Genomic DNA, 115,343 nt, shown 5'->3' on the forward strand with positions numbered 1-115,343 from the left:
GCAGCGTTGTCACCAGATTCGATGGCGTCATCATTAATGCTTGCCAGGAGCTTCGTCAACAAGTCGCTGAGTTGGGCTTGTTCTTCTGGAGTCAGTGCTGCAAACATCGTGTCAGATAATTCATTGCGAACGTCCTTAGCCTCGGTGATAAGCTTGCGACCATCATCAGTTAATGAAATAACAGAAGCGCGCTTGTCTTCGGCAGAGTCTTCGCGAGTGATTAATTTAGCATCTTCGAGTTTTTTAACGAGCATTGAGACAGAACTTGGACGAATGTCAAGGGCTTCAGCGATATCGGCGTTGGTCACGCCATCGTTGTCAGCAAGGAACCGCAGTAAGCGGATAGGTCCGCGACCGTGGCGGCCATTGCCGTTATGCCCACTCCGTAAGGCTGCATTCATGAAGTATTCTTGTTGGAACAATTGACCAAAGGTGTTGAGTAAAGCTTGGGTATCATTTGTCATGCAAATGCCTCCGAATATAGTTAGTTTAGTTAGGTTCTACCTAACGAAAATAAGTATACTTCGTTAGTTAGTTTTTGTCAACACTAACTAACTAATAAAAACAGCGAATTTGATTTTCTCTAGAAACGCGACTAGACTGGTATTAGTGACAATTAAAAGGAGGACCTTATATGGCAGTTATCGTTAATGTTGGCGATTCAGTGACCGTTAAGAAGGGTACAGATGTGCCATTGAGTTTTAAAGGCACGATTGAGAAGCTCTATGTTAATTCTGCATTACTGACGATTGATGACTTTGATCAAGCCGACGCCACATTGGTCGACGATCTTAAGAACAAGACAGTTGTGAACTATAAAAGCATGAAAAAAGGCGGCAAGGCCGTTGAACCACCAGCAATTGAAGACCCAAAGCGGTAATCTTTGCTTACAATCCTCCACCTTGTCCATTCTGACGCGGTGGAGGATTTTTTTGTGAGCGTTAAACGTGCAATTGAACCGGTCAACCTCGTATGCTTAGGTTAGTAACAAATACAAACCTATAGGAGGATTCGCTCATGGCAGATTTTGACGCAATGAAGGACAAAGTAGTTGGCAAGGTGAAGGAAACGACTGGTAAGATTACCAACAACGAGGAACTCGAAGCCAAAGGTAAAGCCGAACAGCTGAAGGGTGAAGCCAAAGAGAAGGTCGATCAAGCCAAGAAAAACGTTGAAAAAAGCGGCGAGAATGTCAAAGAAAAAGCCGCTGAAACCTTTAATAATACCGTCGACGACTTAAAGAAATAACCATGAGCTAGCCGCCAAATGCGGCTAGCTTTTTTATTTGCAAGAAATTGGCCAAAAATAGTTTACTTACTTTTTATAAGTGATATACTCGATTCATAGATGTTTAAGGAGGCACTACTCATGACAGTTGTAAATGGATATGAACAAAGCGATAACGAAAAGAAATTAGACATTCTCAATCTTCCTGCATTGGAAGATGAAGCTAAGAAGATCATCCCAACCGGTGGTTACGGCTACATTTTTGGTGGTTCAGAAGATGATTGGACGTTAAAGCAGAACACTTTGGCTTTTGAACACGCCCAAATCGTGCCCAAGGCACTTTCTGATATCGAAAAGCCAGATTTGTCAACGAATGTCTTCGGCATCGATTTGAAGACACCTGTCATGATGGCCCCAACTGCTGCCCAAGGATTGGCTCACGCCCAAGGTGAAGATGATACCGCTCGTGGTGTGGCTGCCGTTGGTGGGTTAATGGCCCAAAGTACTTACAGTTCGACTTCCATTGCTGATACGGCTGCGGCTGGTAACGGCGCACCTCAATTCTTCCAACTTTATATGAGTAAGGATTGGAGCTTCAATGAATCATTGTTAGACGAAGCCAAGAAGGCTGGCGTTAAGGCAATCATTTTGACTGTTGATGCGACTGTCGACGGCTATCGTGAACAAGATATTATTAACAACTTCCAATTCCCAATTCCTATGGCCAACTTGACCAAGTTCTCCGAAGGCGACGGGAAGGGCAAAGGGATTGCTGACATTTACGCTTCCGCTGCCCAAAAGATTGGCCCTGATGACGTTCGCCGGATTGCAGAATATACTGATTTACCAGTCATCGTTAAGGGTGTTCAATCTCCTGAAGATGCCATGCGTGCCATTGGTGCTGGTGCGGCCGGGATTTATGTGTCTAACCACGGTGGCCGGCAATTAAACGGTGGTCCAGCATCATTTGATGTTTTGGAAAGCATCGCTAAGGCGGTCAACCATCAAGTACCAATCATCTTTGACTCAGGCGTTCGCCGTGGGAGCCACGTCTTCAAGGCTTTGGCTGCTGGTGCTGACTTAGTTGCCTTTGGTCGGCCAGTGATTTATGGCTTGGCATTAGGTGGGGCTCAAGGTGTCCAAAGTGTCTTTGAACACATCGATCACGAGCTCGAAATTATTATGCAATTGGCCGGCACAAAGACGATTGAAGACGTTAAGCACGCGCCATTGCTTCACATCCACTACAATGACTAATTAAACGATGAACAATTAATTGTTTTCAAGGTCGGCGCGACGCTATCTTGTCGTGTCGGCCTTTTTTTGTGCTTACAGGCGAAAATATCGGTCCGAAGTCCTGATATTGTGAATATTGTCATTAATATGATTCTGACCTACAATAGAACTTATTCGGAATTTTTGATAACGGAGGTTATGCATGTGGGAAGCTTAGTGTTGAGCTGGTGGGCGGCGTTAATTGGCCTGGCAGTCGCAATTGTGTTGATTTTGAGAAAGCTCAATCCGGTTTATTCCTTGTTACTGGGCGCTGTCATTGGTTGCTTGGTTGGGGGCGCCAACGTGGTCCAGACCATCAACGTGTTGATTACGGGTTCGCAAAGTGTCATGGGGACAGTGTTGCGGGTTCTGGCTGCAGGGATGCTGGCTGGGGTGATGATGGAGTCAGGGTCAGCAGATACGCTGGCTCGGGCCATCGTGTCGCGGCTCGGTGACCGGTTTGCATTGTTCGCGCTAGCGTTGGCGACGATGATTATTACGGCTGTTGGGGTCTTCATTCCGGTTGCGGTCCTGATTGTCGCGCCCATCGCGCTTGAGGTCGGCAAACGGATGAACTTCTCCAAACTCTCGTTGTTAGTGGCATTGTCAGGTGGTGGTAAAGCAGGAAATATTATTTCACCTAACCCCAACACCATTGCCGCGGCGAAGGGATTCAATGTGCAATTGAGCCAAGTGATGATTGCCGATTTCATTCCGGCCCTCGTCGCACTGGCCATGACAGTTCTGCTGGCAACGTTAATTCGCCATCGGGGCTCTGCTGTCATTGACGCTGACTTGGTCAATCTTACTCGGGCAGCTAATACAGATGCACAACAATTGCCAAGTTTAGGGACGTCCCTAGTGACACCGGTGTTAGCCATTATTTTATTATTATTGAATCCTATTGGGTCGATTTTTCATATTACCGCTTTGACACAAATTAATTTGGATGCCATGTATGTTTTGCCAATTGCTGCGATTGTTGGGGCACTGGCAATGGGCCAAGGTGGTAAGCTACGCGAATTTGCCCAGTCTGGGATTTCGCGGATGACTGATGTCGTCTTGATTTTGATTGGGGCGGGTGCGATTGGGGCCACGATTACCTCATCTGACTTACCCAACCAGATCATTAATCTCATCAAAGCTTCCGGCATGTCCGGCACGTTGTTGGCACCAATTTCTGGGATTCTAATGGCGGCGGCTACCGCGTCAACCTCTACAGGGGTTATTTTGGCGACTGGCTCGTTCTCAAAAGCCATTCTTGGCTTCGGGGTGAATCCCATTGCGGCGGCGGCCATGGTCCATACCGGCGGGATTGTGATTGATCATTTACCTCATGGGAATTACTTCCATGTGACGGCCAACGCGATGCACATGGATATTTCTGAACGCGCACATGCTATTGGCTATGAATCATTAGTCGGCTTGAGTGCGACTGTGACCGCCACTGTTCTGTATGGTTTCTTGCACATCTTTTTCTAGTCCACAAGGAGGATTCTGATGAAATTTGTAATTGCGCCTGATTCTTTTAAGGGCAGCTTGACGGCAAAAGAAGCCGCCGAAAACATTCGTGCTGGCTTGGCTCGGGTCTATCCGGACGCCGACTATGAATTAGTCCCAATGGCTGATGGTGGGGAAGGAACAGTCCAATCCTTGGTTGACGCAACAAGTGGTGAGCTTATCACAGAGACTGTGACCGGACCCTTAGGCCAATCGGTGCAAGCCGCCTATGGCATGCTGGGCGATGGCAAAACCGCGGCGATTGAAATGTCAGCGGCAAGCGGCATTGGCTTTGTGACCAAGAAAACGCGTAATCCACTGGTGACAACCACGTATGGAACGGGCGAGTTAATGATTAAAGCTTTGGACCATGGCGCTAAGAAAATTATTCTTGGCATTGGTGGCTCAGCGACTAACGATGGGGGCGCCGGAATGGCCCAAGCGATTGGCGTCTCACTCAAAGATGCTACTGGGCACGAACTTGGTTATGGCGGGGGTGCCTTAGGTGACTTAGCCACGATCGATATTTCCGGGCTGGATCCGCGATTGAACACCACTGAAATCTTGATTGCGTCAGACGTGACGAACCCACTGGTTGGTGATACTGGGGCCTCTGCGGTTTTTGGCCCGCAAAAAGGGGCCACGAGGGCAATGGTTAAACAACTAGATCAGAATTTGACCCACTATGCGGCTGTCATTAAGGCCACGTTGGGCAAAGATTTGGCGAATTTTCCAGGTGCCGGCGCTGCTGGTGGCTTGGGGGCTGGATTATTGGCCTTTACCCAAGCGAAGATGGAGCGCGGCATCGAGATCGTGATTGCCTATACGAATCTGCAAGAACGGGCGCTGAATGCAGACTATGTATTCACAGGTGAGGGTGGCATTGATTATCAAACCCAATATGGCAAGACCCCATTTGGCGTGGCTAAGGCCACCAAGCAAGTTGCACCCAAGGCCCCAGTGATTGTCGTCGCCGGTAATATTGGTAAAGGCGTCGATAGTTTGTATCAAGAAGATGCCATTGATGCAATTTTCGCCACCCCTGATGGCGCCAAAACCCTGGACCGCGCGATTGCTGATTCGAATCACGACATTAGTGAATTAGCCGAAAACATTGCACGATTGATTAAAGCGAGCCATTAAGCAAAAAGAAAGCTGTGACAAAAGCCGCTTTGAGAATGAGGCTTAACAAGGATTGATGATAAAGCCCGAACTTAGGCTTTTGAATCAATCCCATCACGTGTTAATCGGAATTCTCAGTCTTTTGGAACGCGATTAGTCTAGTTTGTTCAGAAATTCAAAAAGGGGTTGTGACAAAACTTAGTTTTGTCACAACCCCTTTATTCGGTTTAGAGGCCGATTTGGCCCATGGTGTAGATAGCATCGCGGAATTCATCGCGCCGATTTTGCTTTTTGACTTCCTCACTTGGTAGTTCAGTCATGTCAATTCGCACGACCGCGCTGCGGACAATGCTGACCAAGGTGGCATCGTTCATTCGAATAAACAAGTGGTCAGCGTCAAATTTCTCAACGGCGTCTTCCCACACCCGTTCGTTGTTGTGTTCACTCTGAACGTTGCGCTTCACCAAGGACTTGCCGTCGACTGTATGGAAGGTTACATCATAAGTATTCATCATCATTCTCCTTTTGTTATTAGTATACGCCTAGCGGTTCGGATGCAAAACGAATTGCCACAGATACAAATTATTAGCGACCAGGTAGGCGATTAGGCCCAGCAAGAATAGCAGAGGCATCGTGACAGTCGTTAACCCGTAGACAATAAAGAGGCCGTATGAGAAGAGCAGATAGAACAGCCGCTTATGACCGACGTCGATACCAGGCTTGCGATAGGTCGCCAGATAGGCAGAAAGACTAATCACGTACAAGAAGAAGCTGATACCAAAGGCTGGTAGGAACCAAAAGGCATTAAGTTCGCCCTCGAGCCAGAGGCGAATGAAAGTGAAACTGAGTAGATTACCCACTAACATTGGGTAATGCAATTGGATCGCAGCCATCCCGGACGTGCGGCGGTGCCGATCGATGCCACTTTCATAGACTTGAATATAACTGATGAACATTAAGACGATGACGACAAAATAGCCCACGTAATTGACAGTCAGCCCGTGGTGCAGCACATCGGCCACCGCAATCACAGCCTCACCGAAGATTAATAAGGTGAAAAGTGAATAGCGCTCCGTTAAATGGTCAAAATGCGTTGGCACTTGGCGCTGCAATGGGATTAAGAAGATGGGACCAAACGAAGCCGCCAAGGTGGCCACCAGAAAAATGCCAAAGGAGATACGATAATCATCAGGAATGATTGATAGTGCTGAGACAATCCCAGTAGCGAACAAGACAAGCATAAATGGCTTGTTCATTGGCGTGGGATGAGTCCGGTTTGCAATCAGATATTGTAGGCCCACGCTAATCAGTAGAATGCCAGTACTCAGTTGAAAGGCAACTTTGGTGGCGGCAAAATCAATATTGAGGGCTGTCGACAGATAGATGACCAGGAACATATCAATAAATAGAAAGAGGTTATCAACCAGTTTGCCGGTATAGAAGCGATTGGCAAAAACGGTTTGGTAGCTCCAGAGGTTCCAGAAGACCAGGAACATCATTAAGAATTCGAGAAGGTTGAGCCAAGGAATTTGGCCATAGGTTGGCGTCGCGACTGCTTGGGTCATGCGCCCAATGGCATAGGCATAAATTAAATCATAGAAGAGCTCAGGCATGCTGACTGCTTTTTCGGCTTGTTCGGGCATTGACTCAGATCCTTTCGACGTAATTGCTCTAACCATTTTACGGTCAGATTCTTGAAAATGTAAAGCGGTGAGCATGTGGGATTTCAGAAAGTGATATACTTGTTTGTAACTTACAAAGATTGGGATGGAATGTTTTGAAAAGAACGATTGGCTATATCGCCATATCAACCTTTTTATTTAGTTCGATGGAAATTGCTTTGAAGATTGCGGGACCGGTCTTCTCGGCGTTACAAATGAATTTCTTGCGGTTTCTGATTGGGGGCATCGTGCTGCTGCCTATGGCGCTGAAGTTCTTGCGGACCAACAAATTGACAGCTCGGGCTCACTGGTCGCTATTTGCTTTAACCGGCTTCATCTGTGTGGTGGTCAGTATGACGTTCTACCAGATAGCTGTCGAGAACGCCCCCGCAGCCCCCGTTGCGGTGCTGTTCTCCTGTAATCCAGTCTTTGCCTTAATTTTCTCTTACATAATTTTGCACGAATCATTAAGCCGCAGCAGTATCATTTCAGTGGTGGTTTCAGTGATTGGCTTACTCGTCATCGTGAACCCGGCGCACCTGTCTAATCCCTTTGGGTTGATGATGGCGCTGATGTCAGCTGTGCTCTTCGGTCTGTATAGTATTGTGTCTCGGTATGGCTCACAGAAATACGGTTATAACGGGATCACCATGACTACATTTACTTTCTTCGCGGGCGCGATTGAATTGCTGGCCGTGATTGGCCTCAGTCATCTGCCGCTGATTGAGAACTGGTTGGGCAAGGGCGTCTTCGTCGATATCCCAGTTTTCCAAGGGATTAGCTGGAGTACATTACCACTGCTATTGTTCATTGGGATTGGGATTACCGGTGGTGGTTTTGCCTTGTACTTCATGGCGATGGAACGTTCAGATGTTTCAACTGCTTCTCTGGTCTTCTTCATCAAGCCGGGTTTGGCGCCGATTTTAGCTGCGATTATCCTCGGTGAAAATATCCCAGTGACAACAATTATCGGGATTGTCATCATTCTGATTGGCTCCGTGATTACCTTCATGGGTGAGAACTTCATGGAACGAGTCGATGCCATGAATCCTTGGCATCACGAACAATAAAAAAATAGGGTTGAGACAAAACGGCGGTTTTGTCCCAACCCTATTTCTATGTTCAAACGCGTGATCATCGCTGGACGCACCACTTGCTCGGGTGACGGGGATGTCTGTTGAATTGCAACTAACGGTTACAGCGCAGTTTGCCCTGCAGCAGTTAATTGCAATCGTGGGTGGGTCCTTGAGGTCAATCAGCGTTTAGTCAGCTTTATATGTTGTGACTTCTTGATAACTGCTTTGTTGGTTGCCAAGTTGTAAGTAGTGGGTGACTAAGAGATAACTCATGCCAATAATCCCAACCAGTCCAGCAAGGATTGCGCCGGCAACTCGTTTTGTTGATAATCCCATCAGTATCGCCTCTTTCTCTAAGCCAATTTGATTTGATGACCTAAGTTTATGTCAGGCGATCGCCAGCAGCCATAGAACTATCGAACAAAAAAGCGGCCTATGTGACACTTTTGTAAGTTTCAGGCATGGTATACTAAAGACTGATAAGGGAGGACGATTCTTGTGGTACAACTAGTGTTAATTCGACATGGCGAAAGTGAAGCCAACTTTGCCAATACGTATACGGGCTGGTCCGATGTGCCATTGACGGCCAAGGGAGAGCAGCAAGCGCAAGCAGCAGGCGAAGCTGTGGCACAAGCTGGCATTCGTTTCAATCATGTGCACACGTCCGTCCTCAAACGGGCAATCAAAACTGCCTACATCGTGCAGTCAGCTATCGGGCAAGATGATGTGGCGATTACCAAAAGTTGGCGGTTGAATGAACGTCACTATGGGGCCTTGCGCGGGTTGAACAAGGATTTGACCCGTGAGGCTTTTGGAAAGGAACAAGTGGCGCAATGGCGGCGGAGTTTTACCCAAACGCCACCACTACTGCAACGGCCATCCCGTTCAAGACGTTATCACCGTTTCCCAGCCAGCATTATTCCTCGTGGCGAGAGCTTGGCCACAGCGACCAATCGTTTGTTGCCATATTGGACCGATCAGATTGCGCCGGGACTTTTGGCGGGCGAGAATCAGCTGGTTGTGGCCCACGGTTCGACCTTACGAGCCATGGTTAAATTCCTTGAGGCCATCCCAGATACTGAAATTGATCGTGTGGAAATTGGCAACGCGCAACCTTTGTGTTATACCTTGGATATGCAGTTAAATGTTCAAAACAAAGCTTGGTTAACAAAAGAATAAAAACACCACTCTTAGCCGTGACTTCTTGAAGAAGCACGGCATTTTTAGAAGGGTGCGAATGACTAATCGGATAGGTGAGGGTAAGACATGGGAAATCAGACAATCACAACCGACAGTGCCGCTTCGATGACATTAGCCGATTTGGATCAGCAGTTAGACACAAGTGCACAAGGGTTAAGCGCGACAACCGCGTCCACGCGGCTGGAAACAGTCGGTCCAAACACCATTCAGCATGGCCAGAAACAATCGCAATTGTTGAAGTTTTTGAAGAATTTCACTTCATTGATGGCGTTGCTATTATGGGTGAGCGGGTTTGTGGCCCTTTTTGCCGGCATGCCAGAATTAGGCATTGCCATTTGGGCCGTGAATATTATCAACGGGTGTTTCTCATTTTGGCAGGAACATGCCGCGCAAAAGGCGACTGATTCACTCCGCAAAATGTTACCAACTTACGTGAACGTTGTGCGTGACGGCAAGGTAACCCAGATTGATGCCGAAGACTTAGTGCCAGGGGACGTGTTCCAACTGCAAGCTGGTAATGCAATCCCGGCTGATGCCCGGCTGACGGAAGTTTCTTCGTTGCAGGTGGACGAATCGGCACTGACCGGTGAATCGTTGCCAGTGTTTAAACAGGCCACGTATGCCAAAGGTGACGGTAAATTCGCGCTGCAAAACGTTGTCTTTGCCGGGACTATTGTGACTAGCGGGACCGCGACGGCGACGGCAATTGCCACAGGGATGAACACGGAGTTTGGGAAAATTGCTCAACTCACTCAAAACCAGAAGCAGACCACGTCACCATTACAACGGGAACTGAATCGTCTGACTCAACAATTATCGTTAATCGCGATTGGTATTGGGATTGCGTTCTTCGTCTTGGCCATCTTCTTCGTTCATTACCCCGTGGCTAAGTCATTCATTTTTGCGCTCGGGATGATTGTCGCTTTTATTCCAGAAGGTTTGCTGCCAACAGTCACCTTGTCATTAGCACAAGGAACGACTCGCATGGCCAAAAAGCACGCGTTACTCAAGGATTTGAATAGTGTTGAAACCCTTGGTGAAACCACCGTGATTTGTTCTGATAAGACCGGGACCCTGACGCAAAATCAGATGACTGTGAACCATATTTGGTTGCCAAGTCAGGAATATACCGTGACCGGCACGGGGTACGTGAACAATGGCCATATTCAATTACATAATCAGGATTTTCCTGCTACTCAGGATCCTGACCTGGCGCGGTTGTTGGACATCGCGCTACTGAATAACGATACGCAAGTTGTGCCAGCCAGCGATTCGCAATCCACCATTAAAATTCTCGGAACTCCAACCGAAGCCGGCTTGGTCATTGTGACTGATAAGGCCGGGTTGAATAAAACTGATCAGTTGAAAGCCACACCGCGGTTGGCAGAGCTGCCCTTTGATTCTGACCGTAAGCGGATGACTACCGTACAACAAGCCGTTGACGATAGTCGCGTGCTGTACACCAAAGGCGCGCTGGATGGCGTGATTCAAATCTGTGACCAAATTCTGGATGGTGGGCAAGTGCGGCCAATCACCGATGCCGACCGCACGGCGATTGACAGTGCCAACAAGAAGTACGCTGCTGAAGGCTTACGCTCGTTGGCGTTTGCTTACCGGACCGAGGCTAAGACGGTGACTCCTGATCCAGCGGCTTACACCATCGCTAACGCCGAGCAACACATGACGTTCGTCGGGCTGGCAGCAATGTCTGACCCACCACGGCCAGAAATCTATGACGCGGTTAAGCAATGCCACCGTGCCAACATCCGCATTATCATGGTCACTGGCGATAGTGCTTTAACCGCCAAGAGTATTGCCGTCAAGATTGGCCTGACCTCGGATCAAGCCCAAGTCATCACTGGTGATCAACTCGACAAAATGAGTGACGAAGAGCTTCAACAAGCTGTTAAAGGCGAAGTTATTTTTGCTCGGGTCGCACCTGAACATAAATTCCGGATCGTGACCATGTGTCAGAAAAATGGTGAAGTTGTGGCTTCCACTGGTGATGGGGTGAATGATGCCCCAGCATTGAAGAAGGCCGACATCGGGATTGCCATGGGTGTAACCGGGACGGACGTCGCCAAGGATGCTGCCGATATGATTTTGACTGATGATAACTTTGCGTCAATTGTGGCCGCGATTGAAGAAGGCCGCACCGTGTACAGCAACATTCAAAAGTTCCTGCTTTATATTTTGAATTCAAACGTGCCCGAAGCCATTCCTTCCGTGTTGTTCCTGCTGACACGGGGCTTAGTGCCATTGCCACTAACCGTCATGCAGATTCTGACTGTGGACTTGGGGACTGACATGTTGCCAGCGCTTGGCCTAGGCGCTGAAAAGAGCGAACCCGGGATTATGGATCAACCACCACGCCCGCGCAAAGCACATTTGCTGAATCGCTCCATTATCTGGAAGGCTTTTGGCTTGTATGGTCTAGGTGCGTCCGTGATTTCGTCACTGGCATATTTCTTCGTGAATAGTACCTATGGCTGGCCTAGCATTGCGCTGGCCGCCAGTGGTCCCGTTTACCGTGAGGCCACAACTATGACCTTAGCCGCGATTGTCTTCTGTCAGATTGCAGCGGCCATTAATTGTCGGACCCAAGTCTCTTCGGTCTTTAAAATTGGCATCTTTAGCAATCACCACATCATTTTTGGGATTGTCTTTGAAGTGTTCTTGCTGGCTTGCTTAATGTATGTGCCGTTCTTACAAGGGCTTTTCAACACCGCGCCACTGGGCGGCGTTGAATGGTTGATTCTCATCTGCATTCCAATTCCATTGATTTTATTGGAAGAGGGCCGGAAGTATCTTGTGCGCCGGTTCATGCATAAGCCACAAGCAACAATGGCATAAAAAAATAGACTGTGACCGCCCAGCTGGGTTTGATCACAGTCTATTTTTGATTGCTATTAGATCGAATGATTTAAGCTAACGCGCCCATTGGATCCCAAGGGGCTAAGACAGTTGGCTTGTCATATTCGTCAGTAATGACATTTTGGAGTTCAAGTGGCAGATACTTCTTGCTGATGACAACTTGATAAACGAATTCATCGAACCAAGCATCGCTGGCAACAAAGTAACCCTTGTTCCCAACCTTGTCACCCCAAGAATTTTCCACCTTCCACTTGGTTGGTTTGCCATCAACGATATCGACACCAGTCAAGACCATGGCGTGCGTCATAAGGCTTTCGCCGTAATCCAAGCGTTGAGCCTTGGTCATGTGTAGGTCAGTGGAGAAGAGGCTGTCCTTATCGTAGATTTGAGTATCCAAAATCCCAATTTGACGGTCGGAACTTTGACCAACATCACTACCAAACCAAACGGATTCGCCAGCTTCAAGTTGTTTGATGGCTAATTGCTTGAAGGTATCAATGTCCAAGTTCAAGTGCCGGACTTCACGGCCACCAACAACATTCCCTAACATTTCAACAGTGTACAAGTGGTTGTATGGCTTGTCATCGGTTGGGGAGTTGATGATACTTTGATAATCTTTTAAGTTCCAGCCAACGTACTTGTTGAAGAAGGTCTTTGGGGTTAAGTCGCGATCGATGTGATAGACCTTGTCATCATCACGGTATTCCCAGTCAAATCTGGTTGGAGGGGTTCCTAAGGTATAAGCCAAAATCCGGTAGACTTCGGATAACATCTTGGACTTAGCCGTTTGGACATCATCGCTGCTAGCGCCACCATTGACGAGGTCACGCAAGGTGACAGCGTCTTTGCGGAGCTTCAAGTTCAGGACACTGTTTAACTCAGAACTCTTGCTGGAGTTGTAAGTTTCAGGCATCACAGACTTAGGGACAATCCCATATTTATCAATGATGGCTGTCAACATGTCCCATTGACCACCATCTTGTTGAGGCGTTGCGACCAAAAAGGCCACCTTGCGGCTGTCCAGAGATTCGCCGGCAGTCGCAATGATATTTTCATAGAAGTAGTTAGACTTTTCGAATTTGTCCCAGAAGTTGGTGTAGTTTTGGGATAGTTCGAAATCTTTAATCTTAAATTGGGCTTGAATGCCATGCCGCATGGTGTTCAGAGCGGCAAACATCCAGCAACGGCCAGATTGTTTCTGGTTGGCCACGTCGCCCGTATCTAATTCAATTGAGAAAGTCGGGGTCATGTTGACCTTACTGTCGGTGTTTTCGCTGCTAGCCAAGACACCGTTGTTCATGACTGCCTTTTGAATCACGCTGCTGGCAGGGGTCGCTGACAAGTCGCCGGCGTATTGTTTGATTTGATCTGTGGAAATTTCGCCACTCATATAAACACTCCCTAATATTAAGAATTGATGATAAAACATTGAACAAGAAATATGGTACCATACTTTTAAGGCTTTTAAAACAATGGTTTTTGCCACGTCAATACCGGAGTGCTAAATGGCGGTTCGTTAAAATTTTGATGAAAGCATTGGTTACTAGCCTTGGGAGACAAAAAGTTAGAGGGCGCTTGGGATTTTCTGTGAGATAAAAGCCGTTAAGGATACCGGTTTGCAGGAATCCGTTTTCAGTTTGGTGAGATCGGCAAAGAATCCGATGAGGATGGGCGCTAGAATTTCTCAAGTGCGTGAGCAAAGTGTAGAATAAAAGGTATTGAGGAACAAGGAGGGCTACGAATGCTAAAAGGTTTTGTTTTTGATCTCGATGGTGTGATTACCGATACCGCACAATATCACTATGAAGCTTGGAAACGTGTTGCGGAAGAGGAAACAGGAATTGTGATTGATGAATCTGTTAATGAGCAGTTAAAAGGGCTCTCCCGGATGGACTCATTGAATACGATTTTAAAATTTGGTCATAAAGAAGAGGCTTACACTGATACTGAAAAAGCGGTGATGGCCTCAGAAAAAAATGACTACTACTTAAAACTGATTCAAAATATGACCCCTGCTGATATCTTGCCTGGGATGAAAGAATTCCTAGAAGCAGTCAAAGCGGCCGGTTATCAGACCGCGATTGCTTCCGCGTCTAAGAATGCGCCAGCAATTATTGAACGCTTAGGATTAATTCGAGATTTTGACGGAATCGTGGATCCAACATTATTGCGGCATGGCAAGCCCGATCCCGAAATTTTTGAACGGGCGGCTGCCTTGATTAATCTTGATAATAGTGAAGTGGTGGGGATGGAAGATGCCGCTGCCGGAATTGCTGGCATTAATGCCGCCGGGCAATTCTCAGTTGGGATTGGTGATCCTCGGATTCTTGAGGACGCGGATTTGATTTTCCGGTCAACGAATGAGGTTGACCTCGGTGCGATTGAAGCGGTGTTCAACACGAAGGATAACTAAAAAAACTCCGTGCGGCTTAGCCGGCGGAGTTTTTTGCGGAATCTATTGTAGGGTTAGGCCCGTTTTGCCTCAAGCACTTTCACGCCCTCTTGAGTGCCAACAACGACTGTGTTAACAATGTCCAAGAACAGGCCGTGTTCGAGCAGACCAACTTGACTGATGAGCCAGTTGGCTAGTAAGTGCGGATGATCAATCTTGCCGACGTGTAGATCAATGACGTAATTGTCAGAGTGAGTCTTAACGCGATCGCCGTTGTCGTCGAGGCGGAATACTGGCTTTAGGCCTTCATTGTTAAGCCGGTCGAATACTTTTGTACTCCCGTAAGGAATAACTTCGAGGGGTAGAGGGAATTGACCGAGGGTATCAACCATTTTGGACTCATCAACAATCCAAATGTTTTTGGTTGAACTGGTGGCCACAATCTTCTCAAACGCATGGGCTGCGCCGCCGCCTTTGATACCTTGGAAGTTCTTATCCACTTCGTCGGCGCCATCAATGGTCAAGTCGACGTGAGGCACTTCATCAATGCCTTTCATCGGAATACCTAAAGCCTTGGCTTGTTTGCCGGTTCGCTTGCTGGTGGCGACGCCAGTGATGTGTAACCCTTCAGCTTGCACCCGTTTTGCGATAGCTTCAACTAAGTAGGTTACCGTTGAACCAGTTCCTAAACCAACAATCATGCCATCTTCAACAAAATCGGCAGCTCTGACTGCCGCGATCCGTTTGAGCTCATTTTGATCCATCGTCACGCATCCTTTTCTGATAATAAATTCATTATAACGAATTGCTGGCTCGAAAACCGAATTATGGCGAAACTTTTAATCTCAGACTTGATGTTTTCAGAAAATTATTCAGCTGCACCGCGCCGCCAAATATCGCCATACTCGGGCTTCGTTTCGAATTCGTGGACGGCAAAGGTGCACAATGGTTGGATTGTTTTGCCTTCCGTCCGAGCCAAATCAACCACACTTTTGACTAGTTGACTTGCAATCCCTTGGCCCCGAAGACTTGGGTCAACAAAAGTGTGGTCAATCGCATAGGCCGTGTTGTTGGCAATTGACTGGTAAGTCACCTCAGCCAGGAGTTGGCCGTTGGCATCCAACTTGAAGAACCGGCCTGATTCGTGTTCAAAATCCATGGAAACGCCTCCTTTTGGCTAAGCGTAACAATTTATAAAGCCGATTTCAAGATGGGGGTAGACGATAGCGACTGGGCAGTGTGCATGGTATGATTAAGACTAGATAACCCGAGGAGGATATTATGGCAACGCGCGGATTTGAAATTGTTTCAACCTATGCAGATCAAGACTTACACCTTCCAGTGCGCCAAACAAAACAGGCAGCTGGGTACGATTTTTTTGCTCGGGAGGATTTTGTCCTCCGCAGTATTTGGCGCTATGACTTTATTCGGTTGTTTCGCTTGATTCGCAATGAGCATCCACTAACTGATCAAGATTTTAAGCGAGCGAGCAAGATTCTCAAGCCGCTGTTAGTTCCAACGGGGATTAAGGCCTATATGCAACCTGATGAAGTCTTAATTCTTGCGAATCGCTCGAGCAATCCGCTTAAACGTGGGCTTATCCTGCCCAATGGTGTCGGTGTGATTGATGCCGATTACTATAATAATTCAGATAACGAAGGCGAAATTTTCTTTCAACTGGTCAACTATGGACCAAAAGACGTCATCATCAAGAAAGGTGATCGTATCGGCCAAGGCATCTTCATGCCATTCCTTAAAGCCGATAATGATCAACCCGTTGATCAAGTGCGCCAAAGCGGTTTCGGTTCGACCGGCCATTAATAGTTAAGGAGAACCAATGGCAAAAAATAAAACACGATATATCTGCCAAGAATGCGGCTATGTTTCAGCGAGCTATCTTGGCCGGTGTCCAAATTGTGGGGCATGGAATTCATTTATTGAAGAGACCACAACCCCAACGCAGGCGGCAGCTCAGCCACGGGTCACCACCACAGGGAGTAAGATTCAACCACAGAAGTTAACCGATGTGACCATCGAAAAAGAAAATCGTATCAAAACTCAGTTGGGTGAACTCAACCGTGTGCTTGGTGGTGGGGTGGTCCCAGGCTCTTTGATTCTAATCGGTGGCGATCCTGGGATTGGGAAGTCGACCTTGCTATTGCAAGTGTCTGGGCAACTGGCCCAGACAGGCGGCAAGGTGCTCTATGTGTCTGGTGAAGAAAGTGCCAGCCAAATCAAAATGCGGGCTGGTCGATTAACAGTGGCGGATTCAGGGATGTATCTGTATCCCGAAACTGACATGCCAAGTATTCAGGCCGCCATTGATGACCTACAACCTGATTATGTGGTCATTGATTCCGTTCAGACGATGAACGTGCCAGATATGAATTCGGCAGTGGGGTCAGTTTCACAGATTCGCGAGGTCACGGCCGAATTGATGCGGATTGCCAAAGCTAACCAAATTACAATCTTCATTGTGGGGCATGTGACTAAAGACGGAAGCATTGCCGGACCTAAGACCCTGGAACACATGGTTGACACTGTCTTATACTTTGAAGGTGACATGCACCACACTTACCGGATTCTGCGGTCCGTAAAGAATCGTTTTGGGTCGACGAATGAAATTGGCATTTTCGAAATGCACCAGAATGGGTTAGAAGAAGTCGCCAATCCATCAGAAATTTTCCTGGAAGAACGATTGGCCGGGGCCACTGGGTCCGCGGTGGTGGTTTCGATGGAAGGGACGCGTCCAATCTTAGTCGAGATTCAAGCACTAATTTCGCCAACGATGTATGGGAACGCCAAACGTACCAGCAGTGGTTTGGATCACAATCGTGTCAGCTTAATCATGGCTGTCCTCGAGAAACGGGCCAACTTAATGTTGCAGAACCAAGATGCCTATCTCAAGGCCACAGGCGGGGTCAAACTTGACGAGCCCGCCATCGACTTAGCCATGGCGGTTGCGATTGCTTCTTCCTATCGGGACCAAGAGATTCTGCCAACGGATGCGTTTGTCGGTGAAATTGGGCTGACTGGTGAAGTTCGCCGGGTCAATCGGATTGAAGATCGGATCAAAGAAGCAGCTAAATTAGGGTTTAAGCGTATCTTTGTCCCCAAGAATAATCTCAATGGCTTCAATCCGCCAGATAAAATCGAAGTGATTGGCGTCACCAGCGTTGGCGAAGCGCTACACAAGGTGTTTAACTAAAAGTGAAGGAGGGATTCGATGAATAAACGAATTGTCGTACTAATTTTCGGGTTATTGGGAATTGGGGTCGGCTTAGCAGTATTGCCCGGGTTATGGACCGTCATTGGGCAAATGCCACTATGGTTGACACATCCAGTGACCAACGCACTAATTGGCGCAGTCGTATTCGGACTGATTGGCGAAATGTTATCAGGCTGGATTCTGCGTCAAATGAAGCGAGCGGAAGCATTTTTGAGTTCACAGTCACCAAGTTACTTGCTGTTTGGGAGCCTTTCAACAATCGTCGGCCTCGTGCTGGCTGCTATTATTTCACTGCCATTATACAATCTCCCATGGGCAGGTCTTAACTTGGTGTTACCGATTATCTTGATGGTGATTTTGGGCTATCTAGGTTTTCGGGTGGGCACAACGCGACGTGAAGAATGGCGGAAATTGATTTCGCGTAACAAGCGAACGCCAGATGAGAACGCCGATCAAGTGCTTGAACGTAAAGCGGATGATAACTTCCGGAAATACAAAATTCTTGATACTAGTGTCATCATTGATGGCCGCATCCAGGCCATTGCTAAGACCGGTTTTATTGAAGGGACCTTGATGGTGCCAACGTTTGTGCTTCACGAGTTACAGTTAATCTCTGACTCTGCGGATTCACTCAAGCGTGGTCGTGGTCGACGCGGGTTGGATATCCTCAATGCCATGCAAGAAGATCCAGAAATCAATATCGAAATGTATGACGGCGACTTTGAGGATATGACGGAAGTTGATAGCAAGCTTATTAAGCTGGCTAAATTGCTTGATGGGATTGTGGTGACCAACGATTACAACTTGAACAAAGTCAGTCAGTTCCAGAATGTTCCTGTGTTTAACATCAACGCTTTAGCCAATGCGCTGAAGCCAGAAGTGATTCCAGGTGAAAGTATGAAGGTCACAGTCATTAAGTCTGGGACCGAACGGCAACAAGGTGTGGCGTACTTGGATGATGGTACCATGATTGTCGTTGAAGATGGCCAGTATTACATGAACCAACCGCTGGAGGTCATTGTGACCAGCGCACTGCAAACAGCGGCCGGCCGCATGATTTTTGCTAAGCCTGCCCATCAAGAAAAGAAACTAAAAGACAAGTAGCAATTTTGGCTAACCGTTACAGCGGTTGGCTTTTTTATTGGGATAATGCGGACTTACATTTCACAAGTGAATATTCAAGGTGTAGAATGTAAGCGTAAGCAACAGAACAGGATCAGGAAACGAGGGGAAATTATATGACTAATGTCTTAATTTTAGGTGCTCACGGAAAGATTGCTCAACTGGCGACAGCACAGTTACTCCAAGACACCGACGCCCATTTGAATTTGTTTCTGCGGGATGCTTCTCGACTCAGTATGACTGATGCTAATCGTGAGCAAGTGACTGATGGTGATGCAGCGAGTCAGGCTGATTTGGAGAAAGCCATGCAAGGACAAGACGTCGTGTATGCTAATCTCGGCGGTGGTAACATTAAAGCCCAGGCTCAGGCGGTTGTCGCCGCAATGGATGTTGTGGGCGTCAAGCGGTTGATTTGGATTTCAACTTTAGGCATCTATGATGAAGTACCTGGTGCTTTTGGCCGTTGGAATCATGAACAACTCGATCCTTCTCATTACATTGAGACCTATCGGGCCGCTGCTGATGTTATTGAAGCTTCTGATTTGGACTACACTATTATTCGGCCGGCATGGTTGTCGAATAAATCCTTGGTCAGTTATGAGTTAACGCAAAAGGGTGAAGCATTTAAGGGGACGGAAGTATCCCGGGCCAGCATTGCTGATTTCGTGGTCAAGCTCATCCAGAACCCAAGTGAACACATCCATGAATCGCTCGGCGTCAATCAACCGAATACTGATGGCGATAAGCCTTCATTCTATTAAGCATCAATCCTCGCAAAAGCGGGGATTTTTTTGATGACGTTGCTGTCGGTCGCGTGTACACTCTGGGCAAAAGGAGTGTGAGAATGATGTTAAAAAGTCGAGGTGCTCAGGCAATGGCCATCGGCGTCACTGCAGGGATTACGGCGGTCGTGTTAAACCATACGTCTTTGTCCGTTTGGTGGCAGGCGGCGATTATGGCCATCGTCGTGGGACTGGTGGTTTCAGCCGCCCAGTGGCTTGGCCGCCGATAATTTAGGCGGCGAAGCAATGAAAGTGAATTGAGCACTGTCAGGTTAAGCCAGGTATGGTACACTAACAATGCATTGTTATCTAAAAATGGAGGCGTAATGACTTGGCAGATCGACCAATTCGGGTGCGCTATGCACCAAGTCCAACCGGGCATTTACACATTGGGAATGCGCGGACGGCATTATTTAACTATCTGTTTGCACGGCACAACAACGGCACAATGGTATTACGGATTGAAGATACCGATACCAAACGTAACATTCAAGATGGCGAAAAGAGCCAGATTGATAACTTACACTGGTTAGGAATTGACTGGGATGAAGGCCCTGATAAACCTGGCGACTTTGGCCCATATCGTCAATCTGAACGGAAAGACATCTATATGCCTTTGATTCAACAATTAATTGATGAAGGCAAAGCATATGAATCTTACAAGACCGAAGCCGAACTCGAAGCCGATCGCGAAGCGCAACAAGCGCGGGGCGAAATGCCACATTATGAATATGAATATGAAGGCATGTCCGATGCTGAAAAAGCGGCCGCTATTGAAGCAGCCAAGGCAAAGGGATTAACCCCTGTGATTCGTTTCCACGTCCCAACGGATAAGACCTATGAATGGGACGACATTGTTAAGGGCGAAATCAGTATCGAAGCCAATACTTTAGGTGGCGACTTTGTCATCTTGAAGCGCGATGGCATGCCAACGTATAACTTTGCTGTTGTGGTTGATGATCACATGATGCAAATTAGTCACGTTTTGCGTGGGGATGACCATATTGCCAACACACCTAAGCAATTGGCAATTTATGATGCCTTTGGCTGGGAAGCGCCAACTTTTGGCCACATGACACTGATTATCAATGGTGAAACCGGCAAGAAGTTATCCAAGCGTGACGAATCAGTGCTCCAATTCATCGAACAATATCGTGAATTAGGGTACTTACCAGAAGCAATGTTCAACTTCATCACGTTGTTGGGCTGGTCACCTGTTGGTGAAAGTGAAATCTTCTCGAAAAAGGACTTCATTCAACAATTTGATCCGAAACGGTTGAGCAAGAGCCCAGCGCGTTTTGATAACAAGAAGTTGGAATGGGTTAACAACCAATACGTGAAAAAAGCTGATCCTAATGAATTGATGAGTCTGTCGTTGAACAACTTGATTGAAGACGGCATGTTGCCAGCGGACCCTGATGCCAAAACGGTTGAATGGGCGCGGCAATTAATCAGTTTGTATACAGATCACATGAGTTACACCGCTCAAATTACCAAATTAGCTGATATCTTCTTTGTTGAACCTGGTGATTTAACCGATGATGAAATGAAAGAATTAGCTGATGAAACTGCTCCTGCTGTCTTGGCTGCTTTTGAAGCTAAGATTAAGGCGCTGGACACATTCACAGCTTATTCAATCAATCAAATCATCAACGAAGTTAAGGTTGAAACGGGCGCTAAGGGCCGTAAGTTGTACATGCCAATTCGGATTGCGGCAACGCGCCAAATGCATGGGCCACAACTGGCTGAAACTATCGAATTGATGGGTCGCCAAAAGACGCTCGACAACATTAACTTTGTGGCAAGCAAATTAAAGTAAGCCATCGTGAAACGCTCAGCATCTGCGGATGTTGGGCGCTTTTTGGATGCAGCGCTGCGGAGGCTGATTTTCTGCGCCATCATCTCAATGATTTGTCGAAATCTTACTCGTACTCGATTGTTAAACGGGATTGTTCACGCTCTGTACTTTATATCTTCTTCAAACTCGGGTAAGATTACGCTAAAGGACATTAACGAAGGGATAGAAGTTCTATGCTGCAAATTTACAACACATTGACCCGGCAAAAAGAACCATTCAAGCCAATTGTACCTGGCGAGATTCATATGTATGTCTGTGGCCCGACGGTGTATAACTATATTCACATTGGGAACGCGCGTAGTGCCATTGCGTTTGACACTATTCGCCGGTATTTCGAATACCGCGGCTATAAGGTGAACTACGTCTCCAATTTTACTGATGTTGATGACAAGATTATCAAAGCAGCCCATGAGAGCAATGAGACACCAAGTGAATTATCGCAGCGGTTTATTGACGCCTTTATGGAAGATACAAAGGCGGTCGGGATTGAGCCAGGCACGACAAATCCCCGCGCTAGTCAGATGATTCCGGAGATTGTCGATTTCATTCAAGACCTGATTGATAAGGGTTATGCTTATGAATCGGATGGTGACGTTTATTATCGGGCTCGCAAGTTTGCCAAATATGGCGAATTATCCCATCAGAATATTGACGAACTTGAACAAGGCGCCAGTCAACACGTCAGCGATGAAGAAACCGATCGTAAGGAAGATCCGATTGACTTTGCGCTATGGAAGGCGGCTAAGCCCGGAGAAGTGTCCTGGGACACGCCTTGGGGGGCTGGCCGGCCTGGCTGGCACATTGAGTGCTCAGTGATGAGTACGACGCTCCTAGGCAACACCATCGACATTCATGGCGGTGGCCAAGATCTAGAATTTCCGCATCACGAGAATGAAATTGCGCAATCGGAAGCCAAAACCGGCCAAACTTTTGCCAATTATTGGATGCACAACGGGTTTGTGACCATTGGTGATGATGATCAGAAAATGAGTAAGTCACTCGGCAACTTTATTACCGTGCATGACATCATTAAGACGGTTGATCCAATGGTCCTACGTTTCTTCATGGCCTCTACGCAATATCGGCGGCCAATTCGCTATTCTGAAGCAAATCTGCAGGATGCGGAGAACAATTTGAATCGGTTGAAGATTGCACAAACTAATCTCCAGTATCGCCAAGCCAACGCTGCAGATGGCGCTGATGAAGATGTGCAAGATCAGTTAACGGCTCTGCAAGAGCGGTTCATTGCCGAGATGGACGACGACATTAACGTCCAAAATGGCCTGACGGTCGTTTACGACCTCGCTAAGTTAATGAATGAGTATGCTAATCGTGATGTGGTCTATGCGGTCACGATTACCGATCTATTGGATACCTTTAATGCCTGGCTGCAGATTTTTGGCGTGACTTTCCAGAAACCGCAACTGCTTGACCAAGATGTTGAAGATTTGATTCACCAACGGGATTTAGCCCGTGAAAACAAAGATTTTGCTCGCAGTGATGCCATCCGTGATGAACTGGCGGAACAAGGCATTCTACTCGAAGATACTCCCCAAGGAACGAGGTGGCGTCGCGCTTGACACCCAAACAATTAAACGGCATTACATTAGCTTATATGGGGGATGCAGTCTATGAAGTCTACATTCGCCAGCACTTATTAGAACGCGGCCTGGTTCGGCCCAATCAATTGCAAAAAGCTGCCACAGCTTTTGTTTCAGCCAAGGCCCAAGCTGCCTTGATTGAAGCGATGCTTGCCGCGAATTTACTGACTGAAGAAGAACAAGATATTTATACGCGTGGCCGTAATGCTAAGAGTTACACCCATGCTAAAAATACTAGCGTGGTCACATACCGGATTTCAACCGGGTTTGAAGCGTTGTTCGGCTACTTACATCTGAGCGGGGCCACAGAACGCGTGGCTGAATTAGCGCATTGGTGTATTGATTATGTAGAGAAAGGGGGGACCGGTCATGGTCAAAGCCAACCAAAATCGGCGCCAGCCAAGTAATAACCGTTCCAAGCCTAAATTTGATCGGCGCAATGCTAAACCGCGTGACATTCAGCCTCAAGTTCCTGTTGAGACCGGAGATGAAGCGGAACAAAGTGAATTCGTGTTTGGACGCCATGCTGTGGCTGAGACCTTGAAGACTGGCAGTGTCCAAACCATTAACAAACTGTTTGTTCAGGCCGATCTATCCAGTGACGCGGTCCACCAAATCGTGCAACAGGCGCAACAAAAGAAAATTGTGGTGAGTCAAGTTCCTAAGTCTAAGTTGGACTTACTCAGCGATGGTGGCAATCACCAAGGTGTCATGGTGACGATTGCACCATACGCCTACGCCTCAATTGATGATTTATTCGCGGTTGCGGCCGAAAAGGATGAAGCCCCGTTTTTCTTGATTCTGGACAATCTTGAAGACCCGCATAACTTAGGGTCAATCATGCGCACGGCTGATGCTGTTGGTGTTCACGGGATTATTATCCCTAAACATCGAGCAGTTGGCCTTACCAGCACTGTGGCTAAGACCAGTACTGGGGCGATTGAACATGTCAAAGTGGCTCGGGTCACGAACCTGGCTCAGACTATCAACATCTTGAAAGAACGCGGCATGTGGATTTTTGGCACAGCCATGGACGGTCAAGATTTCCGTCAATGGGATGCCAGTGGCGCGACTGCCTTGGTGATTGGTAACGAAGGCAAGGGGATTTCGCCCGGTGTGGCCAAGTTGATGGATGCAACCCTTACCATTCCAATGGTTGGTCATGTTCAAAGTCTGAACGCCAGTGTTGCTGCTGGTGTCTTGATGTATCAAGCCTTCTCGAGTCGGCAGGTGTCATCATGAAGAACCAGATTATGATTGTCGATGGCTATAATGTCATCGGGAATTGGCCAGAGCTCGCTAAACTGAAGGCTGAGGATCACTTTGATGCCGCCCGGGATCGACTTCTAGATGTGTTGGCCGAGTATCGCAGTTACGAAGATCGACAAATTATTGTGGTCTTCGATGCGATGTATGTACCGGGGATTGGTAAGAATTATTCCAAATGGGATTTAACTGTTGTCTTTACCAAAGAAGATGAAACGGCTGATAGTTACATTGAAAAATTGGCCCAGCAACTCAATACCCATTTAAATCAGCTGACTGTGGTCACAAGTGACCAGGCTGAACAGTGGACAGTCTTTTCGCGGGGAGCCTTGCGGATTTCGTCACGGGAATTTCTCACCGAAGTTTTGCGAGCAAGACGCGAATTTGAAGATGCCACCCAAACCTTTGCCCAAGCATTGACGCGCCGTAATGTGCCGTGGGATGCCAGTCAATTGCTCATGCTTGAGAAGATGCGACGGACCCTAGAGCATCGGCCCAAGGTTGATCGTTAGTCTCAGCCGTTGCGGCTTGGAATGCTTGAGAGTGACGCTTTTAACACAAAATATTTCGTAAGCCATTGGCGTTGGAATTATCACTTCCAAGCTGATGGCTTTTTTGTGTCGTATCGCGGCTCGATACATTAGTACAGGCGTTCGCTAGTTAAATCGTTGGCTGACTTTTACACTGAGCTCATTCCTATCGCTTTGCCAGGAGGAAGAAATGGAACAATTGCTGCATGATTTAATCCGCCAGGCCGCGAATGATTCAACCGCTTTTGACAACCTCTTCACCAAGTATCTACCTCTCGTTCGGACCGTCATCCGGACCTATCATCTGCGTGAATTTGACCGGGATGATTGGTTGCAAGAATCCAGAATTGCCATGCTCAAGGCTGCCCAGCATTTCGATGGCAGCAGCGGCTCGCAATTTGGCGCCTATTATCGGATGGTACTGCTCTCACACATTCGTTCATTATTACGCCGCCACTACGCGCAAAAGCGAGCAGCCGATGCTCAGAGCTTCCTGATTGAGCAAATCGCCCTCGAACGTCTTTTGCCCGGTGGTCGGCTTGATGTGGCCGAAGAACAATTCTTAATGCGCGTGGAATTGCCCCAGTTCTACCAGCAATTATCGACGATTGAGCAAACCATTTTGTTGCGGTTGATGCAAGAATCGAGTGGGACTTTCACGGCCAAAGAACAACGCCTGATTCGCCAAATTCGCCAAAAGCTGATTCGCTTCACTTCGCAGTGAGTCGGAGGGCTATGCTATACTAGGTCGGAAATGAGGTGGGCGCTATGCGGTATCGCCAATTTAAAGCACCATTGGCAAGTCTCTTGGCTGTAGCCGGATTTGGTGCACTGGGTGGCAGTCTCCGTTATGCCATTGGCTTATTGATTAACGGGCCTGCAGCCACTTTGGTTGTGAACTTGGTCGGCAGCTTTTGCTTGGCTTTAATCACTTATTGGCTGGGGCCAATGAGTGATCTGCCCGATTGGGCAATCACCGGCTTAGGTACCGGATTGATTGGGGCTTTCACGACTTTTTCGACGTTTAGCTTGGATAGTCTTCACTTACTTACACGGTCCATGTGGTTGGGTTTGGCTTATATGATGGTCAGTTTGGCTGGTGGGTTCTTGTTGGCTGGATTAGGGTATTTGACAGCTCAACATATGAAAGGCGGCCATCATTATGATTGAATTTGGAATGGTCGCTGGCGGGGCAGCAGTTGGGGCTGTGGCCCGGTATGTACTGACGCAAGTGGGACGAATGTATCAGAACCGATTGCCTTGGGCGACCTTTGGCATTAATATTAGTGGCTCGTTTGTGATTGGCTTGCTAGCTGGTCTACAGTTGCCCCAGTTATTGGGGCTGCTGCTAATGACAGGCTTTTGTGGTGGCTATACCACCTTCTCAACTTACAATACTGAATTAGTCATTTTGCTACGTGATCGTCAGATCGTGGCGGCTTTGACGTATTTCTTTGGCAGTGTGGTCAGTGGACTGATTGCAGTCAGCCTGGGCTTATGTTTGGGAAATTACCTGTAAGCGTGTACACTAGAATTATTCAATGAGGGAGGTTCATTAATATGCAATATGAATTACAGGGCAGCAGTACATTTCCGATTGCGGTTTTGAAACTTGGGACCAGCCAACAAGTCCAAATCGAATCTGGCGCGATGATTTATCACAACGGTAATATCAAATTGGAAGGCAAGATGAATAGCAATGGCAAAGGCGGCCTTGGCGGGTTAATGAGCGCGATTGGCCGTAGTGTTACTTCTGGCGAGTCATTCTTCATCACGACAGCCTCTGGGACCGCTGATGATGGTGAGCTGGCCATTGCCCCCGGCAATCCTGGTCGCATTGAGGAATTAACCATTGATGCAGATCATCAGTGGCGTTTAAATACTGGTGCGTTTCTCGCCGCTGACAGCACGGCTAGTTACAACATGATCCGGCAAAAAACTAGCGGCGCCCTGTTTGGTGGTACCGGCGGATTCTTCATTATGGAGAGCCAGGGCACTGGCACAATGTTAGTCAGTGCTTTTGGGGATTTGATCCCGCTTGACTTAGATGGCAGTCATGATTTCGTCATTGATAATAATCATGTCGTTGCTTGGAGTTCAGCACTTGATTATGACATCGAACCTGCAAGTGGCATGCTGGGCTTTACGACCGGCGAAGGCTTGGTCACCCGTTTTCACGGCGTTGGTCGGGTGTATATCCAGACTCGAAATATCGAAGCCTTGGCTAACATGGTTAAGCCATTCATGCCAACAAGTAATAACTAATCCTCTCGATTGCAAAAAAACAGAGCGGTCATGTTCCTTCCTACGGGGAGGGTCATGGTCGCTCTGTTTTTACATTGTGCGTTGTAATAACTGTTTGGTTAATTGAATCAGTGTCGCGCGCGCTGGCTTATCAGGTAGCTTTTGCAGAGCCTTCAAGGCTTTGTCTGTGTAGGCCTGTGCCAAGTCATGAGCACGCGCCACACCATTGACTGCCGACACGCGGGCCACAACAGTCGCTACGTCCTCATCAGTCATAGCGGTTTGTTTGCCTAAGAGTGACTTGATAGCGGGGTCTGCATGCATGGCCAGAATCAACGGGGCTGAATAAACGCCTTGTTTCATGTCTTCATGCACCGGCTTGCCAAAATCAGCTTCTGAACTCGTATAGTCCAGAATGTCATCCATCAATTGAAAGGCAATACCGATGTTTAAGCCAATGTCTTCAGCCTTTTTCGCAAAAAACGTACTGGCGTTACTTTCATACGCGCCGATGAAACAACTGAGGGCAAACAACTGCCCAGTTTTCCCTGAGACTTGATGCAAATATTGATCCATGGTCATGTCCAAATCATAACGGCGGGCCATTTGAGCGAGTTCGCCGTTCAAAATACGTTCCATGCTCTGCCCATCTTGTTGGACGCTGCGCAAAGAACTGGCGTAATTGGACAATAACTTAAAGCAAACGACAAACAAGTAATCACCAGCATACACTGCTGTGGCCCGATCAAATTCGGCTTGGATCGATGGTAGCCCGCGTCTGACGGGGGAGTCATCGATAATGTCGTCATGGATGAGTGTAGCGGTATGTAAGGTTTCGACCGCGGCGGCTAGAGCAATCATTTTCTGGCGATCAGTCTCTTGAAATTCTGAGAACAGCAGGCAGTACGCCGGTCGCAGTAGTTTGCCGCCAGCATTAATCATTTTAATGATGGCGTTTTTGACGGGAACGTTGTCAGTCTGAATGGTGGACTCAATCAGTGACAACGTGGCTTCTAGTTCATTTTGGATGTCTGGATAAGTCCGCCACATGGGGTGAATTGCCATAGTGACCTCCTTTGTGTTTATCGGCGTAGCGCAACCGGCTGAGGGTATCAACGTGTTCAAAAAGAAAGTTTGCTGCTATCCCAACGGCAATCCCTGACAGAATACCCATGAAGGCCAAGACGGGGAGATACAACATCACCGTCCAACTCTGGGCAATCAAGCTGGCCACAATTAATTGGCCTACATTATGGAGAATCCCACCAGCAGCGGAAATACCAATCATGCTGACACGTTTTTCGCCAAGTTGCATGATGAGGAGCATCCCCAACCAACTGAGGCTCGCGCCGGCTGAGCTGTACAGAAAAGTGGAAAGCGTCCCACCCAATAAAGTGGTAATCAGTAAACGTAAAACCATCAGAAAGAAACTGTCAGAAACAGACATCGTAAACAAGGAGACAATGGTGATGAGATTAGCCAGGCCGAGTTTGGCACCAGGCGCGAAAGCAAACGGGAACGGGATCATCCGTTCCAACAGACCAATAATGACACCTTGAGCGCAAAGCAGCGCAATATAAATATATTGGCGAGTCCGACTTTGTTGGGCGTTCATTCTGTCACTAGCCCCCCATCATCTGGTTTGTTGGTTGAAGATTTAATTTCAACCAAAAGTTTATGCGGCAGGCAAACAATTGTTTCGCCAGCCTTACTAATCTGACCGCGCCGAACACAGACTTGGTCAGGACAGTTGGCTTCAGAGATTGCAATTTTGTTATCCGTGACTTCAATCACATTCCAGTCGTCACCATCGTTATAGCGATAGGTAGTTTTACCTTCGTGATTGGTGAGCTGGACCTTGTAGACTTGCTTACCATCATGGGTGACGTATGCGGTCAGAATGTTTTGTGGTTGGACGTTTTGCTGGTGCTCATGGTAGGCGAAAATCCCATAGGGAATAAAGGCGCCAATCAGCAATAGGCCCACGATAATCCAGTCAAACGGCCGAATCATTTTTAAATAGCGTTTAAATTCTGAATTTTTCAAAGGTATCGACTCCTGTGACCTAAAAAGAGTTCTGGAGCAATTCTCCAGAACTCCATTGCGACAATGAGTCTATTTTACCACATCGCTACCGTACAGCGACTTCGGTGTGCCATAGCGCCACTTGCCGAAAGTCTTTTGCAGATAAGGGACAACCCACTTATCTAACCCAAAGGCGCGGCCAGAACCGTTCATGCAGGCAATTGCCATTGGAATCATCCAAATGTTAACCCAGTAGAACATCCCAGACAGGCAGAACGTTGCAATCAGCGCAACAGTTGCGGCAGAGGATAACCAAGTGAACAAACCAGCGATGAGGGCGAGACCAACGAGAATTTCGATAATGGTCATCGTCTTTTGCATGAATAAAGCAACATCTTGGTTAGGAATCAAAGTCTTGGTAATGTCGTACATCCATTTTGGCATCTGTGAGAAGACTGGCATCGGATCGTTCCCGTATTCATACGACAGGGAGAAGACAGCCTTGGTGGCAGTCTTCGTGGCTTCAGCACCACTGGCTGCGGTTGTGGCATCGGCCCCAGCAGCACTGGCACCACTAGTGGCAGCCGTTTGTAACCAAGCAAATGGTAAGCGTAATTTGTCGGTGAACCAAGAGCCGGAGCCTTGAATCTTTCCCCAACAATCAACGAGCCACATGGCCCCTAAGAAAAGCCGGGCAGGGATGGTCCACAGTACGTTCCCTTGCCGAGAAATATGACCGCGCATCAAGTTGCGATCGTTCTTGGTCCGGAAGAATTCATGCATGAAGTATTGGAATAGGTAGTAACCAGAATAAATCTGACAGAAGTAGAGCATGTTGACTAAGTGCTTCATCAACATTGCAAAGAATCCAGATAGATGCATCCAGCCCATCAGATTGGCAACACCATAGCGCGAGCCTAAGCTGACCATGAAGCCAGAATAGTTTGGCTTGAATTCAACAGATGGCTTGTTTTCAATCTTGGCTTCAATATTGGACAGGGCTGCTTGGGCTGTCGCTTCAGCACCTTGAACAATTTGTGGTTGGCCTTTACCGGTACCGTCTTCATCAACTAAGGAAACATCCCCAACAACGTAAATGTCAGGATCGTCTTGCGATTCCATTTGCTTGTTGACCAGAATCCGGCCGGCCCGTCCTTGCTGGAGACCAAACTGGGCAGCTTGATCAGTTGCTTTAACCCCAGCAGTCCAAATCAAGGTGGCCGTTGGGAAGGTGGAACCGTCCTTTAAGTCGACATAAGTGTCATGAACGCCGACAACGCCGGTACTCTTCATGATGTTGATGCCGCGCTTTTGCATGTAGCGTTCGGCTTTGTCGGCATCTTTACGATCAAGCATGTTCATGATGGTTGGTGCCATTTCAATCAGATTAAAGGTGATTTCTTCAGGATCAATCTTATTTTCCTTGGCTAATTCATCACGCCAATCACGCAATTCCCCGATGGTTTCAGTCCCGGTAAAGCCAGAACCAACTACAGCAATGGATAAGAGCGCTTTGCGTAATTCAGGATCATGTTCAGTCGCCCCGCGGCGAATGACGTCTTTGACGTGTTCCTTCAAACGGATGGCACTTTCCCAGTTGCCCAAGGTGAATCCGTGTTCCTTAACACCAGGGGTGCCAAAGTCGTTGGGTTCAGAACCAATCCCCAGCATGACATAATCATAAGGATAAGACCCATGAGCGGTGACAACCTGTTTGTTGACCCGATCAATTGTGGTGACTGTATCCGTGACTAATTTCACGTTCTTCCGCCGGCCGAAAAGTCGTTGGAGGTCATATTGAATGGCATCTTCTTCAACTCGGTTAGCTGCAATTTCGTGCAGTTCGGTCAAATATGTAAAGTATGAGTGCCGATCAATTAAAGTGATTTGCACATCAGCATTTCGTTTGAAATGCTTGGCTAAGCGCTTCGTGGCGTAGACACCGGCAAAGCCAGCACCGACGACAACGATGTTTTTTGTTGCCATGAATAACACTCCTTATTATGAAAAAGTCAAAATAAATGCATGATATTTCCTACCTGATTATACGCTGAAGAAAACGGTTTTGTCCATCTTTTCACGAATTCGGTTGAAGGTGCGTAAAATCACACAATTCAGTGATATAAGGCGTGTATTCGGTTTCTCAAAATGAGAAAGTGTTAACAAACTGTGAATAAATTGTTGATTTTTGCACATGGCTTCGTTAAACTCTAATTGTGTGAAAGATGACACAAACACCAAATTTTATATAACAAAGGGGTTTTTCTGATGAAGCTCAGCAAAACAATTACTAGTATTTCATTGATCGCAATGTCAGCACTTGTATTAGCGGCTTGCGGTAACAGTTCAAGCAGCAGTGATTCAAGCAGCAGCAAGACAACCAGTTCCAAGGTTGAAAAGTCTTCTTCTAGCAAGGCAGCTGAAAGCTCACAAAAGCAAGTTGCTGGTGGCGCATTGAAAGATGGTACATACAAGCTTGAGGAATTAGACTACTCCCACGATTACCGTGTTCAAATGTCAATGACCGTCAAAGACGGCAAGATTAGCGACACGACTTACGACTATGTCAATAAAGATGGCAAGAGCAAGACTAAGGATGCCAGCTATGAAAAGACGATGAAGGCAAAGTCTGGCGTTGGCCCAGCTGAATACATTCCTAAGTTGAATGATTCATTCAAGAAGAATGGTACGAACGTCAACAGCATTGATGTTGTGACTGGTGCAACCGAATCATCTCAGACATTCAAAAACTATGCCCAACAATTAGTCCAAGCTGCTCAAGCTGGCAACACTAAGACAATTGAAATTCACAACACCGATAAGATGAAAGATGGCACTTATACCTTAGATGAAAAGAATGCTTCTCACGGTTATAAGGTGCAATTCTCAATCACTGTCAAAGACGGCAAGATTACTAAGTCAAACTATGACTATGTCGATAAAGACGGCAAACTGAAGTCTAATGACGCCGCTTATGAAAAGGCAATGAAGGCCAAGAATGGCATTGGCCCTAAGGAATATATCGCTGATTTGAATAAAGAATTAGTGAAGGGTCAACAACCAAACGTTGCTGCCGTTTCAGGTGCAACCGAAAGCTCAAGTAGCTTTGCCCTCTACGCTGCACAATTAATTAATGCAGCCCAAGCTGGCAATACCGCTAAAATTGAAGTTGACAACATCGTTTACGGTGAATAGTCACCCGCAGTGATGTCAATCTTGATTTAATCCACTGATCCCCGACATCCATCTGGATGAGCGGGGATTTTCTTTGGATAGCGTCAGCCGCGTGTCGAAAAATTTGCTATATTTAAGCTATTAAGACATTAGGAGATAAGATAAATGAAGAAAGTCTTCAAAACTTTATTGTTGCTGGTTGCTGCTGTTCTACTCTTAGTGGGCTGTAAACAGCAAGCAACCCCCAAGCCGGCCACGTTACTGGATCAACCTTATTCGAATACAGAATACCTGATGGGTACAGTGGTCACAATTCGGGTCTACGACAAAGGCAAAGAGTCAGCCTTGGATGATGCTTTTAAACGCATCAGTCAACTGGCCGATGAAATCACGGTCAACGAGAAGGGCTCTGAAATTGATGCAGTCAATGCCCAAGCCGGCGTGAAACCGGTGAAGGTGACACCAAGTATCTACAAGCTGATTGAATATGCCAAATATTTCAGTGATAACTCAGATGGCGCCTTTGATTTAGCCATTGGACCAATTACCAGCCTCTGGCACATTGGGTTCCCTGACGCACGCAAACCTAGTCAATCAGAAATTGATGCACGCCTGCCGCTCGTGAATTACAAGAATGTAGAATTAAATCAGGCTGACCAAACCGTTTACTTGAAACAAAAAGGGATGCAACTTGATTTAGGCGGGATTGCCAAGGGCTTCATTACAGACGAAGTCGTGAAGGTGCTCAAGAAGGATCAGGTTAGCACAGCCATTATCGATTTAGGTGGTAATCTCTATGTCTTGGGGCACAGTCCAAAGCATACGAATGCCAATTGGACCGTGGGCATTCAAGATCCCAAAGAATCTCGCGGTGTCGCGCTGGGAACGGTGCCAGCTGCCAATAAAACCATTGTGACGTCTGGAATTTATGAACGATACTTGAAAGTCGGTAATAAGACTTACATGCATTTAATGAATCCTAAGACCGGTTACCCATTTGATAATAATCTGATGGGCGTGTCCATTATCACGGATAAGTCGGTGGATGGGGATGCGTTGTCAACGGCGACCTTTGATAAGGGCTTGAAAGATGGGCTTGCCTACATTGAAAAACGGCCTCATACGGAAGCCATTTTCATTACGAAGGACTATAAGGTATACACTACCAGCGGATTAAAAGACACGTTTAAGTTGGTTAAGGGGACTAAGTACAAACTCGCAACACTGCAATAGACAGGAGGTAAGTATGGGGGTCAAGGTCTTTCTTGAGGTCGTTGAAGCACGAACTAAACTGGCCAGTATTTTGCCATTTGTGGTGGGGACACTCTTTGCGGCTGTTTATTTTGGCCAGGTTAATTGGGTGAACACTGGGATATTCTTTATCGCGATGCTGTTTTTTGACATGGCAACGACGGCTTTGAACAATTTGATGGATTTTCAAAAGGCTAAAGATAACGCTTATCGGCACACCACGAATATTATTGGCCGAGCGCAAGTGAGCCCGGCTTTGGTTGCAATTATGGTTGTCACCATGGTTGCTATCGCCACGGTGTTAGGACTGGTGTTAGTTTGGCGCACAAATTGGCTGTTACTCCTTATTGGGATGGTCTGCTTCGCCATTGGGATCTTCTATACTTTTGGCCCTTTACCGCTATCACGCTTGCCCCTGGGAGAAGTGCTCTCTGGTGGGGTGATGGGCTTGGGAATTCCTTTTATTGCCGTTTATATCAACGTGCCCGAGAATACGCTGTTGGCGTTGCAATTGGCATGGCCGCAATTCGGGCTAACGGGCAATTTCGTCGCCTTGATTGCACTGGGGTTGACTTGTATCCCAGCGATGGCCACTATCGCTAATGTGATGCTGGCCAACAATATTTCGGATTGTGACGAAGATCTTCGGAATCATCGGACTACTTTACCGATGTATCTGGGCAAAAAATACAGCCTTTGGTTGTATATTGGCCTGGCTTATGTTGGCTACATCGGCATTTTGGCGGCAGTCATTATGCAACTTTTACCTTGGCCGGCGCTGCTGATTGTTGTCAGCTTACCGTGGGTTATGGCCAACACGCGCCGCTTTGCTGCCAAGCAGGTGAAACATGAAACCTTTGGCACAAGCGTCGCCAATCTTGTCTTGGAAAATGGCAGCTTAATTCTCGGGCTGTTGCTCGCGTGGGGGGTGAAGGGATGACCGCGACCTATAAACCATTGACCTGGCCGTTGTTCCTAGAGCTGATTCGGCTTCCCGCCAAAACGGCCAGCCTCTTGCCATTTCTGTTTGGGGTTGCTTATGCGCAATATGCTTTTGGTCAGATTGACTGGATTAATACCGGCCTGTATTTCGTGGGCCAGATGAGCATTGCCCTGTTTGTGACTGGCTTTAACAATGTCCAAGATTTCTATAAAGCCAAGGATGAACACTACCGACAGACGCAAAACATCATCGGTCGTGAGCAGCTTTCGCCTCGGCGGACGCTCGCACTGATGGGGGGATTCCTGACCTTGGCCTGTGTGATGGGGCTCATCTTGGTTTTTCGGACAAATTTGAGTTTGCTCTTTATTGGTGGCGCAGCCATCTTCGTCGCCATCTTCTATACAGCCGGCCCAGTACCCTTATCTCGGATGCCGCTGGGCGAAATCCTAGCCGGACTGTGCGAGGGGTTTGGGACAATATTCATCGCCGTGTTTGTGAACATTGTCCCGCAACCAATTGATTTGGTGCTCCAAGGCCAACAATTCGCTTTGACCGGTAATTTAGCTGTGATTTTGGAATTATTCTTTGTGGCTTTGCCGATTGTGATTTTGGATGGAACGGTAATGTTTGCCGACAACATTTGTGATCTTGATCAAGATGTCATCAATCAGCGGTTCACGCTCCCGTATTACCTGGGCAAGCCCTTAGCGTTGAAACTGTATCCTTGGTCAGCAATTGCAGCCTTTGCTTGTATTGCCTTGGCAATTGTTTTTGGTTTTGAACCTTGGCTGATGCTGGTGGTTTTTGCGTTGGTCCCGTTTGTTCGACGCAACGTCAAAATTTTTCTGGCAAAGCAGAGCAAAGCCGAAACCTTTGGGACAGCCATCGCTAATTTACTCAGTGTGGCAGCTGTTCAAGTCGTCGTTTTGACCATCAGCGGCTTGTGGCAATAGTTGCAGTTTGTCAGGTTATCTGGTAAATTAGCAGATAACTGGAGGATTGACATGTCCGTAAAAAAAGTGGCTTTAGCCTGTTCTGTCTGTGGGCAACGGAATTACTTTATTCCTGAGAACCCTCGTCGGACGGAACGTTTAACCTTAAATAAGTTCTGTAAGTATTGCGGTAAGGTGACTGAACACCGCGAAACGAAGTAATCGTCGGAGGATTTGCACATGAAGTTCATCAAAAGTGTTTTTGCTGAAATGAAATTAGTGACCTGGCCTACTGCTAAAGAAGCCCGGCGCGATACATTCACCGTCATCATGACGTCCATCCTATTTGCGGTTTACTTTGCCGTTGTCGATTGGGCACTCTTGCTGATTCTGAACAAATTTATCTTCTAGATTTTCATAGAAGGCAAGCGGCGCTGGCAACCATCTGTTGTCAGCGCCGCTTTTTATGGTATACTGGTGTTAGCGAAAACCGCGCAGAGACTGCCGGTTTTTTTATTTTGACTAAAATTTAAGGAGATTAATCATGGTTGAATCATCTGAAAAGCAATGGTATGTCTTACATACCTACTCTGGTTACGAAAATAAGGTCCGGACCAACTTGGAATCTCGGGCGAACTCAATGGGCATGGACGATTTCATTTTCCGTGTTGTTGTTCCTGAAGAAGAAGAACATGAAATCAAAAACGGTAAGGACAAAGTTGAAACCAAGAAGACTTTCCCTGGTTATGTGCTCGTTGAAATGGTGATGACCGATGAATCATGGTTCGTGGTTCGGAATACACCTGGCGTAACTGGTTTCGTTGGTTCCCATGGTGCCGGCAGTAAGCCAGCCCCATTGTTGCCTGAAGAAGCTGCTAGCATCTTGCGTGATTTAGGGATGAGCAAGCGCCATACGAATATCGAATTTGAAATCGGCGAAACTGTTACGATTGTTGATGGCCCATTTGCTGGCATGTCCGGTCAAATTACAGCTGACGACAAAGATAAGATGAAACTCAAGGTCAACATCATGATGTTTGACCGGGAGACTTCTGCTGAACTCGACTACGATCAAGTCGATAAAATCTAATTATGTTCTGGTGGTTGAGCTGCCTCATTGTCCTTGGCCTGCTGGGGCTTTTATGGGATTTTAAGCTGATTGCCAAACCGCAAATGACAGTGTCGACTAAAGCCTCTGTGCTGGTGCCGACGCTTTTTATTCCTGGCTATTATGGGAATCGGTATTCGTTTGGGCATATGTTGTGGCGCATGCATAAGCGTGGCCAATTGGATAAGCAGGTTGTGGCCATCGTCAAACGCGATGGGCATGTGAAGCTATTGGGACAATTGCAACCACAAACAAGGGCGGCCGTTCAGGTGTTATATCAACGCAAAAGCAGTCGCCCCAACCTGCAGCAATCAGGACTTGAAGCGGTAATCACTGCCTTGCAGCAACAGGCCGATTTTGATCAGGTTAACTTGGTGGCCCACTCGATGGGTGGGGTCACGGCTGTCTTATATATGCTGAGTCAGCCTCGCGTGCCTGTTGGCAAAATGGTAACAATTGCGGCGCCATTGAACGACTTGGAGGTTGCCGAGAACGGACCCATTAGCAATTGGCGAATCACTGCCCACGGGCCTGAACATATCGAACCCATTTTTGCTCAGTTCCAAGCGACCATCCAGAACTTGCCACCTGAACTGCGGTGGTTAAATATTGCCGGTGACATTCTCATTGGCGGGCGCAATGATGGGGTTGTTTCTGTTAATAGTAGTTTTGCGATCCGGTTTTTGGTTAAAGGTAAAATCGATCGTTATATTGAAGTCATCATCCGTGGTCCCCGAGCGACGCATAGCTTATTACATGAGAACCCGCTTGTGGACCGCGATATCAGCCAGTTTCTCTGGCCTCGGAGGTAATGAGATGAAAGTTTATCTTGCTGGCCCATTCTTCAGTCAAGTCCAACTTGATTTGTTAGCTCAGGTGCATCAAGCCTTACAGCAAAATGCCACGATTGAGCGGATTTTCTCACCTAAAGACGAAACCAATCAAGCCGGGCTCGTCGAGAATAGTCCTGAGTGGCAGACATTAGTTTTTAAAGAAGATATTGGCTTTATTGATCAAGCAGACGTTGTGGTGGCCATTCTTGATTACGATCACAGCCAAACCGATCCTGGTACCGCCATGGAAATCGGCTATGCGTTTGGCAAACAGATGCCGGTCGTTGCAGTAGCAGTCAATGGCCCTCAGATTAACCTGATGTTGGCTGGTGCCACTAAGTTTTTTACCACCACTGTCAACGATCTGGCAAAGCTTGATTTTAATGCGATTCCTGACCAACCGTATGTGGGGGACGTCTTCTAAGTCGCGCTTGTTTCTAGTAAGGTTTCATGATAATCTATACAAGTATGTTTGGACATACACGTGGGAGGTCAAAATAACGCTGGCCATCTTAACCACATCACGGACTTAAGGAGGTTATGTCTCGTGGCTAAAAAAGTAGCAAATATCGTTAAACTCCAAATCCCTGCAGGGAAAGCAACTCCAGCACCACCAGTTGGTCCTGCATTAGGGCAAGCCGGGATTAACATCATGGGCTTCACAAAGGATTTCAATGCGCGTACCGCTGATCAAGCTGGTATGATCATTCCTGTTGTGATTACCGTGTATGAAGATCGTTCATTCGACTTCATCACCAAGACTCCTCCGGCTGCTATCTTGCTTAAGAAAGCCGCTGGTGTAGAATCTGGTTCAGGTGAACCTAATACCAAGAAGGTTGCTACGGTAACCAAGGATCAAGTTCGCCAAATCGCCGAAACAAAGATGCAAGACCTAAACGCAGCAGACGTTGAAGCTGCTATGCGCATGGTTGAAGGGACAGCTCGTTCAATGGGCTTCGTCGTCGAAGGCTAAAACAGCATCCGGATTATCAGTGAAAGCTGAATGAATCAAGTGGAAGGGACAAACCCGTTGACCACATTTGCAAGGAGGAAAACCCAGAATGGCAAAAAAAGGTAAGAAGTATATTGAAGCCGCAAAGCAAGTCGATGCTGACAAGCTTTACGCCCCAGAAGAAGCAGTTGCATTAGTTAAGTCAATTAACTTTGCAAAGTTCGATGCAACCGTTGAAGTTGCTTATCGTTTAGCTTTGGATCCTAAGAAGGCTGACCAACAAATTCGTGGTGCCGTTGTTTTACCAAACGGTACAGGTAAGACCGCTCGTGTGATTGTTTTCGCACAAGGCGATCAAGCTAAGCAAGCTGAAGAAGCTGGCGCAGATGTTGTTGGTGCTGAAGACTTAGTTCAACGGATCCAAGACGGTTGGATGGACTTTGATGTTGCGGTTGCAACACCACCTATGATGGCCCAAGTTGGTCGTTTAGGTCGGGTCCTTGGTCCTAAGGGCTTGATGCCAAACCCTAAGACCGGTACCGTAACCATGGACGTTGCTAAGGCCGTTAACGACATCAAGGCAGGTCAAGTGGCCTACCGTGTTGACAAGGCTGGTATCGTGCATGCACCTATCGGTAAGGTATCATTTGATACTGACAAGTTACTCGAAAACTTCAAGACAATGCAAGACACAATGGTTAAAGCAAAGCCTGCTTCAGCTAAGGGTCAATACATCAAGAGTTTGACAGTAACTTCAACCTTTGGCCCTGGTGTCAAGGTTGACGCTGCTTCATTCTAAATCGATTACGATTCAAAAAGCCCATCTCGTAATGAGATGGGCTTTTTTGTGTGCTTTAGTCGAAAAGGTAACTCAACATGACTTGGTCAACTGCGCGATTATGGCTATGCAGCAAACTATGTTGCGCATGTGGTCCGCTGACTAATTGTGTTTGATAGTGGGTTGGACTGTGCCGTAATACATAGCCCAGTGCCAAAGCAGAATTGGTGGTTACCACTGTATCAGAGCTTGAGCCATCGGCCACATCACCGTAAACGTTCAGAACGCGACTGGCTTTGAAACGGTGAGCGTGACTTAGCAGCCACTGATACTCCGGCCGGATAAGTGATGGCTTGCCATTGGCATCAAGCGTGGTTTCGTGGACGGCATCGTTCCAATGCAAGATGCCATTATATGGACCGGCGATGGCAAGGATCTTATTGATTTGGATGGGCTGGGTCAGCATAGCCGCGCCAATGACAGCATAGGCGCCCATGGAGTGACCGACAGCATTTATTTGGCTGTAGCCATAAGTTTGATAGAGTTTGCGATAGATGTTGCGCAGCCAGATGGTGTCTTGACGTTCGCCAGCATGATTATTCTCAAAAATCACCTGAATCATGGCTGGCAGATCACTTGTGGTTTCGTCGCTGAGCACAATGCCGCCGTTAGGTCTGACGGTGACTGTGAGCGTTTTTGTTGCGCGGCCGGCTTCAGTTGCTGTGCGTATTAAATCGGCCATTGAAGTCGCGTTACCATGAAGCCCATGGACAAAAATAGTTGGCGGTGTCCGTGAAGCGTGAAGATTTTGGGAAGCCGGAATGCCACAAAGCAATCCGATAAAGACAACGATGGCCAGCCATTGCCAATGCTTAACTATCATACGTCAGCCTCAATAGTTGGCGGCGACTCAGTGTGACTAGCCCGACTAATAAGAGTGGGACTAGAATCCCAGCGCTGACCCAAATAACAAGATTTTCTGGCATGAAATTATCCAAGGTATAGCCGACCGCCTTATGTAAATACATGATTGGGAGACTATGTTGTCCAAGCTTTGCAAGCCAGTAGGCAAACGTCGTGCCCTCTAAACCGTGGGATAGACTGAGTATGCCCACGACAATCATTGGCGGAATCATCAAACTTAAAAGGGGATGTGTGACGTGGTGGGATTTCATGAAGAGATAAAAATTCAAATCGGTCACTTGCTGCATCACAATCATGAATCCTAAAACGGCAAAGGTCAGTCCAATGATGACGGGGGAATTAAGCCAGTATTTTTGGAGTCGGTAAATGCACCAGCCGATGAACATGTATGGTGCAGCTAACAAGACTAAATCTAAGTTGCCTGGGATGGATTGACCCAGCACGGCTTCGGCGTTGGTGTAATGGGTGCCGATCCAAAAGCTCGTCAACATCAGACTCGCTTGGCCAAGTAGGGGTAGATAAGCACGCGCTAAACTGAAGATGAACAGACTGGCTAGATAAACGGTGGTGAACCAAAAGACAGAGAGATATCCGTTCAATAATGTCCCACCATACAGTAAGCGTAAGAAATAGGTCAGGGTAAACTGAATGTCGTGTTGCTCAACAACAAAGCTAATCAGAATTAATAAGGTGCCGAACCCAAAATATTGTTTCAGTAAGGGCAGCGCCTTTTTCCGCCAAAATTCTGGCAGTTCGTCCAAATAAAGGGGTTTGACAAAGAAGCCACCAATCATGAAAAACAGTGGCATCGTCCACCAGTAAAGACTCTCGTATAAGGTTGTGCCTTTGGGTGCAAAGTGGCCAATGACCACCGCTATGATTCCAAAGGCCTTGGCAATATCTATCCATTGAATTCGTCGCACGGTTCAGGCCTCCTTTGTGATGCTTTTAGTTTAATTGAGGAATATCAACTTTTTATGAAGATTTTCAGCAAAAATCACAAATATCCGGATTGGAATTGCCATTAGTGTCGCTGAACGATGCAATCAGTGTCAATAAAAAAAGCCTTGCTCCTAACGGAGACAAGGCTTGAAACGATGGTGATTAGCGAAGCGAGCGCCGGTAACCCGCGGCCCGTGCCGCCGCTTCAGAACTGAAGCGTACTAAGTGGTCGTTGCGAATCTGATAGTTCTTTTGTGTTGGTAAGTGGTAGATCTTGGTTTGGCTGTCTCCAAGAATTGAGCTGGACCCGGCAGTGTTGGTCACGCCATATTGGTTTTGATTGTTTGAAGGCGTACTTGGCTTAGCAGCGGGCTTGCCGGTGTATGTGCCATCGACCCACTGATTTGTCCCGACCTTATACCAGGTTTTGCCAGCAGCTTGGCTGACCGCAAAATACTTCCAAGAAGTGCCATGCTTCAGTGTCCGAGTGGGTTTGACAAAGTTGCCATTCGGGCTTGTCCGCAAAGCGACGCCATAGCCTGGAACATAATTGATGGTGATGACCCCAGTTTTAGCGGTCTCGGCCGGTTGACTGGTTAAAGCTGTAGTCAGATATTTGCCATCAGCCCACTGATTCGTCCCCAGTTGATACCACGTTTGGCCATTGACCTGTTTGACGTCAGAATAGCGCCACTTGGAACCATCCAACAACTTCTGCGTGTAAGCAGCGTGACCAGATTCTGGTGAATTCCACAACGCGATCCCGTACCCAGGGACATACTTCACTTGGACAACGCCGCTGGCGGCGCTAACGGTTGTTTGATGTTGCGCAGTGCCGAGAAACAACCCAAATCCAAGGCCAACGGCAAGCAATGTGTGACGCACTAATCCATTGATTTTCATTTTAACTCCTCCTTTTGCATTGATTCTATCATAGGGAATGAAATTGTCGAGTTGAAAAATAGTTTGACGCGCCTGCATGCAAATGGTATTCTAACTCTTGTGTTAATTCACTCTGCCTAAGACTCAGGTGGCGCAAGCCTTAATATCCTGCCGAGGTGGTATCAGAACGTGTAGATACCTCCCTGTCTGGTAGACGGGAGTTTTTTTATGCAAAAAACTTCAACCAATTTACAGGAGGTGAAACAAATGAGTGAAACAATTATTGCAGAAAAGGCTAAGATCGTGTCAGAAGTTTCTGACCGTTTCAAGGCTGCTGCTAGTGTTGTTGTTGTTAACTACCGTGGTTTAACTGTTGCCGAAGTGACTGACTTACGTAAGGAACTTCGCGATAACGGTGTAAAGATGGAAGTTATCAAGAATACCTACTTACGTCGTGCCGCTGACGCAAATGGTTACGAAGCTTTGGATGAAGTATTCACCGGCCCTACCGCCGTTGCTTTCTCTGACGAAGATGTCGTAGCACCTGCTCGGATCATGGCTAAGTACGCTAAGCAATTCGACGCTCTTGAAATCAAGGGTGGTATTATCGAAGGCGAAGTTGCAAGTCTTGACCAAATCAACGCTTTGGCTACATTGCCAGATCGCGATGGTTTACTTTCAATGCTGCTCTCTGTCCTTCAAGCTCCTGTTCGCAATGTCGCATACGCTGTCAAAGCTGTTGCCGACAGCAAGGACGAAGAACCAGCCGCATAATCTATTACTACCCACTTAAAAATATTGGAGGAAACAAACATGGCATTAGATACAAATGCAATCGTTGAACAACTCAAAGATGCTTCAATCCTTGAATTGAACGACTTAGTTAAGGCTATCGAAGAAGAATTTGGTGTATCCGCAGCAGCTCCTGTTGCTGCAGCTGCAGGTGCTGGCGAAGCCGGTGCTGCTGCTAAGGATTCATTTGACGTTGAATTGAGCGAAGTAGGCCAAGAAAAGGTTAAGGTTATCAAGGCTGTTCGTGAAATCACCGGCTTAGGCTTAAAGGATGCTAAGGGTCTTGTTGATGGCGCTCCTTCTGTTGTTAAGGAAGGCGCTACTGAAGACGAAGCTAACAAGATCAAGGAAGACCTTGAAGCAGTTGGCGCAACAGTTACTCTTAAGTAATTTCAGCTCTAATCAAAAACGACAATCACTGCCATCCGGCGGCGATTGTCGTTTTTTAGTACTGACGGAAACAAGTTGGCTTTACTCGATATTTAAGCCTTGAAATGCAGCAATAATTTTGTCCGCATAATTATAAATATCAATCGTGTGAGTGAAATCAAGAACTTCTTTATCGGCATTGTTGAGTTGAATCCAATTTTTGGCTCTGCTGAAATAGACCCGGACGACCCACCGGCGAATGTTGTCGTCAATGAGTACGTTAAAATATGATTTATTGTCGCGATAGAAGACCCTGGATTCATCAATGAGATCTTTCAGGACTAATTTGACCACTGTATAAGCCTCAATCTCTGCCGGGGTGGTGATAATCGCTGTTTGCGCTTCGTTGCCAGGATCCTCTTCATTGGTGGATTCGGGCACCGACGATGTAGTCACCGACGTATTTAGGGCGGAACTTAATTTGTCGCTGACTTGTTCTTGAATAACCTGCAGAAAACCATTTTTGATGATGGGAGTAAATAGTTCGATATTTGATTGTGTTGCCCGTTGGTTAAAGACAGTTTGCAGGACGAACCGAACGAAACCTTCATCAACATTCTGCATTTCTTGATTGAGATAGTCTTTGAATTGGTTGGTGAATTTTAATTGAGACGCTGAGGAAGAAATGCTTTCCTCATCAAAATTATCTTTAGCGAACCGAAATAACTCGGTGATTTGGCTATCGCGAATTGCATTCAACCGAATCGTCAGAAATGGCTCTGCATCCATTTTGTTTTGATTGTCCAAGTCAGTGTAAAAACGGTATTCATTACCATTGGTGAGGATGCCAAACTTTGCATCTGTCGTGCCGAAATAGCGAAATAGTTGAGAATCGTGATTATTTAGATCCTCATTAATTGCTTTTGTTTCAACTAAAAGTTGAAGTTTCCCACTGATGACGATTGCGTAATCGACGCGCTCACCTTTTTTGATGCCCATATCTGCGGTATATTCGGGAATGAATTCTAGCGGATTGAATATATCGTATCCAAGCGCTTGAAAAAATGGCATGATTAGCGAGTTCTTTGTGGCTTCTTCTGTTTTCAAACTATCGCGGAGTGTTTCCACGCGTTTAGACAGTGACCTAATCTTTTGAGTGAAATCATCCTTTTCCATAACTCGACCTCCAAAGTAAGCAACCGCTTACATTAATAGCTTGATTATAGTTCAAAAAAAGCTATAAGTATACGCGCCAGGATTCTATGCTTTTACTGGAGCTAACACTTTTGTCACCCGCCGCAAAATGCCTGCGTTTTGGTGCTGAACCCGATATAATAGACAAGAACGGAGGATTTCTCATGAAACTATGGCAACGTCTAACCAATTTTATTAAACAACATTTGACTGTCTTGAAAATACTCTTTGTCTTGTCAGTGCTCATCTTTGTCATCATCGAAGTGGGGCGTATCACGAAAGACCTGAACGGAGAGGCTGTCAAAGCTAGTTTGGCCTCACAAAGCCCGCTGGCTTTATTGGCGTTGACAGGGCTAGGACTCCTGGCAGTCACACCGATGCTCAATTATGATTTCGTGATCACGGAATTATTGCCCGGGAAATATAAGAAGGGCTACGTGGTGAAATCAGGTTGGATTGTCAATACCTTCACCAACATCGCCGGTTTTGGTGGCTTTCTCGGTGCCAGTTTGCGCGCAAACTTCTATCACAAAGAGGCCTCGCAGAAACAAATTCTGTTGGCCATTTCCAAAATTGCTTTGTTCTTATTGGCAGGGCTGTCATTGTGGTCATTGATCGCTTTGATTTTGATGTATGGCTTTGGACTTGGCTTGGCTTATAGTCAGTATTGGTTCTGGCTGGTTGGTGGTGCAGCCTATTTCCCATTGCTCATGATTATCAGTCATATTCGCGATACCGAGTTTTTCTCAGACATGCCGTTAACCCGTGAGATTCGCCTGACAGTTGGCTCGTTCTTTGAATGGGGCTTTGCTGGTTTGTTCTTCCTGGTTATCGGGGCATTCCTGGGTGTTCACGAGAATCTATTGAACTTGTTGCCTGCCTTCATGGTAGCTAATGTGCTTGGGGTCATTTCAATGGTGCCCGGTGGTTTGGGCTCATTCGATGTCTTTATGATTTTGGCTTTAGGACAAGTTGGGATTAATAGTAACTTGGCCGTGGTCTGGTTACTTTTCTACCGCCTGTTTTATTACATCATTCCTTTCTTGATTGGGGCGGTGCTCTTCGCGCAAGACGCCGGCAAACGAGTCAACGATTTCTTGGAAGGCTTACCGTTACAAATGATTCGCCGGGTGGCTCACGCCTTTCTGGTGGTTTTCTTGTACTTCTCAGGGATCATGATGCTCTTGCGAGGGATTGCGCCAGATCTGGCCTTCCGCAATGAGGTATATGTGCGGCTGTATCCGTACACCTTCTTCTTCCTCGATCGGGTGACGAATATTCTGTTGGCCTTCTTAATTCTCGGCTTTGGGCGGGGAATTGCCAACAAGGTCAAACGCGCATACTGGCCGACTGTCATTCTAATGGTGATTGCCATTGTGGCCTCCATTCGTGAAGACAGTAGTGTACGCTTTATTATCTTCTTGGGGATCGTCGTCATCGCCACAGTCTTAACACGCAAGGAGCTCACCCGTACTCAGATGAGTTTTGCTTGGGGCGGCCGAATCGTCGATTGGGTGATTTTCGGACTAACCTTCTTGTTTTACGCGATTTCAGGATTTTATAACGCTCCGGCCATTCATCATCGGCGAGTTCCGGAAGTGTTTCTTTTCCCATCAGAGCGCATTTGGTTGACCACTTTAGTCGCGGTGCTTGTGGCAGCTGCCACGCTGTATCTTATTTATTGGTATCTCGGGTTACCAGGACGCAACTTGAATGATGGATTCGATGCCAAACGGATCCGAGCAGTAATCGATGAATTCGGCGGGAATGAGGTCAGCCATTTAGCCTTCACGCGCGATAAGCAAATTCATTATTACCAGGTAGACGACCACGATCAGGTCTTCTTCTTGTATCGTCGCAAGAGTGACAAGATCATTATTATGGGTGAGCCAGTCGGCAATCCTGAACAGATTGAACCGGCCATAGTGGACTTCATGCAATTGGCTGATGAGCAAGACATGAAGTTAGTCTTCTATGAAATTTCTGAGCAATTAACTATGACGCTCCATGAGTATGGGTTCGATTTCTTGAAATTTGGTGAAGAAGGGCATGTTGGCCTCGCCGACTTTACCTTAGCCGGCACCAAGCGCAAAGGCGAACGGGCGTTGATTCATAAGTTTGAGCGCGAGGGATATACGTTCGAATGGTTGCAGCCCCCCTTTGACGATGACCTGTTAAGTGAGTTGAAAGCTGTGTCTGATTCCTGGCTCAAAGGTCGGCCTGAAAAAGGGTTTAGTCTCGGATTCTTCGATGACTTCTATTTGCAGCAAGCTCCGATTGCCGTAATTCGCGATAGTTCGCAGAAGATTGTTGCTTTTGCCAACGATATGCCTACTGGAGATCAAACAATTACCAGTATCGACTTAATGCGCTCGAGTGCTGATGCGCCTTCTGGTATTATGGATGAAGTGTTTGTGAACTTGTTCTTACAGTCGCAAGCCGAGAACTACCAATACTTCAATATGGGCATGGCACCTTTAGCAAATGTGGGGACTTCAAATTATGCCTTCGCTGAAGAACGCTTATTCCACCTGATTTATGAATATGGCTATCGTTTCTATGGATTCCAGGGATTGCGGTCATACAAGAATAAGTATGTCACGCGTTGGGTTCCTAAATATGTGGCTTACCGCAAGCGCAGTTCCTTGCTCTTCACAATGATTCAAATCTTGCTGGTGGTAAACCAAAAGGTCGATGCTAAACCTATGGGCTTCTGGCAGAAACGATTAGCGCGCTGGAGTATTGGTGGCTTCAATTTATTCGAAGACAAGGAGTAAACAGCATGCAACACTACTATACAAATGATCCAGATTTAGCTCACGATGAATCACAATTTGATTTTGATCTCGCTGGTCGCACGCTGCATTTTACGACGGATAACGGCGTTTTCTCTAAACGAACCATCGATTATGGGAGTCGCGTCCTGATTGATGCTGTGATTGGCGAAAGTCTGCCAGCCGGTAATATTCTGGATGTTGGGACTGGGTACGGCCCCATTGGCTTGGCTTTGGCAAGTCATTATCCCGATCGCACCGTGGTAATGAGTGATGTCAATGAACGGGCCCTGGCCCTGGCTAAGCGGAATGCGGAGGCTAATCAGATTTCTAACGTTGAGATTCTCGAATCAGCGGCCTACGAGGCCATCACGGGCCAATATGGCGTTGTGGTGACCAATCCGCCAATCCGTGCCGGGAAGGATGTTGTGTCTGCCATTATTGCCGGGGCAGCGGATTTCTTGACTCCTGGTGGGCAGCTATACGTCGTGATTCAAAAGAAACAGGGCGCACCTTCAGCGCTTAAATTAATGCAAGCAACTTATGCCGATGCTGAAATTTTGAAGAAGGATCGCGGTTACTATATTTTGAAGGCTGAACAAGCCCAATAAGCAACAAGCCCTCCCGACAAGTGTTTGTCAGGAGGGCTTGTTTAGTTGGCAACTAACAAATAGCACAAGACAAGGTCATCCATATTTTTAAGGGCGAAGCCAGTTTGCTCTTGGAATTTATCAAGTCGATATTGGAGTGTATTGCGGTGGAGATACAGCGCTTTAGCAGCAGACGAGATATTGCCTTGATGGTGATAGAGCGCGCCAATCACTGGTACCATATCAGGATAGTCATGCTGAATCTGCGTTTGGAGGCTGCTGAGGATTGGACTCTGTTCGCGCTTGGGGGTAGTGTAGTACCGCAGTGCGGTTTGGGGCAAATTGGTGACTGTTTGGCTGGTGCTGGTCGCCAGCGCCAGCTCTTCTTGAAAGATTGCCGGCAGCGCTTGGTTGACAGGCCAGAAACTGCCGACAAAAAGATGAGTCTCAGTTTCAAAATCAGTATCCAAGGTGCTGACCACGCCGTCGAAGTCTGTCATTGATAATGAGGCAGCGGTTTTAGGCTCGATGACAACCCCTTGTTGCTTATTGAGGAAAAAGCCGGTTTCTACCTGGGGCAACAGGCTAATGAGGGCTTCAAGCCAAGCGTGGCGGTTGCCTTGCGCCTGAGAGAAGTCCACAGCAAAAATCAGCAGGCGAACGCTGCCGTCAACTGCCGGCTGCTGCCCACCTTCAGCGAGAAACTGTGCCCAGGGATCATGTTGGCGCGTCTGCAGTGGTGCGAGCAAGGCTTGCTCACGCGCAGTGAGATCGGCAGCTGGGAGCGCCACGAGTTGATGATCAATCGTGAGCACCAAGCTGTCTGGTGGAAATGGCTGTTCAAGTATCACATGAGGAAATAATTGTTTAAAGTTTGTTAAGTCCAAGGCCAATCCTCCTTGCAATCAATCGTGTTTATTGTAACATGAATGCGAAAGGCGGTGGCCCACGTGGCATTATCTGACACAGACATAGCATTTTACATGCGCCTGGCCCTAGATGAGGCTCGCGATGCCATGGCAATTGGCGAAGTGCCAATTGGCGCGGTGATTGTCAAAGACGGCCAAGTAGTCGGTCGCGGGCACAACCTGCGCGAACACAGTCAAAATAGTTTGCTCCATGCCGAAGTGCTGGCGATTGAAGAAGCCTGTGCGACGCTTGGCTCGTGGCGATTGGAAGATGCGGATCTCTTTGTTACGCTTGAGCCATGTCCAATGTGTGCAGGCGCAATGATTAATAGTCGCCTTCGGACTTGTTATTATGGTGCGCCAGACCCAAAGGCTGGTGTCGCAGGGAGCTTAGGAAACTTGCTGACTGACACTCGGTTTAACCACCAAGTGGATGTGGTCGCGGGCGTCAGCGAAGCCGAATCAGCAGCCTTATTGCAAAGTTTCTTCAAGGCTATTCGGGCTCGGCGAAAGGCAAACAAAAAACGCAAACAGGCCTAGGCAAATGAATCAAAAAAAGGTATACTATGAATTGCCGAAAGGCCTTGAGGCAATGGCGGCTTTCTGAATCGTGTCAGGTCTGGAAGGAAGCAGCACTAAGGTTGGTTCTCCATGTGCCTTAAGTTTTATAGCTAATTAACGGGTCACCTCATTGAGGTGGCTTTTTTCTTGCCGCAATCGCCCTCGAATTTCAGCAGAACTATGATAAACTTATTTTATTGAAGAAAGGATGCTGACAGTGAGCTATCAAGCGTTATATCGGGTTTGGCGACCACAAACTTTTGCCGATGTGATTGGTCAAACCGCGATTACTCAAACATTAAAAAATGCGCTCATCACCGGTCAAACTAGTCACGCTTATCTGTTTACAGGCCCGCGTGGCACAGGGAAGACCAGTGTCGCCAAGATTCTCGCTAAGGCTTTAAACTGTGAGCATCTTGTCGACGGTGAACCTGATAATACCTGTGAAATTTGCCAAGCGATCAACAATGGCAGCTTAACTGACGTCATTGAAATTGATGCGGCTTCAAATAATGGGGTCGACGAAATTCGGGATATCCGCGATAAGGCTAAATATGCCCCAACGGTGGCGCGTGTCAAAGTTTACATCATTGATGAAGTGCATATGTTATCCACGGGAGCGTTTAACGCCTTACTCAAGACATTAGAAGAACCACCAGCTCATGTCGTCTTCATTCTGGCAACGACGGAACCACATAAAATCCCAGCGACCATTATTTCCCGGACTCAGCGCTTTGATTTTCGCCGGATTACCGCTCAGGATATTGTAACCCGGCTCCAACAAGTTCTGGATGCCAATGGGGCAACGTTTGAGCCTCAGGCCTTACCAATCATCGCCAAGGCCGCTGAAGGCGGGATGCGCGACGCTTTATCGATTCTGGATCAGGTCTTGTCATTTAGTGACAACCATGTGACCGCAGCGGCGGCGTTAGACGTGACTGGTGGTGTAACGACGAGCCAGTTAGGGAGCTATTTGACGAACGTATCGAGTCGCGATATAGCGCCTGCGTTAGAGACCGTGACGTCCTTATTGGATCAAGGTAAGGATGCTAACCGCCTGATTGAAGACTTAATTGACTACTTACGAGATTTGCTGGTCTATCAACAAGCACCAGATTTGCTTGATGAATTGGAACTGGGCTTAATGGACGATCATTTCAAAACCTTGAGCACGGATCTGGACCCTGAGCAAATCTATCGAATGATTGGTATTTTGAATCAAACGCAACAACAGCTGAAATTGACCAGTCACCCCGAGATTTACCTTGAGGTCGCCACGGTCCAAATGGGGCAACCAGCCCCAGCACCGGTGGCCGCAAGCGAGCCCTCGGAGACTGTGGACCAACTGACTAAGCAAGTACAGCAGTTGCAACAACAGTTACAGCAACTTCAGCAACCTACTGCACCTGCTCCTAAAGCACGGCCCGCCGCTAAGCCTCAAAGGAAACGTCATCTCAACAAAGCCAAGATATATCCAATTCTGGGTGCGGCCACGAAACACGACTTGAATGACCTGAAAGGAATTTGGCCAGACTTACTCAACATCTTGAGTGTGACTAAACGGGCCATGATGAATATCAGTGAGCCAGTGGCAGCGAGTGCTGACGGTGTGATTGTCAGCTTTGACTATGATATTTTGGTAGAGCGGGCAATGAACGATGACGACTTAATGGTCGAGCTCAAAAAAGGCCTGCAACAGTTGACTGGTAAGCAACCTGAGATTGTGTTGGTGCAGACGGATGAATGGCCTGTGGTCAGAAAACAGTACCTGGAAGAAAATGGGGCGCCCCAGACAGCCAGCGAGAAACCGGCTGAAGCCCCAGTTGTCAAAACAATTACTGACATGTTTGGGTCAGATGACCCCAATGTCACCATCAAAAATGATTAGTGAGGATGATTAATATGCGTGGAATGGGCAATATGCAAGGTATGATGAAACAAATGAAGAAGATGCAACAGGAGATGGAAGCCAGCCAAGCAGAATTGAACGCGACTGACTTCAGCGCCAGTGTGGCTAATGATTTGGTGACAGTGACTTTCACCGGCGACAAGAAGTTGAAAGATATTCAAATTAAGCCTGAAGCAATGGATCCAGACGATCCTGATATGTTGCAAGATTTGATTATCGAAGCTGTTAACGAAGCCATGACTAAAGTTGACGCGGCCACTCAAAGTAAGATGGGTAAGTACGCGAAGGGCTTAATGTAGAATCGAGGGGCAAGATGCAATACCCAGAACCGATTGCAAAACTGATTGATAGTTATATGCGCCTTCCAGGTGTGGGCAATAAAACAGCAACACGGTTAGCCTTTTTTACCATTGATATGGATCAAGAATCTGTCGATGGCTTTGCTGATGCATTGATTGCGGCCAAGAAAGATCTTCATTACTGCAGTATTTGTGGCAATATCACCGATGTTGACCCCTGTGAAATCGACCGCGACCCTACCCGGGATCAAAGTACAGTGTTGGTCGTTGAACAGGTGAAAGACGTGATGAGCATTGATCGGATGAATGAATATCACGGTCTGTATCATGTGTTGCATGGGGTTCTTTCGCCAAGTGAGGGTAAAGGCCCAGAGGATTTGAACATCGAAAGTTTGATTAAGCGGCTGCAAACAAATGATGCTATTAAAGAAGTCATTATCGCGACCAACGCAACGCCTGAGGGTGAAGGTACTGCGATGTACCTGGCTCGTTTGATTAAGCCCGCAGGTATCAAAGTGACACGCCTGGCTTACGGTTTGGCGGTGGGTAGTGATATTGAGTATGCTGACGAGATGACCTTGCTCAAGGCAGTTGAAGGTCGGACTGAAATTTAGGAGTGAGTGTGATGTTCGGACGTTCCAAAGTGCGACTTAAAGCTAGTGCTGATAATGACTTACTTGAACTAATCGAGCATGTGCGCGATCGAATCACCCGTTTGAAAGAGATGCGCTCAGACTTTCCTGAACAGGATGCCCAACTTAAGCGCCAGTTGGCTAAGGAGCAAGCGTTATTCAACTTCTTGTATCACCAAGCCCGCGTGCGGCGCGTTTCTAGCCAACAAGTGGCGACAATGGCTGCTCAGCGGTTGAATCAATTAAATGACTAGCGGCTCATCCAAACTAATGGGTTAGCAGGTAATTAAAAAGGGAGTTAGAACAAAAGCTTATTTGTTCTAGCTCCCTTTTTAACCTGTCTGGGTCGGCCAATCAGCCGGCGATTATGACAAGTTTAAACAATTTGAGTTTAAATGCGACCGTTTTTCCAGTAAGATAGAGATAATGAAATAGAAAGTAGGCACAGTTGTGGCAGGTATGTTTATTACGTTTGAAGGACCCGATGGCGCTGGTAAAACCAGTGTGTTAAACCAGCTCATCCCAGAACTTAAAGCCCACCTCAAGCGTCCCGTCACGCTCACTCGAGAACCTGGTGGTGCAGTGATTTCTGAAGCCATTCGTGAGATTATTCTCAACCCTGACTATACCGCGATGGATGCGCGGACCGAGGCACTTCTGTACGCGGCATCTCGGCGCCAACATCTGGTGGAGGTCATTTTGCCCGCGCTGACTCGCGATGAGGTGGTCATTTGTGATCGCTTTGTTGACAGTTCTGTCGCCTATCAAGGCGGCGGCCGACAGATTGGGGAAGCAGCCGTTCTGGCGATGAATCAATTTGCAACAGACGGGATTGAACCTACCTTGACGATCTACTTAGATGTCCCAGTGGCCGTTGGATTAGCACGCATCGAGGCTCATCGCAAAGCGACCCAATATGATCGCTTGGATCAAGAATCGATTGCGTTCCACGAAAGGGTGTCTGCTGCCTACCAACGTTTGGTCGCAGATAATCCTGAGCGGATTACTGCCATTGATGCCACCCAATCACTTGATGCGGTTGTGGCGGATTGCTTACAGCTTTTTAAAACAAAACTAGCCGATATTTGGGAGGACTAACCATGAAACTAATTTTAGCCATTGTCCAAGACAAAGATAGCAACCTTTTGAGTAATGAATTTATTGACGCAAATGTTCGCGCGACCAAGCTTTCCTCCACTGGTGGCTTCTTAAAATCTGGGAATACAACCTTTATTATTGGGATTGAGGATGAACGGGTTGATGAAGTCTTGAATATTATCAAAGAATCCGCGCAAGCCCGAGATCAATTCATGACCCCACCAGTTAACCTGGATGCGACCTCAGACAGCTCAATTGCTTATCCGATTGAGGTCCAAGTGGGTGGTGCAACCGTCTTCGTGCTGCCGATTGAACAGTTCCATCAATTCTGATGACACTGGCAATCGAAACACTGCAGCCCCAAATTGTGGCGCAGTTTAAACGCTTAATTGCCCAGTCTCAGTTAAGTCAGTCGTATATTTTTAATGGACCGCAGGGCGCCGGCAAACATGACATGGCTGTTTGGATTGCTCTGCGGTTGTTTTGTTTAAATGTGACGGATGGTTCACCTTGTGGCGTGTGTGAAGAATGCCAACGCATCTTGGCCCACAACCACCCTGATGTGATTGAACTGGATTCGCAGGCAAAGTCAATCAAGGTTGATGAAATTCGCGAGCTGAAACAAGAAATGAGCAAGTCAGGGATGGAAACCGATCAAAGGGTGTTCATTATTGATGACGCAGATAAAATGACCGCTGGCGCCAGCAACAGTTTACTTAAGTTCTATGAAGAACCGATTGCGGGAATGATTGTGATTCTGACCACTACTGCTAAGCAGCGATTGCTCGACACAATTATCAGCCGTGCGCAATTGTTGAATTTTCTCCCACCAGGCGCGACAAACATCGCGACGGACTTAACCAGTCAAGCAGTGCCGGCGTTGACGGCTGCGGTCATTAGTCAGTTAACGACTAGCTTGGCAACGGCTGAGGCATTGAGTGGCGATGAAGGCTTCAAGAGTCGGTTTGAGCGCGTGCAACAATTAACCAAACGTCTGGCAGCCAACGATTTAGAGGCCTTTGTCCAGATTCAAACGCAAATCATGCCTGTGGCCAAAGAATTATCTGATCAACAACAGATCCTTTCGATGCTCGCACTCGCTTATGAGGCCGCTTTGCGCCAGCATTTTGGGCTGGCCACTGACTTAGCCAGTTGGCCGGGTGTTGAGAATTTGAGTCAACTATCAAGTGACCGACTGACCCAGGCCTTGTCAGCGTTAATGACAGCAACGCAACAACTAGATCAAAATGTCAGCTTTCAAGCTGATATGGAACAATTGGTATTACGGTTAGTGCAAGGGGGATAAACGTGGACAAGAAACAACTGTATGACGGTTTAAGCCAACTGCAACATGAGTTGAAGGCAGCCGCCGAGCAAGTGGCACACTTACAACAAGAAATTGCCAGTGTGATCGAACATGACGCTGAAGTCGAAATTGAGAATCAGCATCTGCGTGAACATCTCCAAGAATTGCAAAAGGCAGCCCCTGACCGCTCTAATGGTGCCATTGAACTGTCAAAATCAAAACTCAATCTAGAGAATCTTTATGAAGAGGGGTTCCATGTGTGCCCGACCTACTATGGTCAACGCCGGGTCAATGATGAACCGTGTCTCTTCTGCCAAGATATCATTTACGGGGAACGCTAATGCAACAACAAGCAAGCTTTGGACAACACGATAGTGGCACGCTTTACTTGGTGCCCACACCAATTGGTAACCTCGCAGATATGACCTTCCGCGCAGTGGACACCCTCAAGCAAGTCGATTTAATTGCTGCTGAAGACACGCGCAATACCCAGAAATTATTGAACCATTTTGAAATTGAGACCAAACAAATCAGTTTCCATGAACACAATACTCAACAGCGAATCCCGGAATTGATTCATCAACTTAAAGCCGGCGTCAATATCGCTCAAGTTAGTGATGCGGGGATGCCATCGATTTCAGATCCTGGCCATGAGTTGGTCAATGCGGCAATTGCGGCCAACATTCCAGTGGTCCCCTTACCAGGCGCAAATGCTGCCACGACTGCGTTGATTGCCTCAGGGTTAGCCCCACAACCATTTATGTTTTATGGATTCTTGCCCCGGAAAAGTGGCGCTCAGACCCGAGAGCTGGAACAATTAGCCAGCCAGACGCAGACAATGATTTTCTATGAATCGCCGCATCGGGTAGCCAAAACGCTTGCCGTCATGCAAAGTGTCTTTGGCGACCGCCAAGCTGTGTTAGCCCGCGAAGTGACCAAACGATATGAAGAATTCATTCGTGGTAGTCTGAGTGAACTCGCGACCTACGCTGAAGAATCCGCTCGTGGTGAATTTGTCGTCATGGTGGCTGGGCGGGATGAACAAGCCGCGCCAACAAGCGACTTGCCATTAAAGGATCAAGTTCAAGCAGGCATTGACCAAGGCCAATCGCCCAACGACAGTATCAAAGCCGTGGCCAAGGCCAATCAACTGAAAAAACAAATTGTTTATAACGCTTATCACGAAATTGGAGATTAATCATGATTTATCACGAGAACTATCAGGTACCATTTTTCTTTGGCACGCAAAATACGACCATCAGCTTAAGCACCTTAGTCAACATCATGCTGTTGGTCTCAGAGCACCAGCTTGACGCGCATGATGCTGGGGTGGAAGCCCTGGCAAAGCGCGGTGCTGGCTGGGTGATTACCCAATACCATCTGAGCGTGAACCAATGGCCAACAGTTGAGCAACGGGTCAAAGTGGGCACCGAGGCCCTTAGTTATAACAAGTTTCTGACGTATCGTAATTACTGGATTGATGACGAATCTGGTAACCGAATGGCCACCTTAGAAAGTACTTGGGTGATGATGGATCTTACCACCCGAAAAATCATCAATGTTATTCCTGAAATTGTTGAGAGCGTTGGTGCAACTGAAGCGACTAAGGTCAAACATTTTCCACGGATTGCCAAGATTCAAACCATTAATGAAAGCCTGCCGTACCGGGTGCGCTATTTCGATATTGACGCCAATGGGCACGTGAACAACGCGCATTATTTTGACTGGATGCAAGATAGTCTGGGTGCTGAATGGCTCAAGACCCATCAACTGGTTGAACTGGATATTCGTTATGAACGTGAAGTCGCATATGGTCAAACGCCACAATCAGAATATGAGATTGATGCCGCCGATGAACTATTAACCAAGCATCGGATAGTGACGGACGGTGTTGTCAATGCTGAAGCCCAAATGCGTTGGGCCACGTTGTAGCAAAAGTTTCACCATATTTTCAAACTAAAAAGGCTGTGCCCCCAAAGTGGGAAGCACAGCCTTTTTGTTGCCATTAGCTAATGGCATTATCCATATAATGGGCGAGTTCTTCTTTGCTCTTGCCGTTAGAGAGACCGACAATCAGTTTGATGCGTGCCTTTTGTCCATTCAGGCCTTGGCAGAAAATAACCCCCATTTTCTTGAGCTGAACACCGCCGCCTTCATAATCGTAGACTGGTTCAGCCACACCGTTGAAACAACGAGAGACCAGAACGACTGGAATATCGCGATTGATGAGACGTTGCACCCCATCAAGCGTTGCAGGGGGTAAATTCCCCGCGCCTAAGGCTTCAATGACCAAGCCATTGGTATTGTCAGGGAGCATATCAAACATGGTGCTATCCATGCCGGCAAAGGCCTTAAGCATGAAGACATTATCCACCACGTGATCAATGTTTGAGGTTTCTTGATTAATCAGTTCTTGGAAGAAGCGGACGCTGTCATGTGTGACCAGTCCGACCGGGCCAAAAGTTGGGGTGCGGAAGGTGGCCACGTTGGTTGTATGGGTTTTGGTTACGTAGCGCGCGGTATGAATCTCGTCATTCATCACGACCAGGACGCCTTTGCCCTTGGCACCTTCACTTGCAGCGGTCTGGATGGCCGTTTGAAAATTGTAGAGACCATCTGATCCAATTTCATTGGAAGAGCGCATGGCGCCAGTGACCACAATCGGAATGGTGCTGCCAAGCGTGAGATCCAAGAAGTAGGCCGTTTCTTCAAGCGTGTCGGTCCCGTGAGTGATCACCACGCCATCAATACCCTCAGCTTCGGCGCGTTCAATCCGCTTTGTCAATTGCAACATGAGCTTTGGGGTCATGTGCGGAGAAGGCACGTTGAAGATATCTTCAGTCGTGAGACTAACCCGCGCACCAAGGGCTGGATTGGCGTCGAGCAGTGGATTGGTGGCACTGGGCGACATTGCCCCAGAATCGTCGGCGGTCATTGAAATCGTGCCGCCAGTATGGAGCGCAAGAATTTGTTTCATAAGTAAGATCCTTTCACTTTGGGTTTAACACTAGCATAGCAAACACCCGGCGTTTGACAACCCCTTTTGAGCCGGCAGGCCAGGCGGCTTTATTTTTGTCAGCGCGCGGTGTACACTGAATAGGTTACAAAATTTAGGAGTAGGAACCAACGCGTTAAGTGCCGCCGGAACGGAATGTGAACGGTGGACGAAGACTCAGTCGCGGTGTTGGTTCCGCATTCGCCTAGTTTTTTTGGGCGTCTCCAACAAAGGAGATTGTCATTATGGAAAGTTTATCGTTTTCTAGTTCCAAATTGTCGGTGAAAAACACCGTCATCATGGGCCTGCTTGTGGCCATGAATATTGTTCTTGGTCGCTTCTCAGTCGGGCCAAGTTTTGCAAAAATCAGTTTGGTGTTCTTCGCCACCATCCTGATGGGTTATCTGTTGGGACCGTGGTGGGCCGCTGTAGGGGCGGCCATCGCTGATCAATTAGGAATCTTATTGACTGGGGGCCAGAACTTCCCGGGCTTTACGATATCGGCTGCCATTGCGGCCATGATTTACGGGATGTTCTTCTACCGCCAGAAAATCACCTGGTGGCGTGCGATTGTCGCTGTCTTCTTGGTGATGCTGATTAGCAACGTCATCTTAACGACGTGGTGGCTCGATATTATGGGCACGCCATGGCAAGGGATTATCGTTGTGCGAGCGGTCAAGAACCTGGTGGTCTTCCCATTCCAAGCGGTCTTAACCTACTTCACGTTAAAAGAAGTTGAACGTCTAAAACCACAATTGCATCTTGATGACTAAACAAGCAACCGGCCGCGTGCCGGTTTTTTAATTTCCTTGGCTTGTGGTAAACTAAATCCATTATTGAACAGAACGGAGATTGATCATGAATATTTTGGCGCTTGAGACGTCTAATCAGGCAATGAGTGTCGCCGTGATGGCAGATTTAGAAGTCTTGGCCGAAATGACTTTGAATCGGAAACGCACCCACAGTGAGCAGCTGATGCCCACAATTGATACCTTATTGCAGCAAAGTGGTCTGACTGTTGAAGACTTGAACCGCATCGTGGTTGCTGATGGACCAGGCTCATATACTGGCGTTCGGATTGCGGTGACCACGGGCAAAACGTTGGCTTACACCTTGGGTATTGACCTAGTTGGCGTTTCTAGTTTAGCGGTGTTGGCGGCAAACATTCGAGATACGTCTGCAGTTATCGTCCCGGTCATGGATGCCAGGCGGCAAAATGTTTTCGCCGGTGGTTACCAGTGGCAAGCTGGTCAATTAATCAATGTCTTAGCGGACCAACATACGAGTTTAACGCAATTGTTGACCGCACTTAAGTTGTTGCAACAACCTGTGATATTTGTCGGGCCGGATGCGCCTAAATTTCAGCAGGATATTTTTGCCACGCTGGGCAATCTGGCACACATCGCAGATCCCATCAGTCAATTACCCCAAGCTAGCCGTGCTGGCGAACTGGGCATGACCGTCCAGCCGGTTTCTGTATTTGACTTCGTGCCGCGCTATTTACGATTGACAGAGGCAGAGACTAACTGGCTGAAAACTCATGATGAACGAGGACACCGACCATATGTGGAGAAAGTTTAAAGCAATTTTCACCCAAGAATCAGCGGAAAGTTTAGCTCCAGATCCAGTGACGATTGAGTTGCTAGGGACAACTTATCGGCTCCGGCCAATGACTGAACAGGATATTGACGCCGCCTTGGTGATTGAGCGGGAGATTTATCATGATTTGCCTTGGGATCGCTTAGCTTTCATGTCTGAACTCCGCCGCGTCAGTCGCAATGTTTACTTGGTCTTAACCACACCTGAAGATGGGGTGGTGGCGTTTATTGGGAGTTGGTTCACCCAAAAAGAAGCCCATATTACAAATATCGCCGTAGCGCCAAGCTTTCAGCACCGCGGGATTGGTCGCTTCTTAATGCAATTGATGCTCGATCGGGCCAAGGCTTATGGTAGCGAGAAGATGACACTGGAAGTACGGACCGATAATGAGGTCGCTAAACATTTATATACTCAGCTGGGTTTTCTGCCTGGCAAAATTAAGAAGGGCTATTATGTCAGCACCCATGGGGATGCACTCGACATGTGGCAGACGCTTGAAACGGAAGGAGACCAACAATGAGTGAACGAGAACTAATTTTGGCGTTTGAGAGTAGTTGCGATGAAACCAGTGTGGCCGTGGTTGAAAATGGCGATACCATTCTAAGCAACATCATTGCCACCCAAATTAATAGTCATCAACGGTTTGGTGGCGTTGTCCCAGAAGTCGCCAGTCGCCACCATGTGGAACAAATTACGTTAGTGATTGATGCAGCCCTCAAAGAAGCGGATGTGACATACGATGATTTGACCGCTGTTGCAGTCACATATGGTCCTGGGTTAGTCGGTTCCTTACTCATTGGGGTGTCTGCGGCTAAGGCAATTGCATTTGCCCATCATTTACCACTTATTCCTGTCAATCATATGGCTGGGCACATCTATGCAGCGCGCTTTGTCAAGCCATTAGTGTATCCTTTATTGGCATTACTCGTCTCGGGTGGCCACACCGAATTAGTCTATATGCCAAGCGCAGGCCACTTTGAAATTGTGGGAGATACGCGAGACGATGCCGCTGGGGAGGCATACGACAAGGTTGGCCGAGTCCTTGGTGTCCCTTATCCTGCCGGCAAGGAAATTGATCGCCTAGCCCATTTGGGTCAAGATACCTTTAATTTCCCCCGGGCCATGGATAAGGAAGATAACCTCGACTTCAGTTTCAGTGGGTTAAAGTCGGCCTTTATCAATACCGTGCACCATGCTGATCAAATTGGCGAAAGCTTGAGCCGCGAAGATTTGGCCGCCAGCTTTCAGGCCGCCGTCGTTGATGTTCTAGTGCATAAGACAACGAAGGCGCTGGACGAATTCCCAGTTAAGCAGTTAGTTTTGGCTGGCGGAGTTGCGGCCAATCAGGGCCTACGGGAAGCGCTCCAAAATACGCTTGCTGACGCATTTCCTGACATTGAACTGGTTGTGCCACCTGTTCGTTTGACGGGTGACAATGGCGCAATGGTAGGGGCTGCGGCGCATATTGAGTTAGAAAAACAGCATTTTGCCGATGAAAGCCTTAATGCTGTTCCCGGACTCAGTTTTGCGCATGCCTAGGTGGTTAAAATTTTGAAGAGAATAAAAAAACATCCGTTCTGAATGGAAACGGATGTTTTTTTGCATTTAAAAGGATTTGGCGATGTTTTCAATAACCCTGATTGACTTCACATCTTGAGCACGTTATCATAAATTTATAGATGAAACCGTTTACGGTTTTGATAATTTTGAAGGAGATTAGAGATTATGGCTGATAAAACGATTATGTTAGTGTGCGCGGCAGGGATGTCGACCAGCATGCTCGTTCAACGGATGCAAAAAGCAGCAGAGGCTGATGGCATCACGGCGAATATCTTCGCCACTGGCGCCTCAGATGCCGATACCAAGTTGGCTGAGAACGATGTCGATGTCCTTTTACTCGGCCCGCAAGTACGTTTCATGGAAAGCCAGTTCAAAAGTAAGTTAGAACCGCAAAACATTCCTGTTGAAGTAATTGATATGCGTGCCTATGGCATGATGGATGGGGAAAAGGTGTTACAACAAGCCATGGCCCTGACTAAGTAAAAAAGCTCTGACTAACCCAAAGGTTGGTCAGAGCTTTTTGCGTTATTGCATGGCTTCAAGTGCTAAACTTTTTTCTTCCCACTGGTGCTCCGTCTCGGCCATTTGGGCGTTGACGGCATCTAGGTCATCTTGCAAACGCTGCATTTTTTGATAGTCAGTGAGGACATCGTCGGCGGTCATTTGAGTTTGGATGACATCGGCCTTTGACTCCAAATCGTTCAGTTGGGCTTCAAGTTGGTCGACTTCTCGCTGTAGTTTCCGCTGTTGGCGCTGATCTTCTTTAGACTGTTGGTAAGCAACGGCTGCTTGGGCGGGTGCGGCCGTTGTTTCGGTGGTATCAGCCTCAGCGACGGCTTGTTGTTCAGCCAGCTTCTCTTGGTAGTAGTCCCAATCACCAAGATAGGTCTGACTGCCATCAGGGCTAATAGCAATAATCTGGGTCGCCAGCTGATTGATAAAGTACCGGTCATGCGAAACAAATAAGACAGTGCCATCAAAATCAGCCAAGGCCGATTCTAGCACTTCCTTACTATTGATATCTAAATGATTGGTCGGTTCATCAAGAATCAAGAAGTTATCGTGGTTCATGGCCAACTTAGTCAGTTCGAGACGGGCTTTTTGACCACCAGACAGGGAAGCAACCGATTTTTGAACATCGTTTTCGTCGAATAAGAAGGCGGCTAAAATGCCACGGATGTCTTTTTCAGGTGTGGTCACATGGTCATCCCAAATTTCTGATAAAACCGTCTTGTTGAGATGCAGTTGGGTCTGATCCTGATCATAGTACCCGGTGAGCACATTAGCGCCAAACTTGGCCGAACCGGCTAGGAAAGGAATTTGACCAAGAATGCTTTTGAGTAAGGTCGATTTGCCGACCCCATTAGGCCCGATGATGGCGATACGGTCGAATTTCTTCACTTTAAAGTTAATAGGACCGGCCATCGGTGCGTCTGCTTCATAGCCCACGGTGGCATCATCGACGCTGAGGACCTCATTGCCGCTTGGCTTATCCGGGGTGAAGCGGAAGTGGACGCGTTGGTTATCATTGATTGGGCGATCGAGGACATCCATTTTTTCGAGCTGCTTACGACGACTTTGTGCCTGTTTGGTGGTGCTGGCGCGAACGATATTTTTGTCGACAAAAGTTTGAAGCTTATCAATTTCGGCTTGTTGTTTTTCGTAAGCTTTCCAGGCCAAAGCTTGACGATCAGCCTTTTGCTTGAGATAGCCTGAATAGTTGGTATTGTAATGTTCCGCGTGGTGCTGGGTAATTTCATAGATTTCCGTGACAACATGATCAAGGAAATACTGGTCATGACTCACTGTGAGGACGGCACCCGCATAATTCTTGAGATAGTTTTCCAGCCACCCTAACGTATCAATATCAAGATGGTTTGTTGGTTCGTCTAGAATAATCAGGTCCGGCCGTTCGAGCAGTAGCTTCGCTAAAGCGAGTCGACTCCGTTCACCACCTGAAAGATTGTGAATTGGCATGTCGTAAGTTTCCTCGTCGAACTTAAAGCCATGGAGGACATTGCGAATTTCAGCTTGGTAGCCGTAGCCGTTCTGCTCAGCAAAATCGTGTTGCAATTGATCATATTGTTTCATGACGCCATCAAGATCTGCCGTGGTGGGATCGGCAATGGCGGCTTCTAGCTCGTGCATCCGAGTCTCCATCGCCATTAAGGGCTCGAATACTGTCAGCATTTCATCAAAAATAGAGCGACTAGAATCCAGCCCCGAATCCTGGGCTAAATAGCCGAGTGTCGCTGATTTGCTCATGGTGACTTGGCCACTGTCTGGCGGATTCACACCGGCAAGAATCTCAAGTAAACTGGTTTTACCAACCCCATTAGGGCCGACGAGACCAATGCGAGAGTGGTCTTGGACCTCAAGATTAACCCGGCTGAATAGCTCATGCCCGTCGAAGCTGCGACCAACCTGTTGCGCTTGGAGAATAATCACTGTTCACCCTTCTTCCGAAATCGTTATTACGTTTCAATATATCATATTTCTGGCTAAGAATATGTGAAAAAAACTGAACAATCTAAGCGAGTTTGCTTGCGCTTGGGCTTGCGACCCGCTATTCTTATTCTATGAGTAAGCCAACGACTTCACAAGTTCGGCGGCAAAAAAGATGAGGAGGAACGTGTATGGCTGAAGCAATCATTCCAAAAGCAACAGCAAAGCGGCTCCCACTGTATTATCGGTATCTGAACTTCTTAGCGAATTCAGGCACAACCAAGGTCTCTTCGACAGAATTGTCTGAAGCAGTTAAGGTTGATTCAGCGACGATACGGCGGGACTTTTCGTACTTCGGTGCCCTCGGTAAACGGGGTTACGGGTACGATGTCGTTGATTTACTGAAATTCTTTAAGAAGATTTTGAATCAAGACCGCTTAACCAGTGTTGGGTTAGTTGGTGTAGGTAATTTGGGGCATGCCTTACTGAACTACAATTTCCGGCAAGCGAATAACATTCGCATTAGTGCGGCTTTTGATTTGAATCCAGACTTAGCGGGGACCATCCAAAGTGGGGTGCCGGTTTATCCGATGACCGATATGGTCAAGCAGTTGAAGGAACAACAAATTGAGATTGTGATTTTAACTGTGCCAACCGATGCGGCCCAGGGGATTACGGATGATTTGGTCGCAGCGGGCATCAAGGGAATTATGAACTTCACACCATTGCGCATTTCGGTGCCCGATTATGTGCGGGTGCAAAATGTCGACTTGGCGACAGAATTACAAACGTTAATCTATTTCCTTGAACACTATGGGCCAACGTTGAAAGACACCGAAAACACCACTGATACACCGGTTAACGATTAGTCGGTTCAGTAAACAAAACAAGAGGCTGTGACAATCCTTACGGGATATGTCACAGCCTCTTGTTTTGTTTAGCAGTTATCATACCAATGACTAATTTTCGGGCACGTAGATGGTATAGACCTGATCTTGATTGCCATCAAATTTGAAATCGATGTTAGCTTTGTTTTCGCGCGTATTTTGGTTGTAAATGGTTTCTGTTTGCAAGCCTAAAGCTGTGCGAAGCTTGTTGGAAACCCGCTGTAATTCAGCAGTAGAAGCAATCTGATAAGACGAGGGGCCCGGATAGACCCAAGCACCTTGACCAGCGAGGTGATCCGATTTGATGGTCGAGGCGGCATCACGATAGTTCTGGAAGACGCCCAACATATCATTGAAGCTCAAGTTAGTGGCGATGTTCTTGGACAAGGTGCTTAACAGCTCCGAGAAGTTCCCCAGAGTATCCATCGAAACTGCCTTTTTGAGGATGGCCTTAATCACTTGTTGCTGCCGCTCCTGACGACCGTAATCACCCTTAGGATCTTCATAGCGCATCCGGGCGTAAACCAAGGCCATCCGGCCATTGAGATGCATTGGTCCTTTCGTAAAGTGTTCATTATTGGTGTGATGACTGGTGAAGCTAAACGGCACATCGACATCAATCCCACCAACGGCGTTCACAACTTTTTCTAAGGCACCCATGTTAATAGTGAGAAAGTATTTGATGGGAACATTGACCAGTTTGGAAACCGTATTAATGGCCATGTCTGAACCGCCAACGTTATAGGCGGCGTTGATCTTTTGCATATTGAAGGTTTTCGTGCCAATCAGTTGGGCGGCGGTATCACGCGGCACGCTGACTAAAGTAGTCTGCTTCTTCTGCGGATTAACGACCGCGATGATCATCGTATCAGAATTTCCTTTGTCAATCCGTCCGTCAGCCCCTGTATCAACACCCAAGAGGAGGGCCGCAAACGGCTTCTTGTCTTGGATTTCCGTGGCTACCTTCCCATTGGCAAGGCGGTAGGTATCGCCGAGGGCATATTTTGTTTGGCTATACAAGCGAAGCGCATAAGTGCCAGCTGTGAAAAAGCCCAGCACTAAGACCAATAACCAGATTCGTCCCCAAGGCCGCTTTTGCGGTTGCTGGCGACGCGACATGCGACTTTCCATAACGTGCTCCTTTGAAGAAATAGAATAGTTAGAGCATACCGCGAAAAAGTCTCTTTTCGCAACGCTTTACGAATAAGTTAAGAAATGTTTTGGCTGAGGGTTGCTTTTGCTGCCTAAACTGAGTATTATAAAAGTCGTGGTTAGCACTTAAAGAGTCAGAGTGCTAAATTCAATTTTTCTATCTGGAGGGATTGCCGTGTTAAAGCCATTAGGAGATCGTGTCATTGTTCAAGTTGTTGAGGATCAAGAAGAAACCGTTGGTGGGATTGTTCTTGCAAGCAACGCCAAGGAAAAGCCACAATCTGGCAAGGTTGTCGCTGTCGGTGAAGGGGCGTTAAGTCCTGAAGGCAAGCGGTTGCCAATGTCAGTTAAAGTGGGCGACACGGTTTTATATGACAAGTATGCCGGATCTGAAGTGAAATACGAGGGTGAAGATTACCTGGTATTGCACGATAAAGATTTAATGGCAATTGCCGACTAACAAATACTAAATTTTGAGGTGATAATCGATGGCAAAAGAAATTAAGTTCTCTGAAGATGCACGCGCTGCAATGTTGCGCGGGGTTGATAAGTTAGCTGATACTGTTAAGACGACAATTGGGCCTAAGGGTCGTAACGTTGTCCTCGAACAATCCTATGGTTCACCTGAAATTACTAATGATGGTGTCACCATTGCAAAGAGCATTGAATTAGAAGATCATTTTGAAAATATGGGCGCTAAGCTCGTTGCCGAAGTTGCCAGCAAGACGAATGACATTGCTGGTGATGGGACAACCACTGCGACTGTTCTGGCTCAAGCGATTATTCGTGAAGGCATGAAGAACGTCACTGCCGGTGCCAATCCTGTTGGGATTCGTCGTGGGATTGAATTAGCAACCAATGCGGCTGTTGATGAATTGCACAAGATTTCCCACAAGGTTTCAAAGAAGGACGAAATTGCGCAAGTGGCTTCTGTTTCTTCTGCGAATACCGAAGTTGGTTCTTTGATTGCGGACGCCATGGAAAAAGTCGGCAACGACGGCGTCATTACGATTGAAGAAAGTAAAGGGATTGACACAGAATTATCCGTTGTTGAAGGGATGCAGTTTGATCGTGGTTACTTGTCACAATACATGGTGACCGATAATGATAAGATGGAAGCTGACCTCGACAACCCATACATTCTGATTACAGATAAGAAGATTTCAAACATCCAAGACATTTTGCCAATGTTGCAAGAAATCGTGCAACAAGGGAAGGCACTCTTAGTCATTGCCGATGACGTTGATGGTGAAGCTTTGCCTACCTTGGTTCTGAACAAGATTCGTGGGACCTTCAATGTGGTTGCTGTTAAGGCACCTGGTTTCGGTGATCGGCGTAAGGAACAATTGCAAGATATCGCGACCTTGACCGGTGGGACTGTCATCACTTCAGACTTAGGCCTTGAATTGAAGGACACAACCTTAGACCAATTAGGTCAAGCAGGTAAGGTTACAGTGACCAAGGATAACACCACCATTGTTGAAGGTGCTGGTGCCAAGGAAGCTATCGACGAACGGGTCAATACCATTAAGAGCCAAATTGAAGAAACAACAAGTGACTTTGATCGCGAGAAGTTACAAGAACGTCTGGCTAAGTTAGCCGGCGGTGTGGCAGTGATCAAAGTTGGTGCCGCAACTGAAACAGAATTAAAGGAACGTAAATATCGGATTGAAGATGCCTTGAACGCCACTCGTGCCGCTGTTGAAGAAGGCTACGTTGCTGGTGGTGGTGTTGCTTTGATTAACACGATTAAGGCTGTGGCTGCGCTTAAGGAAACTGGCGACGTCCAAACTGGGATCAACATTGTCTTACGTGCCCTTGAAGAACCAATTCGCCAAATTGCCATCAATGCTGGGCTTGAAGGCTCTGTCATTGTTGAACACATGAAGGGCGAAAAGGTTGGCGTTGGCTACAACGCTGCAACTGACGAATGGGTTGATATGGCAAAGGCCGGAATCATTGACCCAACAAAGGTTACCCGTTCTGCTTTGCAAAACGCTGCCTCCGTTGCTGCTTTGATGTTGACAACTGAAGCAGTCGTGGCTGACAAGCCAGAACCAAATGCACCTGCAGCACCAGCTGGTGGGATGGATCCATCAGCCATGGGCGGTATGATGTAATCCGCATCAATTTAATAACAATGGGAGCTTGTGATGATGCGTCAACTGTCACAGGCTCTTTTTGTCGAATAGAGCGGCTGCTGTTTCCCTAAATGTGGGTCAAGTTGGTACAATATAGGTACGCCGACGCGAAGATTGCGTCGCCATCCAAAGGAGGATGACTATCTTGAAATTAATTGAAAACCCGATTCGTTTAAATGCTAGTTTGCACAAAATGATTCCGTACACGGTGCGCCATTTGTATGGTAAGCAACCCATTAAGCTGTATCGCAATTACACGCTGGGAGCGACGCATGTTTATTACATCGATGCGTTCAATCGGATTGATGTGGTCATGACCAATACCCACCGCAATATTAAGCAGGATCAAGTGGATTTCGTTGTTGAACGACTATTCCCAGATGTTGCCGTAGATGAATTAACCATTGACCAATTAGCCAAGGCTGAAATTGAGAGCGAAGTTCATCACAAGCTGAAGGTAAAAGACCTCGTTATTATCAGTCAATCGAAGGCTCAAACCGCCTAGAAATCAAGCTTTACGGCGACTTCAAAGAATTTTGCCGGTTGGCATAGTATTTCACACGCGGTTGGAGTAGAATTGCTTTCATTGGGTTACAATTCCTGATAGGAGTAGAAATATTATGTCACAATTAAAACGCGTCCTTGTTGGCCGGCCATTGAAGTCGTCTGAAGAGGGCGGGCAAAAATTAAGTAAGTTTAAAGCGCTGGCAATGCTTTCGTCAGATGCCTTGTCATCAGTGGCGTATGGGACTGAACAAATTGTTCTGGTCTTAACGACTTTGTCAGCCGCAGCTATTTGGTATTCATTACCAATTGCTGCTTTTGTTTTGATTTTGCTGGTGTCTTTGACGTTGTCCTACCGGCAAATTATTCACGCGTACCCCAGTGGGGGTGGCGCGTATGTCGTCTCCAGTGAGAACCTCGGCAAGAACTCTGGTTTAGTGGCCGGGGGTTCATTACTGATTGACTACATGTTAACCGTGTCAGTCTCGGTGTCAGCGGGGGCCGAAGCCATTACTTCGGCGATTCCCGCTTTGTACGGCCATCAGGTCGCCATTTCGCTGATTATCATCTTGGTCTTGACGGCCATGAACTTACGAGGCATGAGCGAGTCCGCTTCATTCCTTATGGTCCCAGTGTACCTGTTCGTGATTGTCATGACGGCTATGATTATCTGGGGGTTATGGCAGGTGGCCACTGGTGCGATTCCATTTAAGGCGACCTCGCTTGTTGGCGCGGCAGTGCCAGGGATTTCGATGGCCTTGATTTTCCGGGCGTTCTCTAGTGGCTCCAGCTCCTTAACCGGGGTGGAAGCGATTAGTAACGCGGTCCCATTCTTCAAAAAGCCCCGTGAAAAGAATGCAGCTGGCACGTTAGCCATTATGGCCGCAATCCTGGGCTTCTTCTTTGCTGGGATTACTTTCCTGAACTACTGGTATGGGATTGTGCCACAAGCCAAAGTCACTGTGCTGTCACAAGTGGCCAAAGCGACCTTTGGTGGTGGCGGTGTGATGTATTACGTCGTGCAAATTGCGACCGCGTTAATCTTGGCAGTCGCTGCTAATACTGGGTTCTCAGCGTTCCCTGTCTTGGCTTTTAACCTTGCTAAAGACAAGTTCATGCCCCATATGTATATGGACCGTGGTGATCGCCTAGGTTATTCCAATGGGATTTTAACTTTAGCGATTGGCTCAGCCATTCTGATTACTATTTTCCAAGGGAGCACTGAACGGTTGATTCCGTTGTATGCGGTCGGCGTGTTCATTCCGTTCACATTATCGCAAACCGGGATGATTGTTCATTGGTGGCGCCATCGTGATAAGGGTTGGATTGGTAAGAGCATTGCCAATTTCACCGGTGCTTTCATCTCCTTTGTCATTTTGCTCATTTTGTTTGTTTATCGGTTGCCTGACATCTGGCCTTTCTTCCTATTGATGCCAGCGCTGATTTACCTGTTCTATAAAATCCACAAGCATTATCAAAATGTGGCTGAGCAATTGCGCTTACCAGATACGGACGTCGCGATGCACGAATATGACGGCAGTACGGTGATTGTCTTAGTCGGCAATGTCACTCGGGTGACGCGAGGGGCGCTCAATTACGCGCAGTCTATCGGGGATTATGTCATTGCCATGCACGTTTCCATGGATGAAAATCCTGGTAAGGAACAAGAGACGCAAAATGAATTTAAAGAGGATTTCCCAAATGTCCGGTTTGTCGATGTGCATTCATCGTATCGGTCAATTGAAGGGCCTGTCATTCGTTTCGTCGATATCATTGCGCGCAACGCTGAAAAACGTAATTTCACCACAACGGTGTTGATTCCGCAATTTACGCCGCGCAAACCTTGGCAGAACATCCTGCATAACCAAACCAGTTTGAGACTGCGGGCGGCCTTTGCAAATCGTGAAAACATTATTCTATCTACGTATAGTTACCATCTTAAGAAGTAATTCAAAAAGGCTTACCAGCTGCCCATCAGGGTGGTGGCAGGCCTTTTTGCGTGGGCCGGTCACGGCTTTGCATAAGTGCGGCTCGGTTGGTAAAATGGTCAGAGAAAGTCAAACGAAAATGGGTGAAATGGATGCCGCAAAAAACCAGTGAAACACCAATGATGCAACAATATAATGCCATTAAGGCGCAATATCCAGATGCCTTCTTGTTTTATCGGATCGGCGACTTTTATGAGTTGTTCTACGATGATGCGATTAAAGGCTCGCAATTACTAGAACTGACGCTGACGGCACGGAATAAGAGTGCTGACGACCCAATTCCGATGGCAGGGGTGCCACACCATGCTGCAGCCAGTTACATTGATATTTTGGTTGAACAAGGCTATAAAGTCGCCATTTGTGAACAAGTAGAAGATCCCAAATTGGCTCAGGGAATGGTTAAGCGCGAGGTGATTCAGTTAGTGACACCTGGGACAACGACTGATATCAAAGCCGGAGCAGCCAAGTCAAACAATTATTTGACTGCGGTTGTCGCCACAGACCAAGGATTTGGTTTGGCTTACACCGACTTGTCGACTGGGGAGTTGAATGTCACTTCCTTGGCACAATTGTCTGCTGTCCAGAATGAACTCTCGGCGCTCAGCACTAAAGAAGTCGTGGTGCGGCCTGACTTAGCTGACGATGCTACTGAAGTCTTGGCCCAACAAGATCGCCTGATTTCAAAGCAAACTGATACGGGCGCCCACGCTGAAGTCAGTTATGTCATCCAAGATTTGACAGATGCCGCTCAAATTGCGGCCGTTACTTTGTTAATGCAGTACGTGTTGGATACGCAAAAGCGAAGCCTTGCCCACATGCAAAAGGCTGTTGTGTATGCACCATCTGCGTATTTAGAAATGGACCAGGATGCTCGTACCAATCTAGATATTCTGGTGAATAGTCGGTCAGGTAAGAAGGCTGATACCCTTTTGTGGCTTTTGGATGCCACCAAGACAGCCATGGGCGGTCGACTGCTCAAACGCTGGCTGGAACGGCCATTGCTGGATTTAACCGCGATTAAACAGCGGCAGCAACGGGTGCAAGCTCTGATCGATCAGTTCTTTGAACGCAGTGAATTGCAAGATCATTTGACGAAGGTTTATGACCTCGAGCGTCTCGCTGGCCGGGTGGCTTTTGGCACGGTTAACGGCCGTGACTTGATTCAATTACAGACTTCCTTGGCTCAAATCCCAGAGATTGTTGGTATTTTGCAACGTTTCGATTCAGATGCCTTTGCTGATTTTCAAGTCCAATTGGACCCCGTTTCGGACGTGGCGGACTTGATTAGCCGTGCCATTAATCCTGATGCTCCGATTTCTGTCACGGATGGCGACGTCATCAAAACCGGTTATAATGCACGACTCGACGGCTATCGCGATGTCATGCAAAACAGTAAACAGTGGCTGGCAGAGCTTGAAGCCACGGAGCGCGAAACGACTGGCATTCATAACCTGAAGATCCGCTACAATAAAGTTTTTGGCTATTACATTGAAATCACTAAGTCAAACCTAGACCGAGTCCCCGAACGCTATGAACGTAAGCAGACCCTAACCAATGCGGAGCGGTTTATTACGCCGGCACTGAAAGACAAAGAAACTCAGATTCTGGAGGCTGAAAGTTCAGCGACAAATCTCGAGTATGCGCTGTTTCAAGATATCCGTGAACAGGTCAAACAACAGATTGAACGGTTACAAACCCTTGCCAGTCAAATCGCGGCCCTGGATGTTTTACAAAGTTTTGCGGTTGTGGCTGAAAATCAACATTACGTCCGGCCCAATATGATCCCAAACTCTCACGATTTAGCCATTCGCGGTGGCCGGCATCCAGTGGTTGAAAAGGTGATTGGCTCGCAGCAATATATCCCTAATGATGTGGTCATGAACGATGAGACCGATATGTTACTGATTACTGGCCCTAATATGTCAGGGAAGAGTACCTATATGCGTCAACTGGCGCTGATTGTCATCATGGCTCAAGCTGGCTCATTTGTGCCGGCCGACAGTGCCGACTTACCCATTTTTGATCACATCTTTACCCGCATTGGGGCGGCGGATGACTTGGCTAGTGGCCAAAGTACGTTCATGGTTGAAATGCTAGAAGCAAATGCAGCTTTGAGTCATGCGACAGCTTCCAGCCTGATTCTTTTTGACGAAATTGGTCGGGGGACTGCGACCTACGATGGAATGGCTTTAGCCCAAGCTATCATTGAATATTTGCACGACCATGTCCATGCCAAAACGTTGTTCTCAACCCATTATCACGAGTTGACGGCGTTGGCTGATTCTCTGGCCCACCTGGAAAATGTCCATGTCGGGGCAGTGGAAGAGAAGGGCAATCTTGTCTTCTTGCACAAGATGCTTGCAGGTCCGGCTGATAAGTCCTATGGGATTCACGTAGCCAAGTTAGCTGGGTTACCAGACACTTTGCTGGACCGAGCCAATGTTATTTTGGATCACTTGGAAGCCGAACCCAAGCCTGATGTGGAGACGGTTGCCGAAGATAGTGGCCAACTTGATTTATTTGTGCCCGAACCAGTGGTAGAATCAGTGCCTAGTCCAGTCTTAAAGGCGCTCAATAATTTCGACTTACTCGATTCAACGCCAATGGACGCTATGAACCTGATTTATAACCTCCAAAAACAACTAAAAAAGAAGTGATTTGATGTCAAAAATTCATCAATTATCTGAAACACTCAGCAATCAGATCGCAGCCGGCGAAGTGGTCGAACGGCCCGCTTCCGTGGTCAAGGAGTTAGTTGAAAACAGTATCGACGCTGGCGCGACCCAGGTAGACGTTAGCGTCAAAGATGCTGGGCTCGCGCAAATCCAAGTGGTGGATAATGGCGCAGGCATCGAACCTGACGATGTGCCAGTCGCTTTCTTGCGGCATGCCACCTCCAAAATTCTCACCACGCGGGATTTATTTAATGTGCATTCACTCGGCTTTCGAGGTGAGGCGTTGGCTAGCATCGCCGCAGTCGCCAAAGTCAATTTAGAAACAGCGACCACAGCTGGCGTGGGGACCAAGATTCAAGTCAACGGCGGCGAAATTGGGACGCCAGAAACTGCTGCTTTGCGCCCAGGGACGCAAGTGCAGGTAGATGACTTGTTCTATAATACGCCGGCGCGGTTGAAGTACGTGAAGTCCCAGCAGACCGAACTAGCCAAAATCGTCGATATTATCAATCGACTTGCCTTAGCCAATCCACAAGTGGCCTTCACGCTCCGGCATAATGATAATCTGATGCTGAAAACGGCGGGTCATGGTGATCTGCAGCAAACCTTAGCCGGTATTTACGGGGTCACAACTGCTAAGTCGATGTTGGACTTTGAAAGTCAGGATTTAGATTTCAAGGTGCATGGATTTACCAGTTTACCTGATACAACTCGGGCTAGTCGGAATTACTTATCCTTTATGATTAATGGCCGGTATATTAAGAACTTGGCGCTGACTAAGGCGCTTATTGCTGGTTATGGCTCTAAATTGATGGTCGGCCGCTATCCCATTGCAGTCATTGCCATTGAAATGGATCCGCTACTCGTCGATGTGAACGTCCACCCCACGAAGCAAGAAGTGCGGCTAAGCAAGGAAGACAATCTTGCTCAGCTACTTACCCAAGCGGTTCAGGAGCGATTGGCGAGTGAGAATTTGATTCCAGAAGCACTGCATAATTTGCGCGGCAGTAAGCTGGACATGGATCAATTGACCTTTGACTTGAACGCGGCGTCCAATCACGCGCCTGAGCGGCCCGTGTCGCCAGCCCCAATTGCGACCCCGCAACCCACACAGGTCGCAGAACCAGTTGTTTCGCTAGAGACGCCTAGTCAGGGGCTAGCCATCGATGATTTGCCATCGACCCCGATTTTTAAAGATCCGGATCGCTTAGCGGCGTGGGATGCCAAGTATTTACATCCTGCCCAACCAGCGTTCACCGCGGTGGCAGAGCCTGACCCGGCGCCAGTGGAACGCTTTCCGCAATTGCGCTTCTTGGCTCAGCTGCATGGGACATTCTTGTTAGCCGAGAGTGACGAAGGCTTCTATATTCTTGACCAGCATGCTGCCCAAGAGCGGGTTAATTATGAATTCTATCGGGAAGAAATTGGCAAAGTCAGCTCGGCCGGCCAACACTTGTTGGTCCCAATCACCTTGGATTATCCAGCCGACGACGCCGTTACGATTAGGCAACATCGCGATGTGTTAGCAGAAGTGGGCCTCAATCTCGAAGATTTCGGTCAGAATACTTTTGTCGTTCGAGAACATCCCACTTGGTTTAAGGCTGGACAAGAAGAGGACACCATTAGGGAAATGGTCGACTGGGTCTTGCGAGACGGGACAATCAGTGTCGCCAAGTTCCGCGAACAAACGGCGATTATGATGAGCTGTAAGCGGGCAATTAAAGCCAATCATCATCTGGATTCTAAACAAGCCCAGGCCCTTTTGAGTAAGTTAGCCGCGGCTGAGAATCCATTCAATTGTCCTCATGGTCGCCCTGTGCTGGTGCATTTCTCCAATAACGATCTCAATAAGATGTTCAAACGTATTCAAGATGGCCACGAAAGCGGGGAGTTAGACGCATGATTATCTTAGGTAGTCGTTCCCCTCGCCGCCAAGAACTACTGCGCTTAATTGTGCCAGATTTTGAGGTTCAACCGGCCCAAATTGATGAACGCGCATTACCAATTCTGCCGGCGCCAGAGTATGTGGCTTCTCTCGCGGCAGAAAAGGGTGCTGACCTGGCTAAGCGGTATCCGATGGCCACCATTATTACCGCGGATACCATGGTCAGTTATCAGCACCAGCTATTAGGTAAGCCAGCTAATCGCCAAGCCGCTTTTGACACCTTGCACATGCTCAGTGGCCAAGTCCATGAAGTCTATACCGGCGTCCAAGTTTTGCAGCCTAAGCAACCGGCTACCCGAGCAGTCGTCGAGACTAAGGTCTGGTTCTGGCCCTTGACAGCCGCTGAGATTGAAGCTTATCTCGACACGAATGAGTATCGCGATAAAGCCGGTAGTTATGGCATTCAGGGTTACGGTGCCCGTCTGGTCGAACGGATTGACGGGGACTTCTATAATGTGGTTGGTTTACCTGTCAGCACACTTGCTCGCATGCTGAGGGCCAACTAAAAAGCGTGGGTCTAACCTTTTTGAGGCTAGACCCACGCTTGTTTTTTAGAAGAGATTTGTTAACCATTGGACGCCATAAACCAGGGCAAAGCTGTAAGCCGCGATTGTGATGGGTTTGCCCAAGATAATGATCCAGAAGTACTTCACCCAACTCATTTGAGTGAGCCCGGCTAGCAGACAGAGAACGTCGTCTGGGGCCACGGGCATCACGATGGCGATGGCGAAGAACCAATCGAATTTTTGCTGATTTTTGGTGTAGCCGATGTACTTGTCATACGTGGCTTCAGAAATAATGTGCAAGATAAAGGGCTTGCCATAACGCCGTGCTAGCCAGAAGTTGATGAATGATCCAATGCTGATGCCGACGTAGTTATACAAGAATCCCCACCAGGGCCCAAAGAGCAACACGCCCACAGCGGTACTAATCCCTCCAGGAATAATGGGAATCACGACTTGAATAATCTGGACCAGAATAAAGAGGAGGGGCCCAATGAGGCCGGCAGCTAGCAGATAGGTCTGAAAGCTTTCGAGATCATTAAACACGCCTAGCTGCCACCAATAAATACTTAAGCATACAGCAAAGATGAGGCTGACAATAGCGGTTGAATTGATAAGACGACGCGAGGTAGTGGCTGACATCTGAGTCCCTCCTAACTGTCCAGCAGTGGTTAACGTATTATACCAAAGGACGCTAGGAAGGCGCACGAATTCTGTGCTACAATAAACCAAACATATGTACTGAAAAGCGAGGCAAATTATGTACGAGTATTTCAAAGGCACAGTGGCCGCGATTACGCCGGCTTATGTCGTTTTAGACGTGAGTGGGATCGGCTATCGTTTGCTGGTGGCCAATCCTTACCATTATTCAGAAGGCCAGACCACAACGATTTATGTCCAACAAATCATTCGCGACAATGACCAAAGTCTTTACGGTTTCATTGATGCCGAACAAAAAGGCCTCTTTAATCAGTTGCTCTCTGTGACTGGGATTGGGCCTAAGTCGGCCTTGGCAATTCTGGCTAACGGCGACAAGACTACCTTGACTGAAGCCATTGCCAGCGAGAATGTCACTTTTTTGACCAAGTTTCCTGGGATTGGCAAGAAGACTGCCGCTCAGATTGTGCTTGATTTAAAAGGTAAATTACAAGCCGCCCCAATTGAAACGCCGACATCTTCAGCCTCACCAGCTCTGGATGATGCGCTAGCAGCGTTGTTGGCCTTGGGTTACTCAGAAAAAGAAATTGCTCGGGTCCAAAAAGCACTAGCCCAGGAACCTGCTATGGCGACGGATGCTTATTTGCGTACTGGATTAAAAATGTTAACGATTGGGAGGTAATGACGTGGCGGAAGACGATCGGTTGACTTCAAGTCAGGTCAATCCCGACGAAGAACCTATTGAACTATCGTTGCGGCCACAAACTCTGAGCCAGTATATTGGCCAGGAGGCAGTGAAGTCGCAGCTAGAAGTGTATATTCAGGCCGCTAAACAACGGGAAGAATCCCTTGACCATGTGCTACTCTATGGGCCGCCAGGTTTGGGTAAAACCACCCTGGCCTTAGTGATTGCCAATGAGCTGGGGGTCAATATTAAGACAACCAGTGGGCCGGCCATTGAGCGGCCCGGCGATTTGGTCGCCTTACTAAATGAATTACAAGCTGGCGATGTTTTATTCATTGACGAAATTCACCGCCTGCCAAAGATTGTCGAAGAAATGCTCTATTCGGCGATGGAAGACTTTTACATTGATATTGTGGTCGGCCAAGGCCCCACAGCTCATCCGGTACATTTCCCATTGCCACCGTTCACGCTCATCGGCGCCACCACCCGGGCCGGCGTGCTATCGGCACCACTGCGCGATCGGTTTGGGATTGCGGCGCATATGGCGTACTATACGGAGGCGGATCTGACTGCCATTGTGTATCGCTCGGCGACAGTCTTTAATCTGCAACTGGACGATCAAGGGGCGCATGAAATTGCCCGCCGCTCACGGGGGACCCCGCGGATTGCCAATCGGCTGCTCAAGCGGATTCGCGATTTTGCTGATGTTGCTGGGGCCGAAACAGTCTCACTAGCCATCGTTGATCACGCGCTTGACCAGTTACAGGTTGATCAGTTGGGCTTAGATCAGGTGGACCGGAAATTACTGCAGTTCATGATTCGCGATTATAACGGTGGCCCAGTGGGACTGAACACAATTGCCGCTAATATTGGTGAAGAAAGTACCACTATTGAAGAAATGTATGAACCGTATCTCTTACAAATTGGTTTGCTTAAGCGCACACCGCGGGGTCGCCAAGTGACACCCGCTGGTTTCGCGCATCTTGGCTTGCCATACTCTGAATGATTGGAAGGAATTATTGTGCTCACAACTGAAGATTTCGACTATAACTTACCTGAAGAACTGATTGCCCAAACGCCGCTAAAAGAGCGGGATGCAAGTCGCTTACTGACCCTTAATCACACTACTGGTGCGATGGAAGACAAGCACTTCTATGACATTATTGACTATCTGAATCCTGGGGATGCCGTCGTAATGAACGATACCCGGGTGATGCCGGCCCGCTTATATGGCGTGAAAGCAGACACTGGCGCTCACATGGAAGTATTATTGTTGACCAATATTGAAGGCGACAAGTGGGAAACCTTAATGAAACCAGCTCGTAAGGCTCCAGTTGGCACGAAGGTTACGTTTGGCGATGGTTTATTAGTGGCCACAGTTTTGGAAGAACTCGATCATGGTGGTCGGATTGTTGAATTCAGTTATTCCGGAATTTTCATGGAAGTTCTCGAACAACTGGGTGAAACCCCACTACCACCTTACATTAAAGAAAAACTCGATGATCCTGAGATGTATCAAACAGTTTATGCCCGAGAAGTGGGTTCTGCAGCTGCCCCAACAGCGGGGTTGCATTGGACCAAAGAATTGCTGGACAAAGCGCAAGCCAAAGGGGTCAAACTTGTTTATTTAACCCTCCACGTGGGCTTGGGAACGTTCCGGCCTGTGTCTGAAGACAATATTGAAGATCATAAGATGCATAGCGAATTTTACCGTCTGACAGAAGAAGCAGCGGCCGAGTTAACAGCTGTCAAGGCTAACGGGGGCCGCATTATTGCCACCGGGACGACGTCAATCAGGACACTTGAAACCATCGGGACTAAGTTCAATGGCGAAATCAAGGCCGATTCGGGCTGGACTGACATTTTCATTAAGCCTGGGTACAAATGGCAAGTGGTGGATGCCTTTATCACGAACTTCCACTTACCAAAGTCTACATTAGTGATGCTCGTGGCAGCTTTCACTGGGCGCGAGAATATTTTGAATGCCTACCAACATGCCATTGATGAACGCTATCGGTTCTTTAGCTTTGGCGATGCAATGTATATCTATTAAAATAAGCCAGTACCAGACTTTTGGATAAAGGGGTTTTCGCGAATGACAACACTATTAGTCATGCAACTAGCAGATGCAGATGTTCAAACTGTTAAACAAACACTCAGCCAGACACCTAACCTCGAGGTCCTAGTGGCAAGCCAGCCACTCACCGACGCGCAATTAGCGAAGGTAGAGGTGACCCTCGGCTGGGAGCCAACGTTGGGCCAACGCTTGTTAGGCTTACCTCAGTCCCAGCTGAAATGGGTCCAGGCTTTCTCGGCTGGTGTCGATTATTTGCCCCTAGAAGCTTTTGCTAAAGCAGGGGTGATGGTGTCGAATGTCAGCGGGATTCACGCCACACCAATTTCGGAATTCGTCATGGGTGGCTTGTTATACCATACCCGGGGAATTGACTTTGCCGCCGCGAACCAGCAAAAAGCAACCTGGCAGCGGCCCGCTATGCTCGGCGTTTTAGCCGGTCAGCAGATGCTGGTCTATGGGACGGGACATATCGGGCAAGCCATCGCCAAATTGGCCCAAGCATTCGGGATGAAGACTGTCGGGGTCAATCATGATGGCCATCCGGTTGACTTTTTCGACAAAACCGTTGACGACACAAGTAGCTTGGCAGTCGCCGTTGATAGTGACGTGATTGTCAATGTGTTGCCTTTGACGGCCAAGACACACCATTTCTTTAACGCCGAATTCTTTGGGCACTTGAGCAAAAAGCCTGTTTTCGTCAACGTTGGGCGGGGGCCATCTGTCGATACTTCAGCCTTAATTGAAGCGTTGAAGACAACTTTGGCATACGCGGTGATTGATGTCGTTGAACCTGAACCGTTGCCGGCAAATAGCCCCTTGTGGCAGGCTGACAATGTTTTACTGGCCCCACATATGTCAGGGTTGTATACCGACTATGCGAAAGACGCGCTCGCCATTTTTGGCCGCAACTTAGCACAATTTCAAGCTGATGGTACCCTAGTTCAGAATCAAGTCGAACTTGATCGCGGCTATTAACAAGCACACAAAAACAGCGCCGTGAATAACGGCGCTGTTTTTGGAGTAGCAGGGACAAATCAGTTACCAACATCGGTGAAAGATATTCTTCTAACGCATCCCTGCGGCGTACATTAATTGATTAACGATCACATGGTTAGTTTCTAAGTGGTTTATTCTTACAAATAAAACACGTCCCTGCTACCGACTTCATTATACAACGGCCAGAGACGGGATACCATTGCTCAGGCTTCAATCTCTGTTATACTATATCTATTGTTATTTATTCCGCCCGAATCGTGAGACAATCACGTTAAAACTTAAGGAGTTATGTTATGGAACCAGCAGTTAAGTACCGTCTGATTCATCAAGATAAACACTCAGGCGCCCGGTTGGGTGAGATTATTACGCCCCACGGCACTTTTCCGACGCCCATGTTCATGCCAGTCGGCACCTTGGCTAGTGTGAAAACAATGGCGCCAGAAGAACTCGATGAAATGGGAGCCAACATTATTTTGGCGAACACTTATCATCTTTGGTTACGTCCCGGTGAAGAATTGATCGAAGAGGCCGGTGGGCTTCACAAGTTTATGAACTGGGACAAGGGAATTCTGACCGATTCTGGTGGGTTCCAGGTCTTCTCGCTCGCAGAGATGCGCAATATTAGCGAAGAGGGCGTGCGCTTCAAGAATCATTTGAATGGTGCCAAGATGTTCTTAAGCCCTGAAAAGGCCATCGCCATCGAGAATGCTTTAGGGCCAGATATTATGATGAGCTTCGATGAATGTCCACCGTTTTTTGAAAGCTATGATTACGTTAAAAAGAGTGTTGAACGGACCAGTCGCTGGGCCGAACGTGGCCTTAAAGCCCATCAAAACCCTGATTGGCAAGCATTATTTGGTATTGTCCAAGGGGCTGGCTTTAAGGATTTGCGCCAACAGAGTGCTCGGGATTTAGTCAGCATGGATTTCCCAGGCTATTCAATTGGCGGCCTGTCAGTGGGCGAATCCAAAGAAGAGATGAATCACGTCTTGGACTTCACAACGCCACTGCTCCCTGAAAACAAACCCCGGTATTTAATGGGCGTTGGTTCTGCGGATGCGTTGATCGATGGGGCCTTGCGCGGGATTGATATGTTTGACTGTGTGCTTCCAACGCGGATTGCGCGCAACGGGACTGTGATGACGAGTCATGGCCGCCTGGTAGTCAAGAATGCCAAGTATGCGCATGATTTTGGCCCCTTAGATGATAATTGTAATTGCTACACGTGTCGCAATTACAGTCGGGCGTACGTGCGGCATCTGATTCATTCGGATGAGGCCTTTGGGATGCGTTTGGCGACATACCACAATCTCTATTTCTTACTGAACCTCATGAAGAATGTGCGCGAAGCTATTGCCAATGATCAATTGCTTGAATTCCGAGAAGCTTTCTTTGAGGAATATGGATATAACGCGGCTAACGCGAAAAACTTCTAGTACTGGAGAAACAGTGGTCAATCTGTTACAGTGGAAGTTGAAATTAAAAAGATGAGGTGTCTTAATGAACAGTTCAATTAGTATGATTGTGATGTTAGTTTTGTTATTTGGATTCATGTACTTTGCAATGATCCGGCCACAACGTAAGCAACAGCAACAACGCCAAGCCATGCTTAGTAGCATGAAGAAGGGTGATAATGTTGTCACTATCGGGGGCCTACATGGCGTAATCGATTCAATCGACAACGCTAAGCAAACGGTTGTGTTGAATGCTGGCGATGTGTACTTATTATTCAATCTCAGCGCCATTCGTTTGGTTGAAGGCGATCCAGCTACGCAACCAGCAACGCCTGCTGCGACAACAACACCGGAAGCACCAGCAACCCCAGAAACACCAGCTGCATCCGATGCTGACAAGTCTGATGACAAGCCAGCAAACGAAGCCTAATTGTACAATTAACGACACCAGCCTGACGGGCTGGTGTTTTTTTTGGTGTTCAAGCTCAAAAGATAACATGAGTTCTGTAATCGAAATCCTTTGTAATCAACGATTTAAACGGATATGGAAATTTTTCGTGGATTTATTGTTTACTTTTTCACATATTGGGTGTATCTTAGTTCTTGTGAAATGATTAACAAATTTTGGAGGGACAACCATGTTGAAACCAGTGACCGAAACTGAAGTAAAATCTGTCGACGTAGACCAAATGATTGATGAACTTGTCACCAATGCCCACCGGGCGTTAGATGAAATGCGGCATTTTGACCAAGCGAAGATTGACCACATTGTCCATCAGATGGCGATTGCTGGTTTGGATCAGCACATGGAGCTGGCAAAACTGGCCGTTGAAGAAACAGGCCGTGGCGTCTATGAAGATAAAGCAATCAAGAATATGTTTGCCACCGAAGAAATTTGGCATTCAATCAAGGACAATAAGACGGTAGGAATTATCAGTGAAGATAAAGAACGGCAAATCGTCCAAATTGCAGAACCAATCGGGGTCATTGCCGGCGTTACCCCGGTGACGAATCCCACAAGTACGACAATGTTTAAAGCAGAAATCTCAATCAAAACTCGCAACCCAATCATCTTTGCTTTTCACCCAAGCGCCCAAAAGAGTTCCGCCAAGGCACTTGAAGTCATCCGGACTGCCGCTGAAGCAGCTGGATTACCAAAAGGGGCACTGCAATATATCGAAGTGCCAAGCATGGATGCCACCAAAGCGCTAATGACTCATCCTGGGATTGCAACAATTCTGGCTACCGGTGGCCCTGGCATGGTGAAGTCAGCCTATTCATCTGGTAAGCCTGCCTTAGGCGTTGGTGCGGGGAACGCACCGGCCTACATTGAAGCAACCGCTAATATTAAACAAGCCGTGAATGATCTCATCTTGAGTAAGAGTTTTGATAACGGGATGATCTGTGCTTCAGAACAAGCTGTAATTGTGGATGATAGCATCTATAAAGAAGTGCGGGCTGAATTTGCCGCTCAAGGCGCTTACCTAGTTAAGCCAAAGGAAATTAAACAACTTGAATCCACTGTGATTAACCTTGAAAAAGGCGCTGTGAATCCAAAAGTCGTTGGTCAAAGTGCCAACACCATCGCTGAATGGGCGGGCTTAGCGGTGCCTGCGGACACACCAATTTTGGTTGCTGAAATCAAAGATGTGGGTGCCGATTATCCGTTGTCCCGTGAAAAACTGAGTCCCGTGCTGGCGATGATTAAAGCCAGCGGTCACGATGATGCCTTCAAGAAAGCTGAAGCGATGCTCGACTTAGGTGGGCTCGGCCATACCGCAGTCATCCACACCAAGGATGACGAGTTAGCCTTGAAGTATGCTGATACCATGCAAGCCGGCCGGATTCTGGTTAATACGCCGTCAGCCTTGGGTGGGATTGGCGACTTATATAACGAAATGATTCCTAGTTTAACCTTGGGTTGCGGCTCTTACGGAGGTAACTCAATCTCCCATAATGTTGGGACGGTTGATTTGCTGAATATCAAAACCGTGGCCAAGCGCCGTAACAATATGCAGTGGATGAAATTGCCACCAAAGATTTATTTTGAAAAAAACTCCGTGCGATACCTGGAGAAAATGGAAGGTCTGAAGCGGGTTTTTATCGTCGGGGACCGCGGCATGGAGAAACTTGGCTACATCAAGACTGTTGAAGATGTTTTAGCTAACCGCAGCGAACCAGTGCAAGTCCAAACCTTTGTGGATGTCGAACCTGACCCAAGTACCGATACTGTGTACAAGGGGGCCCAAATGATGGAAGACTTCCAGCCAGATACGATTATCGCCATTGGTGGGGGCTCAGTGATGGACGCAGCCAAAGGGATGTGGCTCTTCTACGATGCCAAAGATGCTGATTTCTTCGGCGCCAAGCAAAAGTTCTTAGACATCCGGAAGCGGACCTACAAGTTCCCTAAGTTGACCAATTCACAATTGGTCTGCATTCCAACCACCAGTGGGACTGGCTCTGAAGTGACGCCATTTGCGGTCATCACGGACTCAAAGACCCATATTAAATATCCGTTGGCTGACTATGCCTTAACCCCAGACGTGGCGTTAGTGGACAGCCAATTTATCGAAAGTGTGCCACCGGTTGTCGTAGCCGATACCGGCCTTGACGTGCTGGCGCATGCAACAGAAAGTTATGTCTCTGTGATGGCGACCGACTACACCCGGGGATTGAGTCTACAAGCCATCAAGTTAGTCTTTGATAACCTGGAAGCTAGCTACAAGGGAGATCTTGAAGCCAAAGCACGGATGCACGACGCATCCACAATTGCGGGGATGGCTTTTGCCAACGCCTTGCTCGGGATTAACCACAGTATTGCTCACAAGTTGGGTCAAGAATTCCACCTACCTCATGGGCGTTGCATTGCGATTACAATGCCCCACGTTATTCGTTTCAATGCGAGTCAACCAAAGAAGCGGGCCATCTGGGCGAAGTACAACTACTTCCGTGCCGATGAAGACTACGCCACAATTGCGCGGTATCTCGGCCTCAAGGGGAACACCACCGCGGAACTGGTTGAAGCATATGTCCAGGCGATTATCGATTTGGCCCAACGCGTTGGGATCAAGATGTCCTTGAAAGAGCAGGGCATCTCTAAGAGCCAATGTGATCAAACTGTGGACCAACTCGCAGAATTAGCTTATACCGATAATTGTACGGTCACGAACCCGCAGGAACCATTGATTCGCGATTTAAAGAACATCATTTTAGCTGAATATAACGGCCCGGAAGTCGCCGACTACTAAATCCGGCCTAAAGTAAACAGCCTCACGACTAATGCTGATTGTCGTGAGGCTGTTTTGCTGTTCTTCCTTAAGTTATTAAAATAATTATCAGTTTTTAGGGCCAGTGAAGAGGCAGGAGGGCTGTTTTTTTATAGCGAATCGTGCATAATAAGAACAGTAAATGTTGTTGAAAAGTAAGGAAGGCTTATGACTCCAAATAAAGAAGATTATTTAAAACTCATCCTAGAATTGGGTGGGGACACTGATTTAATTTCGAATAAACAAATTGTTGATGGCCTCCATGTTTCTGCAGCGTCTGTGAGCGAAATGATTAGCAAACTCGTTGAGCAAGCATACGTGACGCATACACCATACCAGGGGATTCATTTAACGGAGACCGGCCGACTCGCTGCAGCGTTGTTGGTTCGTAACCATCGCTTGTGGGAAGTTTTTCTGGTGGCAGAACTCAAGTATCCTATCGACGCGATTCACAGTGAAGCCGAATCATTGGAACATGCGACCACGGCAGAAATGGCCAATCGGTTGGCCGCACGGCTGAATTACCCGCAGTTCTGTCCCCATGGCGGTGTTATCCCGGATGCGAATGGCCAGTTCCAACCGCAGAGTCGTTTGCGATTAGCTGACCTAGAAGTCGGTGATACTGTGATTTTAGATCGATTTTTGGACGAAGCAGCCCTGATTGATTATATTGCGCGGCTGCATATGAAAATCGGCGATCAATTTACTGTGACCGCAAAGAGTGACACAGCGTTCACATTAGCGTTAGAATCTAACCGGACGGTCCAGTTTGACCGCAACCAAAGTGCACACGTTTTTGTTCAACGATAAGACGCAAAAGGTGGATTAATATGACTGAGAAAAAAGCAGTAATTATTCTTTTCGGTGGTTCAGGTGACTTGGCAAAGCGCAAGCTCTATCCCGCATTGTTTCAATTGTTTGTGCGCGGTGATTTACAAGAGCACTTTGCTGTCATTGGGACAGCTCGCCGGCCATGGAGCGACGAGTACTATCAAGAAATCGTGACGGCCGCAGTGACAAATCTGCCTCAAGCAACGACCAAGCAAGTCAAAGCATTTGCTTCACATTTCTACTATCAATCACACGACGTCACAGACTCCGCTCATTATGTGACACTCAAAACGTTAGCCGAAAAGCTGGATAAGCAGTACGACATTGGTGGCAACCGGATTTATTACATGGCGATGGCGCCCGAATTCTTTGGGGTCATTGCTGGGCACATTAAATCTGAGAATCTGTTAACTCCCGATGGGTTTAATCGGCTCGTCATTGAAAAACCATTTGGTCACGATCATGCCAGTGCCAAAGAACTGAATGATTCAATTAGTGCTACTTTTGACGAGAATCAAATCTACCGGATTGACCACTATCTTGGTAAAGAAATGGTCCAAGGCATTTTAGCACTACGTTTTGGGAACCAGATTTTGGAACCTTTGTGGTCAAAGGATTACATCGATAATATCCAAATTACCTTAGCTGAAGCAGTGGGGGTTGAAGAGCGGGCCGGATATTATGAAAGTTCAGGTGCCTTGCGCGATATGGTCCAAAACCATATCATGCAACTGATGGCTTACCTGACCATGGAGAAACCAGACACGTTCAGTCCTGAAGTGGTCCATAAGGTGAAGGACGCCCTGTTCTCATCTTTACACCGTTACACCCCTGAAGAAGCGGCTCAAAACTTCATTCGAGCGCAATACGTCAGTGCCGATGTCAATGGCCAAACAGTTAATGGCTATCGTCAAGAAGACGGTGTGGCAGAAGACTCAATGACCGAAACGTTTGTGGCTGGGAAGTTGCTGCTTGATACGCCTCGTTGGGAAGGCACACCAATTTACCTGCGGACGGGCAAACGCTTGACTCGTAAGTCAACTCAGGTGACAGTCACTTTTAAACCGGTCGCCAATAATATTTTTGCGACTGACGGTGAACCTGCTGCACCCAATCGCCTCACGATTTACGTTGAGCCCACTCAAGGCTATCGTTTAGAAATTAATGGTAAGACCTTGGGACAGACGTTTGCCCTAAGCCAGGAGTCTCTTGACTTCCGGCATGACGATGCATCGGTTGCCAAGGCGCCTGAAGCGTACGAACGGTTATTATTGGACGTTTTACGTGGGGATCAGACCAACTTCACTCGTTGGGCAGAACTTGATCAGTCTTGGCAGTATGTTGATGTGATTCGCCAGGCTTGGGATGCGACTAAAGCAATGCCAACATATGCGGCAGGGACGATGGGCCCGCAGGCTTCAATGGATTTGCTGACTGATAGTGGCCGGGATTGGGCCTTTAAACCAACCCATATTAAATTAGCTGATTAATCAGAAAGGTCGGGCCTGATGCGAATCAGGTCCCGGCCTTTTTTGCGGTTAGAAAGGAGGCGGGCCATGTCCCTATTTGATTTACCTTTGCAGAATAACACCAGTCGCAAAATCATTCATGTGGACATGGATGCGTTCTATGCCTCGATTGAAGAGCGGGACAATCCTGCCTATAAAACCAAAGCATTGGTGATTGCTCATGATCCAAGACAAACAGGCGGAAAGGGCGTTATTACAACGGCAAATTATGTCGCCAGGCAATACGGGGTGCATTCCGCCATGCCCTCCCGGGAGGCCATCCGTCTCATTCCTAAGCGCCAGCTGGTTTTCAAGACGCCCGATTTCACCAAATACCGGGCTGTTTCTAGCCAAATTCATGAGCTTTTCCATCAGGTGACGGACCTGGTTGAACCGGTTGCCTTTGACGAAGCCTATCTCGATGTGACAGCGAATCCGGATTTCAAGAATACAATTAGCTTGGCATTGTGGTTACAGCAGCAGATTTATGCGGCCACACAATTGACGAGTTCCGTTGGGATTTCTTACAACAAGTTTATTGCCAAGCAAGCCAGTGATTACAACAAACCCGCTGGCCGCACAGTGGTAATGCCGGAACAGGCTTTGGCTTTTCTTGATCGGCTGCCGATTGGTCAATTTCGGGGTGTTGGCAAGAAGACTTTGCCGAAATTAACCGATTTAGGCGTCACCGATGGCGCTGGCCTTCGGCAATTATCGCAAGACCAATTAATGCAACTTTTTGGCAAAATGGGGTTTGTACTTTATCAACATGCTCGCGGCATTGATAACCGGCCAGTCCAGGTGCGGACGGCCAAGTCGATTGGCAAAGAGCGCACATATGGCGCTGTTCTGACGACTGAGGCTCAGGTCCAGGACCAACTGGAATATTTGGCTGGCCTCGTTGCGCAAGCTTTGCAGAAGCAACAAAAGCATGGCAAAACCGTCGTCTTAAAAGTACGCGATCGGGATTTTAATACCTTGACGAAACGGTTGACCGAGGACATTTACGTCCGTGATCAGCGTGCAATCTTGGCAGCAGCCCGGAGTCTATGGACCCAGGTGAAACCCGATGAACTCGCGATTCGTTTGCTGGGCATAACCATTACCAATTTGGATCCCATGGCCTTTGAAAATCTTGATTTGGACCTCTAGTTATCCACAGGCTATGTTATACTCAAAGGAGTATGGAGGCGGACGTATGGCAACGAAGCATGAACAAATTTTAAACTACATCGTTAAACTGGCGGTGGGCGACAAAATTTCTGTGCGCTCAATTGCACGCGCGCTCAATGTCAGTGAAGGCACCGCTTATCGGGCAATTAAAGAAGCTGAGAATTCTGGCATTGTCTCGACGATTGCCCGAGTGGGGACCATTCGGATTGAACAGCGGCCAACCAATGCAACTGAGCAGTTGACTTTTGCTGGGTTGGTTGAGATTTTGGATGCCACGGTCCTTGGCGGACAAGCCGGCCTGCCGAAGGGCTTAAATAAGTTTGTTATCGGGGCAATGACGGAACCTGCAATGTTGCCATACATCTCGCCCAACTCGTTAATGATTGTCGGTAATCGTGAAGATGTACAGCGATTAGCGCTCAATAATGGCGCCGCGGTCCTGATTACTGGGGGCTTTAATACGAGTCAGCGCATCATTGATCTGGCCGAACAAAAGGCGCTACCTTTGCTCAAGACCAGCGATGACACCTTTACCGTCGCAACCATGATTAATCGGGCCTTGTCTGACCAAGCGATTAAACAAGACATTCTGACGGTTGCGGCCGTTTATACACCCAAAACCAGTATCCAGACCTTGTTCCCCACAGATACGGTTGCTGACTACTGGCAGCGCGCGCAAGCTGTCCCTGGGACGTTGCCGGTGATAACGGCAGATAATCGATTGGTTGGTTTAGTGAATCCGCGGTTGTTGGCTGATAAGAAGCCTCAGGTCCAAATCGAGCGCGTGATGCAAAAGAATCCGCCAACCGTTAAGCCGTATCTCAGTGTGGCTGCGGTTGGCCATAGCCTGCAAGATCGAGGTTTAGACCAATTGCCAGTCGTCGATGACAACTGGCAATTGCTCGGCGTGGTCACTCGAGAAGATGTGTATGCAGGGTTAGCCACGCGTGACCACTCAGATAGTGGGGCCGTTACATTTGCTGATCAGGTAGCGGCGTTATTGGAACCGGATGCGACTCGGCAAACCTTCAGTTTCCATCCAACCCCCGTCCTGACACACTTGGGAACGCTGAGTTTTGGCGTGCTTGGGGAAGTGATCAATGCTGCGGCAACTGAGTTCTTGCAGTTTAGTGGCCATAGTAACGTTTTAATCCAGCAATATACCGTTCAGGCTTTTCGACCGATTCAACTGGAATCGAACGTTTTGATTCAACTGCGGCCATTGGATGTCAATCTCACCACGGCAACATTAGACTTAGATATTTTTAGCGACGGCCATCAAGCGGCAAAGGCTATTTTGACGTGTCAGTTACTCGAAAGGAATTAATGATGATTCAAGATGAAATTTTAGCGGCTATTGTCGCAAACGATAAGATTATTATTCACCGCCACGAGCGACCAGATCCCGATGCCCTGGGCTCGCAAGTTGGCTTGGCCGAGACCATTCGCGCTAGTTTTCCAGACAAAACGGTTTACGTCGTCGGTGGGGGTGTCGATCATTTGAGCTGGTTAGCCCAGATGGATGATATCAGTGACGACACTTATCAAGACGCACTGGTCATCGTGACAGATACGGCCGATACACCGCGAGTTGACGATTCACGCTTTACATTGGGCAAACAATTGATTAAAATTGACCATCACCCTAACGATGATCCATATGGTGATTTAACTTGGGTGGACACCAGTGTCAGCTCGACTTCTGAATTGTTGATGACGTTTATCAATGGCTCAGCTGGCCGCTTGGTGCTCAGTGATGCTGCCGCTCGGTTGTTTTATGCGGGGATTGTCGGCGATACAGGGCGGTTTATGTTTAACAACACCACCCCGCAAACACTCACAATTGCAGCTCAGTTGATTAGCAAAGATTTTGATCCAGCTGCCGTGAATCAGAAGATGAACGAAGTCACGTTAGGCCAAGCCCGGCTACAAGGCCAGGTATTTGAAGCCTTGAAGATTTCAGCGGTTGGCGGCGCGCACGCCATTGTAACGCGCGATCAGATTGAACGCCTTGGTTTGGCTGATGATCAAGTCCAAGCAGCCGTCGGCACAGCCGGCCGCTTAGGTGAAGTCGTTGCTTGGATGCTGTTTGTGGAACAGCCTGATGGCAGTTACCGAGTTAATTTGCGTTCAAAAGGGCCTATCATTAACGGACTAGCGAAAGCACATAATGGCGGCGGTCATCCACTTGCTAGTGGCGCCAAGGCTAAGGATTTAGCCGAAATTGACCAAATGGTCGCGCAGCTTGATGCGATTATTGAAGCCAATTAAGAAAGAGGACTTTATGGACAACCAATTTAAGCAATACAATCTGCCTGCATTTTTGATTAGTGGGCTCACCAAAATGGACATCACCACTCCGACGCCCATTCAGCAACAAGTGATTCCGGCCGTGTTACGCGGTGAGAACGTCATTGGTCAAAGCCAGACTGGGAGCGGGAAGACTCACGCTTTCCTAGTACCGATTCTCAGCCGGATTGATGCCAGCAAGGACCAGGTTCAAGCTGTCATTACCGCCCCAAGTCGGGAACTGGCTAATCAAATCTACAAAGTTGCGTCTGAGTTGATTGCCAATCAACCTGAGATTCGGATCAACCGCTACGTTGGTGGTACTGACAAAGCACGCCAAATCGACAAACTGAAGCATCAACAACCGCACGTGGTCATTGGGACCCCAGGGCGAGTTTGGGATTTGATGGATAGCAAAGCCTTGCAGGCTTTCACTGCGACAACATTTGTGGTGGACGAAGCCGATATGACCCTTGATATGGGCTTCTTGAACGAAGTTGACAAGATTGCGTCATCATTCCCTGAAGATCTCCAAATGTTGGTCTTTTCGGCAACAATTCCTCAGAAGTTACAGCCATTCCTGAAGAAATATATGGCTAATCCCACAATGATTGAAATCAAGCCTAAAAGCGTGATTGCTGACAATGTGGAGAACTGGTTAATTGCCGCCAAAGGCCGCGACAAGAACCAACTCATCTATCAATTGCTGACCATTGGCCAACCGTTCTTAGTATTGATTTTTGCCAATACTAAGACCAGTGTTGATAAGATTCATGCGTATTTGGTGGCCCAAGGTCTCACAGTGGCCAAAATCCACGGGGGCGTGGCGCCTCGGGAACGGAATCGCATTATGAAGGAAGTTGCCGATTTGAAATATCAATACGTTGTGGCCACTGACTTGGCAGCACGGGGAATTGATATTAAGGGCGTTTCCCATGTCATTAATGCAGAAATTCCAACTGACAATGAATTCTTCGTCCACCGGGTCGGCCGGACCGGTCGCAACGGGATGGATGGTATTGCAATTACCTTATATGCCCCTGGTCAAGAAGCTCAGATTGCTGAATTGGAACATTTGGGCATTAAGTTCCAGCCAAAGGCGATTAAAAATGGCGAGATTGTGGATAGTTATGATCGCAATCGTCGGGAAAATCGCAAGCCTAAGCAAGACGAAATGAGCTTGGCCATCCGCGGCTTAGTCAAAAAAGAACAAAAGAAACGGATGCCTGGTTACAAGAAAAAGATTCAAGCAGCAGTCAAAGACGAACGCCGGCGCAATTCTCGCATTGCCAAGCGTGAAGAATTGAAGGCCAATAAGGCTAAAAACCGCAGTAAGAATAAATAGACTTTCATGGTTCAGGCACATTGGCCGGATCACTTCCACTGGTCGGAGACCGAGTATTTCAACAGAATCATCAACATGTGCCGATTCAGCGGCTAATGTTGACAGTGATTTTGTAGCATTTTATAATAACAAAGACGTTAGGCCATACAGATTGCCGCCTTATTCTACAGAGAGATCCGGGGTTGAGAAGGATTGAATGAGCGCAATGTGGGCTTCCTGACGAGATAATTGAATGACAATCAAGAGTGGTAAACGATGACATCGTTGCAAACAAGGTGGTACCGCGCGAAAGCGTCCTTGGCTTGCAGGGGTGTCTTTTTAATTGAGGAGGAACAGCATGAAACAACTGTCTAGTGCACAAATTCGCCAAATGTTTTTGGATTTCTTCAAGTCAAAGGGACATGATGTTGAGCCCAGCGCATCATTGATTCCAGTTGATGATCCCACTTTATTGTGGATTAACTCTGGGGTCGCCACCCTCAAGAAATACTTTGATGGGACGGTTATTCCAAAGAATCCTCGGATTACCAATGCCCAGAAGTCAATTCGGACAAACGATATCGAAAATGTCGGTAAAACTGCTCGACATTTGACCTTCTTTGAAATGCTCGGGAATTTCTCGGTCGGCGACTACTTTAAGGAATCAGCTATTCCTTGGGCGTGGGAATTCTTAACCAGTCCTGACTGGTTAGCACTAGATCCCGAGAAATTATCTGTGACTGTCTATCCCAAAGATACCGAAGCCAAGCGAATCTGGCATGAGGTTGTTGGTTTGCCAGAATCACACATTATCGAAGTTGAAGATAACTTCTGGGATATTGGCGAAGGCCCAAGTGGCCCTGATTCAGAAATCTTTTATGACCGCGGCCAAGCCTTCAATAATCTGCCCGAAGACGACCCCGAAAGCTATCCGGGTGGCGAAAATGAACGTTATCTGGAAGTTTGGAATATTGTTTTCTCAGAATTCAATCACTTACCAGACGGGCGGTATGTTGAACAGCCTCATAAAAACATTGATACCGGGATGGGCCTAGAACGCCTTGTCTCTGTTATCCAGAACACAAAGACGAACTTTGAAACTGACTTGTTCATGCCAATTATCGAAGCTACACAGAAGCTGAGTGCTGGCAAAGCGTATGGCCAAAATGATAAAGATGATGTCTCATTTAAAATCATTGCCGACCATGCCCGCACAGTGACCTTTGCGATTGGTGATGGGGCGCTCCCAAGTAATGAAGGTCGCGGCTACGTCTTGCGGCGCTTGATTCGGCGCGCTGTGCTTAACGGGAAGAAATTGGGGATTGAACAAGATTTCTTGTATGAACTCGTCCCTGTCGTGGGCGAAATCATGCAGAGTTACTATCCAGAAATTTTGGATAACCAAGCCTTCATTCAAAAGGTCATCCGCTCCGAAGAAGCACGGTTCCGCGAAACATTGGATGCTGGGGTCAACTTGTTGAACCAAAGTATAGCCGATTTAAAGGCCGAACAACAGACTGTCATTCCTGGGGACCAAGCGTTCAAGTTGTTTGATACTTTTGGCTTCCCAGTTGAAATGACGGCAGAATACGCTGAAGACGAAGGCATGACTGTCGATATGGATGGTTTCCATGCTCAGATGGAAGCCCAACGGAATCGCGCTCGGTCTGCTCGGTCGAACGAACAATCGATGGGCAGTCAGAATGAACTGCTCATGGATATTAAGAGTGAAAGTCAATTTACTGGCTACACCCAACTCGATGACAAAGAAGCAGTTTTGGATGATATTATCCAGAATGGGGCCTTGGTGGAAACCGCTGAACCGGGTCAAGCGCAAGTGATTTTCAGTCGGACACCGTTTTACGCAGAAATGGGGGGCCAAGTGGCCGATCATGGGGATATCAAACAGCTTGATGGCACAGTGGTTGCACACGTGACTGATGTTCAACACGCACCAAACGGCCAAAATATCCACACGGTTGAAGTGCTTTCGCCACTGCATGTGAACGAAACGTACTGGTTGTCCGTTGAACCAAGCCGTCGCCAGAAAGTTTCGCGTAATCACACCGCGACGCACTTGCTAGACCAAGCGTTGCGCCAAGTCTTGGGAGAACATACCCATCAGGCGGGTTCACTGGTTGAACCAGATTATTTGCGGTTTGACTTCACCAATTTCGGTCAAGTGACGCCTGAACAGCTGGCTGAGGTTGAACAGATTGTGAACGAACAAATCTGGGCCGCTTTACCAATTTCTGCGATTGAAACGGATATCGAAAGTGCCAAGAAACTCGGCGCAATTGCGATGTTCGGGGACAAATATGGTGATGTCGTACGGGTGGTCTCAATTGGCGATTTCAACAAGGAATTTGATGGTGGAACCCATCCAAGCAATACGAGTGAGTTGGGCTTATTCAAGATTACAAGTGAATCTGGGATTGGTGCCGGCGTGCGACGGGTTGAAGCAGTCACCTCAAAGGAAGCCTTTGAATATCTAAACCACCAACAGGCATTACTGAATGAAACTGCGCAGGCTTTGAAAGTCGATCAGGTTAATAACGTGCCGCAAAAGGCTGAACAGTTACAGGCCGACCTCAAGGCCAGTCAAAAGAAAGTCGAAGGGCTGCAGGCAAAGCTTGCTGCTCAAGCGGCAGCTGGAATCTTTGATGATGCCAAGCAAGTTGGGAATTTAACCTTGATTGCCAAGGCAGTCCAAGTGGCCGGGATGAATGAATTGCGCCAGTTGGGTGATGACTGGAAGCAGAAACAAGCCTCTGATGTCTTAGTATTGGCAACCACAGTTGGTGAGAAAGTTAACCTGCTCGTGGCTGCGAGTGATAATGCCATTCAAGCTGGGATTAAAGCTGGCGACTTGATTAAGCAAATTGCCCCACTCGTTGGTGGTGGCGGTGGTGGTCGGCCAGATATGGCCCAAGCCGGTGGGAAGAAGCCAGAAGGCATTGACGCTGCCTTGAAAGCTGCTGCCGACTTTTTAGCAAAATAACCGAAACTTGAGGGGCCGGTGATTGTACTTTACCGACCCTTCAAGTAAAATAGAACTTAGAACTGGACAGAATAGAGGTGTTAGGAATGAGCACATTAGACGAAACCGTTCATTTTGATTTTCGTGATAACGATCCAAAGAATGTACGTGAAACTTTGGAAGTGGTGTATCAAGCGTTAGAAGAAAAAGGGTATGACCCGATTAACCAGATCGTTGGGTATCTTGTTTCTGGTGACCCGGCGTATATCCCACGGTATAATGATGCCCGTAGCCTGATCCGCAAACATGAGCGTGATGAGATTATTGAAGAGCTTGTTCGGACCTACCTTGATAAGGGGCAACATTAATGCGCTTAATGGGGCTTGACGTTGGTTCACGGACAGTGGGTGTCGCGATGAGCGATCCATTGGGCTGGACTGCGCAAGGTGTGGAAATTATTCGAATTAACGAAGATGAAGGCAAGTTCGGAATAGACCGAGTTGCTGAATTAGCTAAAGAATATGATGTGACAGGCTTTGTGATTGGGTTACCCAAGAACATGAACAATTCACTTGGTCCGCGTGCGCAAAAGGCACAAGAATACGGGGCCATGCTTGAGGATGCCCTCCATCTGCCGATTGATTTTGTCGATGAACGCTTGACGACCGTGGAAGCATCGCGAATGCTTGTCGAAGAGGCTGATGCGAGTCGCAAGAAACAAAAGCAAGTGATTGATAAGCTTGCCGCGCAGATGATTTTGCAAACCTATCTTGATCAAAAAGGACGGTTATTGTCCGAATAAGGAGGCCTACTAATGGCAGACGAACACATTCAACCAGGTGAAGACGAACAACTCATCACGCTTGTCGATGACAAGGGTAATGAAGAATTGTATCAAGTCTTATTCACCTTTGATTCTGAAGACTATGGCAAGAGTTATGTCTTGTTATATCCTCAAAGTGCTGATGACGATGATGAGCTTGAAATTCAAGCCTTTTCGTTTACCCCTGATACCAACGGCGATGCTAGCCAAGGCGATTTATATCCCATCGAGGACGATGCTGAATGGGATATGATTGAAGAGGTCTTGAATACCTTCTTAGCTGACGATGATTCACATTTAGACGATAAGTAATTTTCAGAAACTTCAAGAAAGCTGCTGGCAAAAGTTATCTTTTGTCGGGGCTTTTTTCTATGGCATTTGTCCATTTGTGATGTGCGGCTTAGGCATCGGCTGGTGTAAAGTTTGGTTTCATGGTAGAATAAGCCGTTGATACACCCGAGGAGGTCAGATTTTTGGTAGAGCAGAAACGCCGGTTCAAGGCAGAAATTGCAGGGAAAACCTATACCATTGTTGGGCCAGGTTCATTGGCTCATTTTGAGGCGGTCACCGCAATTTTAAATGAACAACTTGTTCAGATTAATCGTCTTGACCCAAAACTCTCACGCGAAGAAGCCGCTGTGCTCCTCGCCTTCAATGCGCTATCTGATCAAGTAAACCAGCAAGCCCAGAAACAACAATCAGAGGCGGAATAGACGGAGGTTTGGGCAGCAGATGTTATCGATTATCATTATTTTGGTTCTCGCGTATTTCTTCTACGCTGGAGCACGCCGTGGCTTATGGCTTCAGCTTTTGCATGTGTTGGGTTACAGTGTCAGTTTCTTCTTGGCGGCATTGTGGGCCAATCCTTTGAGTACGCGACTGACCTTGCTGGTGCCTTATCCTTCAGCCACTGAACAGAGCAAATTTACCTTTTTTACGAATTCAGTTGGTCTAACGCTTGATCAAGCGTTTTACCGTGGTTTTGCCTTTCTCTTCATCTTTGCGCTGGGGTGGTTACTCACCCGGATTATTCTTCTGTGGTTTCACAACCTGACTTATCGCCGCATTGATCCACAAGTGAATTTGGTGACAGCCGGGGGTCTGAATTTGATTGTCGGGTATGTCCTGTTGTTTATGGGATTATACCTTTTGGCGCTGATTCCGGTTGGCGGCATTCAAGACGTATTGAGCCAATCATGGGTCGCTCGCTTAATGATTAGTCATACGCCAGGATTAACCCAGTTGTTTACACAGTGGTGGATTCTCGGCTAATTGAGATTGAATATAAATGTTAAAGATTGAAGTCGTGACAAGACGGTTTGGTTCTGTTACGGCTTTTTGTTTGATTACCGATGCTTTTTGACTATTGAGGTGATTTAGTTTAATGAATACAAAAATTTTAGAAACACTTGAATATAGTAAGATTCAACAGGCCTTGCTGGGAAGCATTATGACTGCTGCTGGGGCGACGTTAGTGCACGAACTGACGCCAGCCACTGATATCGATGCCGTTCAACAGGCACTTGATGAGACAGCCGATGGGGCCACGATTTTGCGGTTGCGTGGTGGTATTCCCATTCCGCGCCTCGATGATCTTGGGCCAGCGCTTAAGCGGGTCCAAATCGGGGCCGTTTTAAATGGTCAAGAATTGGCATTAGTGAGTCGCGTGCTTACGACGGTCGGGGCGGTGGATGCGTTTTTAACCGACTTAAAAGACAATGTTGATCTTCGGCAAGTCTATGAGTTGCAAGCACAGCTCACGAGTTTGCCAACCTTAGAGAAGCGACTCAAGGTGGCTATCGATGAAGACGGGCGCTTAACCGATGAAGCCAGTCCTAAATTGTATGGTCTGCGCCAACAAATGCGCCAGCTAGAAGGCGACATCCGTAAGCGGATGGAGAATTACACCCATGGTAGCGGCGCCAAGTACCTCAGCGACCCAATTGTGACGATTCGCGATGATCGGTATGTGATTCCGGTCAAAGCTGAATATCGGAATCAATTTGGCGGGGTTGTCCATGACCAAAGTGCCAGTGGGCAAACGCTCTTTATTGAACCGCAAGCCGTCGTTGAGCTAAACAATCGGCTGCGCGAGGCTCAAATCAACGAAAATACTGAAATTGCTCGGATTTTAGCTGAACTCTCAAACGAGATTGCACCTTATGTGCATGAATTGCGAGCAAATACGGATTTACTCGGTCATTTTGATTTTATTAACGCCAAAGCGAAATATGCGGCCTCTTTGAAGGCCAACGAACCTGAGGTCTCAGCGGATAACATCGTGCAATTGAACGAGGCTCGGCATCCGTTGCTTGATCCCCAGAAGGTTGTTCCCAACACGATTACCTTGGGTGAAGACTATCAAGCCATTGTCGTTACCGGCCCAAATACCGGGGGGAAAACTATCACCCTGAAAACTTTGGGTTTGCTACAATTGATGGGCCAATCAGGACTCTTTTTGCCAACTGCAGCCGAAAGCTCGATTGGGATTTTTAATGAAATTTTTGCTGATATTGGGGACGAACAATCCATTGAGCAAAGTCTAAGTACCTTCTCGTCCCATATGAAGAATATTGTGGAAATCTTAGCCAACATCGACGACCGAAGTCTGGTGCTTTTTGATGAGCTTGGGGCTGGGACTGATCCGCAAGAAGGTGCCGCCTTGGCGATTGCTATCTTGGACCAAGTGGGCGCATTAGGGGCCTACGTGGTAGCCAGCACTCACTATCCAGAACTGAAATTATACGGTTATAACACCCCTAAAACGATTAACGCGTCGATGGAATTTGACGTGTCCACGCTACAACCGACTTATCGCTTGCTTATAGGCGTGCCTGGCCGCAGTAATGCCTTTGATATTTCATTACGGCTGGGGTTATCCGCCGATGTGATTGAGCGGGCAAAGTTGTTGATTAATGATGATAGCCATGATCTTAACAACATGATTACGGACTTGGAGAATCAACGTAAAGCCGCTGAAACTGAGTACTTGGATCTGCGGCAGCAAGTTGAAGCCGCAACGAAACTCCACGATGATTTGGCCACCGCTTACAATGAGTTCTTTGAAGAACGTGAGAAGCAAATGGCTAAGGCCAGGAAACAAGCGAATGAATTGGTCAGTTCCGCCGAAACTAAGGCTGATAAAATCATCAAGGATTTGCGCCAGATGCAATTGAATCAGCAGGGCAACGTGAAGGAAAATCAACTGATCGATGCTAAGGCAAATCTCAAGCAACTGCATCAGCAAGAATCACCGCTGAAACAAAATCGGGTGCTGCGGCGTGAGAAGGCTAAACAGACGCTCAAAGTCGGGGACACTGTTCAGGTTGCGAGTTATGGCCAAACAGGGGTTTTACTGGAACAACTTGATGAGGGCCACTGGCAGGTCCAAATGGGCATCATTAAGATGAAAGTGGCGACCAGCGATTTGCAGAAAGTGAATCCAGAACCAGCTGCCAAACCAAAGCGCCGCGTGGCAACTGTCAGCGGTGCCACATCTGGGCCATCGACGACCTTAGATTTACGCGGCGTGCGTTATGATGACGCGATGGCGCAACTGGATAGTTATATCGATGCTGCCTTGCTTGCAGGGTATCCACAAGTGACGATTATCCATGGCCTCGGGACCGGTGCGATTCGTAATGGGGTCACCCAATATTTGAAACGTAATCGCCAAGTGAAGAAATTTGGCTTTGCCCCGCAAAACTCTGGTGGTTCTGGGGCAACCATTGTTCAGTTTAAATAGTAAATCGCGAGTTTGTATTTTTGAGCCGAAGTGTTATACTGGTAGTTACTAAAAGTAAGGAGGCCCTATGATGGTTCAAGCTGTGACAGATCAAGATTTTAAGCAAGAAACTGATTCCGGCGTAGTATTGACAGACTTCTGGGCAACATGGTGTGGTCCTTGTCGGATGCAAAGCCCTGTAATCGAGAAGTTATCTGAAAGCCGTAACGATGTGAAGTTTGTCAAGATGGATGTTGATGCCAACCCTGACACCCCACAATCCTTCGGCATTATGGCAATTCCTACGATGCTGATTAAGAAAGACGGCGAAGTCGTTGAAAAGCTTGTTGGCTATCATTCAAAGGAACAAGTTGAAGAGGCCCTTGCCAAGTACACTGACTAATTGCCTTTCTCTAATCGCTTAGTTTCAAGCTAAGTGTTTAAAATGGGTTGAAAAGTCCCAATCGAAATTCTTCGGTTGGGACTTTTTTTATGGCAAGAGACATCTAACAAAACTGTTAGATTGTTTTCAGGTGTTTCGCTTTAGTCTGTTTACAGAAAAGGCTATAATTTAGAGTAATTACAAGATGGGGGTGGGCTTGCTTGCTAGGGAAATTAAAGCAGCTGTGGCAGAATGCAACGTTCCAATTTGTCTTCTGGACGATTGTGTACTTCCTGATTCTACTTTCACTGGTTTACTTATACAGTTACAGCGGGATTAACAACAGTAAATTCATTTACAACGAATTCTAAAACAAGGAGTCGGGATTATGGTTGAAAATATCATTCATGCAATCGACACTGTGGCCACACAGTCGCCGGATAAAATCGCCTACGTCTATGAAGGACAGGCCTATACTTATGCTCAACTTAAACAAGGCTCTGATCGCTTGGCAAATTTCTTTAGCCAAGTGTTGCCAGCTAAAGCTCCAATTGTGGTCTACGGTGGCCAAACGTTTGAGATGGTTCAAGTTTTCTTAGGTCTCTCAAAATCGGGTCATGCGTACATTCCAATTGATACACACAGTCCTAACGAACGCATCACTCAAGTCCAAGAAGTGGCGCAATCACCGGCCGTGATTGCTGTTGAACCATTGCCAATTGAGGTCCCAGACGTCCAAGTCGTGGACCAAAGTTTACTGACTGAAGCCATCAATGGTGGCAATGACAATTACGACCCTGCCTTACAAGTCAGTGGGGATGATAATTACTACATCATCTTTACGAGCGGCACCACTGGTAAACCAAAAGGGGTACAAATCAGTCATCGTAACTTGCTAAGCTACGTTAACTGGAATGTCGATGATTTTGGTTTAGAAGAAGGCGTCGTGGCAATGTCGCAACCACCGTATTCGTTTGACCTTTCAGTGATGGATCTTTACCCAACACTGGTCCTAGGTGGCACGCTGATGGCGATTCCAAAGCAAATCACAGATAACTTCAAATTATTGTTTGAAACGTTACCAGAACTCGGTTTAAATGAATGGGTTTCAACCCCTTCATTTGCTGAAATCGCCTTGCTCGATCCAAACTTTGATCAAGAGCACTATCCAAAGTTGACCCATTTCTTATTCTGTGGCGAAGAGCTCACCAATAAGACAGCGACAGCCCTGATTGACCGGTTCCCAAATGCGGCCGTCTATAATACCTACGGCCCTACAGAAGCAACAGTTGCTGTGACCGGCATGCAAATTACCGCTGACGTTGTGGCCCAATATCCACGGTTACCGATTGGTTATGCTAAGCCTGATACTGAAGTTTATGTGGTCAACGAAGAGAACCAACGTGTGGCTCCTGATACTGAGGGCGAATTGATGATTGTTGGGCCAAGTGTTTCTAAAGGCTACTTGAATAATCCAGATAAGACGGCCAGTGCTTTCTTTGACGCTGATGGGAAGGCTGGGTACCGGACAGGGGACCTAGTCACGATGGCCGCCGATGGGCTGGTCTTCTATCGTGGCCGGACTGACTTCCAGGTCAAATTACATGGTTACCGGATTGAACTGGAAGATATTGATCACAATTTAGCCAGTGTAAGTCATGTGAAACAAGCGACGACTGTGCCACGGTACGATAAAGATCATAAGGTCACCCAATTAATCGCTTATGTCGTTCCGGCCGGTGGGGACTTTGCTAGCGATATGGATCGTACCAAAGCTATTAAAGCTGAATTAGGCCAAATGATTATGGAATACATGGTGCCCCAACGGATTGTTTATCGGGACGCCTTACCATTAACAGCTAACGGGAAAGTTGATCGCAAAGCCTTGATTGCAGAGGTCAACCCAAATGCTTAATTTACAACCATATGAAAATCCAATGTATTTCGTCTATCTGTTGATTGGTCTAATTCCCGTGATTATTGGGCTGTTCTACGGTAAACGATTCCGTTGGTACGAATCATTGTTCTCGTTATTCTTTATTATTTTGATTTTTGATGCGGATAAGTGGCCCCAAGGACAAGCGTTAATCGTTTATGTCCTGTACAACACCTTACTGGTTTGGGGATACACCAAGTATCGCACGGCAGCAGAATCCAAAAATAAGACCTGGGTGTTTGTCCTGGCAGTCATTTTGGGCATTGCGCCGTTGACGGTGGTTAAGTTTACACCACTGTTTGCGACTCACCCGTCAATTCTCGGATTCTTAGGGATTAGCTATTTGACCTTCAAGGTTGTCGGCATGATTATGGAGACGCGTGATGGGTCAATCAAAGAATTTAACTTGATTAAGTTCTGGCAATTCCTACTGTTTTTCCCAACGATTTCCAGTGGCCCAATTGATCGGTATCGGCGCTTCATCGCTGATTATGATTCGGTCCCTGATCGCCAGAAGTACACGGAATTGTTCAGTAAAGCCATTCATTACTTGATGCTAGGATTCTTATACAAATTCATTCTTGGCTACATTTTTGGGACGCTGCTTTATCCTTACATGCAGCACATGGCTATCGTCGCTGGGCAGCACACCTTCTTGCACCTGTCTTGGGGAGTTGTCGGCGTGATGTACGCGTACTCGGGCTATCTGTTCTTTGACTTTGCTGGTTACTCATTGTTTGCGGTCGCAATTTCATATTTCATGGGAATTGAAACACCGATGAACTTTAATCAACCATTCAAGTCTTACAACATTAAAGATTTCTGGAATCGTTGGCATATGACCTTGAGTTTCTGGTTCCGTGATTATATCTACATGCGCTTTGTGTTCTTCATGATGAAGCATAAACTCGTCAAAAGTCGGGTCGCTACCGCCGCTATCGGCTACTTCCTGCTCTTTGGCATCATGGGTGTCTGGCATGGGGAAACCTGGTACTACATTGTTTATGGGCTGTTCCACGCGGTGCTGATTAATTTAACGGACATGTGGATTCGCTTTAAGAAGAAGCACAAAGGGTTGTTGCCAAGCAACAAGTTCACGTATTATTTCTCGGTGTTCTTAACGTTTAATACAGTCTGCTTCTCGTTCCTGATTTTCTCTGGTTTCTTAGATCAACTCTGGTTCCATTAAAAAAACAAAGTGAGGGCTTATTATGAATCATGAAGATATAAAAAATGGCGTTATCGATATTTTGGTTGACCTGACAGGGTCAGACGATGTCCGCGACAACTTGGATATCAACTTATTTGATACTGGGTTACTGGACTCAATGGGGACCGTGCAGTTGTTACTCGAATTGCAATCACAATTTGGCATTGATGTGCCAGTTTCTGAATTCGAACGTGACGAATGGGCCACACCAAACAAAATTATTGCGAAAGTAGAAAGTATGTAATCATGAAAAAGACCCTATGGCGGGTTTTAGGACCCTTAGCAGTGGCGGTGGTCCTGGTACTAGGTGTATTGCTTTTGCCTTTTACCTTGGGGACGCCTAGTCAAGCGACCCTGACAAAGGCTGCCAGCTCACTTTCAGATAATGTTCTTAAAGGCCAGCGGGTGAAAAATGCCGCCATGGCGGATAACTATGTGCCGTTTATCGGTTCCTCTGAATTATCACGAATGGACAGTTTTCACCCTTCTGTCTTAGCCCAGAAGTATCACCGTAATTACACGCCCTTCCTGATGGGAACCGCTGGGACCCAATCCCTGACGCACTTCTTCTCGATGAATGCGCTCCAGCATATGACCGGGAAGAAAGCCGTTGTGGTGGTGTCACCCCAATGGTTCGTCAAGAAGGGTGTCCGGAAATCGATGTTTGATTACTTCTATTCACCTTCACAGGTGGCATATTTCCTTGATCATGCCAAGAACAACACCGCTGATCGCTATGCTGCAGCACGCCTCCTCGATTTCCCTTCCAGCGAATCTGATGGGACCGTTGAAGATGCTCTGAAGAACGTCGCGTTGGGTAAACCGATGACTGATTTCCAGAAGACCTACGTCCAGAAGATTAAGACCACGTTGCTGGATCACCAAGATGCCTTGTTCTCACAACTCTTTATGCAGAGTAATGAGGGCACTTTGGATAAGGCTGCTGCAGTCTTACCTAAGACGTATGACGTGAAGAATCTAGATGCCCTGGCCACCCAGATTGGTGCCAAGGAAACTAACGGCAATTCGTTTGAAATTAAAAACAGCTTTTACAATGAGCGGGTTAAGCGAATTGAGAAGAACTTGAAGAATTCTCAGGTGAACTTTAACTATGTTGAATCTCCAGAATTCTCCGATTTCCAATTATTGCTCAATACCTTCGCCAAGAAGAAAATGGAAGTCTTGTTTGTCATTCCGCCAATTAATCAGCGTTGGGCTGAGTATACTGGCTTGGATCTGAACATGATTGAGGCTTTTACACGGAAAGTGGAATATCAACTGCGTTCGCAAGGATTCAATCATGTGCTTGATTTGACTCAAGATGGTGGGGAACAATATTTCATGGAAGATACGATTCATATTGGCTGGCGCGGCTGGCTGAAAATGGATCAAAGTGTGCAGCCATTCTTGAAGGACTTGAATGCTGGTCCTGTCGATTATAAGATGAATAACCATTTCTATACCAAGAGCTGGCAGAATGCCAAGGCCCCAGCTGTTGAATAAAAAAACTCGTCGGTTTGCCGGAAGTTATGCTTCCAAAGGCAAGCTGACGAGTTTTTTTAATCGATTAAATCATCAATAATGGGTTGTTTATCCCGGGTATCTAACGAGATGGTAATGAGAACAGCTTGGTCACGGGAGAGAACTTGACTGTTGCCTTCTACAACCACCCCTAGCTGTTGCTGGAGCAACTGAGCCAAGAGCCCAGCTTCTAATTGGAAATCAGGCTTATCGAAATCTTTCAAACGCGCCGCAACGGTGGAACCATCTAATCGGTATTCGCGCTGTTGACGTTTCTGTGATTGATTAGCCAAGGTCCCAAGACCTAGCTGGGCAAACAGACCCGGAATATCAGCTTCTTTAGTGGGAAGCTTCTCTGCTAAGCTGCGTCCCGCCCAGTAAAGAATATCGGATTGTTCATCCCCAAGTAAATCGGGTAATACAAGGTCTCGCAAAGCGATTTGTCCGAAAAGTGGGGTCGTTTCGTCAATCGCCATTAGGGTTTTGTAGGCAGGTTCTGTCATGTCTCTTCCTCCAATTCTGCTTTTAAGTATACGTTAATCATCGGCTTTTTTCAGCATTACCATGCCATGACTTGAAATTTTTCGCCGAAGCTATCAGAATAGAGTTTCAGAGTTGTTTGCGAATAAATACAGGAAAAAGGTCTTATGATGAATACACAACCAATTGGTTTCATTGATTCAGGTGTTGGCGGGCTCACCGTTTTTAAAGAAGCGTTGAAGCAGTTGCCACACGAAAATATGGTTTTTCTTGGCGATCAAGCCCGCTTACCATATGGTCCGCGGCCGGCCGAACAAGTTGTGGCGTTCACCTGGCAAATGGTGAATTTCATGATGGCCCAGAACATCAAGATGTTAGTGATTGCCTGTAACACAGCGACAGCAGCAGCCTTGGATGTGGTTAAAGCCCAACTGCCCATTCCAGTAGTTGGCGTCATTTTGCCCGGGAGCCGAGCTGCATTAAAGGTGAGTCAGAATAACCACATTGGCGTCATCGCCACTGAAGGCACCGTCAAAGCCGGGGCGTATGCGAAGACCATTCATGATAAGAATGCTACGGTCTCGGTGACAAGCCTGGCTGCACCTAAATTCGTGCCAGTGGTTGAAAGTAACGAATATCAATCACCAATTGCCAAACGGATTGTAACAGAGACCCTGGCACCGTTGAAGCATACTGATATTGATACGCTGGTCATGGGATGTACACATTACCCGTTGTTACGGCCAATCATTGAGAATGTTATGGGACCCAAGGTGACGTTGATTGATCCAGGGATTGAAACTGTCAGCGAGGTTTCTACTTTACTTGATTATTTTGATATTGCGAACAACGATGCCGATTTCACACCGACACAACGGTTTTTTACGACCGGCTCGCCCAGTATGTTCGATACCATTGGTAAACAGTGGTTAGGTCTGAATCAATTGCATGCCCAGCATGTGGAAATTGATCAGTTGCCAACGAATTACGAAGCCGCCCCTTTGGATACAATTGTGGTCGCCACCCAAAATGCTGGTAAAGCTCGCGAATTTGCGGCTGTATTTGAAAGTGAAGGAATCAAAGTTAAAACCTTGCGCGATTTTCCAGAATTACCAGACGTAGCGGAGACTGGCAGTACGTTCGAAGAAAATGCCCGAATCAAGGCGGATACATACGCTAGAGCGCTTGAATTGCCAGTCTTGGCCGATGACTCTGGATTAATGGTGGATGCGTTAGGTGGCAAACCAGGGGTATTCTCAGCACGATATGCTGGCGCTGGGCACAACGATGCCGCTAATAATGCTAAATTGATGGCTGAATTAGGGGAAGTTCCGGCTGATGATCGCACGGCGACCTTTCACACAACCTTAGTTTTTGCCAAACCGAACCAACCTGATCAGGACTTGGTGGTTGAAGGCGACTTACCAGGCATGATTGTTGGCGTACCTCGTGGTAACGACGGGTTCGGTTATGATCCGTATTTCTATGTACCGGAGCAAGGTAAAACATTGGCAGAAATGACCACAGATGAGAAGAATGCAATCAGTCACCGTGGCCAAGCAATCAAGGCGTTGGCCAAAGTCTGGCGTGCTTGGTACCAGGAGGATTAAGATGGAAATTTTAGCTGTTAGTGATACGCATGGTGATGCCGCAATTCTCCAAACGTTGTTGGCCCGACATCCAAATTTAGATGGCTATTTTTATGCCGGCGATTCTGAGTTAACTGCAACCAATCCACTGTTTGAGACGTATCGAGCTGTGGCAGGCAATATGGATTTTGATCCGGAGTTTCCAATGACGGTCACTGAAACAATCGATGGTGAGACTGTCTTCATGGCTCACGGGCACCGTTATGGCGTCAACTTCGGCCTTGACGACCTCGTCGCGGCTGGCCAAGACGCGCACGCCAATATCATTCTTTTTGGGCATACTCACCAACTGGGTGTTGAAATGCATGCTGGCATACTTGTGTTGAATCCGGGCAGTATTAGTCAACCACGAGGTGAATTTGCTCACCTTGGTGGGACTTATGCGCTGATTACCGCTACCCCAACAGCATTTGACATTAGTTACCGCACGCGAGACGGCGAAAATGCTGGCTTAGACCGGCATTTTGATCGCAAGTGAAGCAGGTGACTTAAACGTTTTTTAGCCCAAAAAAGAGGTCGGGACAAAACTAAGTTTTGTCCCGACCTCTTTTGATCTATTTACATAAAGAACCCTTTGTAAGTGGCAATGCCAGCAATCCCAGCAAGGATTGGCGCAAGCACTGGGACCCAAGCATAACCCCAATCGGAGCTACCCTTATGCTTCAATGGGAATAACCAGTGCACCAAACGAGGGCCTAAGTCACGCGCTGGATTCAAACCAGGGCCTGTTGGGCCACCCAACGAAGCAACCAGGGTTGCAACCAAGAAGCCTAAGCCCATGTGTGCAGTCCCGAGATTATTTTGGAAGAAAGGCGCCTTAGTAATCCCTAAGGCCGCAATGAATAAAATATAAGAGCCTAAAAATTCGTTGATAAAGCCATTGAGCTTACTCTTGGTCGCGTTGATGGTTGAGAAAGTCCCAAGAATATGTTGGGTATCTTCCGTTAAATCATAGTGAGGCTTGTATGCAGCCACAACTAAAAGCTGACCAACAATCGCGCCGGCCATCTGCACGGCAATGTATGGCAAGACTTCATTCCAAGGGAAAAGGCCTGATACGGCTAAGCCGATTGTGAAAGCGGGATTGATGTGGTTGCCAGAAATTGAACCAAACATCATGGCTGGAATCATAACCCCAGCACCATAACCCACAGCAATCAACATCCAATCCGAACCATTACCTTTTGTTCCTTTTAAGTCGACGTTAGCCACGGAGCCATTCCCCAAGATGACCAACAGCGCTGTCCCGATGAATTCGGCGATTAAGCGCGTTCCTAATGCGTATGTCATAACTCTCCTCCAAAAATTTTAATAGTGAACACATGATTACAATCATACCAACATTTGGCAACAGAGTAAACAGGTTTTCAGAAAGGCGGCAAGCAAAACGTTGGTTACGTGCATTTGTGAACGGTTACAATTGTATTGTACACGATTTAAATGTTTTGTCGACTGCTTTATTCTGACATAAATAATTGCTTAAGCTTCCTGGTATTCTTGTCATTTGGCAGTGGAGCTTGCTATGATGAGTGAGGAACAAAAAGGAAAGGTGTGGCAAGATGATCAGTAAAGCCATCAACGCAATGCTTAAAGAACAAGAGCAACATTTCCTCATTCCGGGCGAAATGGTCGCCAGTGTCAATGAAGATAACGCGCTCGCTCATGCTTTCTTAGTTTTGACCAAGGTCCGATACTCCAAAATTCCTGTTCTTGACAAAGATTCAAAGTTTAAGGGCCTCTTATCGATGCCAATGATTACTGATACAATGTTGGGGTTAGAGCAACTAAGCCTGGCGCCACTAGATGAATTATGTGTTAAAGACGTGATGGAAACCGATGTACAAACCATCGAGAATCCCTATGATGCTGAACTCGTGATGCATTTGCTTGTCGACTTGCCTTTCATCCCCGTAGTTGCCAGCACTGGCGAGTTCACGGGAATTGTCACACGGCGCGAGTTTATGAAGGCCCTCAACCATATCAGCCACAATCTTGATAATGAATATGACATTCAACCAAAAGCGTAACTAAAAAGGTGTGCGGGTTGCCCGGCAGGGCAACTCACACACCTTTTTTAGTTGGCTAGTTTTCAGGACGATCAAGGAAAATCGTTGCCAGAATACCGATGACGGCGCTGGCAATGACCACAAAACTTGTGACTAGGTTTGAGCCATGCCAGTACGGCACTAGCCCGGTTTGAATCAGAATCACGACTGCCGCTAACACAATTCCAATCACGGCGTAGTACACGAGAGCTTCATAATGCTTTAACAGATAGCCCATGAGTTTAGCAACGGCAATTAAACCGATAATCGCCCCAAGCATAAAGGGAACCAGTAACGCTGCTGCTGCCATGGCATGACCAAATGCAGTCATATCACCTTGTAGTAGCGCACGGACGCCAGTACCCAGTTGGGAGACGGCATTGTAGACCGTTCCATATTGATCAAGCACCATCAGCATCACCGAACCAGAAATACCCGGAATCGCCATGAGGGACACCGAGAAGACGCCAGCAAATCCCATGGTCAGCCAATCTCCACCAGAGTTTAACGCGTGCAAAGCAATCATATTCTCTGGTTCGGTGCCGCCGAGTTTGGCCAAGCCATAGATGGCAGCAAAACCAATCAAGCTCAAGAGCAAATACCCCCAGCGAAAAGGGATTGTTTGAATTTTTCGAATGATGAAAGGCCCGATCCCCAAGACCAGCCCAATAAAGAAGCCATAGCTGGGAATTGGGAAACTTGTTGTCAGGGCTAAGACGGCCTTGGTTGAGACCAAGATGCCAATTACCGCGCCCAAAGCGACTGGCCAAAGGAAACGAATGCTAGCCCGCGGCTGTTGGCGAAAATGGTTGACGGCGTCGAGCAGCTTATCGTATAAGCCGACTACGACGGCAAAAATACTCCCGGAAAGACCGGGGATGACAAGAGCGAGTCCGATGATGATGCCTTTAACAAAATTGATCAAAGATAATGCCTCCGTTGTGTGAGTTAGGGGGTCGTTAAGGTTAATCGCGGGGTGGGTAAATCGATCCCGGCCTGATGTAAGGCAGCCAGGTAGGCGGCCAAGAATTCACGTTGTAGCCGCACCTGTTCACCATTTTGCGCAAAAAGCTGCACTTGATAACTGAAACTACCATCTTGGTTCTCGCTCATACCAAGAATCTCTGGCGGCGAGACAATGGTGTCAAATTTCGGCGTCAAATCCGCATTAACTTGGCTGATCACTGTCTTAACCTTGGTTAAATCCGTCGTCGGATAGACGGGTAATTTAATGAGGACCAGCATGTTGTTGCGGGACCGATTGCTGACAATTGCAATATTGCGATTGGGGATGTAATTCTGCGTCCCATCACTGCTTTCGACAATCGTAGTGCGTAAGCCCACTGAACTGATGGTCCCAGTGATTGTGCCAATCTGGACACTATCACCGACGTCGAATTGGCCTTCAAGTAAGATGAAGAACCCGGTGACCACGTCGTTGACGAACCCTTGGGCACCAAGGCCCAGCGCTAAGCCAAGAATCCCGGCACCAGTGAGCAATGTCCCAACTGGGACGCCAAGCACCGATAGGACAGCATACAGATAGAAGAACAAGATGAAATATTTAAAAGCGTTGTCTGACAAAGTCTGGATGGTCTCGACGCGATTACCGGACATTAATCGTTTGCCCTGGTAAGATTTAAAGCCGTGGCGGATAGCCGCTCGGCCCACCTTGTTGATTAACCAAAAAAGCAAAGTGAAGAATAAAATTTCGATGATTTTAGAGACGGTTGTGGCCAGAATGCTGTCCCAATTGATTTGTTGAAAATAGCGTAAAAGTAAGTTTGTTTGCCGATCAATTTGTTTAGCAGTTTGATCGGTCAAGTCTGCGAGCACTAACATGGTTATTCCTCCTCACGCTTGTTTTAGTCTAACAAAGTCCATAGCTAAAGCCTAGTCTTGCAGACGATTTTGCTGGGATTAAAATTGAACCTACCCCTGAATGATGTTATGCTAAAAACAAGATGGACGGTAAGGAGGGAAAGCGATGTCAGCTGGTCAAGTTGCTGGATTAATCGCAGCAATCGCATTTTTAATTATTGCTTTAGGTTTGTTTATCTTTGTACTTCGGGTGGCAGCAGTCACTAAGGAAGTCAAAGCGACAGTGGCCGAAGTCAACCAGACTTTGGGAATTGTTAATAGTGAAGTCGGTGTCTTAACCCATGAAGTGGAGGGCCTGTTGGTTAAATCCAATACCTTACTTGATGATGTTAACGGCAAGGTCGCCGCGATTGATCCGGTCTTTACCGCTATTGGCGAACTGGGCGAGAGTGTGTCGGACTTAAACACGTCAACACGCAATCTGACTAGCCGGGTTTCCAGTGGCATCCAAAATACCGCCAAAGCAACGGTGATTACTCGCGTGGGTCAAAAAGCTTTTTCAATGTTTTCAAAACAGAATAAATCCACTAAATAATTGGAGGGAAAAAGCATGGCAAAAAAAGGACATTTCTTCTTAGGTTTTCTGATTGGTGGCGCTAGCGCCTTAGCAGCAACGTATCTGTTAACACCACAAACCAGTGATGAACTCAAACAACAATTCAAGCGGCGTAAGGACCAGCTTGCTGATCGGGCGGCAGATTATTATGACTTTGCCCGTGAAGTGAGTGCTGACTGGAAAGACGTCGCCAGTGATGCGGTCTCTGGGATTAAAGAAAAGATTGCACCAGATGCAGATGCTGACTTAACCGATTTCGATGCACAGACAGAAGCGCTTCGTGATGAGTTAACGCAGACGCCCGAAGTTGCGACTAATGATGCCTTTGATGACATTGTTTTAGATGGCAAGAGTGCCTTTGCTCAGGCTAAAGATGATGAACCTCCTGTGGCTGATGAAGATAAGCCGGGCGAAGTCGAAGTCCCAAAGGACCAGCCTGAAACCGACGCCCCAAAAGATGCTGAATAGCTAGTAAAAAGCCACCAACCTTCTCTGGTTGGTGGCTTTTTTCGTTTTAGTTAAAAATCGTGAAATCTTTGCTGGTGTGGGTAAATGCTTCGGAGCCAGTGTCAGTGACGTGGACGCAGTCTTCAATCCGCACACCGGCAACACCAGGAATATAAATCCCAGGTTCAATGGAGAAACACATACCTGGTTGAATTTCCATGTCATTGCCTTCCATGATGGATGGGTATTCGTGAGTACTGGTCCCAATGCCGTGGCCGAGACGGTGATTGAAGTATTCACCATAGCCAGCCTTGGTAATCACATCGCGGGCAATCTTATCGAGGGATGCCGCTGTAATCCCAGGTTTGATAGCCGCTTGGGCAGTCAATTGGGCTTCAAGGCAAACTTCATAGATTTCCTTTGACTTGGCATCAACCTGGCCAAAAGCAACAGTCCGGGTTGCGTCAGACATGTAACCCTTGTTGTTAGTCCCCAAGTCAAACAGAATCAATTCACCAGGTTTAAGCGCAGTTTTTTCGGGCCCGCCGTGAGGGTTGGCAGCGTCTTGACCAGCTTGGACGATAGTGTCAAAGCTCATGTGCATGACGCCTTGTTTCATCATGGCATATTCAATCTCGGCGACAACTTCTTGTTCAGTCACGCCTGTTTTAATGGCCGCAAAGCCAGCCGCAAAGGCAGCGTCGGCTTGTTTACCGGCTTCAACCATCAAGGCAATTTCATCGTCAGTCTTAAATAATTTCTGACCTTCAATGAAGCGTGAGGCATCAGCTGGGAAGGTGGCTTGTGGGAATTGGCTCAGCAGTGCTTCATAGCGGACGACGGGCAGGTCGTCTTTTTCAATCCCAAAGCGAATAGGGTTAGCCGTAATGGCTTTAATATGGTCACCAATCAGCTGGAAGGGATTCTCATGATCCAGATAGCCAAAGACATCATAAGTCCAGCCTGCAAGTTTAACCGCTTCAATCGATAAAGCCGGAACGAACAGGAATGGTTCGTGATCGGGGAAAGCCACCAGGGCGGTCACCCGTTCTTCAGGATCACTGTAGAACCCTGTAAAATAGTTAATGTCGACTGGGTTGCTAATGAACCCTAAATCCAGTTGTTGTTCGTTCAACCATTGTTGAAGTGCCTGTAGGTGTTGATTCATAGACAATTCCTCCCATATTCCGCCTCTCATTTACAGAAAATAAACCTTTTCAGGAAACATCCTTGAAAATGAGGAGACAATTAAAATTACATCCCAAAGTATAACACATCTACGTTGGCACGGCTTTCTGAAAACATTGATGAAAATTTCATGGAAAAATTCAGTAAAACGCTTGCATTGCTATTTTCCGTGTGTTATTCTGTTGTGAAAGTCGAAATGCGTCGATTATGAAAAAAGATATAAAGGAGTACAGAATTTTGGATAAGCCAACCATTACCATTTATGATGTTGCCCGTGAAGCCAGTGTTTCTATGGCGACCGTCTCTCGGGTTGTGAACGGGAACCCTAACGTGAAGCCAGCTACCCGTAAGAAGGTTTTAGAGGTGATTGATCGCCTTGACTATCGGCCAAATGCAGTTGCTCGGGGATTAGCCAGCAAGAAGACGACCACTGTCGGGGTGATTATTCCCGATGTGACCAATATGTTCTTCTCGAGTTTGGCCCGAGGGATTGATGATGTTGCCACAATGTACAAGTACAATATTATTCTGGCTAACTCAGACGAAAACAGTCAAAAAGAAGTCCAAGTCCTAAACACGTTACTAGCGAAGCAAGTCGATGGTTTGATTTACATGGGCCATGTGATTACTGACGAAGTCCGGGCTGAATTCTCCCGGAGTAAAACGCCAATTGTTTTGGCTGGCTCAATTGATCCTGATGAGCAGGTCGGCAGCGTCAATATTGACTATGTGGAAGCAGTGAAGGCGGCGACAACCCAGTTGATCCAAGACGGCAACAAGCAAGTTGCGTTGGTCACCGGCTCATTGAAGCAGCCAATCAACGGCGAATTCCGTTTGAAGGGGTATAAGGCAGCTTTGAATGAAGCTGGCTTAGCCTATGATGACTCATTGGTCTTTGAAACAGAGTACAGTTACAATGCTGGTTTAAAGACCTTTAAACAGCTACAAAAGGCTGGTGCAACAGCTGCTGTTGTCGGAGACGATGAATTAGCAGTTGGAATTTTGGACGGTGCGCTTGATGCTGGTGTCTCAGTGCCAGATGAGTTTGAACTCATTACTAGCAACAACACGAAGCTGACGGAGATGACCCGGCCACAAATTACCTCAATTGATCAACCATTGTATGATATCGGGGCGGTGGCAATGCGCCTGTTGACGAAGATGATGAACAAAGAAGATATTGATGCTAAGACCATCATGCTAGGCTTTGATATCACCAAGCGCCATACGACAAAATAACACAAAAAAATCGCATCCAGTTAGTTGCTGGATGCGATTTTTTTATTGTCCTGTGGTCGTATTCGTGATGGCGTCAGCCGCGTTAAAGGTCGGTAACCCATAATTGTTGGCTTCACCACCGAAGTGATCCCAAAAGAGTTTGTAGTTTGCTTTAGTGCCACCAATACCGAAGTCTTGGATGGTACCGCTTGGCTCCCAATTGTTGTACAGGCTGGTGGTCGTTTCACCGTTAACGGTATATGGCTGACCATCAACATTGACCGTGGAGTTCTTCATCCCAGTTGTGGCATTGACGGTGACGGACTTAACTGAGTCAGGTCGCGTCAAGGTTTGCTTAAGCTTGAATTGTTGCGGGATTTCGTCATAGATGCCATTAGCTAACTTCGCCCAATAGGCTTCGTTGAGGTCAGAAGCATTCTCTGGCAATTGATAACTGTGGCCATTACTGTTGTCATAACCCATCCAACTGGCTAGCGTTAAGCCCGGCGTACTGCCGATAAACCAGATATCGCGAAAGTCATTAGTGGTCCCGGTCTTACCAATCAAATTATCTGAATCAAAGTTCAACTGATAACTTAATTGTGAAGCCGTCCCAGTCTTGATCACGTCACGCAATAGATTGTGCATGATGTAGCTGGTGCTCTTGGAGAAGACACGCGTGCTCTTTGACTTATGTTGGTAAATAACCGTGCCAGCAGGATCGACAATTTGATCGATCACAAAGGCGTCTGTATGGGTACCACCGCGTGCAAAGGTAGAGAAAGCACTCGCTTGTTCCTGCACGGAAACCCCATAGTCGGTCCCCCCTAGGGCAAGTCCGAGTTGACTATAGTCATTAGCTGTTAATGTGTTAATGCCCATTTTGTCCATGTAGGTTTTGACGTTAACCTTCTTTTGTAATTCATTATACAGATTAACAGTCGGGATATTATACGATTGCGACAGGGCTTCAGAGACTGGCATGAAGCGGTTTTGAATTTCACCACCAAAGTCAGTCACACTGTAATTGTTAGGAAAATGAGTTTTGAAATCAGCCAGCATGGTCTTAGTACCGACGAGCTGGTTCTCAACCGCTGGCGCATAAACCAGCATTGGCTTAATGGTCGAACCCGGCGAGCGTAGGGTATAGATATGATTGAGGACGCCAGATACCCCGCCAACAAAGCCAACAATCGCACCGGTGTCATTATCGAGCAGCACTGACCCGTTTTGCACGGGGGCCGCGTTGGTTTGCATCTCGCCAGTTTCAGGATTAATTTCTTGTGTGTATTGGGTTGGGCCAAATGTTGATGCTTGTGATTTGACCACTGTTTGCATGGCGTTATAGACCTGCTTATTGATGGTGCTGTGGACCTGATAGCCCCGTGTCTGCATCAATTCTGTTGCTTGGTCCATAAACTGGGTATTGAGCCCCGAGTCTTTCGCGAGCCTAGACGCGGAATAACCAGCTTCTTTGGCGAGTTGTTGCGCTAAAATAACTTTAGCTTCACTCGTGACCATGTTGTAAACGTATTGATAAGGTTGGCTGGCATCATTTGGTGTGGCTTGTCGTGCAATAAAGTCTTTCTTGAGATCATAATTCTTGGCCGCCGTGTATTGGGCTTTGGTGATTTGATTCGCCCGATACATCCGAAAGAGCACAGTTTGTTGCCGGTTGAGACCAGAAGACAGGTTCTTTTTGAGCGCGCCCGTTTGGGTGTAAGGCGTGTAAACCGAAGGACTCTGTGGGAGGCCAGCGATGAAGGCGGCTTGAGGCAACGTCAATTTGGCAGCGGAAACGCCGAACAGTCCTTGTGCTGCCGTTTCAACGCCAGCAATGTTTTGCCCTTTGTTGTTGCGGCCAAGTGGGGCGGTATTCAGATAAGCTTGTAGAATATCAGCCTTTGAGAAGAAATGTTCAATTCGCATGGCCAACATCATTTCAGTGGCCTTGCGCTTGAAGGTCGTTTCAGAAGACAGGAATTGCATTTTGACCACTTGCTGCGTCAAAGTGGAGCCACCGGTCTGACCACCTAAGCCGGTCAAGTCCGAGAACACGGCCCGGACGACGGCTTTAGGCACAACCCCGTGATGCTGGTAGAATTCTTCGTCTTCAGTTGCCACAATTGCTTTGGTCACCCATGGCGACATGGCGTTGATTTTCACGCCTTCGCGAACTAAGTCTGATTGAACATTACTCAATTTGACATTATCGGCAAAATAAAGGCTGGTTGATTGGTTGACGTTATTGAGCGTCTTACTCAGCGCGGTTTCAGTCGGGATGGGGGCTTGGTCGACAATTGCGGCGAAGTACCCGCCCATAACGCCGATACCTAAACAAAACAACACCCCAGCGACACCAAGGGCGTAATAGAATACGGTCTTGAGACTCTGGAGAATAATATCAGCGTAGAGCCCCCAAGTTTTACGAGAGAAGGGGGGGAGATTTGATTGGTTATTTGGGGATGCTTGGCGTGGTTGGCCGAAGTTGGCTAGGAAACGTTTTAACCA

Annotated in this window: 119 protein-coding genes, 1 other RNA gene, 1 pseudogene, 1 riboswitch and 1 other annotated feature (2 of these 123 running past the window's edge); of the genes and pseudogenes, 95 read left to right on the top strand and 26 right to left on the bottom strand. The window is 47.3% G+C overall.

Going from position 1 to position 115,343, the window contains the following annotated elements:
* A protein-coding gene (locus FC34_RS07720) for a MarR family winged helix-turn-helix transcriptional regulator (protein ID WP_057894845.1) crosses the window boundary here: on the bottom strand, positions 1-464 show its 5' portion. 214 nt of this gene lie to the left of the window's left edge; the window shows 464 of its 678 coding nt (coding positions 1-464); it begins with the start codon at positions 462-464; its stop codon lies beyond the left edge, outside the window.
* Between the two features lie 170 nt (positions 465-634).
* Here FC34_RS07720 and FC34_RS07725 point away from each other — a divergent pair, with 170 nt between their 5' ends.
* The 5 genes from FC34_RS07725 (at position 635) to FC34_RS07745 (ending at position 5,145) form a co-directional block, all read left to right on the top strand.
* A complete protein-coding gene (locus FC34_RS07725; RefSeq protein ID WP_057894846.1) occupies positions 635-880 on the top strand; it encodes a hypothetical protein in 246 nt (81 codons plus the stop codon).
* A gap of 137 nt (positions 881-1,017) precedes the next feature.
* Positions 1,018-1,248, top strand: coding sequence for a CsbD family protein (locus FC34_RS07730; protein WP_057894847.1), 231 nt, complete (start codon positions 1,018-1,020; stop codon positions 1,246-1,248).
* A gap of 120 nt (positions 1,249-1,368) precedes the next feature.
* The gene (locus FC34_RS07735; RefSeq protein ID WP_057894848.1) at positions 1,369-2,484 is read left to right on the top strand and encodes a lactate oxidase; all 1,116 of its coding nucleotides are present in this window, start codon (positions 1,369-1,371) and stop codon (positions 2,482-2,484) included.
* A gap of 195 nt (positions 2,485-2,679) precedes the next feature.
* Positions 2,680-3,984, top strand: a complete 1,305-nt coding sequence (locus tag FC34_RS07740; RefSeq protein ID WP_420805045.1) for a GntP family permease — start codon at positions 2,680-2,682, stop codon at positions 3,982-3,984.
* 18 nt (positions 3,985-4,002) lie between these two features.
* A complete protein-coding gene (locus FC34_RS07745) occupies positions 4,003-5,145 on the top strand; it encodes a glycerate kinase family protein (protein WP_057894850.1) in 1,143 nt (380 codons plus the stop codon).
* A gap of 206 nt (positions 5,146-5,351) precedes the next feature.
* Here the strand turns inward: FC34_RS07745 and FC34_RS07750 are convergent, their stop codons facing one another.
* Positions 5,352-5,636, bottom strand: coding sequence for a hypothetical protein (locus tag FC34_RS07750; protein ID WP_057894851.1), 285 nt, complete (start codon positions 5,634-5,636; stop codon positions 5,352-5,354).
* A 30-nt stretch (positions 5,637-5,666) separates the two neighbouring features.
* Complete coding sequence (locus FC34_RS07755; RefSeq protein ID WP_057894852.1) at positions 5,667-6,767, bottom strand: low temperature requirement protein A; 1,101 nt, start codon at positions 6,765-6,767, stop codon at positions 5,667-5,669.
* 134 nt (positions 6,768-6,901) lie between these two features.
* Between FC34_RS07755 and FC34_RS07760 the strand changes: the two genes are divergently transcribed.
* Positions 6,902-7,855, top strand: coding sequence for a DMT family transporter (locus tag FC34_RS07760; RefSeq protein ID WP_057894853.1), 954 nt, complete (start codon positions 6,902-6,904; stop codon positions 7,853-7,855).
* Between the two features lie 192 nt (positions 7,856-8,047).
* Here the strand turns inward: FC34_RS07760 and FC34_RS09705 are convergent, their stop codons facing one another.
* Positions 8,048-8,197 carry a hypothetical protein gene (locus tag FC34_RS09705; RefSeq protein WP_157052275.1) on the bottom strand — a complete coding sequence of 50 codons (150 nt, stop codon included), beginning with the start codon at positions 8,195-8,197 and terminating at the stop codon, positions 8,048-8,050.
* Positions 8,198-8,359: 162 nt separating this feature from the next.
* On the opposite strand from FC34_RS09705, the gene FC34_RS07765 reads away from it, so the two are divergent.
* Together FC34_RS07765 and FC34_RS07770 are read left to right on the top strand one after the other, a co-directional pair.
* On the top strand, positions 8,360-9,040 hold the full coding sequence (locus tag FC34_RS07765) for a 2,3-bisphosphoglycerate-dependent phosphoglycerate mutase (RefSeq protein ID WP_057894854.1): 681 nt from the start codon (positions 8,360-8,362) through the stop codon (positions 9,038-9,040).
* A gap of 87 nt (positions 9,041-9,127) precedes the next feature.
* Complete coding sequence (locus tag FC34_RS07770) at positions 9,128-11,914, top strand: cation-translocating P-type ATPase (protein WP_083479299.1); 2,787 nt, start codon at positions 9,128-9,130, stop codon at positions 11,912-11,914.
* A 70-nt stretch (positions 11,915-11,984) separates the two neighbouring features.
* On the opposite strand, the gene FC34_RS07775 is transcribed toward FC34_RS07770, so the two are convergent.
* Entirely contained in the window at positions 11,985-13,325 is a 1,341-nt protein-coding gene (locus FC34_RS07775) for a C1 family peptidase (RefSeq protein ID WP_057894855.1), read from the bottom strand.
* Between the two features lie 351 nt (positions 13,326-13,676).
* Between FC34_RS07775 and pgmB the strand changes: the two genes are divergently transcribed.
* Complete coding sequence (gene pgmB / locus FC34_RS07780; protein WP_057894856.1) at positions 13,677-14,348, top strand: beta-phosphoglucomutase; 672 nt, start codon at positions 13,677-13,679, stop codon at positions 14,346-14,348.
* A gap of 53 nt (positions 14,349-14,401) precedes the next feature.
* On the opposite strand, the gene rpiA is transcribed toward pgmB, so the two are convergent.
* Positions 14,402-15,091: a ribose-5-phosphate isomerase RpiA gene (rpiA, locus tag FC34_RS07785; RefSeq protein WP_057894857.1), complete on the bottom strand. Its 690-nt coding sequence runs from the start codon at positions 15,089-15,091 to the stop codon at positions 14,402-14,404.
* A 104-nt stretch (positions 15,092-15,195) separates the two neighbouring features.
* Positions 15,196-15,486: a GNAT family N-acetyltransferase gene (locus tag FC34_RS07790; RefSeq protein ID WP_057894858.1), complete on the bottom strand. Its 291-nt coding sequence runs from the start codon at positions 15,484-15,486 to the stop codon at positions 15,196-15,198.
* 122 nt (positions 15,487-15,608) lie between these two features.
* Between FC34_RS07790 and FC34_RS07795 the strand changes: the two genes are divergently transcribed.
* The 14 genes from FC34_RS07795 (at position 15,609) to FC34_RS07855 (ending at position 26,980) form a co-directional block, all read left to right on the top strand.
* Complete coding sequence (locus FC34_RS07795) at positions 15,609-16,148, top strand: dCTP deaminase/dUTPase family protein (RefSeq protein ID WP_057894859.1); 540 nt, start codon at positions 15,609-15,611, stop codon at positions 16,146-16,148.
* A gap of 16 nt (positions 16,149-16,164) precedes the next feature.
* A complete protein-coding gene (radA, locus tag FC34_RS07800; RefSeq protein ID WP_057894860.1) occupies positions 16,165-17,535 on the top strand; it encodes a DNA repair protein RadA in 1,371 nt (456 codons plus the stop codon).
* 18 nt (positions 17,536-17,553) lie between these two features.
* Positions 17,554-18,660, top strand: a complete 1,107-nt coding sequence (locus tag FC34_RS07805) for a PIN/TRAM domain-containing protein (protein WP_057894861.1) — start codon at positions 17,554-17,556, stop codon at positions 18,658-18,660.
* A 134-nt stretch (positions 18,661-18,794) separates the two neighbouring features.
* Complete coding sequence (locus FC34_RS07810) at positions 18,795-19,439, top strand: SDR family oxidoreductase (RefSeq protein ID WP_057894862.1); 645 nt, start codon at positions 18,795-18,797, stop codon at positions 19,437-19,439.
* Between the two features lie 83 nt (positions 19,440-19,522).
* On the top strand, positions 19,523-19,690 hold the full coding sequence (locus tag FC34_RS09710; protein WP_157052276.1) for a hypothetical protein: 168 nt from the start codon (positions 19,523-19,525) through the stop codon (positions 19,688-19,690).
* A gap of 101 nt (positions 19,691-19,791) precedes the next feature.
* Entirely contained in the window at positions 19,792-21,279 is a 1,488-nt protein-coding gene (gene gltX, locus FC34_RS07815) for a glutamate--tRNA ligase (RefSeq protein ID WP_057894863.1), read from the top strand.
* A gap of 212 nt (positions 21,280-21,491) precedes the next feature.
* On the top strand, positions 21,492-22,898 hold the full coding sequence (cysS, locus tag FC34_RS07820) for a cysteine--tRNA ligase (RefSeq protein WP_057894864.1): 1,407 nt from the start codon (positions 21,492-21,494) through the stop codon (positions 22,896-22,898).
* Positions 22,899-22,933: 35 nt separating this feature from the next.
* Entirely contained in the window at positions 22,934-23,326 is a 393-nt protein-coding gene (locus FC34_RS07825; RefSeq protein WP_057894977.1) for a Mini-ribonuclease 3, read from the top strand.
* Positions 23,289-24,161, top strand: a complete 873-nt coding sequence (gene rlmB / locus FC34_RS07830; RefSeq protein ID WP_083479300.1) for a 23S rRNA (guanosine(2251)-2'-O)-methyltransferase RlmB — start codon at positions 23,289-23,291, stop codon at positions 24,159-24,161. Before FC34_RS07825 ends, rlmB begins: the two co-directional genes overlap by 38 nt.
* Positions 24,158-24,697, top strand: a complete 540-nt coding sequence (locus tag FC34_RS07835; protein ID WP_057894865.1) for an NYN domain-containing protein — start codon at positions 24,158-24,160, stop codon at positions 24,695-24,697. The genes rlmB and FC34_RS07835 overlap by 4 nt, the downstream gene beginning before the upstream one ends.
* Positions 24,698-24,905: 208 nt before the next feature.
* Positions 24,906-25,439, top strand: coding sequence for a sigma-70 family RNA polymerase sigma factor (locus FC34_RS07840; protein WP_057894866.1), 534 nt, complete (start codon positions 24,906-24,908; stop codon positions 25,437-25,439).
* A gap of 44 nt (positions 25,440-25,483) precedes the next feature.
* Complete coding sequence (locus tag FC34_RS07845) at positions 25,484-25,885, top strand: fluoride efflux transporter FluC (protein ID WP_057894867.1); 402 nt, start codon at positions 25,484-25,486, stop codon at positions 25,883-25,885.
* Positions 25,878-26,234, top strand: coding sequence for a fluoride efflux transporter CrcB (crcB, locus tag FC34_RS07850; protein WP_235803413.1), 357 nt, complete (start codon positions 25,878-25,880; stop codon positions 26,232-26,234). Before FC34_RS07845 ends, crcB begins: the two co-directional genes overlap by 8 nt.
* Before the next feature lie 41 nt (positions 26,235-26,275).
* Positions 26,276-26,980 carry a TIGR00266 family protein gene (locus FC34_RS07855; RefSeq protein WP_057894868.1) on the top strand — a complete coding sequence of 235 codons (705 nt, stop codon included), beginning with the start codon at positions 26,276-26,278 and terminating at the stop codon, positions 26,978-26,980.
* 69 nt (positions 26,981-27,049) lie between these two features.
* On the opposite strand, the gene FC34_RS07860 is transcribed toward FC34_RS07855, so the two are convergent.
* The 4 genes from FC34_RS07860 to FC34_RS07875 all read right to left on the bottom strand — a co-directional run bounded on the left by FC34_RS07860 (position 27,050) and on the right by FC34_RS07875 (position 30,970).
* Positions 27,050-28,024 (bottom strand): polyprenyl synthetase family protein, encoded by a 975-nt coding sequence (locus FC34_RS07860; RefSeq protein WP_057894869.1) that lies wholly within the window; start codon positions 28,022-28,024, stop codon positions 27,050-27,052.
* On the bottom strand, positions 27,978-28,574 hold the full coding sequence (locus tag FC34_RS07865; RefSeq protein WP_057894870.1) for a Gx transporter family protein: 597 nt from the start codon (positions 28,572-28,574) through the stop codon (positions 27,978-27,980). Before FC34_RS07865 ends, FC34_RS07860 begins: the two co-directional genes overlap by 47 nt.
* A complete protein-coding gene (locus tag FC34_RS07870) occupies positions 28,571-28,972 on the bottom strand; it encodes a NusG domain II-containing protein (protein ID WP_057894980.1) in 402 nt (133 codons plus the stop codon). The genes FC34_RS07865 and FC34_RS07870 overlap by 4 nt, the downstream gene beginning before the upstream one ends.
* 102 nt (positions 28,973-29,074) lie before the next feature.
* On the bottom strand, positions 29,075-30,970 hold the full coding sequence (locus tag FC34_RS07875) for an NAD(P)/FAD-dependent oxidoreductase (RefSeq protein WP_057894871.1): 1,896 nt from the start codon (positions 30,968-30,970) through the stop codon (positions 29,075-29,077).
* A gap of 282 nt (positions 30,971-31,252) precedes the next feature.
* Between FC34_RS07875 and pplA the strand changes: the two genes are divergently transcribed.
* The 11 genes from pplA (at position 31,253) to rplA (ending at position 38,976) form a co-directional block, all read left to right on the top strand.
* On the top strand, positions 31,253-32,179 hold the full coding sequence (pplA, locus tag FC34_RS07880) for an extracellular electron transfer flavoprotein PplA (RefSeq protein ID WP_057894872.1): 927 nt from the start codon (positions 31,253-31,255) through the stop codon (positions 32,177-32,179).
* A gap of 144 nt (positions 32,180-32,323) precedes the next feature.
* On the top strand, positions 32,324-33,391 hold the full coding sequence (locus tag FC34_RS07885; RefSeq protein WP_057894873.1) for an FAD:protein FMN transferase: 1,068 nt from the start codon (positions 32,324-32,326) through the stop codon (positions 33,389-33,391).
* A gap of 13 nt (positions 33,392-33,404) precedes the next feature.
* Entirely contained in the window at positions 33,405-34,349 is a 945-nt protein-coding gene (gene menA, locus FC34_RS07890) for a 1,4-dihydroxy-2-naphthoate polyprenyltransferase (RefSeq protein WP_057894874.1), read from the top strand.
* Positions 34,346-35,305, top strand: a complete 960-nt coding sequence (locus FC34_RS07895) for a UbiA family prenyltransferase (protein ID WP_057894875.1) — start codon at positions 34,346-34,348, stop codon at positions 35,303-35,305. The genes menA and FC34_RS07895 overlap by 4 nt, the downstream gene beginning before the upstream one ends.
* 51 nt (positions 35,306-35,356) lie before the next feature.
* A complete protein-coding gene (rpmG, locus tag FC34_RS09570) occupies positions 35,357-35,506 on the top strand; it encodes a 50S ribosomal protein L33 (RefSeq protein WP_083479302.1) in 150 nt (49 codons plus the stop codon).
* Positions 35,507-35,524: 18 nt separating this feature from the next.
* On the top strand, positions 35,525-35,695 hold the full coding sequence (gene secE, locus FC34_RS07900; RefSeq protein ID WP_057894876.1) for a preprotein translocase subunit SecE: 171 nt from the start codon (positions 35,525-35,527) through the stop codon (positions 35,693-35,695).
* 133 nt (positions 35,696-35,828) lie between these two features.
* Positions 35,829-36,374: a transcription termination/antitermination protein NusG gene (gene nusG / locus FC34_RS07905; RefSeq protein WP_057894877.1), complete on the top strand. Its 546-nt coding sequence runs from the start codon at positions 35,829-35,831 to the stop codon at positions 36,372-36,374.
* 2 nt (positions 36,375-36,376) lie between these two features.
* Positions 36,377-37,204: an alpha/beta fold hydrolase gene (locus FC34_RS07910; protein WP_057894878.1), complete on the top strand. Its 828-nt coding sequence runs from the start codon at positions 36,377-36,379 to the stop codon at positions 37,202-37,204.
* Positions 37,205-37,208: 4 nt separating this feature from the next.
* On the top strand, positions 37,209-37,649 hold the full coding sequence (locus tag FC34_RS07915; protein ID WP_057894879.1) for a nucleoside 2-deoxyribosyltransferase: 441 nt from the start codon (positions 37,209-37,211) through the stop codon (positions 37,647-37,649).
* A gap of 123 nt (positions 37,650-37,772) precedes the next feature.
* Positions 37,773-38,198, top strand: coding sequence for a 50S ribosomal protein L11 (gene rplK, locus FC34_RS07920; RefSeq protein WP_057894880.1), 426 nt, complete (start codon positions 37,773-37,775; stop codon positions 38,196-38,198).
* Between the two features lie 88 nt (positions 38,199-38,286).
* Positions 38,287-38,976, top strand: a complete 690-nt coding sequence (rplA, locus tag FC34_RS07925) for a 50S ribosomal protein L1 (RefSeq protein WP_057894881.1) — start codon at positions 38,287-38,289, stop codon at positions 38,974-38,976.
* 55 nt (positions 38,977-39,031) lie between these two features.
* Here rplA and FC34_RS07930 read toward each other — a convergent pair whose 3' ends face one another.
* From FC34_RS07930 to FC34_RS07940, 3 genes are all read right to left on the bottom strand, one after another.
* On the bottom strand, positions 39,032-39,838 hold the full coding sequence (locus tag FC34_RS07930; protein ID WP_057894882.1) for an alpha/beta hydrolase: 807 nt from the start codon (positions 39,836-39,838) through the stop codon (positions 39,032-39,034).
* Positions 39,828-40,802, bottom strand: coding sequence for an acyltransferase family protein (locus FC34_RS07935; protein WP_057894883.1), 975 nt, complete (start codon positions 40,800-40,802; stop codon positions 39,828-39,830). Before FC34_RS07935 ends, FC34_RS07930 begins: the two co-directional genes overlap by 11 nt.
* Positions 40,803-40,983: 181 nt before the next feature.
* A complete protein-coding gene (locus FC34_RS07940; protein WP_057894884.1) occupies positions 40,984-41,724 on the bottom strand; it encodes a sunset domain-containing protein in 741 nt (246 codons plus the stop codon).
* A gap of 97 nt (positions 41,725-41,821) precedes the next feature.
* Positions 41,822-41,939 (top strand) — a sequence feature (ribosomal protein L10 leader region).
* Positions 41,940-41,970: 31 nt separating this feature from the next.
* On the opposite strand from FC34_RS07940, the gene rplJ reads away from it, so the two are divergent.
* Both rplJ and rplL read left to right on the top strand, forming a co-directional pair.
* A complete protein-coding gene (gene rplJ, locus FC34_RS07945; protein WP_057894885.1) occupies positions 41,971-42,477 on the top strand; it encodes a 50S ribosomal protein L10 in 507 nt (168 codons plus the stop codon).
* A 39-nt stretch (positions 42,478-42,516) separates the two neighbouring features.
* Positions 42,517-42,885 carry a 50S ribosomal protein L7/L12 gene (rplL, locus tag FC34_RS07950; RefSeq protein WP_057894886.1) on the top strand — a complete coding sequence of 123 codons (369 nt, stop codon included), beginning with the start codon at positions 42,517-42,519 and terminating at the stop codon, positions 42,883-42,885.
* Between the two features lie 81 nt (positions 42,886-42,966).
* Here the strand turns inward: rplL and FC34_RS07955 are convergent, their stop codons facing one another.
* Positions 42,967-44,040: a type I restriction endonuclease gene (locus tag FC34_RS07955; protein WP_057894887.1), complete on the bottom strand. Its 1,074-nt coding sequence runs from the start codon at positions 44,038-44,040 to the stop codon at positions 42,967-42,969.
* 182 nt (positions 44,041-44,222) lie between these two features.
* Here FC34_RS07955 and mprF point away from each other — a divergent pair, with 182 nt between their 5' ends.
* Entirely contained in the window at positions 44,223-46,835 is a 2,613-nt protein-coding gene (mprF, locus tag FC34_RS07960) for a bifunctional lysylphosphatidylglycerol flippase/synthetase MprF (RefSeq protein ID WP_057894888.1), read from the top strand.
* Between the two features lie 5 nt (positions 46,836-46,840).
* Positions 46,841-47,443, top strand: a complete 603-nt coding sequence (locus FC34_RS07965) for a class I SAM-dependent methyltransferase (RefSeq protein WP_057894889.1) — start codon at positions 46,841-46,843, stop codon at positions 47,441-47,443.
* 41 nt (positions 47,444-47,484) lie between these two features.
* Here the strand turns inward: FC34_RS07965 and FC34_RS07970 are convergent, their stop codons facing one another.
* A complete protein-coding gene (locus tag FC34_RS07970; RefSeq protein ID WP_057894890.1) occupies positions 47,485-48,309 on the bottom strand; it encodes a helix-turn-helix domain-containing protein in 825 nt (274 codons plus the stop codon).
* A gap of 96 nt (positions 48,310-48,405) precedes the next feature.
* On the opposite strand from FC34_RS07970, the gene FC34_RS07975 reads away from it, so the two are divergent.
* The 12 genes from FC34_RS07975 (at position 48,406) to FC34_RS08025 (ending at position 56,067) form a co-directional block, all read left to right on the top strand.
* A complete protein-coding gene (locus FC34_RS07975; RefSeq protein ID WP_235803415.1) occupies positions 48,406-48,870 on the top strand; it encodes a nucleoside deaminase in 465 nt (154 codons plus the stop codon).
* A 36-nt stretch (positions 48,871-48,906) separates the two neighbouring features.
* Positions 48,907-49,003, top strand: an RNA gene (gene ffs, locus FC34_RS09575) — signal recognition particle sRNA small type.
* A 105-nt stretch (positions 49,004-49,108) separates the two neighbouring features.
* Positions 49,109-50,779 carry a DNA polymerase III subunit gamma/tau gene (gene dnaX / locus FC34_RS07980; protein WP_057894981.1) on the top strand — a complete coding sequence of 557 codons (1,671 nt, stop codon included), beginning with the start codon at positions 49,109-49,111 and terminating at the stop codon, positions 50,777-50,779.
* Between the two features lie 14 nt (positions 50,780-50,793).
* A complete protein-coding gene (locus FC34_RS07985; protein WP_057894892.1) occupies positions 50,794-51,099 on the top strand; it encodes a YbaB/EbfC family nucleoid-associated protein in 306 nt (101 codons plus the stop codon).
* A gap of 14 nt (positions 51,100-51,113) precedes the next feature.
* Complete coding sequence (recR, locus tag FC34_RS07990) at positions 51,114-51,713, top strand: recombination mediator RecR (RefSeq protein WP_057894893.1); 600 nt, start codon at positions 51,114-51,116, stop codon at positions 51,711-51,713.
* 11 nt (positions 51,714-51,724) lie between these two features.
* The gene (locus FC34_RS07995) at positions 51,725-51,985 is read left to right on the top strand and encodes a DUF2508 family protein (protein ID WP_057894894.1); all 261 of its coding nucleotides are present in this window, start codon (positions 51,725-51,727) and stop codon (positions 51,983-51,985) included.
* Between the two features lie 196 nt (positions 51,986-52,181).
* Positions 52,182-52,829: a dTMP kinase gene (gene tmk, locus FC34_RS08000; RefSeq protein WP_057894895.1), complete on the top strand. Its 648-nt coding sequence runs from the start codon at positions 52,182-52,184 to the stop codon at positions 52,827-52,829.
* A gap of 2 nt (positions 52,830-52,831) precedes the next feature.
* Positions 52,832-53,161, top strand: a complete 330-nt coding sequence (locus FC34_RS08005) for a cyclic-di-AMP receptor (protein ID WP_057894896.1) — start codon at positions 52,832-52,834, stop codon at positions 53,159-53,161.
* Positions 53,158-54,135, top strand: a complete 978-nt coding sequence (gene holB / locus FC34_RS08010; protein ID WP_420805046.1) for a DNA polymerase III subunit delta' — start codon at positions 53,158-53,160, stop codon at positions 54,133-54,135. Before FC34_RS08005 ends, holB begins: the two co-directional genes overlap by 4 nt.
* Before the next feature lie 2 nt (positions 54,136-54,137).
* Positions 54,138-54,476 (top strand): DNA replication initiation control protein YabA, encoded by a 339-nt coding sequence (locus tag FC34_RS08015; RefSeq protein ID WP_057894898.1) that lies wholly within the window; start codon positions 54,138-54,140, stop codon positions 54,474-54,476.
* The gene (rsmI, locus tag FC34_RS08020) at positions 54,476-55,333 is read left to right on the top strand and encodes a 16S rRNA (cytidine(1402)-2'-O)-methyltransferase (protein ID WP_057894899.1); all 858 of its coding nucleotides are present in this window, start codon (positions 54,476-54,478) and stop codon (positions 55,331-55,333) included. Before FC34_RS08015 ends, rsmI begins: the two co-directional genes overlap by 1 nt.
* 2 nt (positions 55,334-55,335) lie before the next feature.
* A complete protein-coding gene (locus tag FC34_RS08025; protein ID WP_057894900.1) occupies positions 55,336-56,067 on the top strand; it encodes an acyl-[acyl-carrier-protein] thioesterase in 732 nt (243 codons plus the stop codon).
* Between the two features lie 73 nt (positions 56,068-56,140).
* Here the strand turns inward: FC34_RS08025 and FC34_RS08030 are convergent, their stop codons facing one another.
* Positions 56,141-57,112: an asparaginase gene (locus FC34_RS08030; RefSeq protein WP_057894901.1), complete on the bottom strand. Its 972-nt coding sequence runs from the start codon at positions 57,110-57,112 to the stop codon at positions 56,141-56,143.
* A 133-nt stretch (positions 57,113-57,245) separates the two neighbouring features.
* Positions 57,246-57,339: riboswitch (THF riboswitch) on the top strand.
* Positions 57,340-57,375: 36 nt separating this feature from the next.
* On the opposite strand from FC34_RS08030, the gene FC34_RS08035 reads away from it, so the two are divergent.
* The 5 genes from FC34_RS08035 to FC34_RS08055 all read left to right on the top strand — a co-directional run bounded on the left by FC34_RS08035 (position 57,376) and on the right by FC34_RS08055 (position 60,772).
* Entirely contained in the window at positions 57,376-57,903 is a 528-nt protein-coding gene (locus FC34_RS08035) for a folate family ECF transporter S component (RefSeq protein WP_057894902.1), read from the top strand.
* An 85-nt stretch (positions 57,904-57,988) separates the two neighbouring features.
* Positions 57,989-58,711, top strand: coding sequence for a tRNA (adenosine(37)-N6)-threonylcarbamoyltransferase complex dimerization subunit type 1 TsaB (gene tsaB, locus FC34_RS08040; RefSeq protein WP_057894903.1), 723 nt, complete (start codon positions 57,989-57,991; stop codon positions 58,709-58,711).
* On the top strand, positions 58,695-59,249 hold the full coding sequence (gene rimI / locus FC34_RS08045) for a ribosomal protein S18-alanine N-acetyltransferase (RefSeq protein ID WP_057894904.1): 555 nt from the start codon (positions 58,695-58,697) through the stop codon (positions 59,247-59,249). The genes tsaB and rimI overlap by 17 nt, the downstream gene beginning before the upstream one ends.
* Positions 59,246-60,268 carry a tRNA (adenosine(37)-N6)-threonylcarbamoyltransferase complex transferase subunit TsaD gene (gene tsaD, locus FC34_RS08050; RefSeq protein ID WP_057894905.1) on the top strand — a complete coding sequence of 341 codons (1,023 nt, stop codon included), beginning with the start codon at positions 59,246-59,248 and terminating at the stop codon, positions 60,266-60,268. Before rimI ends, tsaD begins: the two co-directional genes overlap by 4 nt.
* A 186-nt stretch (positions 60,269-60,454) precedes the next feature.
* The gene (locus FC34_RS08055; RefSeq protein ID WP_057894906.1) at positions 60,455-60,772 is read left to right on the top strand and encodes a PTS sugar transporter subunit IIB; all 318 of its coding nucleotides are present in this window, start codon (positions 60,455-60,457) and stop codon (positions 60,770-60,772) included.
* A 42-nt stretch (positions 60,773-60,814) separates the two neighbouring features.
* Here the strand turns inward: FC34_RS08055 and FC34_RS08060 are convergent, their stop codons facing one another.
* On the bottom strand, positions 60,815-62,737 hold the full coding sequence (locus FC34_RS08060) for an ABC-F family ATP-binding cassette domain-containing protein (RefSeq protein WP_057894907.1): 1,923 nt from the start codon (positions 62,735-62,737) through the stop codon (positions 60,815-60,817).
* A gap of 188 nt (positions 62,738-62,925) precedes the next feature.
* Here FC34_RS08060 and FC34_RS08065 point away from each other — a divergent pair, with 188 nt between their 5' ends.
* A complete protein-coding gene (locus tag FC34_RS08065; RefSeq protein WP_057894908.1) occupies positions 62,926-63,603 on the top strand; it encodes a redox-sensing transcriptional repressor Rex in 678 nt (225 codons plus the stop codon).
* Positions 63,604-63,693: 90 nt separating this feature from the next.
* On the opposite strand, the gene FC34_RS08070 is transcribed toward FC34_RS08065, so the two are convergent.
* On the bottom strand, positions 63,694-64,752 hold the full coding sequence (locus FC34_RS08070) for an LCP family glycopolymer transferase (RefSeq protein WP_057894909.1): 1,059 nt from the start codon (positions 64,750-64,752) through the stop codon (positions 63,694-63,696).
* Between the two features lie 196 nt (positions 64,753-64,948).
* On the opposite strand from FC34_RS08070, the gene groES reads away from it, so the two are divergent.
* The 7 genes from groES (at position 64,949) to FC34_RS08105 (ending at position 74,532) form a co-directional block, all read left to right on the top strand.
* Positions 64,949-65,233 (top strand): co-chaperone GroES, encoded by a 285-nt coding sequence (gene groES, locus FC34_RS08075; RefSeq protein WP_057894910.1) that lies wholly within the window; start codon positions 64,949-64,951, stop codon positions 65,231-65,233.
* 28 nt (positions 65,234-65,261) lie between these two features.
* Positions 65,262-66,893 carry a chaperonin GroEL gene (groL, locus tag FC34_RS08080; RefSeq protein ID WP_057894911.1) on the top strand — a complete coding sequence of 544 codons (1,632 nt, stop codon included), beginning with the start codon at positions 65,262-65,264 and terminating at the stop codon, positions 66,891-66,893.
* A 166-nt stretch (positions 66,894-67,059) separates the two neighbouring features.
* Positions 67,060-67,419: a DUF1827 family protein gene (locus FC34_RS08085; RefSeq protein ID WP_057894912.1), complete on the top strand. Its 360-nt coding sequence runs from the start codon at positions 67,060-67,062 to the stop codon at positions 67,417-67,419.
* Between the two features lie 115 nt (positions 67,420-67,534).
* On the top strand, positions 67,535-69,367 hold the full coding sequence (locus tag FC34_RS08090; protein WP_057894913.1) for an APC family permease: 1,833 nt from the start codon (positions 67,535-67,537) through the stop codon (positions 69,365-69,367).
* A gap of 131 nt (positions 69,368-69,498) precedes the next feature.
* On the top strand, positions 69,499-72,063 hold the full coding sequence (gene mutS, locus FC34_RS08095) for a DNA mismatch repair protein MutS (protein WP_057894914.1): 2,565 nt from the start codon (positions 69,499-69,501) through the stop codon (positions 72,061-72,063).
* Positions 72,064-72,067: 4 nt separating this feature from the next.
* On the top strand, positions 72,068-73,984 hold the full coding sequence (gene mutL / locus FC34_RS08100) for a DNA mismatch repair endonuclease MutL (protein WP_057894915.1): 1,917 nt from the start codon (positions 72,068-72,070) through the stop codon (positions 73,982-73,984).
* Positions 73,981-74,532, top strand: coding sequence for a Maf family protein (locus FC34_RS08105; RefSeq protein ID WP_057894916.1), 552 nt, complete (start codon positions 73,981-73,983; stop codon positions 74,530-74,532). The genes mutL and FC34_RS08105 overlap by 4 nt, the downstream gene beginning before the upstream one ends.
* A gap of 45 nt (positions 74,533-74,577) precedes the next feature.
* On the opposite strand, the gene FC34_RS08110 is transcribed toward FC34_RS08105, so the two are convergent.
* Complete coding sequence (locus FC34_RS08110; RefSeq protein ID WP_057894917.1) at positions 74,578-75,171, bottom strand: TVP38/TMEM64 family protein; 594 nt, start codon at positions 75,169-75,171, stop codon at positions 74,578-74,580.
* Positions 75,172-75,289: 118 nt separating this feature from the next.
* Between FC34_RS08110 and ruvA the strand changes: the two genes are divergently transcribed.
* The 26 genes from ruvA to dltD all read left to right on the top strand — a co-directional run bounded on the left by ruvA (position 75,290) and on the right by dltD (position 103,350).
* Positions 75,290-75,868 carry a Holliday junction branch migration protein RuvA gene (ruvA, locus tag FC34_RS08115; protein WP_057894918.1) on the top strand — a complete coding sequence of 193 codons (579 nt, stop codon included), beginning with the start codon at positions 75,290-75,292 and terminating at the stop codon, positions 75,866-75,868.
* 4 nt (positions 75,869-75,872) lie between these two features.
* Positions 75,873-76,877 (top strand): Holliday junction branch migration DNA helicase RuvB, encoded by a 1,005-nt coding sequence (gene ruvB / locus FC34_RS08120; protein ID WP_057894919.1) that lies wholly within the window; start codon positions 75,873-75,875, stop codon positions 76,875-76,877.
* Between the two features lie 12 nt (positions 76,878-76,889).
* Positions 76,890-77,924 (top strand): tRNA preQ1(34) S-adenosylmethionine ribosyltransferase-isomerase QueA, encoded by a 1,035-nt coding sequence (queA, locus tag FC34_RS08125; RefSeq protein ID WP_057894982.1) that lies wholly within the window; start codon positions 76,890-76,892, stop codon positions 77,922-77,924.
* Positions 77,925-77,966: 42 nt separating this feature from the next.
* Positions 77,967-78,923 (top strand): phosphoglycerate dehydrogenase, encoded by a 957-nt coding sequence (locus tag FC34_RS08130; protein ID WP_057894920.1) that lies wholly within the window; start codon positions 77,967-77,969, stop codon positions 78,921-78,923.
* A 314-nt stretch (positions 78,924-79,237) separates the two neighbouring features.
* Positions 79,238-80,380 carry a tRNA guanosine(34) transglycosylase Tgt gene (gene tgt, locus FC34_RS08135; protein WP_057894921.1) on the top strand — a complete coding sequence of 381 codons (1,143 nt, stop codon included), beginning with the start codon at positions 79,238-79,240 and terminating at the stop codon, positions 80,378-80,380.
* Between the two features lie 64 nt (positions 80,381-80,444).
* Positions 80,445-80,828, top strand: a complete 384-nt coding sequence (gene yajC, locus FC34_RS08140; RefSeq protein ID WP_057894922.1) for a preprotein translocase subunit YajC — start codon at positions 80,445-80,447, stop codon at positions 80,826-80,828.
* Positions 80,829-81,036: 208 nt separating this feature from the next.
* Positions 81,037-83,649, top strand: coding sequence for a bifunctional acetaldehyde-CoA/alcohol dehydrogenase (adhE, locus tag FC34_RS08145; RefSeq protein WP_057894923.1), 2,613 nt, complete (start codon positions 81,037-81,039; stop codon positions 83,647-83,649).
* 186 nt (positions 83,650-83,835) lie between these two features.
* Complete coding sequence (locus tag FC34_RS08150) at positions 83,836-84,477, top strand: metal-dependent transcriptional regulator (RefSeq protein WP_057894924.1); 642 nt, start codon at positions 83,836-83,838, stop codon at positions 84,475-84,477.
* A 20-nt stretch (positions 84,478-84,497) separates the two neighbouring features.
* Positions 84,498-85,988: a glucose-6-phosphate dehydrogenase gene (gene zwf, locus FC34_RS08155; RefSeq protein WP_057894925.1), complete on the top strand. Its 1,491-nt coding sequence runs from the start codon at positions 84,498-84,500 to the stop codon at positions 85,986-85,988.
* A gap of 66 nt (positions 85,989-86,054) precedes the next feature.
* Entirely contained in the window at positions 86,055-87,158 is a 1,104-nt protein-coding gene (dinB, locus tag FC34_RS08160) for a DNA polymerase IV (protein WP_057894926.1), read from the top strand.
* A 46-nt stretch (positions 87,159-87,204) separates the two neighbouring features.
* Positions 87,205-88,506: a DRTGG domain-containing protein gene (locus FC34_RS08165; RefSeq protein ID WP_057894927.1), complete on the top strand. Its 1,302-nt coding sequence runs from the start codon at positions 87,205-87,207 to the stop codon at positions 88,504-88,506.
* A 2-nt stretch (positions 88,507-88,508) separates the two neighbouring features.
* On the top strand, positions 88,509-89,450 hold the full coding sequence (locus FC34_RS08170; protein ID WP_191978491.1) for a DHH family phosphoesterase: 942 nt from the start codon (positions 88,509-88,511) through the stop codon (positions 89,448-89,450).
* A 13-nt stretch (positions 89,451-89,463) separates the two neighbouring features.
* The gene (locus tag FC34_RS08175; RefSeq protein WP_057894929.1) at positions 89,464-90,813 is read left to right on the top strand and encodes a DEAD/DEAH box helicase; all 1,350 of its coding nucleotides are present in this window, start codon (positions 89,464-89,466) and stop codon (positions 90,811-90,813) included.
* A gap of 337 nt (positions 90,814-91,150) precedes the next feature.
* Positions 91,151-93,793 (top strand): alanine--tRNA ligase, encoded by a 2,643-nt coding sequence (gene alaS, locus FC34_RS08180; RefSeq protein WP_057894930.1) that lies wholly within the window; start codon positions 91,151-91,153, stop codon positions 93,791-93,793.
* 86 nt (positions 93,794-93,879) lie between these two features.
* Entirely contained in the window at positions 93,880-94,140 is a 261-nt protein-coding gene (locus FC34_RS08185; protein ID WP_057894931.1) for an IreB family regulatory phosphoprotein, read from the top strand.
* Entirely contained in the window at positions 94,140-94,574 is a 435-nt protein-coding gene (gene ruvX / locus FC34_RS08190) for a Holliday junction resolvase RuvX (protein ID WP_057894932.1), read from the top strand. Before FC34_RS08185 ends, ruvX begins: the two co-directional genes overlap by 1 nt.
* Before the next feature lie 12 nt (positions 94,575-94,586).
* Positions 94,587-94,907 carry a DUF1292 domain-containing protein gene (locus tag FC34_RS08195; protein WP_057894933.1) on the top strand — a complete coding sequence of 107 codons (321 nt, stop codon included), beginning with the start codon at positions 94,587-94,589 and terminating at the stop codon, positions 94,905-94,907.
* 161 nt (positions 94,908-95,068) lie between these two features.
* A complete protein-coding gene (gene zapA, locus FC34_RS08200) occupies positions 95,069-95,308 on the top strand; it encodes a cell division protein ZapA (protein ID WP_057894934.1) in 240 nt (79 codons plus the stop codon).
* A gap of 19 nt (positions 95,309-95,327) precedes the next feature.
* Positions 95,328-95,867, top strand: coding sequence for a CvpA family protein (locus tag FC34_RS08205; RefSeq protein ID WP_057894935.1), 540 nt, complete (start codon positions 95,328-95,330; stop codon positions 95,865-95,867).
* Between the two features lie 112 nt (positions 95,868-95,979).
* Positions 95,980-98,340, top strand: a complete 2,361-nt coding sequence (locus FC34_RS08210; protein WP_057894936.1) for an endonuclease MutS2 — start codon at positions 95,980-95,982, stop codon at positions 98,338-98,340.
* 70 nt (positions 98,341-98,410) lie between these two features.
* Positions 98,411-98,722 (top strand): thioredoxin, encoded by a 312-nt coding sequence (gene trxA, locus FC34_RS08215; RefSeq protein WP_057894937.1) that lies wholly within the window; start codon positions 98,411-98,413, stop codon positions 98,720-98,722.
* A gap of 200 nt (positions 98,723-98,922) precedes the next feature.
* Complete coding sequence (locus FC34_RS08220; RefSeq protein WP_057894938.1) at positions 98,923-99,072, top strand: teichoic acid D-Ala incorporation-associated protein DltX; 150 nt, start codon at positions 98,923-98,925, stop codon at positions 99,070-99,072.
* A gap of 17 nt (positions 99,073-99,089) precedes the next feature.
* Positions 99,090-100,616 (top strand): D-alanine--poly(phosphoribitol) ligase subunit DltA, encoded by a 1,527-nt coding sequence (gene dltA / locus FC34_RS08225; RefSeq protein WP_057894939.1) that lies wholly within the window; start codon positions 99,090-99,092, stop codon positions 100,614-100,616.
* Complete coding sequence (dltB, locus tag FC34_RS08230; RefSeq protein WP_057894940.1) at positions 100,609-101,826, top strand: D-alanyl-lipoteichoic acid biosynthesis protein DltB; 1,218 nt, start codon at positions 100,609-100,611, stop codon at positions 101,824-101,826. Before dltA ends, dltB begins: the two co-directional genes overlap by 8 nt.
* A gap of 22 nt (positions 101,827-101,848) precedes the next feature.
* Positions 101,849-102,091 carry a D-alanine--poly(phosphoribitol) ligase subunit 2 gene (gene dltC / locus FC34_RS08235; RefSeq protein ID WP_057894941.1) on the top strand — a complete coding sequence of 81 codons (243 nt, stop codon included), beginning with the start codon at positions 101,849-101,851 and terminating at the stop codon, positions 102,089-102,091.
* A gap of 2 nt (positions 102,092-102,093) precedes the next feature.
* A complete protein-coding gene (gene dltD, locus FC34_RS08240; RefSeq protein WP_057894942.1) occupies positions 102,094-103,350 on the top strand; it encodes a D-alanyl-lipoteichoic acid biosynthesis protein DltD in 1,257 nt (418 codons plus the stop codon).
* 56 nt (positions 103,351-103,406) lie between these two features.
* Here dltD and FC34_RS08245 read toward each other — a convergent pair whose 3' ends face one another.
* Positions 103,407-103,871, bottom strand: a complete 465-nt coding sequence (locus FC34_RS08245; protein ID WP_057894943.1) for a DUF2507 domain-containing protein — start codon at positions 103,869-103,871, stop codon at positions 103,407-103,409.
* Positions 103,872-104,018: 147 nt separating this feature from the next.
* On the opposite strand from FC34_RS08245, the gene racE reads away from it, so the two are divergent.
* Positions 104,019-105,458 carry a glutamate racemase gene (gene racE / locus FC34_RS08250; protein ID WP_057894983.1) on the top strand — a complete coding sequence of 480 codons (1,440 nt, stop codon included), beginning with the start codon at positions 104,019-104,021 and terminating at the stop codon, positions 105,456-105,458.
* A gap of 1 nt (position 105,459) precedes the next feature.
* Entirely contained in the window at positions 105,460-105,975 is a 516-nt protein-coding gene (locus FC34_RS08255; protein ID WP_057894944.1) for a YfcE family phosphodiesterase, read from the top strand.
* Positions 105,976-106,055: 80 nt separating this feature from the next.
* Here FC34_RS08255 and FC34_RS08260 read toward each other — a convergent pair whose 3' ends face one another.
* On the bottom strand, positions 106,056-106,787 hold the full coding sequence (locus FC34_RS08260) for an MIP/aquaporin family protein (protein ID WP_057894945.1): 732 nt from the start codon (positions 106,785-106,787) through the stop codon (positions 106,056-106,058).
* Between the two features lie 269 nt (positions 106,788-107,056).
* On the opposite strand from FC34_RS08260, the gene cbpB reads away from it, so the two are divergent.
* A complete protein-coding gene (gene cbpB / locus FC34_RS08265) occupies positions 107,057-107,524 on the top strand; it encodes a cyclic-di-AMP-binding protein CbpB (protein ID WP_057894946.1) in 468 nt (155 codons plus the stop codon).
* Positions 107,525-107,579: 55 nt separating this feature from the next.
* Here cbpB and FC34_RS08270 read toward each other — a convergent pair whose 3' ends face one another.
* Both FC34_RS08270 and FC34_RS08275 read right to left on the bottom strand, forming a co-directional pair.
* Positions 107,580-108,512: an undecaprenyl phosphate translocase family protein gene (locus tag FC34_RS08270; RefSeq protein ID WP_162259772.1), complete on the bottom strand. Its 933-nt coding sequence runs from the start codon at positions 108,510-108,512 to the stop codon at positions 107,580-107,582.
* Positions 108,491-109,384, bottom strand: coding sequence for a mechanosensitive ion channel family protein (locus FC34_RS08275; protein ID WP_057894948.1), 894 nt, complete (start codon positions 109,382-109,384; stop codon positions 108,491-108,493). Before FC34_RS08275 ends, FC34_RS08270 begins: the two co-directional genes overlap by 22 nt.
* A 145-nt stretch (positions 109,385-109,529) precedes the next feature.
* Here FC34_RS08275 and FC34_RS08280 point away from each other — a divergent pair, with 145 nt between their 5' ends.
* Both FC34_RS08280 and FC34_RS08285 read left to right on the top strand, forming a co-directional pair.
* Positions 109,530-109,958 (top strand): DUF948 domain-containing protein, encoded by a 429-nt coding sequence (locus tag FC34_RS08280; protein ID WP_057894949.1) that lies wholly within the window; start codon positions 109,530-109,532, stop codon positions 109,956-109,958.
* A gap of 15 nt (positions 109,959-109,973) precedes the next feature.
* Complete coding sequence (locus tag FC34_RS08285) at positions 109,974-110,447, top strand: YtxH domain-containing protein (protein WP_057894950.1); 474 nt, start codon at positions 109,974-109,976, stop codon at positions 110,445-110,447.
* Positions 110,448-110,493: 46 nt separating this feature from the next.
* On the opposite strand, the gene FC34_RS08290 is transcribed toward FC34_RS08285, so the two are convergent.
* Positions 110,494-111,594 (bottom strand): M24 family metallopeptidase, encoded by a 1,101-nt coding sequence (locus FC34_RS08290; protein WP_057894951.1) that lies wholly within the window; start codon positions 111,592-111,594, stop codon positions 110,494-110,496.
* 257 nt (positions 111,595-111,851) lie between these two features.
* On the opposite strand from FC34_RS08290, the gene ccpA reads away from it, so the two are divergent.
* Complete coding sequence (gene ccpA, locus FC34_RS08295) at positions 111,852-112,853, top strand: catabolite control protein A (RefSeq protein WP_057894952.1); 1,002 nt, start codon at positions 111,852-111,854, stop codon at positions 112,851-112,853.
* Between the two features lie 54 nt (positions 112,854-112,907).
* Here ccpA and FC34_RS08300 read toward each other — a convergent pair.
* Positions 112,908-115,343 (bottom strand): annotated as a pseudogene (locus FC34_RS08300) (transglycosylase domain-containing protein) (its annotated part continues 39 nt past the right edge of the window); the annotation flags it as partial.

The sequence above is a fragment of the Lacticaseibacillus brantae DSM 23927 genome (assembly GCF_001436115.1).
In the GTDB taxonomy this organism is placed as follows: domain Bacteria; phylum Bacillota; class Bacilli; order Lactobacillales; family Lactobacillaceae; genus Lacticaseibacillus; species Lacticaseibacillus brantae.

Coding starts and splice junctions, on each gene's coding strand:
- FC34_RS07725 (WP_057894846.1), top strand. CDS start 635: ATGGCAGTTATCGTTAATGTTGGCGATTCAGTGACCGTTAAGAAGGGT.
- FC34_RS07730 (WP_057894847.1), top strand. CDS start 1,018: ATGGCAGATTTTGACGCAATGAAGGACAAAGTAGTTGGCAAGGTGAAG.
- FC34_RS07735 (WP_057894848.1), top strand. CDS start 1,369: ATGACAGTTGTAAATGGATATGAACAAAGCGATAACGAAAAGAAATTA.
- FC34_RS07745 (WP_057894850.1), top strand. CDS start 4,003: ATGAAATTTGTAATTGCGCCTGATTCTTTTAAGGGCAGCTTGACGGCA.
- FC34_RS07750 (WP_057894851.1), bottom strand. CDS start 5,636: ATGAATACTTATGATGTAACCTTCCATACAGTCGACGGCAAGTCCTTG.
- FC34_RS07755 (WP_057894852.1), bottom strand. CDS start 6,767: ATGCCCGAACAAGCCGAAAAAGCAGTCAGCATGCCTGAGCTCTTCTAT.
- FC34_RS09705 (WP_157052275.1), bottom strand. CDS start 8,197: ATGGGATTATCAACAAAACGAGTTGCCGGCGCAATCCTTGCTGGACTG.
- FC34_RS07770 (WP_083479299.1), top strand. CDS start 9,128: ATGGGAAATCAGACAATCACAACCGACAGTGCCGCTTCGATGACATTA.
- FC34_RS07775 (WP_057894855.1), bottom strand. CDS start 13,325: ATGAGTGGCGAAATTTCCACAGATCAAATCAAACAATACGCCGGCGAC.
- pgmB (WP_057894856.1), top strand. CDS start 13,677: ATGCTAAAAGGTTTTGTTTTTGATCTCGATGGTGTGATTACCGATACC.
- rpiA (WP_057894857.1), bottom strand. CDS start 15,091: ATGGATCAAAATGAGCTCAAACGGATCGCGGCAGTCAGAGCTGCCGAT.
- FC34_RS07790 (WP_057894858.1), bottom strand. CDS start 15,486: ATGGATTTTGAACACGAATCAGGCCGGTTCTTCAAGTTGGATGCCAAC.
- FC34_RS07795 (WP_057894859.1), top strand. CDS start 15,609: ATGGCAACGCGCGGATTTGAAATTGTTTCAACCTATGCAGATCAAGAC.
- radA (WP_057894860.1), top strand. CDS start 16,165: ATGGCAAAAAATAAAACACGATATATCTGCCAAGAATGCGGCTATGTT.
- FC34_RS07805 (WP_057894861.1), top strand. CDS start 17,554: ATGAATAAACGAATTGTCGTACTAATTTTCGGGTTATTGGGAATTGGG.
- FC34_RS07810 (WP_057894862.1), top strand. CDS start 18,795: ATGACTAATGTCTTAATTTTAGGTGCTCACGGAAAGATTGCTCAACTG.
- FC34_RS09710 (WP_157052276.1), top strand. CDS start 19,523: ATGATGTTAAAAAGTCGAGGTGCTCAGGCAATGGCCATCGGCGTCACT.
- cysS (WP_057894864.1), top strand. CDS start 21,492: ATGCTGCAAATTTACAACACATTGACCCGGCAAAAAGAACCATTCAAG.
- FC34_RS07825 (WP_057894977.1), top strand. CDS start 22,934: ATGGGGGATGCAGTCTATGAAGTCTACATTCGCCAGCACTTATTAGAA.
- rlmB (WP_083479300.1), top strand. CDS start 23,289: ATGGTCAAAGCCAACCAAAATCGGCGCCAGCCAAGTAATAACCGTTCC.
- FC34_RS07835 (WP_057894865.1), top strand. CDS start 24,158: ATGAAGAACCAGATTATGATTGTCGATGGCTATAATGTCATCGGGAAT.
- FC34_RS07840 (WP_057894866.1), top strand. CDS start 24,906: ATGGAACAATTGCTGCATGATTTAATCCGCCAGGCCGCGAATGATTCA.
- FC34_RS07845 (WP_057894867.1), top strand. CDS start 25,484: ATGCGGTATCGCCAATTTAAAGCACCATTGGCAAGTCTCTTGGCTGTA.
- crcB (WP_235803413.1), top strand. CDS start 25,878: ATGATTGAATTTGGAATGGTCGCTGGCGGGGCAGCAGTTGGGGCTGTG.
- FC34_RS07855 (WP_057894868.1), top strand. CDS start 26,276: ATGCAATATGAATTACAGGGCAGCAGTACATTTCCGATTGCGGTTTTG.
- FC34_RS07860 (WP_057894869.1), bottom strand. CDS start 28,024: ATGGCAATTCACCCCATGTGGCGGACTTATCCAGACATCCAAAATGAA.
- FC34_RS07865 (WP_057894870.1), bottom strand. CDS start 28,574: ATGAACGCCCAACAAAGTCGGACTCGCCAATATATTTATATTGCGCTG.
- FC34_RS07870 (WP_057894980.1), bottom strand. CDS start 28,972: ATGATTCGGCCGTTTGACTGGATTATCGTGGGCCTATTGCTGATTGGC.
- FC34_RS07875 (WP_057894871.1), bottom strand. CDS start 30,970: ATGGCAACAAAAAACATCGTTGTCGTCGGTGCTGGCTTTGCCGGTGTC.
- pplA (WP_057894872.1), top strand. CDS start 31,253: ATGAAGCTCAGCAAAACAATTACTAGTATTTCATTGATCGCAATGTCA.
- FC34_RS07885 (WP_057894873.1), top strand. CDS start 32,324: ATGAAGAAAGTCTTCAAAACTTTATTGTTGCTGGTTGCTGCTGTTCTA.
- menA (WP_057894874.1), top strand. CDS start 33,405: ATGGGGGTCAAGGTCTTTCTTGAGGTCGTTGAAGCACGAACTAAACTG.
- FC34_RS07895 (WP_057894875.1), top strand. CDS start 34,346: ATGACCGCGACCTATAAACCATTGACCTGGCCGTTGTTCCTAGAGCTG.
- rpmG (WP_083479302.1), top strand. CDS start 35,357: ATGTCCGTAAAAAAAGTGGCTTTAGCCTGTTCTGTCTGTGGGCAACGG.
- secE (WP_057894876.1), top strand. CDS start 35,525: ATGAAGTTCATCAAAAGTGTTTTTGCTGAAATGAAATTAGTGACCTGG.
- nusG (WP_057894877.1), top strand. CDS start 35,829: ATGGTTGAATCATCTGAAAAGCAATGGTATGTCTTACATACCTACTCT.
- FC34_RS07910 (WP_057894878.1), top strand. CDS start 36,377: ATGTTCTGGTGGTTGAGCTGCCTCATTGTCCTTGGCCTGCTGGGGCTT.
- FC34_RS07915 (WP_057894879.1), top strand. CDS start 37,209: ATGAAAGTTTATCTTGCTGGCCCATTCTTCAGTCAAGTCCAACTTGAT.
- rplA (WP_057894881.1), top strand. CDS start 38,287: ATGGCAAAAAAAGGTAAGAAGTATATTGAAGCCGCAAAGCAAGTCGAT.
- FC34_RS07930 (WP_057894882.1), bottom strand. CDS start 39,838: ATGATAGTTAAGCATTGGCAATGGCTGGCCATCGTTGTCTTTATCGGA.
- FC34_RS07940 (WP_057894884.1), bottom strand. CDS start 41,724: ATGAAAATCAATGGATTAGTGCGTCACACATTGCTTGCCGTTGGCCTT.
- rplJ (WP_057894885.1), top strand. CDS start 41,971: ATGAGTGAAACAATTATTGCAGAAAAGGCTAAGATCGTGTCAGAAGTT.
- rplL (WP_057894886.1), top strand. CDS start 42,517: ATGGCATTAGATACAAATGCAATCGTTGAACAACTCAAAGATGCTTCA.
- FC34_RS07955 (WP_057894887.1), bottom strand. CDS start 44,040: ATGGAAAAGGATGATTTCACTCAAAAGATTAGGTCACTGTCTAAACGC.
- mprF (WP_057894888.1), top strand. CDS start 44,223: ATGAAACTATGGCAACGTCTAACCAATTTTATTAAACAACATTTGACT.
- FC34_RS07965 (WP_057894889.1), top strand. CDS start 46,841: ATGCAACACTACTATACAAATGATCCAGATTTAGCTCACGATGAATCA.
- FC34_RS07975 (WP_235803415.1), top strand. CDS start 48,406: ATGCGCCTGGCCCTAGATGAGGCTCGCGATGCCATGGCAATTGGCGAA.
- FC34_RS07985 (WP_057894892.1), top strand. CDS start 50,794: ATGCGTGGAATGGGCAATATGCAAGGTATGATGAAACAAATGAAGAAG.
- recR (WP_057894893.1), top strand. CDS start 51,114: ATGCAATACCCAGAACCGATTGCAAAACTGATTGATAGTTATATGCGC.
- FC34_RS07995 (WP_057894894.1), top strand. CDS start 51,725: ATGTTCGGACGTTCCAAAGTGCGACTTAAAGCTAGTGCTGATAATGAC.
- FC34_RS08005 (WP_057894896.1), top strand. CDS start 52,832: ATGAAACTAATTTTAGCCATTGTCCAAGACAAAGATAGCAACCTTTTG.
- rsmI (WP_057894899.1), top strand. CDS start 54,476: ATGCAACAACAAGCAAGCTTTGGACAACACGATAGTGGCACGCTTTAC.
- FC34_RS08025 (WP_057894900.1), top strand. CDS start 55,336: ATGATTTATCACGAGAACTATCAGGTACCATTTTTCTTTGGCACGCAA.
- FC34_RS08030 (WP_057894901.1), bottom strand. CDS start 57,112: ATGAAACAAATTCTTGCGCTCCATACTGGCGGCACGATTTCAATGACC.
- FC34_RS08035 (WP_057894902.1), top strand. CDS start 57,376: ATGGAAAGTTTATCGTTTTCTAGTTCCAAATTGTCGGTGAAAAACACC.
- tsaB (WP_057894903.1), top strand. CDS start 57,989: ATGAATATTTTGGCGCTTGAGACGTCTAATCAGGCAATGAGTGTCGCC.
- rimI (WP_057894904.1), top strand. CDS start 58,695: ATGTGGAGAAAGTTTAAAGCAATTTTCACCCAAGAATCAGCGGAAAGT.
- tsaD (WP_057894905.1), top strand. CDS start 59,246: ATGAGTGAACGAGAACTAATTTTGGCGTTTGAGAGTAGTTGCGATGAA.
- FC34_RS08055 (WP_057894906.1), top strand. CDS start 60,455: ATGGCTGATAAAACGATTATGTTAGTGTGCGCGGCAGGGATGTCGACC.
- FC34_RS08065 (WP_057894908.1), top strand. CDS start 62,926: ATGGCTGAAGCAATCATTCCAAAAGCAACAGCAAAGCGGCTCCCACTG.
- FC34_RS08070 (WP_057894909.1), bottom strand. CDS start 64,752: ATGGAAAGTCGCATGTCGCGTCGCCAGCAACCGCAAAAGCGGCCTTGG.
- groL (WP_057894911.1), top strand. CDS start 65,262: ATGGCAAAAGAAATTAAGTTCTCTGAAGATGCACGCGCTGCAATGTTG.
- FC34_RS08090 (WP_057894913.1), top strand. CDS start 67,535: ATGTCACAATTAAAACGCGTCCTTGTTGGCCGGCCATTGAAGTCGTCT.
- mutS (WP_057894914.1), top strand. CDS start 69,499: ATGCCGCAAAAAACCAGTGAAACACCAATGATGCAACAATATAATGCC.
- mutL (WP_057894915.1), top strand. CDS start 72,068: ATGTCAAAAATTCATCAATTATCTGAAACACTCAGCAATCAGATCGCA.
- FC34_RS08105 (WP_057894916.1), top strand. CDS start 73,981: ATGATTATCTTAGGTAGTCGTTCCCCTCGCCGCCAAGAACTACTGCGC.
- FC34_RS08110 (WP_057894917.1), bottom strand. CDS start 75,171: ATGTCAGCCACTACCTCGCGTCGTCTTATCAATTCAACCGCTATTGTC.
- ruvA (WP_057894918.1), top strand. CDS start 75,290: ATGTACGAGTATTTCAAAGGCACAGTGGCCGCGATTACGCCGGCTTAT.
- FC34_RS08130 (WP_057894920.1), top strand. CDS start 77,967: ATGACAACACTATTAGTCATGCAACTAGCAGATGCAGATGTTCAAACT.
- tgt (WP_057894921.1), top strand. CDS start 79,238: ATGGAACCAGCAGTTAAGTACCGTCTGATTCATCAAGATAAACACTCA.
- yajC (WP_057894922.1), top strand. CDS start 80,445: ATGAACAGTTCAATTAGTATGATTGTGATGTTAGTTTTGTTATTTGGA.
- adhE (WP_057894923.1), top strand. CDS start 81,037: ATGTTGAAACCAGTGACCGAAACTGAAGTAAAATCTGTCGACGTAGAC.
- FC34_RS08150 (WP_057894924.1), top strand. CDS start 83,836: ATGACTCCAAATAAAGAAGATTATTTAAAACTCATCCTAGAATTGGGT.
- zwf (WP_057894925.1), top strand. CDS start 84,498: ATGACTGAGAAAAAAGCAGTAATTATTCTTTTCGGTGGTTCAGGTGAC.
- dinB (WP_057894926.1), top strand. CDS start 86,055: ATGTCCCTATTTGATTTACCTTTGCAGAATAACACCAGTCGCAAAATC.
- FC34_RS08165 (WP_057894927.1), top strand. CDS start 87,205: ATGGCAACGAAGCATGAACAAATTTTAAACTACATCGTTAAACTGGCG.
- FC34_RS08170 (WP_191978491.1), top strand. CDS start 88,509: ATGATTCAAGATGAAATTTTAGCGGCTATTGTCGCAAACGATAAGATT.
- FC34_RS08175 (WP_057894929.1), top strand. CDS start 89,464: ATGGACAACCAATTTAAGCAATACAATCTGCCTGCATTTTTGATTAGT.
- alaS (WP_057894930.1), top strand. CDS start 91,151: ATGAAACAACTGTCTAGTGCACAAATTCGCCAAATGTTTTTGGATTTC.
- FC34_RS08185 (WP_057894931.1), top strand. CDS start 93,880: ATGAGCACATTAGACGAAACCGTTCATTTTGATTTTCGTGATAACGAT.
- ruvX (WP_057894932.1), top strand. CDS start 94,140: ATGCGCTTAATGGGGCTTGACGTTGGTTCACGGACAGTGGGTGTCGCG.
- FC34_RS08195 (WP_057894933.1), top strand. CDS start 94,587: ATGGCAGACGAACACATTCAACCAGGTGAAGACGAACAACTCATCACG.
- FC34_RS08205 (WP_057894935.1), top strand. CDS start 95,328: ATGTTATCGATTATCATTATTTTGGTTCTCGCGTATTTCTTCTACGCT.
- FC34_RS08210 (WP_057894936.1), top strand. CDS start 95,980: ATGAATACAAAAATTTTAGAAACACTTGAATATAGTAAGATTCAACAG.
- trxA (WP_057894937.1), top strand. CDS start 98,411: ATGGTTCAAGCTGTGACAGATCAAGATTTTAAGCAAGAAACTGATTCC.
- dltA (WP_057894939.1), top strand. CDS start 99,090: ATGGTTGAAAATATCATTCATGCAATCGACACTGTGGCCACACAGTCG.
- dltB (WP_057894940.1), top strand. CDS start 100,609: ATGCTTAATTTACAACCATATGAAAATCCAATGTATTTCGTCTATCTG.
- dltC (WP_057894941.1), top strand. CDS start 101,849: ATGAATCATGAAGATATAAAAAATGGCGTTATCGATATTTTGGTTGAC.
- dltD (WP_057894942.1), top strand. CDS start 102,094: ATGAAAAAGACCCTATGGCGGGTTTTAGGACCCTTAGCAGTGGCGGTG.
- FC34_RS08245 (WP_057894943.1), bottom strand. CDS start 103,871: ATGACAGAACCTGCCTACAAAACCCTAATGGCGATTGACGAAACGACC.
- racE (WP_057894983.1), top strand. CDS start 104,019: ATGAATACACAACCAATTGGTTTCATTGATTCAGGTGTTGGCGGGCTC.
- FC34_RS08255 (WP_057894944.1), top strand. CDS start 105,460: ATGGAAATTTTAGCTGTTAGTGATACGCATGGTGATGCCGCAATTCTC.
- FC34_RS08260 (WP_057894945.1), bottom strand. CDS start 106,787: ATGACATACGCATTAGGAACGCGCTTAATCGCCGAATTCATCGGGACA.
- cbpB (WP_057894946.1), top strand. CDS start 107,057: ATGATCAGTAAAGCCATCAACGCAATGCTTAAAGAACAAGAGCAACAT.
- FC34_RS08275 (WP_057894948.1), bottom strand. CDS start 109,384: ATGTTAGTGCTCGCAGACTTGACCGATCAAACTGCTAAACAAATTGAT.
- FC34_RS08280 (WP_057894949.1), top strand. CDS start 109,530: ATGTCAGCTGGTCAAGTTGCTGGATTAATCGCAGCAATCGCATTTTTA.
- FC34_RS08285 (WP_057894950.1), top strand. CDS start 109,974: ATGGCAAAAAAAGGACATTTCTTCTTAGGTTTTCTGATTGGTGGCGCT.
- FC34_RS08290 (WP_057894951.1), bottom strand. CDS start 111,594: ATGAATCAACACCTACAGGCACTTCAACAATGGTTGAACGAACAACAA.